At 50.5% G+C, this 115,343-nt stretch carries 94 protein-coding genes, 1 pseudogene and 2 riboswitches (2 of these 97 running past the window's edge); of the genes and pseudogenes, 59 read left to right on the top strand and 36 right to left on the bottom strand.

All coding sequences use genetic code 11. The features are described 5' to 3' along the window. Positions 1 to 1,074, top strand: partial view of a toxic anion resistance protein gene (locus tag ABEW73_RS06240; protein ID WP_127594015.1) — the 3' portion only. The gene continues 66 nt to the left of window position 1, outside the view; 1,074 of the gene's 1,140 nt are visible here — the last part of the coding sequence; the start codon falls outside the window, past its left edge; its stop codon occupies positions 1,072 to 1,074. 165 nt (positions 1,075 to 1,239) lie between these two features. Further along, the gene (locus ABEW73_RS06245) at positions 1,240 to 2,187 is read left to right on the top strand and encodes a phosphotransferase enzyme family protein (protein ID WP_430162532.1); all 948 of its coding nucleotides are present in this window, start codon (positions 1,240 to 1,242) and stop codon (positions 2,185 to 2,187) included. Positions 2,188 to 2,545: 358 nt separating this feature from the next. On the opposite strand, the gene ABEW73_RS06250 is transcribed toward ABEW73_RS06245, so the two are convergent. The 3 genes from ABEW73_RS06250 to ABEW73_RS06260 all read right to left on the bottom strand — a co-directional run bounded on the left by ABEW73_RS06250 (position 2,546) and on the right by ABEW73_RS06260 (position 4,903). Next, entirely contained in the window at positions 2,546 to 2,959 is a 414-nt protein-coding gene (locus ABEW73_RS06250) for a DUF2500 domain-containing protein (protein WP_430162534.1), read from the bottom strand. Between the two features lie 349 nt (positions 2,960 to 3,308). After that, positions 3,309 to 3,902, bottom strand: a complete 594-nt coding sequence (locus ABEW73_RS06255) for an NAD(P)H oxidoreductase (RefSeq protein ID WP_430162536.1) — start codon at positions 3,900 to 3,902, stop codon at positions 3,309 to 3,311. Further along, on the bottom strand, positions 3,899 to 4,903 hold the full coding sequence (locus tag ABEW73_RS06260) for a hypothetical protein (RefSeq protein WP_430162537.1): 1,005 nt from the start codon (positions 4,901 to 4,903) through the stop codon (positions 3,899 to 3,901). The genes ABEW73_RS06255 and ABEW73_RS06260 overlap by 4 nt, the downstream gene beginning before the upstream one ends. A gap of 204 nt (positions 4,904 to 5,107) precedes the next feature. Between ABEW73_RS06260 and ABEW73_RS06265 the strand changes: the two genes are divergently transcribed. The 9 genes from ABEW73_RS06265 (at position 5,108) to ABEW73_RS06305 (ending at position 18,497) form a co-directional block, all read left to right on the top strand. Next, entirely contained in the window at positions 5,108 to 5,446 is a 339-nt protein-coding gene (locus ABEW73_RS06265) for a winged helix-turn-helix transcriptional regulator (RefSeq protein WP_076322498.1), read from the top strand. 363 nt (positions 5,447 to 5,809) lie between these two features. Further along, positions 5,810 to 7,825 (top strand): bifunctional diguanylate cyclase/phosphodiesterase, encoded by a 2,016-nt coding sequence (locus tag ABEW73_RS06270; protein WP_430162539.1) that lies wholly within the window; start codon positions 5,810 to 5,812, stop codon positions 7,823 to 7,825. Positions 7,826 to 8,013: 188 nt separating this feature from the next. Next, complete coding sequence (locus ABEW73_RS06275; protein ID WP_430162541.1) at positions 8,014 to 9,024, top strand: LacI family DNA-binding transcriptional regulator; 1,011 nt, start codon at positions 8,014 to 8,016, stop codon at positions 9,022 to 9,024. Between the two features lie 147 nt (positions 9,025 to 9,171). Further along, the gene (locus ABEW73_RS06280) at positions 9,172 to 11,502 is read left to right on the top strand and encodes a glycoside hydrolase family 65 protein (protein WP_430162543.1); all 2,331 of its coding nucleotides are present in this window, start codon (positions 9,172 to 9,174) and stop codon (positions 11,500 to 11,502) included. A 20-nt stretch (positions 11,503 to 11,522) separates the two neighbouring features. After that, positions 11,523 to 12,818 carry an ABC transporter substrate-binding protein gene (locus ABEW73_RS06285; protein WP_430162545.1) on the top strand — a complete coding sequence of 432 codons (1,296 nt, stop codon included), beginning with the start codon at positions 11,523 to 11,525 and terminating at the stop codon, positions 12,816 to 12,818. A 59-nt stretch (positions 12,819 to 12,877) separates the two neighbouring features. After that, positions 12,878 to 13,774 carry a carbohydrate ABC transporter permease gene (locus ABEW73_RS06290; protein ID WP_430162547.1) on the top strand — a complete coding sequence of 299 codons (897 nt, stop codon included), beginning with the start codon at positions 12,878 to 12,880 and terminating at the stop codon, positions 13,772 to 13,774. Positions 13,775 to 13,788: 14 nt separating this feature from the next. Further along, the gene (locus tag ABEW73_RS06295) at positions 13,789 to 14,628 is read left to right on the top strand and encodes a carbohydrate ABC transporter permease (protein WP_430162549.1); all 840 of its coding nucleotides are present in this window, start codon (positions 13,789 to 13,791) and stop codon (positions 14,626 to 14,628) included. A gap of 28 nt (positions 14,629 to 14,656) precedes the next feature. Further along, positions 14,657 to 16,906 (top strand): glycogen debranching protein, encoded by a 2,250-nt coding sequence (locus tag ABEW73_RS06300; protein ID WP_430162551.1) that lies wholly within the window; start codon positions 14,657 to 14,659, stop codon positions 16,904 to 16,906. Positions 16,907 to 17,336: 430 nt separating this feature from the next. Further along, a complete protein-coding gene (locus ABEW73_RS06305) occupies positions 17,337 to 18,497 on the top strand; it encodes a GntR family transcriptional regulator (RefSeq protein WP_430162553.1) in 1,161 nt (386 codons plus the stop codon). 494 nt (positions 18,498 to 18,991) lie between these two features. Here ABEW73_RS06305 and ABEW73_RS06310 read toward each other — a convergent pair whose 3' ends face one another. After that, on the bottom strand, positions 18,992 to 20,239 hold the full coding sequence (locus ABEW73_RS06310) for a glycosyltransferase family 2 protein (protein WP_430162555.1): 1,248 nt from the start codon (positions 20,237 to 20,239) through the stop codon (positions 18,992 to 18,994). Between the two features lie 250 nt (positions 20,240 to 20,489). Then, the gene (locus ABEW73_RS06315; RefSeq protein ID WP_430162557.1) at positions 20,490 to 21,845 is read right to left on the bottom strand and encodes a sodium-dependent transporter; all 1,356 of its coding nucleotides are present in this window, start codon (positions 21,843 to 21,845) and stop codon (positions 20,490 to 20,492) included. A 324-nt stretch (positions 21,846 to 22,169) separates the two neighbouring features. On the opposite strand from ABEW73_RS06315, the gene ABEW73_RS06320 reads away from it, so the two are divergent. The 3 genes from ABEW73_RS06320 (at position 22,170) to ABEW73_RS06330 (ending at position 24,291) form a co-directional block, all read left to right on the top strand. Further along, on the top strand, positions 22,170 to 22,397 hold the full coding sequence (locus ABEW73_RS06320; protein ID WP_430162559.1) for a DUF896 domain-containing protein: 228 nt from the start codon (positions 22,170 to 22,172) through the stop codon (positions 22,395 to 22,397). Between the two features lie 278 nt (positions 22,398 to 22,675). Then, the gene (locus tag ABEW73_RS06325) at positions 22,676 to 23,215 is read left to right on the top strand and encodes a sigma-70 family RNA polymerase sigma factor (protein ID WP_430162561.1); all 540 of its coding nucleotides are present in this window, start codon (positions 22,676 to 22,678) and stop codon (positions 23,213 to 23,215) included. Next, positions 23,212 to 24,291, top strand: coding sequence for a DUF4179 domain-containing protein (locus ABEW73_RS06330; protein WP_430162563.1), 1,080 nt, complete (start codon positions 23,212 to 23,214; stop codon positions 24,289 to 24,291). The genes ABEW73_RS06325 and ABEW73_RS06330 overlap by 4 nt, the downstream gene beginning before the upstream one ends. Positions 24,292 to 24,406: 115 nt before the next feature. Here the strand turns inward: ABEW73_RS06330 and ABEW73_RS06335 are convergent. The 3 genes and pseudogenes from ABEW73_RS06335 to ABEW73_RS06345 form a co-directional block, all read right to left on the bottom strand. Further along, positions 24,407 to 25,701 (bottom strand): annotated as a pseudogene (locus tag ABEW73_RS06335) (glycosyltransferase family 2 protein). Continuing rightward, a complete protein-coding gene (locus tag ABEW73_RS06340; RefSeq protein ID WP_194540557.1) occupies positions 25,694 to 25,837 on the bottom strand; it encodes a hypothetical protein in 144 nt (47 codons plus the stop codon). Before ABEW73_RS06340 ends, ABEW73_RS06335 begins: the two are co-directional and overlap by 8 nt. 44 nt (positions 25,838 to 25,881) lie before the next feature. After that, the gene (locus ABEW73_RS06345) at positions 25,882 to 26,757 is read right to left on the bottom strand and encodes a GGDEF domain-containing protein (RefSeq protein WP_430162566.1); all 876 of its coding nucleotides are present in this window, start codon (positions 26,755 to 26,757) and stop codon (positions 25,882 to 25,884) included. 308 nt (positions 26,758 to 27,065) lie between these two features. Between ABEW73_RS06345 and ABEW73_RS06350 the strand changes: the two genes are divergently transcribed. After that, the gene (locus ABEW73_RS06350) at positions 27,066 to 27,965 is read left to right on the top strand and encodes a sigma-70 family RNA polymerase sigma factor (RefSeq protein WP_430162568.1); all 900 of its coding nucleotides are present in this window, start codon (positions 27,066 to 27,068) and stop codon (positions 27,963 to 27,965) included. Here the strand turns inward: ABEW73_RS06350 and ABEW73_RS06355 are convergent. From ABEW73_RS06355 to ABEW73_RS06380, 6 genes are all read right to left on the bottom strand, one after another. Next, a complete protein-coding gene (locus ABEW73_RS06355; RefSeq protein ID WP_430163036.1) occupies positions 27,934 to 28,380 on the bottom strand; it encodes a carboxymuconolactone decarboxylase family protein in 447 nt (148 codons plus the stop codon). The genes ABEW73_RS06350 and ABEW73_RS06355 overlap by 32 nt on opposite strands. A gap of 218 nt (positions 28,381 to 28,598) precedes the next feature. Further along, entirely contained in the window at positions 28,599 to 30,245 is a 1,647-nt protein-coding gene (locus ABEW73_RS06360) for a DUF4179 domain-containing protein (protein ID WP_430162570.1), read from the bottom strand. Further along, positions 30,232 to 30,765, bottom strand: a complete 534-nt coding sequence (locus tag ABEW73_RS06365; protein ID WP_430162572.1) for an RNA polymerase sigma factor — start codon at positions 30,763 to 30,765, stop codon at positions 30,232 to 30,234. The genes ABEW73_RS06360 and ABEW73_RS06365 overlap by 14 nt, the downstream gene beginning before the upstream one ends. Positions 30,766 to 31,036: 271 nt before the next feature. Beyond that, positions 31,037 to 33,841 carry a glycoside hydrolase family 3 C-terminal domain-containing protein gene (locus ABEW73_RS06370; protein ID WP_430162574.1) on the bottom strand — a complete coding sequence of 935 codons (2,805 nt, stop codon included), beginning with the start codon at positions 33,839 to 33,841 and terminating at the stop codon, positions 31,037 to 31,039. A 536-nt stretch (positions 33,842 to 34,377) separates the two neighbouring features. Beyond that, positions 34,378 to 35,127, bottom strand: coding sequence for a Crp/Fnr family transcriptional regulator (locus ABEW73_RS06375; RefSeq protein WP_430162576.1), 750 nt, complete (start codon positions 35,125 to 35,127; stop codon positions 34,378 to 34,380). Positions 35,128 to 35,149: 22 nt separating this feature from the next. Beyond that, positions 35,150 to 36,214 carry an FAD:protein FMN transferase gene (locus ABEW73_RS06380; protein ID WP_430162578.1) on the bottom strand — a complete coding sequence of 355 codons (1,065 nt, stop codon included), beginning with the start codon at positions 36,212 to 36,214 and terminating at the stop codon, positions 35,150 to 35,152. A 159-nt stretch (positions 36,215 to 36,373) separates the two neighbouring features. Here ABEW73_RS06380 and ABEW73_RS06385 point away from each other — a divergent pair, with 159 nt between their 5' ends. The 5 genes from ABEW73_RS06385 to ABEW73_RS06405 are packed head-to-tail and all read left to right on the top strand — an operon-like array spanning position 36,374 to position 39,809. Then, complete coding sequence (locus ABEW73_RS06385; RefSeq protein ID WP_098741548.1) at positions 36,374 to 36,754, top strand: NusG domain II-containing protein; 381 nt, start codon at positions 36,374 to 36,376, stop codon at positions 36,752 to 36,754. Then, on the top strand, positions 36,738 to 37,283 hold the full coding sequence (locus ABEW73_RS06390; RefSeq protein WP_430163039.1) for a Gx transporter family protein: 546 nt from the start codon (positions 36,738 to 36,740) through the stop codon (positions 37,281 to 37,283). Before ABEW73_RS06385 ends, ABEW73_RS06390 begins: the two co-directional genes overlap by 17 nt. Before the next feature lie 16 nt (positions 37,284 to 37,299). Further along, on the top strand, positions 37,300 to 38,175 hold the full coding sequence (locus ABEW73_RS06395; RefSeq protein ID WP_076322472.1) for an energy-coupling factor transporter ATPase: 876 nt from the start codon (positions 37,300 to 37,302) through the stop codon (positions 38,173 to 38,175). Further along, positions 38,124 to 38,981: an ATP-binding cassette domain-containing protein gene (locus ABEW73_RS06400; RefSeq protein ID WP_430162581.1), complete on the top strand. Its 858-nt coding sequence runs from the start codon at positions 38,124 to 38,126 to the stop codon at positions 38,979 to 38,981. Before ABEW73_RS06395 ends, ABEW73_RS06400 begins: the two co-directional genes overlap by 52 nt. Positions 38,982 to 39,017: 36 nt before the next feature. Then, positions 39,018 to 39,809 (top strand): energy-coupling factor transporter transmembrane component T family protein, encoded by a 792-nt coding sequence (locus ABEW73_RS06405; protein WP_430162583.1) that lies wholly within the window; start codon positions 39,018 to 39,020, stop codon positions 39,807 to 39,809. A gap of 52 nt (positions 39,810 to 39,861) precedes the next feature. Here the strand turns inward: ABEW73_RS06405 and ABEW73_RS06410 are convergent, their stop codons facing one another. The 7 genes from ABEW73_RS06410 to ABEW73_RS06440 form a co-directional block, all read right to left on the bottom strand. Then, a complete protein-coding gene (locus ABEW73_RS06410; protein ID WP_430162585.1) occupies positions 39,862 to 40,794 on the bottom strand; it encodes a hypothetical protein in 933 nt (310 codons plus the stop codon). 209 nt (positions 40,795 to 41,003) lie between these two features. Further along, entirely contained in the window at positions 41,004 to 42,008 is a 1,005-nt protein-coding gene (locus ABEW73_RS06415; RefSeq protein ID WP_430162587.1) for a polyprenyl synthetase family protein, read from the bottom strand. 31 nt (positions 42,009 to 42,039) lie between these two features. Continuing rightward, positions 42,040 to 42,477 (bottom strand): hypothetical protein, encoded by a 438-nt coding sequence (locus ABEW73_RS06420; protein ID WP_430162589.1) that lies wholly within the window; start codon positions 42,475 to 42,477, stop codon positions 42,040 to 42,042. A gap of 119 nt (positions 42,478 to 42,596) precedes the next feature. Next, on the bottom strand, positions 42,597 to 44,471 hold the full coding sequence (locus ABEW73_RS06425; RefSeq protein WP_430162591.1) for an FAD-dependent oxidoreductase: 1,875 nt from the start codon (positions 44,469 to 44,471) through the stop codon (positions 42,597 to 42,599). 50 nt (positions 44,472 to 44,521) lie between these two features. Next, the gene (locus ABEW73_RS06430) at positions 44,522 to 45,430 is read right to left on the bottom strand and encodes an FMN-binding protein (RefSeq protein ID WP_430162593.1); all 909 of its coding nucleotides are present in this window, start codon (positions 45,428 to 45,430) and stop codon (positions 44,522 to 44,524) included. 158 nt (positions 45,431 to 45,588) lie between these two features. Beyond that, positions 45,589 to 46,521 (bottom strand): dihydroorotate dehydrogenase, encoded by a 933-nt coding sequence (locus tag ABEW73_RS06435; protein ID WP_430162595.1) that lies wholly within the window; start codon positions 46,519 to 46,521, stop codon positions 45,589 to 45,591. Further along, the gene (locus ABEW73_RS06440) at positions 46,502 to 47,203 is read right to left on the bottom strand and encodes a dihydroorotate dehydrogenase electron transfer subunit (protein ID WP_430162597.1); all 702 of its coding nucleotides are present in this window, start codon (positions 47,201 to 47,203) and stop codon (positions 46,502 to 46,504) included. Before ABEW73_RS06440 ends, ABEW73_RS06435 begins: the two co-directional genes overlap by 20 nt. A gap of 165 nt (positions 47,204 to 47,368) precedes the next feature. Here ABEW73_RS06440 and ABEW73_RS06445 point away from each other — a divergent pair, with 165 nt between their 5' ends. The 4 genes from ABEW73_RS06445 (at position 47,369) to ABEW73_RS06460 (ending at position 51,705) form a co-directional block, all read left to right on the top strand. Beyond that, the gene (locus ABEW73_RS06445) at positions 47,369 to 47,905 is read left to right on the top strand and encodes an NAD(P)H-dependent oxidoreductase (RefSeq protein ID WP_430162599.1); all 537 of its coding nucleotides are present in this window, start codon (positions 47,369 to 47,371) and stop codon (positions 47,903 to 47,905) included. Positions 47,906 to 48,415: 510 nt separating this feature from the next. Further along, complete coding sequence (locus ABEW73_RS06450; RefSeq protein WP_009595865.1) at positions 48,416 to 48,745, top strand: PadR family transcriptional regulator; 330 nt, start codon at positions 48,416 to 48,418, stop codon at positions 48,743 to 48,745. Between the two features lies 1 nt (position 48,746). Next, on the top strand, positions 48,747 to 50,069 hold the full coding sequence (locus ABEW73_RS06455; protein ID WP_430162601.1) for an FtsW/RodA/SpoVE family cell cycle protein: 1,323 nt from the start codon (positions 48,747 to 48,749) through the stop codon (positions 50,067 to 50,069). 316 nt (positions 50,070 to 50,385) lie between these two features. Further along, positions 50,386 to 51,705: an FtsW/RodA/SpoVE family cell cycle protein gene (locus ABEW73_RS06460; protein WP_430162603.1), complete on the top strand. Its 1,320-nt coding sequence runs from the start codon at positions 50,386 to 50,388 to the stop codon at positions 51,703 to 51,705. A gap of 130 nt (positions 51,706 to 51,835) precedes the next feature. Here ABEW73_RS06460 and ABEW73_RS06465 read toward each other — a convergent pair whose 3' ends face one another. From ABEW73_RS06465 to nikC, 4 genes are all read right to left on the bottom strand, one after another. After that, positions 51,836 to 52,840, bottom strand: coding sequence for an ABC transporter ATP-binding protein (locus ABEW73_RS06465; protein WP_430162605.1), 1,005 nt, complete (start codon positions 52,838 to 52,840; stop codon positions 51,836 to 51,838). Beyond that, positions 52,837 to 53,850 (bottom strand): ABC transporter ATP-binding protein, encoded by a 1,014-nt coding sequence (locus ABEW73_RS06470; RefSeq protein WP_430162607.1) that lies wholly within the window; start codon positions 53,848 to 53,850, stop codon positions 52,837 to 52,839. Before ABEW73_RS06470 ends, ABEW73_RS06465 begins: the two co-directional genes overlap by 4 nt. A 1,778-nt stretch (positions 53,851 to 55,628) precedes the next feature. Beyond that, on the bottom strand, positions 55,629 to 56,552 hold the full coding sequence (locus ABEW73_RS06475; protein WP_009595864.1) for an ABC transporter permease: 924 nt from the start codon (positions 56,550 to 56,552) through the stop codon (positions 55,629 to 55,631). 19 nt (positions 56,553 to 56,571) lie between these two features. Next, complete coding sequence (gene nikC, locus ABEW73_RS06480; RefSeq protein WP_430162609.1) at positions 56,572 to 57,468, bottom strand: nickel transporter permease; 897 nt, start codon at positions 57,466 to 57,468, stop codon at positions 56,572 to 56,574. Positions 57,469 to 57,628: 160 nt separating this feature from the next. Between nikC and ABEW73_RS06485 the strand changes: the two genes are divergently transcribed. The 4 genes from ABEW73_RS06485 to ABEW73_RS06500 all read left to right on the top strand — a co-directional run bounded on the left by ABEW73_RS06485 (position 57,629) and on the right by ABEW73_RS06500 (position 61,327). Beyond that, on the top strand, positions 57,629 to 59,278 hold the full coding sequence (locus ABEW73_RS06485; RefSeq protein WP_430162611.1) for a glutathione ABC transporter substrate-binding protein: 1,650 nt from the start codon (positions 57,629 to 57,631) through the stop codon (positions 59,276 to 59,278). Between the two features lie 292 nt (positions 59,279 to 59,570). After that, a complete protein-coding gene (locus tag ABEW73_RS06490; protein ID WP_246059744.1) occupies positions 59,571 to 59,903 on the top strand; it encodes an ArsR/SmtB family transcription factor in 333 nt (110 codons plus the stop codon). Between the two features lie 75 nt (positions 59,904 to 59,978). After that, positions 59,979 to 60,488, top strand: coding sequence for an SRPBCC family protein (locus ABEW73_RS06495; RefSeq protein WP_430162613.1), 510 nt, complete (start codon positions 59,979 to 59,981; stop codon positions 60,486 to 60,488). 14 nt (positions 60,489 to 60,502) lie between these two features. Then, positions 60,503 to 61,327, top strand: a complete 825-nt coding sequence (locus tag ABEW73_RS06500) for an alpha/beta fold hydrolase (protein WP_430162615.1) — start codon at positions 60,503 to 60,505, stop codon at positions 61,325 to 61,327. 113 nt (positions 61,328 to 61,440) lie between these two features. Here ABEW73_RS06500 and ABEW73_RS06505 read toward each other — a convergent pair whose 3' ends face one another. Continuing rightward, entirely contained in the window at positions 61,441 to 62,298 is an 858-nt protein-coding gene (locus tag ABEW73_RS06505) for a LysR family transcriptional regulator (RefSeq protein ID WP_430162617.1), read from the bottom strand. A 124-nt stretch (positions 62,299 to 62,422) separates the two neighbouring features. Between ABEW73_RS06505 and ABEW73_RS06510 the strand changes: the two genes are divergently transcribed. The 7 genes from ABEW73_RS06510 (at position 62,423) to ABEW73_RS06540 (ending at position 70,066) form a co-directional block, all read left to right on the top strand. Beyond that, positions 62,423 to 63,334, top strand: a complete 912-nt coding sequence (locus ABEW73_RS06510) for a DMT family transporter (RefSeq protein WP_430162619.1) — start codon at positions 62,423 to 62,425, stop codon at positions 63,332 to 63,334. 234 nt (positions 63,335 to 63,568) lie between these two features. Then, complete coding sequence (locus ABEW73_RS06515) at positions 63,569 to 64,528, top strand: LacI family DNA-binding transcriptional regulator (RefSeq protein WP_430162621.1); 960 nt, start codon at positions 63,569 to 63,571, stop codon at positions 64,526 to 64,528. Positions 64,529 to 64,692: 164 nt separating this feature from the next. Further along, a complete protein-coding gene (locus tag ABEW73_RS06520) occupies positions 64,693 to 65,946 on the top strand; it encodes an ABC transporter substrate-binding protein (protein WP_430162623.1) in 1,254 nt (417 codons plus the stop codon). Positions 65,947 to 66,109: 163 nt separating this feature from the next. Next, entirely contained in the window at positions 66,110 to 66,985 is an 876-nt protein-coding gene (locus tag ABEW73_RS06525) for a carbohydrate ABC transporter permease (RefSeq protein ID WP_076322449.1), read from the top strand. Next, complete coding sequence (locus ABEW73_RS06530; RefSeq protein ID WP_430162625.1) at positions 66,985 to 67,821, top strand: carbohydrate ABC transporter permease; 837 nt, start codon at positions 66,985 to 66,987, stop codon at positions 67,819 to 67,821. The genes ABEW73_RS06525 and ABEW73_RS06530 overlap by 1 nt, the downstream gene beginning before the upstream one ends. Further along, positions 67,818 to 68,579, top strand: a complete 762-nt coding sequence (locus ABEW73_RS06535) for a polysaccharide deacetylase family protein (RefSeq protein WP_430162627.1) — start codon at positions 67,818 to 67,820, stop codon at positions 68,577 to 68,579. The genes ABEW73_RS06530 and ABEW73_RS06535 overlap by 4 nt, the downstream gene beginning before the upstream one ends. Positions 68,580 to 68,638: 59 nt before the next feature. After that, positions 68,639 to 70,066 (top strand): serine hydrolase domain-containing protein, encoded by a 1,428-nt coding sequence (locus ABEW73_RS06540; RefSeq protein WP_430162629.1) that lies wholly within the window; start codon positions 68,639 to 68,641, stop codon positions 70,064 to 70,066. A 75-nt stretch (positions 70,067 to 70,141) separates the two neighbouring features. Here the strand turns inward: ABEW73_RS06540 and pruA are convergent, their stop codons facing one another. Beyond that, complete coding sequence (pruA, locus tag ABEW73_RS06545; RefSeq protein ID WP_430162631.1) at positions 70,142 to 71,689, bottom strand: L-glutamate gamma-semialdehyde dehydrogenase; 1,548 nt, start codon at positions 71,687 to 71,689, stop codon at positions 70,142 to 70,144. Between the two features lie 203 nt (positions 71,690 to 71,892). Here pruA and ABEW73_RS06550 point away from each other — a divergent pair, with 203 nt between their 5' ends. After that, entirely contained in the window at positions 71,893 to 72,813 is a 921-nt protein-coding gene (locus tag ABEW73_RS06550) for a proline dehydrogenase family protein (protein ID WP_430162633.1), read from the top strand. Between the two features lie 59 nt (positions 72,814 to 72,872). Here ABEW73_RS06550 and ABEW73_RS06555 read toward each other — a convergent pair whose 3' ends face one another. Further along, positions 72,873 to 73,337, bottom strand: coding sequence for a hypothetical protein (locus tag ABEW73_RS06555; RefSeq protein WP_430162635.1), 465 nt, complete (start codon positions 73,335 to 73,337; stop codon positions 72,873 to 72,875). A 133-nt stretch (positions 73,338 to 73,470) separates the two neighbouring features. After that, positions 73,471 to 73,647: riboswitch (cyclic di-AMP (ydaO/yuaA leader) on the bottom strand. Positions 73,648 to 74,189: 542 nt separating this feature from the next. Beyond that, positions 74,190 to 74,358, top strand: a riboswitch (cyclic di-AMP (ydaO/yuaA leader). A gap of 130 nt (positions 74,359 to 74,488) precedes the next feature. Here ABEW73_RS06555 and ABEW73_RS06560 point away from each other — a divergent pair. The 6 genes from ABEW73_RS06560 (at position 74,489) to ABEW73_RS06585 (ending at position 81,926) form a co-directional block, all read left to right on the top strand. After that, a complete protein-coding gene (locus ABEW73_RS06560) occupies positions 74,489 to 74,899 on the top strand; it encodes a hypothetical protein (protein ID WP_430162637.1) in 411 nt (136 codons plus the stop codon). 153 nt (positions 74,900 to 75,052) lie between these two features. Continuing rightward, on the top strand, positions 75,053 to 75,127 hold the full coding sequence (locus ABEW73_RS06565) for a potassium-transporting ATPase subunit F (RefSeq protein WP_379408805.1): 75 nt from the start codon (positions 75,053 to 75,055) through the stop codon (positions 75,125 to 75,127). A 30-nt stretch (positions 75,128 to 75,157) separates the two neighbouring features. After that, positions 75,158 to 76,837 carry a potassium-transporting ATPase subunit KdpA gene (gene kdpA / locus ABEW73_RS06570; protein ID WP_430162639.1) on the top strand — a complete coding sequence of 560 codons (1,680 nt, stop codon included), beginning with the start codon at positions 75,158 to 75,160 and terminating at the stop codon, positions 76,835 to 76,837. A 21-nt stretch (positions 76,838 to 76,858) separates the two neighbouring features. Next, on the top strand, positions 76,859 to 78,892 hold the full coding sequence (gene kdpB / locus ABEW73_RS06575; protein WP_430162641.1) for a potassium-transporting ATPase subunit KdpB: 2,034 nt from the start codon (positions 76,859 to 76,861) through the stop codon (positions 78,890 to 78,892). An 83-nt stretch (positions 78,893 to 78,975) separates the two neighbouring features. Continuing rightward, positions 78,976 to 79,602: a potassium-transporting ATPase subunit KdpC gene (gene kdpC, locus ABEW73_RS06580; RefSeq protein ID WP_430162643.1), complete on the top strand. Its 627-nt coding sequence runs from the start codon at positions 78,976 to 78,978 to the stop codon at positions 79,600 to 79,602. Between the two features lie 2 nt (positions 79,603 to 79,604). Continuing rightward, a complete protein-coding gene (locus ABEW73_RS06585) occupies positions 79,605 to 81,926 on the top strand; it encodes a histidine kinase (protein WP_430163041.1) in 2,322 nt (773 codons plus the stop codon). A gap of 308 nt (positions 81,927 to 82,234) precedes the next feature. On the opposite strand, the gene ABEW73_RS06590 is transcribed toward ABEW73_RS06585, so the two are convergent. Continuing rightward, complete coding sequence (locus tag ABEW73_RS06590) at positions 82,235 to 82,780, bottom strand: helix-turn-helix domain-containing protein (RefSeq protein WP_430162645.1); 546 nt, start codon at positions 82,778 to 82,780, stop codon at positions 82,235 to 82,237. A 335-nt stretch (positions 82,781 to 83,115) separates the two neighbouring features. Here ABEW73_RS06590 and ABEW73_RS06595 point away from each other — a divergent pair, with 335 nt between their 5' ends. The 4 genes from ABEW73_RS06595 (at position 83,116) to ABEW73_RS06610 (ending at position 86,508) form a co-directional block, all read left to right on the top strand. Then, positions 83,116 to 84,012, top strand: a complete 897-nt coding sequence (locus ABEW73_RS06595; protein ID WP_430162647.1) for an MBL fold metallo-hydrolase — start codon at positions 83,116 to 83,118, stop codon at positions 84,010 to 84,012. A gap of 40 nt (positions 84,013 to 84,052) precedes the next feature. Then, positions 84,053 to 85,051 (top strand): alpha/beta hydrolase, encoded by a 999-nt coding sequence (locus ABEW73_RS06600; RefSeq protein WP_430162649.1) that lies wholly within the window; start codon positions 84,053 to 84,055, stop codon positions 85,049 to 85,051. Positions 85,052 to 85,171: 120 nt separating this feature from the next. Further along, on the top strand, positions 85,172 to 85,552 hold the full coding sequence (locus ABEW73_RS06605) for a Rid family detoxifying hydrolase (RefSeq protein ID WP_430162651.1): 381 nt from the start codon (positions 85,172 to 85,174) through the stop codon (positions 85,550 to 85,552). Between the two features lie 44 nt (positions 85,553 to 85,596). Further along, positions 85,597 to 86,508, top strand: coding sequence for a DMT family transporter (locus ABEW73_RS06610; RefSeq protein ID WP_430162653.1), 912 nt, complete (start codon positions 85,597 to 85,599; stop codon positions 86,506 to 86,508). 244 nt (positions 86,509 to 86,752) lie between these two features. Here ABEW73_RS06610 and udk read toward each other — a convergent pair whose 3' ends face one another. Then, positions 86,753 to 87,388, bottom strand: coding sequence for a uridine kinase (gene udk / locus ABEW73_RS06615; RefSeq protein WP_076322433.1), 636 nt, complete (start codon positions 87,386 to 87,388; stop codon positions 86,753 to 86,755). 197 nt (positions 87,389 to 87,585) lie between these two features. Here udk and ABEW73_RS06620 point away from each other — a divergent pair, with 197 nt between their 5' ends. From ABEW73_RS06620 to comJ, 5 genes are all read left to right on the top strand, one after another. After that, positions 87,586 to 88,221 (top strand): carbohydrate-binding family 9-like protein, encoded by a 636-nt coding sequence (locus ABEW73_RS06620; protein WP_430162655.1) that lies wholly within the window; start codon positions 87,586 to 87,588, stop codon positions 88,219 to 88,221. A gap of 12 nt (positions 88,222 to 88,233) precedes the next feature. Beyond that, positions 88,234 to 88,449 carry a DUF418 domain-containing protein gene (locus ABEW73_RS06625; RefSeq protein WP_430163044.1) on the top strand — a complete coding sequence of 72 codons (216 nt, stop codon included), beginning with the start codon at positions 88,234 to 88,236 and terminating at the stop codon, positions 88,447 to 88,449. Positions 88,450 to 88,724: 275 nt separating this feature from the next. After that, complete coding sequence (locus tag ABEW73_RS06630; protein WP_430162657.1) at positions 88,725 to 89,324, top strand: SMI1/KNR4 family protein; 600 nt, start codon at positions 88,725 to 88,727, stop codon at positions 89,322 to 89,324. An 88-nt stretch (positions 89,325 to 89,412) separates the two neighbouring features. Next, complete coding sequence (locus tag ABEW73_RS06635; protein ID WP_430162659.1) at positions 89,413 to 90,063, top strand: hypothetical protein; 651 nt, start codon at positions 89,413 to 89,415, stop codon at positions 90,061 to 90,063. Between the two features lie 34 nt (positions 90,064 to 90,097). Beyond that, a complete protein-coding gene (gene comJ / locus ABEW73_RS06640; RefSeq protein ID WP_430162661.1) occupies positions 90,098 to 90,583 on the top strand; it encodes a competence protein ComJ in 486 nt (161 codons plus the stop codon). Between the two features lie 179 nt (positions 90,584 to 90,762). On the opposite strand, the gene ABEW73_RS06645 is transcribed toward comJ, so the two are convergent. The 4 genes from ABEW73_RS06645 to fabF all read right to left on the bottom strand — a co-directional run bounded on the left by ABEW73_RS06645 (position 90,763) and on the right by fabF (position 94,898). Beyond that, positions 90,763 to 91,878 (bottom strand): DUF3298 domain-containing protein, encoded by a 1,116-nt coding sequence (locus tag ABEW73_RS06645; RefSeq protein WP_430162663.1) that lies wholly within the window; start codon positions 91,876 to 91,878, stop codon positions 90,763 to 90,765. A 183-nt stretch (positions 91,879 to 92,061) separates the two neighbouring features. Then, positions 92,062 to 92,943 carry a DUF3298 domain-containing protein gene (locus tag ABEW73_RS06650; protein ID WP_430162665.1) on the bottom strand — a complete coding sequence of 294 codons (882 nt, stop codon included), beginning with the start codon at positions 92,941 to 92,943 and terminating at the stop codon, positions 92,062 to 92,064. Next, entirely contained in the window at positions 92,943 to 93,455 is a 513-nt protein-coding gene (locus tag ABEW73_RS06655) for an RNA polymerase sigma factor (RefSeq protein WP_430162667.1), read from the bottom strand. The genes ABEW73_RS06650 and ABEW73_RS06655 overlap by 1 nt, the downstream gene beginning before the upstream one ends. Positions 93,456 to 93,656: 201 nt before the next feature. Next, positions 93,657 to 94,898, bottom strand: coding sequence for a beta-ketoacyl-ACP synthase II (gene fabF / locus ABEW73_RS06660; RefSeq protein ID WP_430162669.1), 1,242 nt, complete (start codon positions 94,896 to 94,898; stop codon positions 93,657 to 93,659). A gap of 135 nt (positions 94,899 to 95,033) precedes the next feature. Here fabF and ABEW73_RS06665 point away from each other — a divergent pair, with 135 nt between their 5' ends. Beyond that, positions 95,034 to 95,873, top strand: coding sequence for a helix-turn-helix transcriptional regulator (locus ABEW73_RS06665; protein ID WP_430162671.1), 840 nt, complete (start codon positions 95,034 to 95,036; stop codon positions 95,871 to 95,873). Between the two features lie 1,358 nt (positions 95,874 to 97,231). Here ABEW73_RS06665 and ABEW73_RS06670 read toward each other — a convergent pair. After that, the gene (locus ABEW73_RS06670; protein ID WP_430162673.1) at positions 97,232 to 100,192 is read right to left on the bottom strand and encodes a DEAD/DEAH box helicase; all 2,961 of its coding nucleotides are present in this window, start codon (positions 100,190 to 100,192) and stop codon (positions 97,232 to 97,234) included. Beyond that, on the bottom strand, positions 100,189 to 101,835 hold the full coding sequence (locus tag ABEW73_RS06675) for an SWIM zinc finger family protein (protein WP_430162675.1): 1,647 nt from the start codon (positions 101,833 to 101,835) through the stop codon (positions 100,189 to 100,191). Before ABEW73_RS06675 ends, ABEW73_RS06670 begins: the two co-directional genes overlap by 4 nt. Positions 101,836 to 102,696: 861 nt before the next feature. Between ABEW73_RS06675 and ABEW73_RS06680 the strand changes: the two genes are divergently transcribed. From ABEW73_RS06680 to ABEW73_RS06710, 7 genes are all read left to right on the top strand, one after another. Beyond that, positions 102,697 to 105,234 carry a GH39 family glycosyl hydrolase gene (locus tag ABEW73_RS06680; RefSeq protein ID WP_430162677.1) on the top strand — a complete coding sequence of 846 codons (2,538 nt, stop codon included), beginning with the start codon at positions 102,697 to 102,699 and terminating at the stop codon, positions 105,232 to 105,234. Positions 105,235 to 105,397: 163 nt separating this feature from the next. Beyond that, on the top strand, positions 105,398 to 106,729 hold the full coding sequence (locus ABEW73_RS06685) for an MFS transporter (RefSeq protein ID WP_430162679.1): 1,332 nt from the start codon (positions 105,398 to 105,400) through the stop codon (positions 106,727 to 106,729). Between the two features lie 125 nt (positions 106,730 to 106,854). Then, complete coding sequence (locus tag ABEW73_RS06690; RefSeq protein WP_430162681.1) at positions 106,855 to 109,149, top strand: glycoside hydrolase family 3 N-terminal domain-containing protein; 2,295 nt, start codon at positions 106,855 to 106,857, stop codon at positions 109,147 to 109,149. Between the two features lie 172 nt (positions 109,150 to 109,321). Further along, complete coding sequence (locus ABEW73_RS06695; protein ID WP_430162683.1) at positions 109,322 to 110,401, top strand: copper amine oxidase N-terminal domain-containing protein; 1,080 nt, start codon at positions 109,322 to 109,324, stop codon at positions 110,399 to 110,401. Positions 110,402 to 110,809: 408 nt separating this feature from the next. Next, complete coding sequence (locus ABEW73_RS06700; RefSeq protein WP_430162685.1) at positions 110,810 to 112,630, top strand: cache domain-containing sensor histidine kinase; 1,821 nt, start codon at positions 110,810 to 110,812, stop codon at positions 112,628 to 112,630. After that, positions 112,611 to 114,182: a response regulator transcription factor gene (locus ABEW73_RS06705; RefSeq protein ID WP_430162688.1), complete on the top strand. Its 1,572-nt coding sequence runs from the start codon at positions 112,611 to 112,613 to the stop codon at positions 114,180 to 114,182. Before ABEW73_RS06700 ends, ABEW73_RS06705 begins: the two co-directional genes overlap by 20 nt. A gap of 98 nt (positions 114,183 to 114,280) precedes the next feature. After that, positions 114,281 to 115,343, top strand: the 5' portion of a protein-coding gene (locus ABEW73_RS06710) for an extracellular solute-binding protein (RefSeq protein ID WP_098741615.1). Its footprint extends 263 nt past the window's final position; only the first 1,063 of its 1,326 coding nucleotides appear in the window; the start codon lies at positions 114,281 to 114,283; its stop codon lies off the right edge, out of view.

Here is a 115,343-nt window from a genome sequence, read left to right on the forward strand (position 1 = left end):
CCTGAGCCGGAAGAAGTCACGCAGCTGAAGGAGCTGGCGGCTAACAATGTGCAGGCCATCATGGAGCTGGATATCGAATCGCTCGAGAAGCGAAGACAGGTGCTGCAATCGATTGAGAGCTTTGGGATCAGCTCGATGAGATCCTCCTCGGAGAAGAATGCGCTCCTGCAGGTTCAGGTGGGGAGGTTATCGAAAACCGGGGACGAAGGCGGTCAAGTGGCCAAAGGGTTAACGGAGCTGCAGCTGCAGCTGAAGGATTTGGACCCGAGCGTCGTGGATTTTGCAAAAAGTGGGCTGCTGGGCATGGTATTTAACCCGTTGCGCCGATATTTTGCCAAGTTTCAAAAGGCGGATGCCGTCATTTCGGATATCATTATTTCCCTGGATAAAGGAAAAACCGTATTAAAGAACGACAACACCACGCTGGAGATTGAACAGCAAACCCTCCGCGAGCTCACCAAAAAGCTGCAAAAGGAAATTCAGCTGGGCATGCTCATGGATGCAGAGATCGAGTCCCAGGTCGAGGCGGCTAAAATCCGGCAGGAGTCGGAGGATAAAATCCGGTTTATTACCGAAGAGGTGCTGTTTCCGCTGCGCCAGCGGGTGATGGATCTGCAGCAGATGCTGGTCGTAAACCAGCAGGGGATCATGGCCATTGAAGTGGTCATTCGGAACAACAAAGAATTAATTCGCGGCGTGGATCGGGCGAGAAATGTAACGGTAACCGCGCTGAAAATCTCGGTCACGGTGGCCAGTGCCCTGTACAACCAGAAGATTGTCCTGAAGAAAATCGAGCTGCTGAACGAAACCACGAACAACCTGATCAGCGCTACCTCCAAAATGCTGAAGGATCAAGGTGCGGCGATCCACAAGCAGTCGCTGGAAACGAGTATTTCCGTCGATACCTTGAAGCAAGCGTTCACGGATGTGCTCTCGGCGCTCGATTCCATCAGCACTTACAAGCAGGAGGCGCTCCCGCGGATGCGTGAGACGATCCATCAGTTCAGTGAGCTGGCGGTAACAGGCGAGCAGCAGATCCAGCGCTTGGAGCGGGGGCAGAAGCTGGGACTGTAAGACAGGACGGGACATATTTTGAAAAAGAGTGTGTAGGTATGAGACTGCGCACTCTTTTTGCTGCTGGGCATGCCTAGGTTCGAAAATATTGAACAGGTAGGCATATGTAAAATCAATGGTCAGTGAATGCTCGATCCATGCGGATGGTGAAGGGAGGTCGCTGCAATGGAACAACGGGACCAACTTATGGCCATTGCTGCAAGCAAGTTTGGACTGTTGGAGAGGGATAAAGTACAGACGCATGTTTCCGAACACAGTCTGATCCGTTCTTATCGACTTGGTGCCAGGACCGTTTATGTGCGCATAACGGATGAGTCCCACAAACCGTATGTGAAAATTGAAGGCGAGGTGCAGTGGGTCGAGTTTCTTGGAAGTGAGGGAGTACGGGTTTCGAGACCGCTTTATTCGGTGGAAGGGAATCTGGCGGAGCGTATCCGGATGGAGGATCGTGAATATACGGCGGTGTGTTACGAGGAGGCGAAGGGGCGTCCGGTCGGGGAGAACGATGTTGATGAGAGCTTATACAGGCGAATGGGCCAATTCATGGGTTCCATGCACCGCATCACCAAAGGGTACACCCATCTGGATCCCGTTACAAGACGTCCTGATTGGTCGGATGAGGCGGAAAAAGTTCGGCATATCGATTTGCCGCTAACCGAGAGAGGGATCGCCCGTCGTTACGAAGCATTGGTTCATTGTATAACGGAGCTTCCGATTGATGCGGACGCTTATGGACTGATCCATGCGGATTTCCATTACGGCAATTTTTTTGTCGATGAGGATTCATTGTGCCTGATTGATTTTGATGCAAGCCGGTATTCATGGTTCATTGATGATATTGCGGTCGCCGCGTTTTTCTCGGGTTTAACGGAAGGGACGGATGCGGAGCCGGATCCGTTTCTGACCCCGTTTCTGGAAGGATACCGTCTGGAGCATCAACTGGAGGATAAGTGGTTTCGAGAAATCCCGTATTTCATGAAGCTGAGAGAAATGGGGCGTTATATCAAATTATTCCATGCCTGTGGCGGGAAGCTCAATAAACTCCATCCGTGGGGGCAATGGTTTATGAGGGGACGTAAGGAAAAGATTTTGCGAAGTTTCCCGGCAATTTAATAAACGCAGCCTTGGTTTGAAAGACGGAGCCAAGGCTTTTTTATTTTGTAAAAACCCGCCGCGGTTGATTCCATCGTGAAGGCGAAGCTCTTGTAAGAAGGAACTATGTGCCTGCACCATCGGCAATACGTTGAAGAGCGAGGCCGTCGTTGAACTGATCGAAGTGAATGAACCCGTCGAGACGAGCAGCAATGCGTAATTCGTAAGCTTCTGTGTTAATATTTCAAGCCAATCGAAGCAACAGCCTTAGTCCAGGATTCATCGCGGACTAAGGCTGTTCTGTTCTTAAGGGACCATGCAATGCAATATTATGAGTACGGGCTGCGTTTATTTTCGCCGTATGCTGTATAACGTTTAGTTACGACTGCGGCTGTACATCCCGCTCAAAAGCGACGATCCACTCGCCCTGAATGGCGGCATAGCCGGTGTCTCCCTCCACAACAAGACCGTACAGATTTTTGACATCGAGATATTCCTTCCGCTCCCCATTATCAAATTCGAGGGTGATGTAGTAATACGTTCGGGAAGAATTGCTGGAATGCATCATGCCGTTATCCTCGTTGTGATGATTGCTATGATGACGGATGTCCATCCGTTTGGAGACAACCCGGGCAAACTCGGACGTGCGAGGCGACTTGGCGTTCTTAACATAACGGGCACCACTGGAAATGAAGCCCACAATCACAATCACGAATACAATTCCAATCAGAATGGGAACCAAAGTAAACATAAAATCAAATCCTCCGCCAAAAGACGGTCCTTGAGGCATCATCGACGGCACTCCTCTCTGTCCGTTATTTTTTCATTGGTTATATGTACGGCAATAAGGATCAAAATGTTTCGAATTTTAGGATTACTTTTCCGATTTCAAGAACGATCCCTCTTATATCCAGTTCAAGTTGGATGAGTTGTATATTTTCATAATGAAGAAGATCCAGTGAAGACCAGGGAGCTGTTCGAGGAGCTGTGAGAGATGTGAGGGACGTCCTATTTCAGGAGAATTTAATGGAGAATTAAAGTCAAGTTTCTGGTCTCCATTCAAAGTAAAGACAGTAAATAAAAATCGACCTCTCCTTGAGGTCGATTATTTATAAATTAGGCTCTGCTTCTATTATAAAGCATCATTTTACGCTTACTCCAGAATCCGCATAATGCAACCCCAACTGATAAGCTCGTTCGAGCAAACTCTCCATATGCTCCGGTCTACCCTCTAGCGTATCATAGAAGAATTCCACACGGGAATTCTTGATTCCGGAGTAGTCGGCCATTCCAATATTGAGGGAAAGGGATAACATCTGATCATAGCCCCGCTTGGCAAAATGATCTTTCGAAGCCCCCGCCAACGCCAGCCATAACACCTGTTGGTGATGAAGCTTTGAGCCGCCGCCGTAAGCGAAGCCATGATTCCAGACACGGTCGATATACCCTTTTAGCACGGCAGGGATTCCGTACCACCATACCGGGAAGATATAGGCCAGCGCGTCGTGCTCCTTCATTCGTGCGATTTCGGCTTCAACTTCAGGAGAATAGTTCTTGGTAGGATTAGACCAATCGGGTTCGTCTGCCTCCCACAGGACCGGATCGAAACCGATGCGGTGGAGGTCCAGAATTTCCGTTTCATGCCCGGAGTCCCGAAGCCCCTGTACAAACTTCTCGGTAACTGCAAATGTAAAGGAATTTTCGCGTGGATGCGTAACAACCGTTAATACCTTCATGAGGGTTCACCGTCTCTTTCTTCTCTTCGAATTTGAATGCCAAATTGTTCAATACGTTTCATTGCAGTTTCAAGAGGAACCAGCGTTTCCGGTAGATAGAAGCCTCCGGGAGCAGGAGTTGAGCCGTCCCAGCCCAAAATACGCTCAATGGAGAGGAGAATACCGAGGGCTGTAAAATGCGCCTGTCCCTTCGGATTGGTCAACGTGATCCTCCGTTTCGCGGAACGGCCGTCAAGAAGAACACCTTCGAGATCAATATAGAGGTCTTGGGAGGCCTTGCCTCCAGCCCGTGTTCCTATAGAGTCATGAATGGCGAAGTCGAATCGAATATTAGGCGCTCCCGTAACAGCCGCGAGGCTTGGAACATCCAATAAACTCATGGGATGGCCTTCTACCCGGGAACCGTTTGAAAGACTTATGCTTCTCGGATACTTCGTAGCCTCAACCCATTTCCATATCCCGTTTTCCCGGATGAGGGCACGGTTGATAAACCCTTTGGTTTCCTCCAGCGTCATAGGCCCCATCGGATCGCGTTCATCATAGTGACCCGCCAAGCCGATCGATTGGATGCTTCGGAAAGACTTCGCCTCCTGATACGCGACCAAGGTCAGGATTCCCGCTTGCGAATGTCCCAGAGGTACAATCGGTGCTTGAGGGGGATGGCTTTGCATGGCGAAAAGAATAGGTGTCAGTTCGTCGGCAAGCTTGGTGATCCCGATATGTGCAATTCCTTTTGCAAGAGCCTCTTGCATGAGGAGGTCGGCCGGATCCTGGATGGTAGAAACGATAAGGTCGGCTTGATCCAGCTCTGTTGGAGACAGACCCTGGCGTATATCTAAAAAAGCGGTACGGGCGTTTCCTAGCTCTCGTACTAGTAAGCTCCCCTTCTCGGGATGCCTTCCGGCAAGTATAATCTCGGCATCTTGATTGATCGTTCGGATATGCCGGGCAACAGCGCTACCGACTACGCCATACCCGCCGGCAATATAAATACGCGTCATGGTGACTCCGCCTCCAATTTTTGGATTATAGAATGCAGAAGTTTTTCTTACTAAAGCTCTGGTATAAGGGGATTATGTAACATATAATGACGGAAAGGAAGTACGCACTTAATGGTTCTATAGGTACCTAAAAGTATCATTAGTACCCCAAGGTGCCTGTTGCCCGTCATATGCCACTTACGTTCGAAAAGGAGAGAAGACCTTATGAATGGGGAGCGACAATACAATATTCCGTCTGAGGCAACCATGGATGTAATCGGCGGCAAGTGGAAAGTCATTGTGCTGTGCCACTTAAGTTATGGCCCCAAGCGAACGAGTGAAATTAAGAAGCAGATGCCTGATATTACGCAGAAAATGTTAACCCAGACGCTGCGGGAGCTGGAGGAGGATGGGATTATCACGCGAACGGTCTTTAATCAAGTCCCGCCAAAGGTCGTGTACGAGCTGAGTGAAATGGGCGTTTCGCTGCAACCGATCCTTGACCAAATCTGTGAATGGGGCGAGAAGTACTTGAATGGGAAATCGAAGGTAATTACACCTTGAGGACAGACAAAATAAAAGCTGCTGACCTAATAAGGGTCCGTAGCTTTTTTATTTTAAATAGAGTGTTGTCGCTCATAATTTTCCATAGGGTAGAGGAAAAGCCCGGATATCCGTAGAATATTTAGTTCTTTAGACTCATTAAAATCCGGGCGGTTCGAACCCTTTCTGTGTTTGTCGAGAAATTGAATAGTTACTATAGATATAATACGGATAGGGTGTATAGGGCTGGGAAGCCGTGTAAGGATTGTCCTTTTTCCGATATGCAACGGGACGAGGTCAATTAATAGGAACGTTATCCGCTAGGAAACGTATGATCTTCATAGGACTTAAGAATTACTCATAAAAGGGGTGTGTACAGCTCAGATGGACGGCCATTATAACTATTATATTGTGGGGCTTTCAATTGCGATTGCTATACTTGCTTCATACTCGGCTTTAAATATTACGTCCAAAATTTCGGATGCGAACGGCAAATCCAAGTTTTTTTGGCTTATCGGCGGCGCAATGGTCATGGGAAGCGGTATTTGGTCCATGCATTTTGTCGGCATGCTGGCCATGCACATGAATATGAATGTAAGGTACGATGTCTTTCTGACCATCATGTCGATGCTTGTCAGCGTGGTTTCCTCCTTCATCGCGTTTTATATCACGATGCCCAAAAACATTAACTGGTCCAAAATCGCCATTGGCGGCTTGATGATGGGAAGCGGCATCGTCATCATGCATTACATGGGAATGGAAGCCATGGTCATCCATGCCCAAATTAGCTATGATCCCGGCATTTGGGTACTGTCCGCCATCATTGCATTGTTAGCTTCCTATGCGGCTTTATTATTGTTTCTCCGTTTTCGGAATCATCCCAAGTCCAGCTTTCTCAAGTGGGGCTCGGCGGTTGTCATGGGATTTGCGGTATGCGGAATGCATTATACAGGCATGAAGGCTGTACGGTTTGAGGCGCATGCCGGTATGATCACGCAGCAGCCGCAGTCTGTGGATTTTCTTCTTTTGTATGGTGTGACGGTTATGATTTTTGTTATTCTGCTGATTTCATGGGGGGCGATGTTCTTTGATCGGCATGTGCTGGAAAAGCTGGCCTATCAGGATACGATCACGGGATTGCCTAACCGCAATGAAATGAACCGATTCTTTGAGACGAACGCCGAGACAGAGAAGATTACGATCCTGTTTCTGGATTTGGACCAATTTAAGGCTATCAACGATACGCTGGGTCATAATGTTGGGGATTTGCTGGTCCAGGAAGTAGGTAAGCGACTGCGTCAATTCATTCAAAGTGGTCAACAGGTATTCCGGATCGGCGGGGACGAATTTCTGATTATTCTGAAGCAAAGCGACCCGGTATATGCCCAGCATTTAGCTGATGATATCCTCCAACAAATAAAAAACGTGTACTATATTGACGGTAACGAGTTATATGTGACAGCGAGTATCGGAATCAGCATCGGTTCCGTTCATAGCTCTGACCGTACAACGCTGCTGAAGAATGCGGATACCGCTATGTATAAAGCGAAGGGACTGGGCAAGAATCAGCAATGCCTCTATGACGAGGAGATGGGTCTTCAAGAGGTTCGCAAAATGGAATTGGAGAAGGATCTGCAACGAGCGTTTGAGCTGAAGGAGTTCTTCATTGTATATCAGCCCAAATGGAATGTGCAAAGTGATCGCTTGGTCGGATTCGAGGCGCTGCTCCGCTGGAAGCATCCCCGCTTAGGCGTGATATCGCCGCTTGAATTCATTCCGATTGCCGAAGAGACGGGGCTCATTATACCAATGACCCGATGGACGCTTGAGGAAGCATGCAAACAGTGCAGAATTTGGCAGGAGAGAGGGATTGTCCAGCCGGTCTCGGTAAATTTATCGATTCGTTTATTTCATGGTGACAATCTACTTGAGCTTATTCAAAACGTTCTGGATCAGGCGAATCTGGAACCTCGCTTGTTAGAGTTGGAGATAGCAGAGTCCATGGTGCTGCATGATGTGAATGATATTATCCGGCAGCTTGGGAATATCAGGTCCTTGGGGGTAAAGGTCTCCATGGATGATTTCGGAACCGGTTATTCCTCGATTGGGCTATTGGACCGGATTCCAATTGATGCTTTAAAGCTGGATCGCCAGTTCACCAATGATTTGGACACGCCCAGCAAACGCGCTATCGTCAACGCCGTTGTTCTTATGGCAGAGAATTTGAATCTGGATGTCATTGCGGAAGGTGTCGAGAACAAGGAGCATATCGACTTTTTGACCGGACTGGGCTGCCATGTCATGCAGGGTTATTATTACGGAAAGCCGATGGATATCGATGAGATTAAGATCTGGATGTACGATCATGATCACAAGACCGAAGAGATCGAGACCCTCTGATGAAAAGTAGATGGAATAAATACGGATCGTACGAATAACGGGCACCGTGAGGTGTCCGTTATTGTTGTTTACTCTTTTTGTATTATACTCAATAGCTTAATTCTTCTTTGTTGAAGGAGTTTGGTTGCTATTTTACGGGTAAGGGATACAATAGTATGTGAATCTAACGAATGGTAGTGGTGATATATATGGTGTCAATCAAAGATGTGGCCAAGCTGGCGAACGTTTCGATATCAGCCGTTTCCAAGACGCTGAATGGCTATTCGGATGTAAGCGAAACCACGAAGCAAAAGGTCATGAAGGCCGCGCAGGAACTGAACTATTTTCCGAACCGTCTGGCCAAAAACCTAAAGCACAAGGTCACCAAGACTATTGCGCTTATCATATCGAACTTTGAACAGACGAACAGCAAGGACGGTGTCATGTTCCAAATCATGGCCGGTGTTTATGCTGCAGCCCAGTACTATCAATATGAGGTGGTCATATATACGCGGAGTTTGTCCGAACAGCAGGATAAATCGTATTGGCAGTTCTGCAAGGAGAATAAGATTGCAGGCGTCGTGATTTCCGGGCTTCGTACCACGGACCCCTATTTTGAAGAATTGGTGAACAGTGAATTTCCATGCATGGTGATCGATGCTGATATTGTCGGTCCCCATACCGGTTCGGTGATAACGGATAACGTGGGTGCTGCCAGAAAAGCGGTGGAATTTTTAATCGGCAAAGGGCACCGTGAGATCGGCATGATTAACGGACATAACTTTGCGGCTGTCAGCATTCAGCGACTTCAGGGGTTCAGGGAAGCACTGGAAGGAGCAGGCTTGGTTTATGATTTGAACAGGGTCATTGAAGCGGATTTTAGCGAGCAGGTGGCGTACGAAGCGGCCGAACCTTATTTAAAGCGTCATCCGAATTTATCGGCTGTCTTTATATCCAGTGATCTGATGGCGATCGGATTTATGACTCGCTGCCGCGAACTGAACATCCGAATTCCTGAGGACATCTCCATCATGGGCTTTGATGATATTGTGCTCTCCAGTTATACGACACCTAGATTGTCCACGGTTCGACAAGATTTTACAAAAATCGGCTATTCGGCATGTGAGGAAGTAATCAAGATGCTGGAGAATCAGACTCCCGGCTATCATAAAATTCTTTCATTCGAAATTGTTGACAGGGAGACAATAATGGTGCAATAATGTTATCGAAAACGTTTTCGCATTAGGAAAGCTTTTATTTTAGGCTCATTCCGAAATCGTTTTCGGTTCTTTTTTGAAAAGATCGAAAACGATTTAGGTATCGCTTACAGAAAATAGAGAAATACAACAAATGGAGAGGATAACAACATGCTGAGCTACAACGAGGTACATTCTGAAGAGTTGAAGAAATGGTCATTTTCAGAGGTGCAATTCAATCCGCTGGCTTTAGGCAAGTGTGAAGCGATTATGTCGCTTGGGAATGGATATATGGGTCTCCGATCAGCTGCGGATGAGTCGTATATCGGGGAGAAGCGAAATCTGTTTGTGAACGGAACCTTCAATAAATTCGATGAATTCGAAGTGACGGAGCTTCCGAATACGGCCGATATTACGCGTCTGGATATTCGGATTGACGGCATAAGGTTCTCCTTGGAGCGGGGAACGGTGACCGAGTATCAGCGAATGCTGAATATTCGCGATGCAGAGCTCGTTCGAAGTTTTATCTGGGAATATGAGGGGAAGAAAATCCGATTTGAGTTCAGGCGCTTTGTATCTTTAGCTAAGCTGCACCAGATTGGTTTGAAGGTTAGCATAACTCCTCTGAACGAGGGCATAACACTGGTCATTAACTCCGGTATAGACGGGCAGGTCAGCAACAGCGGCAGTCAGCATTTCCACGAGGGTGAGAAGCGGATTTACGATAAAACCTTCCTTGAGCTGATTCAGACGACAACCGAGTCCAAGGTGGATTTCGTCCATGGTGCGGCGCATCGTCTCCGGTTAAACCAACAAGAGATTGATGCAGCTCCCAAGATGGATATCGATCGTCGTAAAGTTGCCGTCTCCTATGCACTTGATGTAGCGGCGGGCGATTGTCTCGAATTCGAGAAGATGGCAACCGTATTCACAAGCCGTGACCGTGAATTTGCTGAAGGAACCAGCCTTGACGATATTCGGCAGCATGCACTGGCTGAATTGAAAGCGTTCCATTCTGCTGGTTACGATCCGCTTTTTGCAGAACATCAATTAGCCTGGAGCAAGGTTTGGGAGCAATACAACGTATCCATTCAAACTTCGAACTCCTTCGATCAGTTGGCTGTCCGGTTTGCCATATATCATCTAGTGATCATGACACCGGCACATGACCGGAGAATGGGCATCGGCGCCAAAGGGCTCAGCGGAGAGGGATATAAGGGTCATTCCTTCTGGGATACGGAAATTTTCATCCTGCCATTCTACATCTATACTAATCCCGAGGTCGCCCGCTCTTTGCTGGAGTATCGCTATCTTGGTCTGGAAGGCGCCAGAGCAAAAGCGGTTGAGAACGGCTTCACAGGCGCGATGTATCCTTGGGAAGCCGCTTGGCCAAGCGATGGCGAAGTTACGCCGGAGTGGGGTCAGGTGGATATTGTCACAGGCAAGCAGATCAAGATATGGTCCGGATTTATTGAACAGCATATTACGTCGGATGTCGCTTACGCCGTGTGGCACTATTACAAAGCGACCGGTGACCAGGACTTTATGGATCACTGCGGCTACGAAATGATATTTGATACCGCTAAATTCTGGGCGAGCCGTCTGGAATGGAATGAAGGCAAGGCGATATATGAAATCAATGAGGTTGTGGGGCCGGATGAATACAAGGAGCATGTGGATAACAATGCGTTCACCAATTACATGGCTTCCTTTAATATCCGGCTGGCCATGGAATACTACGAAAGTCTACGAACATCGGATGCGAAGTTATTCCAGTCGCTGAACGGGAAGCTGGGGCTGGAGCAGGCTATGAATGAGTGGCAGAGCAAGATCCATCAGATCTACTTGCCACAGCCGAACCAAGATGGCATTATCCCGCAGGATGACACCTACTTGCAGAAGAAACTCATTGATTTAGCTCCTTATAAACAACAGAGCAAGGTAGGTAGCATCTTTGACGATTACAACCTGGATCAAGTTGGAGAAATGCAGGTATCCAAACAGGCAGATATTATGATGCTTTTCTTCCTGCTGGAGGATCAGTTCTCTCCGGAAGTGAAGAAAGCCAATTACGATTATTACGAGCCGAAGACGCTGCATGATTCCTCGCTGTCGATGTCTACACATAGCATTCTGGCGAACGATTTTGGCGATGGGGATCTGGCATATCAGTTGTTCGAACGAGCTTCGAAGATTGACTTGGGGCCGTACATGTACTCCTCAGATGCCGGCATACACTCCGCGTCACTTGGCGGCATATGGGAATGTGTGGTGCTCGGGTTCGCAGGCGTCCGCATGCTGGGCGGGGAGCTGCATATGAATCCAAATCTGCCTGAAGCCTGGGAGGAGCTTTCCTTCCCCCTATATTGGCAGGGGCAGCGGCTGGAAGTGCACATTGACCGTGAGACGCTGACGCTGACTACGAATTCGGAGCAGGAACTGCAGCTGGTGTTCCACGGCGACACCATCAAATTCTCGAAAGAGCTTCAAATCCAATATTGAATATTCAGGAGGGTCATTCAATGAAAAAGAATTGGAAATGGTCAACCATGCTCAGCATGGTCATCATCGCTGCGTTGGCATTATCCGCTTGCGGTGGTAACGGTGGCAGCTCGGACAAAGGTGCGGCCGGAGAGAAAGTTAATCTTACATTCACTGTCTGGGGCGATGTGAGCTCCGGTGCGAACGAACAGCAGCTCGCTGATGAATTCAATAAAGCACACCCGGATATTCAGGTGAAATTCGAGCCGATTCCAAGTGAAGGTTACGGCACCAAATTGACGACTTCGCTTGCAGCCGGCCAAGCACCCGACGTATTCCTGATCGGTGAAGGCGATTATTTCAAATATGTTGAAAAAGGCGTTGTTGAGCCGCTGGATGAATACTTGAGCAAGGACAGTGGTTTCAGCCTGGATATCTTCCAGAAGGATCTGATCGACAACATGAATATCAATGGCAAACAGTACTACTTGCCGAAGGATTTCAATCCGCTGGCGCTCTGGTACAACAAACGCATGTTTGATGAAGCTGGCCTGGAATACCCGTCCGATGACTGGACATGGGATCAATTGATCGAAACTTCCAAGAAGCTGACCAAGAAGGAAGGCAATAAGTATACCGAATTCGGTTTCAATGCAGGCAAATGGGAATATCCGATCTACACGTACCTGTGGGATCATGGCACGGATATAGCGAATGAAGACGGAACGCAAGCCGAAGGATTCATGAACGGTGAGAAGACGGTAGCTGCTATTGAAAAATACGTATCCCTGTCCCAAGGTGAAGACCGCGTATCGCCTACACCTCAGGATGCCGAGACCCTTGGCGGAGACTCATCCATGTTTATGACGGACAAACTGGCCATGATGGTCACCGGCCGCTGGGTGAAGAGCGATCTGGATAAATCGGATGTGGAATACGGATCCGCCCTGATACCGACAGGCGAGGAAGGTACACGGACCAGCATTATCGCAAGTGCAGGCTGGGCTATCAATGCAAACGGCAAACACAAGCAGGAAGCGTATGAGCTGTTGAAATGGTTGTCCGGAACGGAAGCACAGAAGCTTCGCTCCGAGAATGGCAAGGTTCTTCCTGCTACCGTAGTGGAACTCGAAGAAGTGAAAGCAAAGGAAGTGGCAGACAAGCCGGTTATCGAAATGATGGATTATGCGAAGAAGCCGGTTACATTGCACTCTACCCATGGCCCCATTTTTGTTGAGGAATTCAACAAAGCCATGGAGAAGATTTTGCTGAAACAACAGGACGTAAAGGGCGCCCTGGATGAAGCTGCGAAAAACGTCGATAGCAAAATCAAGTAAAAACGACAGGTGAAGCGCATGACGAATGCGCTTCACCTGCTTCATCAAGGAGGCTTGTTATGCGAAAGTCTAAATCGGATTGGGCCGGCTACTTATACATCATGCCATGGCTTCTGGGACTTCTGGTGTTTACGATTGGACCGATGCTGTTCTCGTTGCTGCTAGCCTTCAGCAAATGGGACATTATAACGGGAGTGCAATCGATCGAGTGGGTTGGGCTGGACAACTTCAAGGCGATTTTCCATGACGAATTGTTCTACCAATCATTAAAAGTAACCTTTATCTTTGCATTGGTATCTGTGCCGCTCTACCAGATTGTGTCCCTCTTGATTGCGGTACTGCTCAATATGCGCAGCCGCGGCATGAATGTGTTCCGATTGATCTATTTCATGCCATCCGTCATTCCGGCGGTTGCGGTATCGATGATGTGGGTGATGATATTCAACCCCGAATACGGGATTCTGAACAAAGCGCTTGGCTGGTTCGGCATTCAGGGCCCCGCTTGGCTTCAAGACCCATCCTATGCTCTCGGAGCGCTCATCGTCATGGGGATCTGGGGCGTCGGCAACACAATCATTATTTATCTGTCGGGTCTGCAAAGCGTGCCGGAGGACATGCATGAAGCGGCTGAGCTGGATGGTGCCGGACGTTTCCGCCGATTCTTCAGCATTACGCTGCCGATGATATCGCCAACGATATTTTTCAATTTAATCATGGGGATTATCGGCGGGTTCCAATATTTCACGCAAGCCTTTGTCATGACCAACGGCGGACCGCTGAATTCTACTTTGTTCTATAATCTGTATCTCTATAATAAGGCCTTTCAGGATTACGAGATGGGTTATGCCTCCGCCTTGTCCTGGATCTTGTTTGTCATCATTCTTGTATTCACACTGATTGTCATTCGAAGCTCGTCCATGTGGGTGTATTATCAGGGCGACGATGATAAGGATTAAAGGAGGCGTCATTCATGAATCAATCTGCCAAGCGTATCAACGTGCCGCATATCCTGTCCATGCTGGCGCTCATTGCCGGGGCACTTATCGTCATTGTGCCTTTACTGTGGACCTTCTTCACGTCGCTGAAGTCACCGGCTGAGGTGTTTAAAGATAATTTTTTCCCAACCGTGTGGCACTGGACCAATTACAGAGATGCCGTACAAGCCGTTCCATTCTTCAAATTTCTGGGCAATACCCTCATTATTTTGATTCCGGTTTTAATCGGAACCGTATTATCTTCAGCCATCTGTGCTTACGGATTCGCGAGATTTAATTTCAAAGGGAAGCGCACGCTGTTTCTGGTATTGCTTGCAACCATGATGCTGCCTTCGCAGGTTACGATGATTCCGATGTTCATCATGTTCAAGGAAATCGGCTGGGTGGATACTTTCCTGCCGCTCATCATTCCTGCTTTTTTTGGCGGCGGCGCATTTAATATATTCCTTATTCGCCAGTTCATGCGCGGCATTCCGCGGGACCTGGATGAGTCGGCCTTCGTGGATGGTGCCAACCGGTTCCAGATCTTTACGCGCATCGTTCTGCCGCTATCCGTGGCGCCGCTGATTGCGGTATCGATCTTTACCTTCATGGGCGTATGGAATGATTTCCAGGGACCGCTTATTTACCTGAATTCCAGCGATAAATATACGCTGGCACTGGGGCTTTCCATGTTCAAGGGATTGTACAATGTCGAATGGAACATGCTGATGGCGGCAACGATTCTGATTATGCTGCCGGCATTAATCGTATTTTTCTTGGCACAAAAATATTTCATCGAAGGCATTTCCATCTCTTCAGCCATCAAGGGCTGATTAGTTGACGATGCGTTAGGAGGCTGACATGCCAAAAACTACAGGATTAAGTAGCAGACATCCTTTCAATTTATACTATAATGCCGGTGAGTATATTAAAATTTGCGGAACCCAGGACGGATATTTCCCGGATTTCGGACATCATATCGCCAACGAGATGGGCGGGGTGTGGCTGCACCCGATCAAGCTGCTGGATGGCTTCTGGCTGAGAATTACGGATCTGGACCGGAATATCTCGGTTTGGTCGAGATCGGACGGCTTTACGAATGAACCTTGGGGCAGCCGTTTTCAATACGATCACGGGCTGGGCCATATTCCGGTTCAATTGGAGCGCACGCAATTCGCACCCGAGCTGGAAAAAGGATTCGTGGCGGATTATAAGCTGCTGTCCTATGGAAAAGGTACGACCCGCCTGAAGCTGGAACTGCTGGCTCGCACGGATCTTCGCCCCGTCTGGTTCTCCGATGAAATCGGCATTACCGATGGCGAGCAGGATGAGGTGATCCTCAGCTCGGATCGGAAAGTCACCGTAAAAGACTGTGCACATGACTGGTATGTCCAGATCGGTTCGGATTTACCGGGCAGCGTGGTTGAGACGGGGGCTGCTATTTATGGGCCCGAGTTCACCGCTGGAAACGGGACGGGAGTAGCCTTCCGGAGCGAAGTGATTGAGCTCCGGGAGAAGGAGACATTGCAATTCCGCTTATTTGTGGCCGGCTCCTATCAATCCCAGGAAGAGAGCGAAGCGGTATATGACAAGCTTGTCTCTTCGTATGAGGCTCTTTTTGACGAGAAAAAAGCTATATATGAAGAGGTCGCTAACCGGGCCAAACTGGAAATCGCCGGCGAGGACTTGCTGAATGAAGCCTTTACGTGGGTCAAATGGAACAATCAGTGGCTTGTGCAAAAGGTGGATGGCATTGGACGCGGCTTGACTGCCGGCGGACCTACCTATCCGTGGTGGTTTGGCTGTGACAATACTTATTCCCTTCAAGGGGTGCTTGCCATCGGGGATGCGCAGCTTGCAAAGGATACGCTGAACCTTTTGCTTGAAAAATCGGAGGAAGCCAATGGCAATGGCAGAATTGTGCACGAGATTACGACCATGGGGGCGGTGTCGAATCCGGGCAACACCCAGGAAACGGCCCATTACATCGCTTTTGTATGGGAGCTGTTCCGCTGGACAGGAGATGAAGAACTGCTGCGCCGCCATTACCGCTATTGCGTTAAGGGTGTAGACTGGCTGCTGCATGAAATGGATCCGGACGGCGATCTGTTCCCGTCAGGTTACGGCATCATTGAGATTGCAGGTCTGAACATGGAACTGATCGACAGTGCCGTGTACACCGCCCAGGCTTTGCGGGCGATGGTCGATATGAGCAGGCATCTCGGCGAGGAAGATAACGCGAAAAAGTATGGTCAGCTCGCTGACCGGGCAGTACGCGCGATCAATGAAGTGTACTGGTGCGAGTCGGAGGGATTATACGCTGACGCGGTTGCTACCAGAAGCGATATTGAGCCGAAGGTGGATTATATGGTTTCCCTCTCGGAGAAGGAAGGCCTTCAAGGGTACCGTGAATACCTGGAGCACAGGCTGGCTGAAGCCAATGACCCGAAGGCGGACCGGGGCTGGCTGCTTAACAAGAACTGGGTCATCGTGACGCCGATGGAGACGGGTATTGCCGATCCGGAGAAGGCCGAGCGGTCGCTTCAAACCATGCGTTCCGATGTGTTTATCGGGGAGCATGGCACCTATCTTGCGGGGATCTACAAGCAGGGCACGATGACCATCTCGACGGGGGTTCACGCGGTAGCGGAAGCGGCCAACGGCCATCCGGACGAGGCGCTAGCGCTGCTGCGCAGAATGCTGGGGACCTTCTCGAAGGTGCTCCCGGGTTCTTTTTCCGAGATGTCGCCGGATTACGGCTGCGTAGTGCAGGCGTGGACATTATATGCCCTCACGGTTCCGGTTATCCGCCATTTCTTCGGTGTGACACCAAGCGCATTTGAGAAGACGGTTTATATCAAGCCGCAGCTCCCAACCTCGTGGCATGATCGTGAATGCAGCCTGAGCAATCTTCGGATAGGCGAAGCCGAGCTGGATATTTCCATTGCGCCGCAACAAGGGGGGGATGGACGGACGGTAACCGTTCGCAACCCTCAAGGCTGGAACATTGTCATCGAGCTGGACGGTCAACGCCTGGAGAGCGCAGAAACACATATAAGCTGGGCAGTGGAATCAGTCCAGGTGTATGCCAGCAAGAGAAATGCCACTTGAACGAGGGGCATTTCAACGATTTTTCATCCCAAAAGAAGGTCCCTCATTCCGTGTAAAACGGAGGAGGGATCTTTTTTCGTGACGAGTGATTGGAAGACCCATTCATCGAATAATCCACGGGATCGTCCTGGGGGCCGTGAAGGAATAGAATAGGGAATAGCTCAACAGGTAAGCCTTATTAGTGTCCCCTGCTTGAGTGGGTAAGTCCTTTTATTGGAAAATGAAATAGGTAGTCGACAGAGGACAGCGCCTCTTGCATGAGTCTTTCCGGCGAAAGACCATCCTGCGGCGCTGTTTTTGTCTGTTCAGAGAAGAACAGGGATAGATTATTTTGTATGCGATGTCCATTCAACATGGACAACTGGAATATATCATGTTATATTGTTATATAAATTAGCAGGTTTTGGAGTACCGTTGGAGGGATATCAATTTGAAAGATGCAGCTTCCACGAAGCCGATGTATGAACAAATTTTTAATGAGATGAAGCGAAAGATCTCAACCCATATTTTCCGGATAGGGGATAAAGTCCCTTCGGAGAAGGAACTCGCGGATGAATACGGAGTCAGCCGAATTACAAGTAAGAAAGCATTGGATCTGCTGGCGGCAGAAGGTGTGATTGTGCGCAAACCGGGCAAGGGATCGTTCGTTGCTGATCCGGATGAGCCCGTGGCACAGAAGGAATCATTTTCCTCGGTAAGCGCAGATGCCGGAGCAGCTAGCCGAGAGAAGATGATCGGTCTTGTCATTACGGACTTTTCTTCAAGCTACGGAACGCGTTTAATCTACAGCATGGAGCAGTATTCGAGGGAGAATGACTGTTTTCTGGTACTGCGCAGAACGTTTGGAGACCAGGATAATGAGGAACTATCCATTCAGAAGCTGCGTAATCTTGGTGTGAACGGACTTATCGTATTTCCCGCTCAGGGGGAGTACTTCAATGCAGAAATATTGAAGATGGTCATTGCCCGTTTCCCGCTTGTCCTGATTGATCGGAGGCTGAAGGGAGTCGCAGCGGCTTCTATCAGTACAGATAATTTAGGGGCAGCCGTTCAGGCAGTGGAGCATTTATTTGATTTGGGCCACCGTCATATTTCTCTGCTTTCTCCTCCGCCGAGAGATACGACAGCGGTTGAAGAGCGGATTGAAGGGTTCGTGCAGGCTCACGCCGCCCGGGGCATCGCGTCTGATAAGGAAATCTGGATTAGCGATGTGACGGCCACTTTGCCCAATGCCTTCCACGAGAGCAACATTGAACGTGAAATCCAGCGGATCGTTCAGCATTTGCAGGATCACCCGTCGATTACGGCCTTTTTTGCGATCGAATATAACATTGCTTTGCTCGCCAAGGTCGCGGCAGAACGCCTCGGTCTGCGGGTGCCGGAGGATCTATCCATCGTGTGCTTTGACAGTCCGCAGCTAAATATCGGTGAAGGCTATTTGTTTACCCATATGCGACAGAACGAGGAAGAAATGGGGAGACTGGCGATTGAAACGGTGCTGGGCATTATGAATCACGACGATGTAGCAGTTGAGAAAAGATTGCCGGCGGAATTGGTGGTAGGAGCATCTACCGGGCCTATAAAGAAATAAACCAGCAAACTTGTTCAAACTTATGTGCGGTGACGCGCAGCCACATTCGCATATATGCACGATCTAACGTAATCTACCTGTTACTGCCATATCGCCGAATTGAATTTTGAATTCGAAGATGGTGCGTGATCGAGCACGGAATCGAACCGCTATAGCAGAACAAATACAAACCATGCGCTCATGAATAGGTGAGTGCATGGTTTTTTGTACTTCTTCTGAATGAATGATGGATTAGACATGATGTGAAGAACGGAGGAATCTGATATAACATTTAAAATTATTTTATATATTGACATATCAACTAGAGGGATGAAAGGAATTAAATGACTGTAGGTTATACTATCCACTTAATTACACGTTAACTATTTTGCTTTGCAGAAATATCCATATAAATCTCATGCTTTCGTCTAATTCATTGTCATTATTTCTCGGGAAATAGCAGCTGTTAGCGAAATAGCCGAAATAAATAGTAATTACGTCTAAGTAATTCCACGCTAGTCTTCTACTTCAATATCGCTCAAATGAATAGCTCTTGTATGTTTTGTAGGATTCCAATTTACGTTCTTCATTGTAATGAGTGACCAAAGGAACAAGGGTACGTAGGTTAGATTGAAGAAGTACAGGGATACATAGCTCCGGAAGAGGCTTACTTTATTTTTCGAATCGAGAAGCTGTGCGTATCCTACGTAGACGAATTGGAATAACAAGCATAAAATCCAAACTTGCCAAGGAATCAAATGATGAGCATCTAATAAGTCGGTAGCCACGGACATGAAAATAAGGAGACCAGTTGCAGCATTTAAAACAATCTTGCCAGGATTAATAAGGTACATAAAACCATCAAAAGCTTTGAAGTCTAGCTTGCTAATGAATCTCCAAATTAATCGGTGAGCGTATTTAAAGCAAACATCCCAATGCCCCCTTGCCCATCGGAGACGTTGAATGCAGGAAGACTTGAAACTTTCCGGCTTCTCGTCGTACACGCGCGCAAAGTGACACCATTTAGCTGGTACACCTTCAAGCAAACACTGCATCGTAAACTCAAGGTCTTCCGTTAAGGAACGAGCGGTCCAACCGATGGTTTTGAATAGAGTCGTGTCTACGCAGAACCCAGTTCCACCGATCGCGTTTCCTAAGCCTAATCTGGACTTAGCAAGCTGCCAAGATCGGTTCATGAAAATGTAGCTTACGGAGTAACCTATTGTCACCCAGTTGTCATTGGGATTCTTAGAATCCAGGTAACATTGTATTAATTGATCCCCGTTCAACAAGTGGTTATTCATTTCTCTTAAATAGTTCAACGAGACCAGGTTGTCGGCATCGAAGAAGGCGATACCGTCAAAATCATCGATTAACCTATCTCCATACTGCTCAATGGCGTATTTGATTCCATAAGGTTTCCCCTTTTGGTCTCCCGGCAGGTAGGTATGTTCAATAACGGTAGCACCAAGTTTTCTGGCGATTTCACTTGTTTTATCCTTACATCCATCAGCAATAACGCACACTTCATAGAGCTCCTTCGGGTAGTCCATTTTATGAAGATTCCGGACAAGGTGTCCGATAACCGCTTCTTCGTTGTGGGCAGGAATCATGAGAAGGAATCTTTTCAACGGCTCATATTCTTTGAGTCTCTTTGGTTTTCCAAAGCCAAAGAGACTGATGAGCATCCAATATGCCCAGAAGAACAGTAGGAGGCATTGAATTAAGGTTAATCCAACACCAAATACATACTCAAAACTCATTACTTGCTCAATCCTTTTTTTACAGGAATTTTTCTAGATGGTGATGCGGGATCGCAAAAACGTCGGAAACAAGTGACTTAAGTAAAAATTTGAAGAAAAAACAGCGAATGGTGCCTTTTTCAAGACATGACTATAAAAAACATGATGTATAAAAGGCTATTCCATAGTATGTATAGGTTTTATCCACGGATAAAAAAGGCAACCCCATTCGCCCCGTGTGACGATGAGATTGCCTGTGCCTTGGCTACAATTAATCGAACTTGATCACACCCGTGGTATGAAGCAGCACCAAAAATACGAGTACTGGCGCGATATAACGGAGCATGAACAGCCATACCCGGAACCAGCCGGCTTTTAGGCCAGCGGCATCCGCCGCCTTCTTCCAGAAGTATCCTGCAAAAAGAGTGGTGATCAGACCCCCGACCGGAAGCAGAATATTGGATGTGATGAAATCCAGCCAATCGAAGAAGTTTTTGCCGCCGATATCGGAAAGGCCAGGCACGATGCCGAATGACAACGCCGAGGGTAGACCGATCAGCATAACCAGCGCGCTAATGACGATTACGGCTTTTGTACGTCCCCAATGCCAACGGTCCATGACATACGAGGTTGGGACCTCCAGTAATGAGACGGAGGAGGTTAATGCCGCGATAGCTAGAAGAATGAAGAACAATCCCCCGAAAAATGAACCCAGCGGCATGGCCGAGAAGGCAGCCGGCAAGGCAATGAAGACCAGAGAAGGTCCGGCATTCGGTTCAATCCCGAAGGAAGCGGTTGTCGGGAATATAATGAGCCCGGCGATAAACGCATAAATCAGGTCACCCGCGCCGATGGCAAGGGTTGCCGGACCTAGCGATTGCCGCTTATCCACATAAGCGCCGTAGGTCAACAGAATCCCCATCCCCAGCGAGAGGGAGAAGAAGGCATGTCCCAGCGCGACCAGCGCTGCTTCCGGGCTTAGCTTCGAGAAGTCGGGATTCAAGAAGAAAGATACACCCGCGCCGGCTCCTGGCAAGGTTACAGCACGGATCATGAGTACGATCAACAGAATGATCAGGCCCGGAATCAGAACCTTGTTGAATTTTTCGATCCCTCCGGAAATTCCTTTGGCTACAACCCATCCGGTAATAATAATAGCGGCGAATTGCCATACAATCGGCATGTAGCCTTCCGTAAACGTAGTAAATTGACCACCAAAATCGGTATTGTTGTACAGATTGCCGCTAAACGACATGACCGCATAATGTAGCGTCCAGCCTGCCACAATAACATAGAAGGTCAGAATGAGAAATGGTGCAATGACCTGGAGCAATCCAAGATGACCGAAGACTTTCGGTCCGCCCGCTTTAACGAAGGAAGTTGCAGCACTCCCGCGGCCGGCTCGTCCGATGGCAAGCTCGGCCAACAGGACGGGCAAACCGATCACGATGAGACAGATAATAAAGAGCAGGAAGAAAGCTGCGCCGCCGTGTTCTCCCGTAATGTAAGGAAACTTCCACATGTTTCCGAGGCCGACAGAGCTCCCGATCGCGGCCAGAATAAATCCAGCAGAGGAAAAACGATCATTTTTCCCCGTTGAAGCTGGGTTGTTGAGCTGAGATTTCATAGATGTTCCCCCAGTTGATTAAAGTTAAGTTCCTCTATTATATTTCATGTTCTGCCAGAAAGGCATAAGTAATATTTCCTAAGGGATGAGGACCTGCTTTTTTATTATGCTGCGAACACAAAGGTTTCAATACTAACAATAACCACGATTTGTAAATAAATAAACCTTAAACACCAAGTTTAAGGAAATGAAGAGGCTTTGGGTAGGGAAAAAATCACAAATTCAACCTTCCGGAAGTGGAAGTTGGCGGGGGTTGACAAATATCTTGCATTGTTATATCTTTATATTAAGATAAATGAAAATCATATGGAAAAGAGGGATATCATGATCAAAAGCTTAACCCGGATTAATGAATTGGCTAAAAAGCAGCGGGAGGGAGTACTTACTGCCGCGGAAAAAGCCGAACAGCAAGTTTTGCGCACGGACTATCTGCGTGAAATTCGCGGACAGGTGCTAAGCACCTTTTCGGGATTAAGCATCGTGGATCCCGACGGAAATGACGTGACACCTGAAAAACTTCGTCATGAGCAGAAGAAGCTGAGAGAAAATTGAGTAAGACATCCGAGTTTTGGATGACAGAACACGGATGTTGATTTTTAGGAGTAACCAAAGGATGCGCTCTACACGTGCCATAGCATTTCATGAACAAATATAACTAAGCATTCGTCTCCCGTGAGTTCACTGAACTTGCGGGAGTTTTTTTATATACTCCGTTATAATACATACAGCATTTTGTAACCTTTTGGAAGTCCTGGCTATCTAATTATTGAATCCAACAATCATACATCGATTAAGAGTTTAGATAAGCCTGAAGGGAGGTAGGTTATTCCTTGGAAGTACAGCAGGAGCAAGAATTAGAAGTTAAACTCGCCAAGAAGGGAAACCATGAAGCGTTTATCAAACTTATAAAACCATTAGAACTGCAAATGTACAACATAGCGAAAGCCATTCTCCGACACGACGAAGATTGTGCAGATGCCATGCAGGAAGCCATATTAAAAGCATACAAGTCACTCTCGAGTTTAAGGCACGCCTTTTTCTTTAAAACATGGTTGTTTCGCATCCTGATCAATGAGTGTAACACGATCCTCCGTAAAAAAAGCCAGTTTGTCCCCTTACTCAGCCTAGATGAATCAAAACATGTTACAACGAATCCTGAGGTTAATATCGATCTGCGCGAAGCCGTGTACAGATTGGAGGAAGTATCCCGGACCATCGTTATTCTGCACTATTTTCGTGACTTGCCTTTACGGCAGATTGCGGAAATGCTCGATTTGAAAGAAGGCGCCGTTAAGACACGCCTCCATCGGGCCAGGTTGACGCTATCAGAATGGTTGGCTAATCACAGGGAAAGGGAGGTTAACGTATGAAGTATGACCTTAATCATGAACTTGAACAGGCCAAGGATGAAATGGAGGAAGCTCAGGAGTTGCCGGAGGCAGTCCGCATGCGTCTAAATAATACTTATCAAATTTTAGAAAACAATCCTCCTATTCGGAAGAAGCGGCGTTTGGCTGGTCTATTGATGGCTGTGGTGGCGTCGGGACTGCTGATTATTGGATCAGGGTTTATCTCCCCGGTAATGGCCGAGGCTCTAAAAAATATACCGATTATAGGAAGCATCTTCTTAAATGACGGGGATGAGGGGCTGAAAACAGCTAGTCGGCAGGGCATGACGATGGATATTCATCAGAGCATCACCCATGATGGGACTACGATGAGCGTATCCGAACTGATGTATGACGGAAGTCGCATTTCAATGGTACTGACCCGGACGACAATGGATGGTAAGAATGAATCTTTTGGTCAATTGGGGAGCAAGGCCAGTCAGCAAGGGGAAGTGAACGGGATTCGATTCTATGCGGATGGGGAGGAACTGGGTAATTTCGGTTACAGCATTTCTAGAGTAGGGGATGGTGCTCCGAATTCGGACATCGTGACCTTGTCGCCGGAGGGATTGCCTGACGAGTTTGCATTGGGGGTCGTTATTCGAGACATAAGCGTCTCGGAGCCGTTTAAATTCAACATTCCGGTCAAAAACAGTGCGGCGGATCGTACGGTCCTGAAGTCGGATGAACTTAAAGTGCATGACAATATCCATATGGATATTAGTAGCTTTACAATAACCCCGGCCACAATGCAAATGATAGTAAGCATCACCGGTAAGCCAGGCCAGGACCTTAAGGAGTTCATTCAGTCCGTTCCTAGCCAATATAAAGTGGATGAATTTATCAATATTGAATACGAGGTGATAAATGAGAAGGGGGAAATAGCCAAATCCATTGGTGCGATGGGCGGCGGCTCCGGCAGCACTCTTAAATTTACGTACATGTATGAGCCATTCCCAACCAAACCGAAATCCATCACGATTAAACCCTATGTGTATAGTTCAGAGCATAAAATATATATACCGGAACTTGAATTCCATTTGCCTGTAGAAGAATAAGCACGTCATACTGGCAAGCTTGCATGAAAAAAAGAGCGAGTTGTGGACGGTGGCAGCATGGCTGTCCAATCCTACTCGCTCTTTTTGCGATATCATAATTAAATGCACAGCTCCTCTATCCAAACCGCTCCGTCTTGTACCACTTGGATTCCCTGCCCGTGATTTTATCTACGATCATGGAGTAGAAGGCCTTAATGGATATGACGAGGAACAGCTGAGCGTAGGTGAAGTACGATACGCATGAGAGAATGAAGTTGCGTGTGTGGCTCTGGCCAATGTCCGTTGCGAGCGCCAGGTTAATCTGCAGGACGTAAATGTAATACATTAAGGCCCAAGCAATGATGAGATACATATATACATCGCCTTCAAACCGGAAAGGGGAAACGACGGCAGGGTTAAACAGGCCGATGATCTGATACACGATGTTGGCGACAAATATAATATCCGAGATGATGATGGCAATCATAAACCAGAAGTAACTGGCGGCGTAATACAGCACATGCAGCTTGATGCGCCAGCTTGTCCGGTCAAATAGATGATGAATGTTATCCGTGACGACGCTGTAGTTCCCCTTGGCCCAACGTTCGCGCTGTTTCATATAGACCTTCAGATCCTCGGGCTCCTGCTGATAAGCTTCGGCTTGCGGAGCCAGCGCAATAAGCTGACCTCTCGTCAGGATCTCGAACGAAATCGCGGTATCTTCCGTGATCGCATGCTCATCCCATCCGCCGATGTCCTGAATGAGCGCGGTTTTTACGATAAAGTTCGTGCCCGGAATGGTGCCCAGCTTAAATAGCTGCCATAGGCCGGTTGATGTACACGCTGTATGGTCACCAGCTCCAGATTGATGCAGCGGGACAGAAAATTCTGTCCGCGGTTTCGAGCCTTGTTGCGGCCAAAAACAGCCCCGTAGCGTTCAGGCTGCTCCATCGCCTTCTGCGTCAGGAACAACAGCGCGTTTTTTTCAGGTGCGGCATCCGCGTCGTAGACACAGATCCATTCGCCTGTTGCCTGCTTAAGCGCGTCGTTCAGGGCGCCTGATTTGCCCCCGGTTCCGGTTCTCTCCAGAATAAGAAAGTCGCGGTCAAGGTAACGTTCATTGGCTTTCAGCGCTCTTAAGCGCTCGGCCGTATGATCCTTGCAATTGTCAGCAATGACAATCACCTGCATTTTGTGATGCGGGTAATTCATCTGCAGAATGTGCTCTACCGTTGCCTGGATGACCAATTCCTCGTTATGCGCGGGCACCATGACCGTCACGGTGGGGAAATCCTCCAGATTGCTGGGATTCACCAGCTTCTGCCGGCTTTGTTTATGAATGAACACGATGGCCCCCGCCATGATGATGATCGATTCCAGCACGGCAATCCATATACTGATAATGGAGATGACCAGGACAAAGTCAGTCACTGAACTTCCCCCGATCGTATTTTCGTTTGACTTTCGAACGGAAGCTTAAGGTAGCCATCGTCAGAATAACGATGGCTATGGAGAACATGATGCTGACCCCAATGCACAGAGGGATAAACCAGTTGGTATACGACATCGGCTGCAAGCCTCCTTTTGATTTATGATGGTAACTTAACTTCGTTAAATATATTCCCCGATGAGGTCGGTTTCGGTATTCCGTTCTAATGCAGAGATGACGTCATCGATATTTTCGTATCGGCTAAATTGCTCCTTCTGAAATACGAGGCCGCCGGCGCGGACCACAAGCTTGAGGGACATGCCTTTTTTGTCGCGGAAGGGGACGTTCATCATAGCAACTTTGATGCGTTCCATAAGACTTTTGAGATATTCCGGCTTGGTGAGCGGGCACAGAATGATAAAGCGTCCTTCTCCAATGGAGAATTTATAGTCCTCATAACGAATCTGCTTTTGAATCGTGCTCGACAGTTCCATAATCAGCTTGGCAAAACGGTGTGATCCGACAGACTCCCTGGTCAGGGGGAGAAAATCGAGCTTAAACATCATGATGCAGAAGCTGTACTGATCCGAATACCGATTGGCCAGATTGGCTTGTTTCACCAGCGTATCTTCGAAAGCATCCTTGCTGCCAAGAGAGGTGTCGATGTCGATATCCGGGTTGGTTCTCCTCAATTGCTCGAGACGCCTTATGAACCTTCGGCTTCGCACCAGAGCCAGCTTGATGAAAATAGCAATGGCGGTATTGGCGGGTAGCAGCAGAATCCAGGAGAGTGTGAGTGCATTGACAGGGGCCAGAGTGGACAACCATACGAAATAAGTGACCAGATACACAAACAACGTAACCGTCGAAACGCCTACCGGAAGAAAGAAGCCGATCAATAAGGCGGCCAGTGTACCGACGCTGAACAAGAATTCCGTGAAAGTAAAACTTTGGTTTACATAGATGTTCCAGAATATGAACAACTGCTGGACCATGGCGAGAGCAATCAGCAGAAAATAACCGAGTTCGACGCGACGTAAAGGGGGTGATTTTTTCATGTTTTACCTACTTTCTAAGCTCTTAAACCTTTTATCGCTGTAGTGAGGCCATTCCATATGTTATTTAAAAATTACCCAAATGTCGATAGATTTATCGAACGTTGTCATAATCTACATATTGGATAACGAATTTGTTGTCCATTGACCCTGGAATTTACCTCTCAACTGACCCTTCCAGGGATCGGGGGATATGGGGTAGAGTAGAGAATAATAATGTCTTCATGATGTCACAGGCGGTATTGCCCATTTGTCTTATAAGTGGTGTAGCTTTCATGCTAGAGAATATACAGAGTAAGAAGGTGTGCCTGATGTTATTGGATCAAATCTATACCGAATACAAGCCGATGATGTTCGGCCTGGCCTACCGGATGCTAGGGAGTGCAGCGGATGCGGAGGACATCGTGCAGGATGTTTTTTCCCAATACGTGCAGATGGATCGGGGAGAAGTGCTGAACGAGAAGGCGTATTTGGCCAAAATGACAACGAACCGCTGCATCAACCTGTTGAAATCGTCCAGACGCCAGCGCGAAACGTATACCGGTCCCTGGCTCCCGGAGCCGATGCCGGATTATGATATGCTGACGCGGTCCGATCCTGCGGAACGCCGCGAAACGATTGGTTATGCCTACCTGGTGCTGCTTCAACGGTTAACGCCGCTGGAGCGTGCCATTTATATCGCCAAGGATACGCTGGGTCTTGAATATCCGATCATAGCGGAGATGCTTGGAAAGACGGAGATCAGCTGCCGCAAGACCTTCAGCCGTGCCAAGCAGAAAATGGGGCAGGCCACGGAGAGGCCAAAAGGAGAAACCGCCCGGACGGAAACACAGGAACGCTTCGTTGAAGCATTCCTGCGGGCGTCCGATATGGGCAATTTTAAGCCGCTGCTGTCTTTTCTAAAGGAAGAGGTTACACTGCTATCGGATGGCGGCGGCAAAGCGAGGGCAGCCATCAATCCAATACTGGGCGTAGAGCGGGTACGTGCTTTCTTTGAGGGGTTGTCTGCCAAAGGCTCGTTTCGGGAAGGATTTGAACCTGTCTCCATAAACGGAGAGCCCGGCTTATTGCTGAAGCGGGACGGCAGGGTCTCCATGGTGCTGACGGTAGAGTGGGAACCCGACTTATCCCGCATCAGTCAAATTTTTCTTGTGGTGAATCCGGATAAATTGCAGCTGTTTAATCAAAACAGCCCGGGAACAGACCTGTAGCGACGCCAATCCGGTTCCAGGCATTGATCGTTGTGATCGCCATGACCAGATCGACGAATTGCTTCTCGTCAAAATGCCTGCGCACGCGTTCGTATACCTCTGTAGGAACGCCGGCTTCGGAGAGCTTGGTCACGTACTCCGTCAATTCGATGACGGCCCGTTCCTCGTCCGAATAGATCGGGACTTCCCGCCACATCGGCAGAAGGAGGAGGCGATCCACGCTTTCGCCCATGGAGAGCAGATCCTTGGAATGCATATCCACGCAGAAGGAGCAGCCGTTGATTTGGGATGCCCGGAGCTTAATGATCTCGTACAGCTTGTGATCGAGTCCGCTTTTTTGGGCCGCTTGTTCCAGGGCAAGCAGGGTTTTGAAGGCTTCGGGATTGGCCGACCGGTAATTCATTCGCAGTTCCATGTTCAGTTCCCCTTTACGGTATGATTTTTGATGTTCACCCATATGACAACCTGCCATGCAGAATTGTGACATGTTCTAACGGAAAAAAAGAAAGAAACCCTTAAAAGGTGGAGAACGAAAGATCGAAAAAGGAACAGCGCTTCTTGGCAGAAGCGCCGTTCCGGGCATCGTTCATATTCATCCAGAGGGTTTCTTTGTCGTTTATAACGTTTTGTATGTTATTTTCCGTCCTTAAGCGGAATGCGTAATACATCGTCTCGCTTATGAGTGGCATACTTCGAAATATACACCTCAAGCTCGGTCTTGTCGAAATTCTCATACACGTCCATATGTTTATTGTTGTCATCGCCGAACAGGCTAGTCATGGCTGGCATTCCATAGTTCCGGTCGTTGCCGTCAAGATAATAGGTTTGGTTAACACCTCCGAACACCGGATCTGCGCTGGAGGATTCCACATAGAGGTTATTCTCCTTCATGTAATAGATCCATGTGATCGGATAACCCGCAATGCTGGTCGTTATGGTCTGATACTTACCCGAAATATTGGTCAAGCGGATCGGACTCTTGTCTCCATCATATGCATCGACGCGGTGCTTGGCGATCAGGGACACAGGCTGGTTCGCCAGGGAGGCCGCATTCAGTCCGGTCATTTCAAATCGCAGCTCCGTTTTATTGTGTTGTTCCTGAACAGACCATATATTTCCGTTCAATAGCGTTCCGCCTATATCCAGTTGGTATTCCATGTAAGGAACCTGCGTGTATTTTTCTTCATGGGTCAGGATCAGCCGGACTTGGGTTGGCGTAACGATCATTTCATGGATCTTCGTTCCGCCAGGCAGCTGATCAACAGGGATATTCAGCGATTCCTTAAACGTTCCATTATCCATTTGTTTCTTGGACAGGGCCATATCTAAGCTCCAAGTACCCTTTTCGGTTTCAAGTGTGCGATCATAAGCAAGCCGGAAAGTAGTTCCTTCTGCAAGCAAATGGCCGGACTCGAATATTTGCTGATTTACAAATTCTCCAGCTGCGCCTGGGGTTCCATTAAAGGAAGGCTCGGTTTCCTTGATAATCTCATTTTTGTCATTGATGGCCTCTACTCGCACCCAGCTTCTGTTCCTCATCTCGGGATCCGTATACGTAAAGGCCGATCGCAGCAGGATATTTCCATCGGATTGATCGAATGACTGCAGGCTCACGCTGTCAATGCCATCTTTCTGGATAGGGAATACCTGTGTATTGGAGTTACTAGGGTCGTAGTTGATGGACTGTTTTCCATCGCCGGTAAAATGGATATTCTCCATGGCAAACTCAATATCCGCCATCTGGCCGTCAGCGACCCAATCGGTTTCAAAATACCCCTGGTATACGCCCAACTCCTTGTTCCATTGATGGAAATAATGTCCCTCGATCGAATTGCCTTCCTTATCTTTAAGTCCTAGATGATCAAAGGATACTTGCTCACCAGCCCGTGGTCCAGGATCCAGACTGTAGAGCAGGAACGTCCGGTTCTCATCGATAAACGCCGTGTGCACCGTTAAGGTTATGCCATCCTTTGTTACGGATTGCTCAATCGTCTGGCCAAGCCCCTGCTCCAATGCGGTCTGGATACCGGCTCTGTAAGATAGAAGATTGGACCAGTCATAGTTCAGAGCTGCATAGACCGGCGTTGCCATCAAAGCGACGGATATTCCCGTGATGACTGCAATACGTTTTCGTATTAACGGACGAAGCGGAACCGATTCCCCCACAGCCACCTTCAATTCGTCCTGCTGGATACTGCTCCACATCCGGTCAAAATCCGGATCAGACACGTTATTCGCCTCTTTCATCTGGTTTTTCAGATTGTTCTCAAAACGATCCATATTGGTTCTCTCCCTTCAGCCAAAAGCCGTTATGGTGTTCAAGCTTTTTGCGCATGATTTTCAATGCTTTGTGAAGCCTTGATTTAACCGTTCCGACTGGAATCTTCAACGTTTCGGCGATTTCAGCCATCGACAGCTCACCGATATAGCGGAGCGTGACAACGGCCATCAGTTTGTCCGGAAGCTGCCGCAGTAATTTCTCCCATTCCGCCGCCGCTGCTTTTTCCAATACGATGGTGTCTACGGATTTAACCGATGCCGTGGTCTGCTCGTGGAGCCACTCAACCTGGCTTTGCTTGTCCCGCTGGGTCTGATTCCTTCTAAGCAGGTTCAAGCAATGGTTCATCGCGATGCGCATAATCCAGGCGCGTGTATGCTCAACGCTTCTCCAATCCTGACGAAATACGGTGACAAAAACGTCGTGGCAGAGATCTTCCGCATCTTGCGCGTTACGCAGCATGTAATAGCAGGTACGGTACACATCTGTGTTGTAAGTATCGAATAACTCGCGTTTCGTCAATCCAAGGCACTCCTTTCTTCGCGTTATGTCTAATAAAACAAATGACCCCTAGAAAGGGTTCATCTTTTTTTTTCTGCCGTAATGCAGCGAAGGTCTGAGTCCGTCTCCGTAACTGTTAATTGATTTCATTCTAACAAAAATAGAACATCTGCCCCACGATATAAAAAGAAGGGCAGGTGTTCTATGGATATCTGTAAGTTTAGAAGCCGTTGACAGGCTCAATTGGAACCCATCGATTAGGCATATGCATATAGAGGGTTATCGTTTTGGCTTAAGCTATGCGGAACCAGCTGATTTGCAACTCACCTTTCATGATGAGGAAGACGTCAGCCCGTCCTGTTAATCCCGTCAGTTTGGCCTGAACTGTCGTCCAGGCTTGGCGCCCTCCGGTCGGCAGAATCTTGCAGCTTCCGGCTGCAGGACCATCCGGGCTGCCGGTTGTAATGACGATTTCGCCGCCCTTGATATGTCCGCTCACCCTGGCTTCGAACGTTACCGAAGCGTCGCCGAGATCCACGTCATGGAAAGCGATCCATCCCGTTTCGCCGGTTAAACGGATGCTTTCACCGCCTTCACGGCATTCATCCAGGAAGACACCTTGGTAGTCGTCATAATTCACCGCTCGAACAGGCTCACGTAAGGTGCGTGGAGGGATCGTCTCGCCTTCCACTTGAAGGACTGCGGTTTCTGGCAATTGGCTGGAGGACGAACCAGCCATGAGCGTATAGCTCCCTTTTTCAACACAGTAGCGATCCCGGGTGACATCCCAGAACGCCAGATCCTCCGCTTTGAGCTCAAAGCTTACCGTTTTCGCAGCTCCCGGGGTCAGATGGATGCGACAAAAGCCTTTCAACGTTTTGAGAGGACGGATGACGCGGGAGGAGTCAGTTTTCATATACAGCTGAACCACCTCATCTCCGGCCAACGTGCCCTCATTCCTGACGGTAACGTTGACAGTTACGCTACCATCGGCGGTAATTTCCGACTGGCTTAGCGACAGACCGCTATAATGGAAGCGGGAATAGCTGAGACCATGGCCGAACGGATACAGCACATCCCCGTCGAAATATTGATAGGTCCGTTTCCCTTTGATAATGTCGTAATCCATGAGGTCTGGAAGCTGTTCGGTCGACTTATACCACGTCATATTTAAGCGACCGCCCGGATTGAAATCTCCGTACAGAACGTCGGCAACCGCATGACCCAGCTCCTGTCCGGCATGAGATGTAAAGAGGATGGATGGCACATGCTCCTGTTCCCAGTTCACGGCGAACGGATATCCGCCTACGATGACAACCACCGTATTGGGATTAGCTTCATACACCGCCTGAATTAAGGCTTGCTGAGCAGGCGGAAGGGTGATGTCGGGACGGTCGATCGTTTCCTTGCCGTTGATGAACGGACTGTTTCCCACGAAGACTATGGCGGTTTCAGCCGATGCTGCCGCCGCGACGGCTTCAGCCATGCCGTCCTGAACCGTCTCGATGGCTATTGGCGCTCCCGCATCTTCACTGCGGCCTACCACAAATCGTCCGTGCTCATCCAGTAGGATCGGTTTGCCCTCCCAATTGTTCATCACAAAGCTTCCATCCGGTAACACCTCGAAGCTGAAAGCCTCTTTAACGAACCAGCCACGAGCCTCGTCGGCCGTTGCTTGTAGTCCCGTCTCGGTTTCGGTTACGAATTTGCCGCTCCCAACAAGGCGGAGTGTCACGGAGCCCCAGCCCCAGTCGTTCCGTTCAAACACCGCTGCTCCGGAGGGCTCAGCCGTGCTTGCAAGCAGCCCGCCATTCTCTTCCGTGGATAAGGCTACATATTTGCCGCTAACAGCAGAACGAAGACGCACCTGGTCTAATCCTGTATGAAAATGGACGCTGCGGTCCTGCATTTTCTCCTGCACGCCCTGAAGTGGCGTAATTCGGTATGGAGGCGTACCGCTGTACCAATCTGTAAATGCTTCGTTAGCCAGGGGACCGATGACAGCAGCGGATTTTAACTGATCACGCTGAAGGGGCAGCAATCCGTCGTTTTTGAGCAGCACGATCGATTCCCGGGCGGCTCGTAGAGATAATTCGGCATGCTCAGGCGCGCAGAGCTTGGACTCCGGCACATGGCTGTAAGGATTCCGTTCTTCTGGATCGAATTCGCCGAGACGGAACCGGACACGGAAGGAATTGCGGAGGGCGTGATCGAGATTCTGCTCTTCCAATAATCCTTGCTCCAATGCGTCACGGAGAGCACGGAAGGAGATGTCCTGGTCGTCGGTGATGCTGTCGATTCCGGCTTTAACGGAGCCAGCAACGGCCTCTGCATAGGACGATACATATTGATGGTCCATGACGGTGCCCAGAACGTCACCCGCGTCCCCTACCACGAATCCGTCCATGCCCCATTCCTGTTTGACGATGTCGTTCACTTCATGGTTCAGGTTGCACGGCGTACCGTTGATGCCATTATACGCGGTCATCATGGAACCGGCTTTCCCTTCCCGGAACGGTGCCTCGAAGGCCTTCAGATAATACTCGCGTTTGTTTCTCGGATCGATGCTTACCGAGGCGCTGCCGCGGTCAACTTCATTGTTATTGGCGTAGAAGTGTTTTAGGGTAGCTACGGTTATATAGTAGAAGGGATGGTCTCCCTGCATTCCCTTTACTAGCCCGGTGGCGAGTTCCCCGGTCAGGTGCGGGTCTTCCCCGTAGGCTTCTTCCGTGCGTCCCCAGCGAGGATCGCGTTCCAAATCCACCGTGGGGGCCCAGATGGTCAGTCCGTTAATGGCCCGGTCGCGCTGGTAATAGACGCGGGCTTCGTCCGCGATGACCGATCCGATCTCCCGCATCAGCTCGGGATTCCAGGTACACGCAAGCCCGGTATTTTGCGGGAACACGGTCGCTTCGCCAAGCCATGCCACGCCGTGAGCACCTTCGGTGCCATGCTTATATTTTTGCACGCCGAGGCGGGGGATCTCCGTCTGGTATTGGCACATTAATTCAATTTTCTCGTCCAATGTAAATCGGGATACAAGATCATGAACCCGTTCTTCCAGCGGAAGATCCGGATTCTGGAATGGATATTTCATGGAGTAAAACCTCATTTCTATGCATAGTCGGAATGGAAACGCTCTCAGTTATACATGCGATAAGTTCATGCTTCTCTTAATCCAGTTAGTCCAATTCCATCATAGCTTGCAAAGCGGAGTCGTAATACACCGAGAATTAGCGCAGTTTTCATGTGGAAATTTCGAATTCGAAGACCAAAATGAAGAGTTTAACCAATTGATGAGCATTTCAGACTCCGTTTCGTTTACGAGATCGCCGAGATCGTGTTTCAGCAGAAACATAAGAAATGATGGGGGGCCCAATGTTTGCATTCATTATTTTTTACCGTGATCATGACGGAGAAATAAATGATGATTTATGGATATATCAATCAAAAAAGTTACGTTCTAAGGGGAGGGAAGAAAATATATAAAATGGTTGATCGGGAAGAGGAGGTCTTTGATCAGCTTTCCACATGGCTGTTTGAAAAAGCTGGGATTTATGAAACCTCTCCGAAGAAAGGGATGCTTAAGCGCCTTTCGTTTCTTCGTGAGAGGTTTCTGTTTTCTTTCGTCCGTTACATTCTGCAAATCTCTCTGGGGCAATCCTCGCAGTGGCAAATATTCCGTAAATAGTCGGGATCATTGAGAACGATGCGTCCCCGTTCGGTAGAAATCACGCCTAGATCCTTAAGCTCGTTCAATATCCGGTTAACGCTTTCACGGGTGGAGCCAATCATCTCCGCCATTTCCAAATTCGTAATCCGCTTGCCAATGATGGATCGCCCATCCTTGATTGTTCCACTCGTGCCGTACATATTGTACAGTCGCAGCAGCAGCGAGCACAGAGCGCCGGATTTACCATGCAGCAGCAGGTCGCGTAATTTGCTTTGCGCGGTGCGCTGCATGAGTGCCATCCAGCCCATATATTCCACGGCAAAGTCCCCGTTGGTGCGGATGACTTTATCCAGTTCGGCCTGCGGCACAATGCCGACTTCACTATCCTCCAAGGCTTTGGCTTCGAATTGATGAACGGCTCGTCCGAACGGATCGGGTTCACCGAACAGATCGCCGGGGATGTGAAGCGATAAGGTGGCCGACAATCCGTCTTCCAGCAGCTTGGATACCTTCAAGCTTCCACGGTTTACAAAGTACAGCCGGTCCGCAGGATCATTCTCCTGGTATAGATAATCGCCGGCAAACAAACGGACGGGCTCGGCCATCTCCCGGATCAGAGCGAGATGCGGTTGTGAATAGACAGAGGAAGTACCCGCTGGAAACAGCCCTCCATTCCATGTTTCGGACCTTGCAGCTCGATTCTGTTTCATACGATCTTCTCCTTCCATAAGTTTATTCGGCAAGCTGATAATCGTCATTGGTCAGTTTAAATGCATGGGTTAGACCTGAGGTGAGATAGATTTGATGATCGGTGGTGACAAAAATGGCTTCGGCATCGTCGCGGCTTTCGACGAACTGCCGTCCTTCCGTTAGTCCAAGCGAGAAGACGGAAGTTGACATGGCGTCGGCGTCCATGGACGTGTCGGTCACAATCGTTACGCTGAGCAGGTCATTATCGACCGGATAACCGGTGAAGGGGCTCAGAATATGGTGATACACTTTTCCTTCTGCTTCGAAGAAGCGCTCGTACACGCCGGAGGTCACGATTGTCTTATTGACAACCTTCAGTGTTCCCAGATGCTGCCCACGCTTTTCTCCGGGATCCTGGATGCCGATATTCCACGGTGAACCGTCCGGTTTCGAGCCCATGGCAAGGATATTGCCCCCAAGGTCGATGATGGCCGAGTGGAAATCCTGCTGCTGCAAATAATCCGCAATGACGTCCGCTGCATATCCTTTGGCGATGGCCCCCAGATCAAGTGACATTCCTTCTTTCTTCAGCAGGATGGCGTGTGATACCGGATTCAACATGACATCCTTGTAGTTCATTCGCTGCATGGCGGCGGTCAACTCACTCTCTTTCGGCACAGAGGGGTGTTCACCGCCAATGCCCCAGAGGTCCACAAGCGGGCCGACGGTCGGTTCGAAATGACCGCCGGAGGCCGCTGCGTAATCAAGGGCCTTCTGGACTACCTTAAAGGTTTCCTCGGATACCTTCACTTCGGATTTGCCGGCTGCTTGATTGACCTGATCAATCTCGCTGTCTGCCAGCTGCCGGTTCATCCGTTGGTCGATCCGCTCCAGCAGTGCGCCTACCTCATCGAAATGCTGGGATGTCATCCGTTCATCGTAAACGCGGAGACTTACAATGGTATCGAATATAAAGTAACGTTCGGTTGCCGGTTCGTTGCTGGCGGCTACCTTCTGATCTGCTGTGGTTGTGCAGCCAATCGATCCCGTCATCAACAGGGTGAGCATGATCAACAGGCTGCTGTAGGAAAGAAACTTCCTATACATGATAGTGCCTCCTCTTTTCAGTTCTGATGCTGTTCTAAATCGAGTTCCGATGATCCCAGCGTATCAGACCCTTCCCTTGCTGAATGTGAGAAAAATCATTTCTGGCACTTGGTGCAGCCCTGATAATGAAGATAAGCAAAGCGAAGTGGAGAGATGCTGATGAAACGCGGAGATATTGGAATAGCGCTCGTGCTGATAGCGGTTGTCGCCTGGTTTGGAATATCCAAGTTTATGGGAGAAGACGGAGCGGCGCAGGGAACATATGCCATGATCGAGGTGAATGGAAAGCATTATGATACGGTGGCGCTTACGGAAGAGCCCCGAGATATAGAAATCCGGACAGAACGGGGATATAACCTCTTGAGGGTCTCCCGCGAGGGGATCGAGATGGTGGAGTCTGATTGTCCGGATCAGCTCTGCATCGGGTTCGGTCACGTTCACGATGTTCATGGCACCATTGTATGTTTGCCCAATCGGGTGTTTGTAGAAGTGACCGGAGATCAAGTTGAAGGAAGTGAGCCGGATGCCGTTGTCTCCTGATCCCCATGCACTCCGCAAGCTGGTCGTAATCGCCATCTGCGCCTCCTTATCGGTGGTGCTTGGCATTGTGGAAGCCCTGATTCCATTCGCTGTCACGATACCCGGTGCCAAGCTGGGACTTGGCAATATTTTGGTGCTGACCTGTCTAGTCTGCCTAGGGGGCAGAGATGCCCTGTGGCTTATTGTTATAAAGACATTGCTGACTGCCTTTATACTCGGAAGCTTCTCGACCTTCCTGTTCAGCATGTTCGGCGCGCTGGCGAGTTTTCTGGTGATGTATGTCATGCTTAGACTGGGGGGCCATAATTTCAGTTTAACCGGCGTGAGCATCGCAGGCGGCATTGCTCATAATATTGGCCAATTAACGGCAGCCTCACTGGTATTGGGAACAACTAAAATTTATTATTACTTGCCATTTCTGCTTGGGGCGGGTGTGGTGACGGGGATCTTTGTGGGATGGGCTGCAAAACATCTGATCGAATCCCTGCGACGAATCGACCCGTTTGGCATGTTTCACACGGAAAGTTAAGGAGGAGGCGTTAGGCATGGTGGACATAACCGATAAGTCAGAGCACGCGGTCCAACTCAAGCATGTATATTACGGACAGGGCTGTACGAACGTGCTCAAGGACGTCTCGCTGGCGATCCCCCATGGGCAGTGGGTATGCATCGCCGGAAGGAACGGGGCAGGCAAGTCCACGCTGATTCGTCTGTTAAACGGTCTTCTCCTCATGAGTCGGGGACGCATTCTTATTGATGGACTGGAATTGAACGGCCGTACGCTGGGTGAAATTCGCCGTCATATTGGCATGGTGTTTGCCAACCCAGACGATCAGTTTGTTGGCCTCACCGTAGAGGATGATATCGCGTTTGGCCTGGAAAATCTGTGTCTGAGCCGGGAAGAGATGCTGCAGCGGATTCGGACCTATGCGGAGCGGCTGGATATCGTCCATCTGCTCCACCGCCATCCGGCTACTTTGTCCGGCGGACAGAAGCAGCGCGCTGCCATTGCTGCCGTGCTGGCGATGGAGCCTTCTATCATTGTCTTGGACGAGGCAGCTTCTATGCTGGATGAGAAGGCTAAGAATGAGCTGCTGGGTTTCATGCGAACCATGCATGCCGAAGGCCGATATACCATCATCTCCATCACCCATGACGTAGAGGAGATGGCCGAAGCAGACCGGATGATTGTGTTGGATGGCGGAATGGTGACGGCAGACGGAAGTCCAAGGGAGCTGCTGCTGCAGGAAGAGCTGCTGCAGCGATGCAGGCTAAAGGTTCCTTTTGCCCTCCAGCTATGCAGGGAGCTGAAGGCGCGGGGGATTGATATCGGCGAGCTGGTTAGGGAGAAGGAGGTGCTGGAGGCGTTATGGTCATATCATTCGAAGAGGTTTCTTACCGCTACCGGGACCGGGGGATGAGCCCTATTCTTGGACTCGACGGCCTGAATCTGAAGCTGGAGGAAGGCAGAATGATTGCCGTTCTCGGTGCGCCGGGTTCGGGAAAATCAACGCTTCTCCAGCATATGAACGGATTGATACGGGCAGATGAGGGCTTGATTCGCATATTGGATTTTCGCCTTGAATCGGGTGACGGCAAGAAAGTCCCTGCCGGTTTGCGGCAGCGCGTCGGCCTGGTATTCCAATACCCGGAACAGCAGCTGTTTGAAGAGACGGTGGAGAAAGATTTGCTGTTCGGGCCGCTAAATTTCGGGCGGGGTCCAGCCGAAGCTGCCGAGGCGGTCCGTAGAGCGGCTTCCTTCGTCGGATTAGACGAGGAGCTGCTGGCACAGAGTCCCTTCAAATTAAGCTCGGGTCAGATGCGAAAAGCGGCCGTGGCTGCCGTACTGGCGGCTGACCCCGACATTTTGGCTTTGGATGAGCCTACGGCCTCCCTCGATCCTGCCAGCCGTGAGGATTTAATGGGGCGGCTGCATGGATTAACGAGGACCCAAGGCAAGACGGTTCTCATCGTCACCCACCGGTTGGAGGAAGTCGTGGCCTATGCGGACGAGTTCGTTGTAATTAAAGATGGTAGAGTTGTATTTCAAGGAACGGCCAAAGAGTTGGTACACCAGCAGGAGGTGCTGGAGCAGGCGGGACTGATGGCTCCGTCGTCCGTGCGGATGGCGGGCAAGCTGGCAGCGCAGCTTGGAGTACAGCCTCCGGAGATGCCACCGGATGCGGCGGCGCTGGCGGATTGGTACGCAGGCCAGCTTGAAATATAGGGCAGGGCGAAGTAGAGGCTAAAGGGGGAAGCATGGATGAAGCGAAAAATCATCCTGGGCCGATATATGGAAGGTGATTCATGGGTTCACCGTCTGGACCCGCGTGCCAAGACGGCCGCCATGCCGCTCTTTATGGTAGCCGTGTTCCTGGTAGACGGATATATGGGGGTGCTCGCGCTGCTGCTGTTCACTGCGGCGGTGATCCGGGCTACGAGAATCCCGTACCGTTATTTCATTAGAGCCATGAAGCCGCTGATGTTCATCATATTGTTCATCCTGGTATTTCATCTTCTTTATGACGCGGGAGGCGGGAAACTGCTGGATGTGGGCGCGTTCAAGGTGTATGCCGGCGGATTGGAAAAAGGCATCGTGTCCGCATCACGGATGGCGCTCTTCATCATGTTGGCGGCGGTGCTGACCTTCACGACCCAGCCGGAGCAGCTGGCCCAAGGGCTTGGCAGCCTCCTGCGGCCGCTGACCTATATCGGCGTACCGACCGATCGACTGGTGCTGATGCTCGGCATTGCCCTCCGGTTCATTCCGACCATCTTCGAGGAAGCGGAGCGGCTGTGGAAGGCACAGCAGTCCAGGGGACTGGACCTGTCGTCGCGGTCGCTGAAGGAGAAGGCACGGCTGATCATTGCCCTGCTGGTGCCTGTAACGACAGGCGCGTTCCGGCGCGCCATCGGGCTGGCCGATTCCATGGAAGCCAGAGGCTACCGGCTGGGGGCGCCGCGAAGCAGGTTCAGGGCCTTTGTATGGAAGCGGGCGGACACGCTGTTTCTCGCATTGTTCCTGCTGCCCGTGGCCGCAGCCGCGCTGCTGTAATGATGGCTTGAAATCATGCAAACCGCAGTCCTTAAGGACTGCGGTTTGTGGACTAGAATACGATAGGGAAGGCTTCACAAATACTCGTGGATGAGTTGTTGCAGTTTAGAGGCTCCGGATCGTTTTCAAAGTCTTTTAATAGTTTTGAGAATTCACCCAGGTAGGGCTGCAAGACGTGTTTATGGTTATTGATTTTCCCTTGAACGATGCCGGCAAACCGTCCATTCTCCGGCATGTCTTTTGCGGAAACGAGTTTCCCGTTCTTGTAATTCTCTACGCGATAGTATTCTACATCCTCGAAACGTTGGTTCACTCCGGTATATAGCTCCATCACTTCATAGTCACCCGTTCGATATACGCCTTCGCTGATGGAACCCCCGTAGCCTTCCATTCCTCTTGAATATTCGAATCCATTGTAGTCAAGCGCGGACTTTTCCCTTTTGTAGTAATTCAGCAGTTGAATATGGCCGCGAGCCAATTTGGAATGCATTAATTCATTTGCCTGCTCGAGATTCGATACGGAAAATTCCAAAAAGGTGCTCCCGTTCCGATAGTCAAACCAAATGCCAACGATTGATTGCGTGACGGTATGGCCTGATATCAAGTCATGATCCTTGAATAGGCCTTTCGAGATCTTATGAAATGCAAGATCAGGACTGCTTTCCCTGCAAATTCCGGTCCCGTCTGGACGATCATACTTCCATTCGCCTTCATATACGATTCTCATATCCTCGGGAAGCCTGTCCGATATGTATTTGCCTGTACCGGATCTTTGTCCATTGTACCAATCGCCGCTGTATATTTTGGAGGGTCCCCATCGCATCGTACCTTTCCCGTGAGGTTTGTTGTTCTTCACTTCCCCGTAGTAGGTGGCCCCGTTAGGGAGGGTCAAACTGATTTTTTGGTTGGAAGCTTCCGTCTCCTCATGGGTAAACAAAAGAAACAATAATGCTAGTGTAAGAAAGCTTAGGCATTTTCTGATCACGTTGTAATACGTCTCCTCTAATCTGCCGATTTCAAATTTCTGCTGTATACCATCGATGGATGATTTACCCAGTCAAATCATAGATGAGATCCATGCCTCTCGTAAAGTTATAATATGGTAATTAAATCTGACACATCCTTTCATATCAAACAGGGATGCATCCATGATGGATGTATCCCTGTTCATTTTGAGTATATGGATTCATGTCTTTAGGGCAGAAAATAATGGAGCAGGACCTGCAAATCATGCTGGGCGGGATGATCCGTAAAGTTGCCGATCATCCGCTGAGCTTGTTCCGCATACGATCGGGCAAGCGCCTCGCTTTGCTCAATGGCGCTGCTTGCGGCAATGCGGTGGATGACTTCATCCATGTCAGCCGCCGCAGAGTGGGGGCCAAGCTGTCTGATTCCAGGTGCAAGGGCTGGATCGTTGAGGGCGTAAATCACCGGCAGCGTAATGTTGCCGTTTCGCAGGTCTGCGCCAGCGGGCTTGCCGATGGCCTCCTTGGGCTTCGTGAAATCGAGCAGGTCATCCCGGATTTGAAATGCCATGCCGAGCGACTCCCCGAATTGAAATAGCCGTTCAGCGGTTCTCGCATCCGCTTTGGCTGCTTCCGCGCCCGCTTTCAGGCAGTGGGCCATCAGCAGGGCGGTTTTGCAGCGCGTTTTCTCCAAATACTGATCCAGCGTCAGTTCATAGTTAAAGCGGTGGTGCAACTGATCGTATTCCCCCATACAGAGCTCGGTTACCAGAGCCGCAAGTTCGGCTAACCGGTAAGCATCCTCCTCGGAGACGTCTTCACTGCTCCTGTCTGACTCGTCATTCGAATTATCCGCAGCCCATTCGATGGCACGGGCAATCATGTAATTGCCGATGTGCACGGCCGTCTGGACATCCGTGGTTTCATGCAGGGTCGGCATGCCTCGCCGCATATCGGATTGATCGATGATGTCATCGTGTACCAGCGAGGCCATGTGTAAATATTCAAGCAGCACGGCGGTTTTCATGACGGCCGGCTCATGCACGCTTTCCCCGAAACGGCTGCCGAGCACGACCATGAGCGGACGCAGCCGCTTGCCGCCGGCGTCAATGAGATCTATGACGCTGCTCAGCACAACAGAGGGAGGAGAGAGGTCACGGTCTGAGGTGACCACCTCCCGGAGCAGATTGTCGAAGGAAGCGAGATCCACTCCCATTTGGTTATGAATGTTCATTTACATCATCGCTCCTTTCCCAGATGGCTCCTTACGCGCTCCGTTGATCCAGATAGCTGCGGATTTCACGCTTCAGCTCTTTAAGCAGGATTTCGGGTGAAACGTTCTTCATTAGATTCAGCTGCATGCGTTTATGGAAGGGGAGAAGCCGGGACAGCAGCTTCCATTCCTTCCGTTTGACGGCAATCCGGTACATAAGCCCGGTTAAATAATCGCCGTCCAGCAGCATGCGCGTCAATCTCTCGTTGTCCTGCGCCTGCAGCTTGCCGTGCTTGCTTAGAGCAGAATGAATCAGGATGCAGCATGCCAGCACCGTCATTTTACGGGAATAGGCCAGTTCATAGGCGTTGAGCATATCGGCAATGTCCCTCACCGGCCTGTTATCCATCTCCATCCAATCGATATCCGTTCCGGAATCGATATGCGACCGAAGCAGGTCGATCGTATCCTGTAATAGCTTCATATCCATCGTTATTGACTCCTTCCGGAAGGCTCGTGTTGATTAAGAGTGTGAATGACGGCAGAACGGCCTTTGAACCGAATCGGCAAGCATGATAAGACAAGATGCTTCTCTCGAACGATGGAAGATTAGTCCGTATACACGTACCATCGCCTTACAAGCGGAATTCGTTTCCATACCTTCTTCAGCCAAGGATATACATAGTAGTCAAGTCCAAACGTGCTGCCCGATCCGCCGATTAAGGCGATCCCGGCTGCCAGATACCACAGCATTTCGTTAGGTGCCATGCCCGATACCCAAACCATCGCGCCCATGGCAACGCTAGCTACGGCTGCAGGTGCCGTGAACAATCCGACGATCAGCAAGATGCCGACGATCAGCTCAGCCAGGACCATCGAGGTCTGAAACACATAGGCGAGCGAAGTATAGCCGCCGTCGCCGGTGTAAAACATCAGGTCCATCGACCAATCGACAATGGATTTCATGAAACCCGGAACTGGCAGGGCGGATACCGCTTCTGCGGTATAAGCGGAGGCGGCGGAGACCGCGTCAGCCGCTCCAGCTCCGGCAGCATCGGCGCCGGCAGCAGACGCTGCGCTTACGCCATCGGCTACTTTAGCAGGAATAAGGAACACTTTATTGGGATCCTCAATAATCTTGTGGATTTTATCCCATCCCTGAGAGAGCCACATCCATCCGGCAAAAATCCGCAGCGGAACGAGCCAGAAATTCGGAGACCGTTTGGCAAAATGTCCGCCCACGAAGCTTCTATTGTTCCGAACATGGAAGAATTCATGCAGCAGGTAATGGTATACCTTGTTGAAGCCGCAAACCTGGAACAGATAGAGCATATTGATCATATGTTTGACCAGCATTGCCATGAAGCCGCTGAGCCTGAACATGTGGCCAGGAACACCCACGTTAGCTACCCCGTAGCGGCTGCCGATACAGACCATCGTTCCGTGGAACGTCGGTTTGTAGGATTTCATCGGTTTGTTCAATAGTTCTGCCACAATGTTATGTGCGATGACTGGGGCTGCGAGTTCCGCATTTTCTACCATTTGAGGTACGGGTGCAGCCGCGCCCTCAGGAATGTAGAAAATATTGTCCCCGACGACATAAACGTTCGGATGGGCAGGAACTTGAAGCTTGTCGTTGGTCAAAATACGCTTTCGGCCTTTTTGCTCGACATCCATATTGCCAACTACGTCGGAACCCTCAACTCCTGCGGTCCAGATAACCGTACGGGATTTGATGTCATTGCCGCCGACGGTAACGCCATCCGGTTTAACTTCCGTAATCTTCGAGCCTGTGATGATATTGACGCCCATTTTGCGCAGCCGTTTCTCGGCTTTGCGGATTAACGGTTCGGGCAGGATCGGCAGGATCTTGTCGACCATGTCGGCGACATGAAGTGTAACCTCGCTTGGATCGACGTAGAACTCTTTGCATAATTGTTGAGTGAATTCGGCCAGCTCACCGATCATTTCGACCCCGGTGAATCCACCGCCGACCACGACAAAGGTCAGCATTTCTTTGCGGACCTGCGGGTCGCGCTCCAGCACGGCTTTTCGGAACATATTCAGCGTATGTTCTTTCAGGCGGACCGCATCATCATACGACCATAAGGTAAAGGCGTGTTGATCTGCGCCCGGTATGCCGAAGAAGGTTGGCTTGCTGCCTGTTCCGATGACCAAATAATCATAGTTATAGGTTTGTTTCTCTCCACGGAGTGTTTGGCCGTCAAAGTCAATGCCGCCGATTTCATCCAGCACCACGTCTACATTGCGGAATCCGGAGAACACTTTTTTTAGGTCGATTTTGATGGAATCCTCCTCGACCCGGTTCGCGGCCACTTCATGCAGCTCGGTCAGCAGCGTATGATACGGCTTGCGGTCGATGAGTGTTATCCGCAAATCCTTCTGTTTGCGCAGTCGTTTAGCCAGCTTCTTGGCGGTAAGTATACCGCCATATCCGCCGCCCAGCACGATAATCTGTTTCATGCGAATCTCCCCTCAAGGAATAGTTGTCTTCTATTTATCGCTCTTGTGGCTTATTTGGCGCCTTCGAGTGCTTTTGTTGCCAGCTCTACAAATCCGTTGACGTGGATCGACACACCGGAGATTGCATCGGTTTTGCCGTCTTCCGCCGTTACGATTGCTTGCGGATCTTGCTTTTCAATCAAATACTGCTCGGCTTGATACGCCTGTTCATGCCATTCGGATTGAGCTCCGCCGTTCTTCATGCCGTATTCACCGGATTTGGAACGGGTAACTTTATCTGTACCGCCGTCTTTATGAACGCCGTTCCAGCTGACCGCGGCAATCTTGCCGTTAATAACGGCAATGTCGACGGTTTCCTTCCAACCGGACTTAGCATCGAAGTCAGCCGCTTCTGCGTGATAGCTGCCGTCTTTGTATGGTCCTGCTTCAACAGGTCCCGCCGCCAGCGCTTTTGCTGCCAGTTCCGTAAATCCGTTGACATGGATCGATACTCCGGACACGGCATCCGTGCGGCCTTCATCGTTCAAGGTCAAGCCTCCAACTGACTGCTGAGCCACCAGGTATTCCTCCATTTTAGCTGCCTGCTCATGCCATTCTGCTTGAGCGCCGCCTTTTTCCTTCATACCGTAGAAGCCTTTTTCGGAAAATGTCTTTTTGTCCAAGCCGCCGTCCTTATGAAGCCCGTTCCAGTTGGCGCTGACGATTTTGCCACCCTCGACCTTAATTGCAACGAGTTCTTTCCAGCCGGAGTCTTCGGCAAACTCGCCTTCAGCGTAATATAAGCCGTCCTGCAGGGTTCCTTCTTGTGCAGGCTGTTCCGCATTACTTGTGTTATCCGTGTTTTGGCTCTCTGCTGGTTTGTCCGTATTAACCGGCTCCTTGTCACCGTTGCCTCCGCAGCCGACAAGCAGCGCAAACATCAACATGACGGAGAGGGATAGAGAGAGTGTCCTTTTCATTCTGGTTTCCTCCTATAATTTTGTGAATTACTTCACAAATATTGTTCTTGAGTTCATTTTATTCTTAAAAAGAATAGTTATCGGTGAAAAAAATCACAAATAGTGTCGGTGCTTCATGTTCGAGGTGATCCTGTTGATTATATAGGAAGGATCATAGGTCAGATAATGCCTCGAATGTCATCCAGCGAATGGATGCCTTCACTTTCCATCAATTCAATCAATTCTTCGGCCAGGGTATCGCCGGCCCGCAAGTTGATGAAGTTGTAGGTTCCGATCTGTACAGCAGCGGCGCCTGCCATGATGAATTCGAGGATATCCTCGGCGCTGCTGATACCGCCGATTCCAACGACCGGGATGGATACCGACCGTGCCACCTGATGGACCATGCGGAGCGCTATCGGTTTAATTGCCGGCCCGGACAGCCCGGCGTAGGCTCTGTCAAATACGCTTCGTCTTTCCCGTATATCAATCGCCATCGCTTGGATTGTATTGATGAGCGAAAGACCATCAGCACCTTCAGCTTCGCACATGCGTGCCATTTCCTTCAAATCCCTTGCGCCAGGAGAGAGCTTGACGAGCAGAGGCAGCGTGGTCGCTTTCCGGACTGCGCGAACTACCTCTTGAGCCTGCTCATTCTCAACGCCGAAGGCCAGCCCGCCTTCTTTGATGTTGGGGCAGGAGATGTTGAGCTCAATCATGTCGACAGCTCGTTTGCCGGATGACCGTAACTTGAGGCTGGCTTCCGTAAGCAGCTCGGCGCCCTCCGTATATTCCCGTATGGTGCCGCCGCCAAGATTGACGATGACCGCAGTCCCGTGTGAGGTCATCTTGGATAATTCATGCTCCAGAAAAGCGTGGATGCCCGGATTCTCAAGACCGATGCTGTTCATGATGCCGGATGGCGTTTCGTAAAGCCTTGTTCCAGAATTGCCGATTCGTGGAGTCAGGGTCAGTCCCTTGGAGACAATGCCTCCAAGCTTGCGGAGCGGATACAGATCCGCATACGGTTTGCCGAATCCGAACGTGCCCGATGCCGCCAATATCGGATTCGCCAGCGGGACGCCCGCCAGTTCACAATCGATGGAGATCATTCCAGTTCACCTCCTTCGCCGGAAATACGGGGCCATCGGTGCATACCTTGCGGCTTGCGCCAGCGGAGGTTAACGTGCAGCTGTTGCATGCCCCGATGCCGCAGCCCATTCGCTTCTCGATGGAGACGTGAAGCTTGGCGTTAGTACTCTCCGTTTTTTGGGCCAGACTGTGCATCATGCCAACCGGTCCGCATGCGAATATCGTGTCATAGCGGCTTGGGTCCACTGCATCTACAATGGTGCCGCCGGATTTGACGGTGACATTGCGGCTTATTTCGTGGAATCCGGTGACTCCGAAAGGGACGCTGGTGTACCCCAGATATACGCTGGCATCAGGTATTTCCTTAGCTGCCAGCAGCAGCGGGGCTGCTCCAATACCGCCTCCTACCAGTGCCGTCCGGCCTTGGGGCTCAGGGAATCCTTGCCCGAAAGGCCCCTCCAGCTGAATCTTGTCACCCGCTTGAAGCGCCGATAGCAGCCATGTGCCTGTTCCATGCACGCGATACAAGAAGGAAACGGAGTCCTCCGTCAGGTTATGAACGCTGATCGGTCGTGACAGCACGGGATAGGTATCCCAGCAGCGAAGCATGAAGAACTGCCCCATTCGTGCCGAATAGCTGCCTTGAATGGTAAGTCGATATATGCGATGGGCCAGTCTGACATTTTGAATAACAAGGGCCACGTTCTCATTCTCCTTCCCTTGGCGTACTTTTTCCGCCCGCTATGTTCCTTGATACAGTACCACAGACCTATAACGCTACCTGTGACATTTCTCATATTCGGGTGTTGCTCGGGCTTGATACCTTTTGTATACATACACGAGACAAAAAAAGGATGGGGATCATACATGAGAACAATGGTGATCGTTGCACATCCGGGTCTGCATGAGGGATCACGGATCAATCGCGAACTAACCGAGATGGTGAGACATCATCATGAGGTGACGGTGCATGACCTCTATCAGCGTTATCCGGATGGACATATCGATATCGAGGCCGAACATCAATTGCTGCTCCAGCATGACCGCATCGTGTTTCAATTCCCTTTCTGGTGGTTTAGTTCACCGCCCCTTTTGAAGCATTGGTTCGACGAGGTGCTAACCTTCGGATGGGCGTATGGTCCGGGCGGAGACGAGCTCCATGGAAAAGAGTGGGGCCTAGCCGTGACGACCGGTGGAGCTGCGGAAGCCTATGGCAGCGCAGGATATAACCGCTACACGGTGGAAGAGCTGACACGACCTTATGAAGTGACGGCGAGCCTGGTAGGCGCGATCTACTTGCCGCTATTTACCGTTCATAATGCCATGCAGCTGACGGATGAAGAGCTGCAACGTCATGCGGAGGATTTTGCTCTGCATGTTACGGGTTCGGTGAGATCCAGATAAGGGTAGTTATTGAAAGCGTACAGCTGCTGCGGTGATGGTTCGAATTATGGTTGACGACGGGCGAACGATAGGTTGTAAGCTCCAAACTCCAAATGCCTGAATTATGGAGCGGTTGTCCATTAAATGTGAAAAACTGAATGCTGATAAATTAGCCTGGCGGCAGAAGCTGCCGGGCTTTTCGGTGTACTGGGGAATTTCCGCAGATTCCGGCATATTCCGAGCGATAAAGAGAGATTGTCACATTTAGTTGCAATTAAAGTCCTCTGAGACTGCTGTGCTTCTGTTTATAGGCTGCGCTGCGGTTCTCATAGAAAGGTAGAGGCGACGAGCGCCGCGATCTGTTGATTAAAAGGTAGATGCGACGGGCACCACGATTTGCTGATTAGAAGTTAGATGCATGGATCGCCAAATGATTCGAAAACATTCGTTGCATTGTGGAGACGCTTATTTTATACTCGTATACATAGATTTACGATACATAGATAATCTAGGTATTGGAGTGATAGAGGAATGGGCATTAACAAAGAGCTGCTGAAAGGCAGCACCGTCATATTATTGCTTACCGTGTTGAACAAGCGGGAAATGTACGGGTACGAGCTGATCAAGGAGATTGAGCAAAGCTCGGACGGGGTGTTCCTGATGAAGGAAGGTACGTTATACCCGATCCTGCACACGCTGGAGGCGGAAGGTTGGCTGGACTCCTCCTGGAGCCAGCATGATGGACGCAAACGGAAATATTACCGGATTACCGAGCGCGGCAGGGAGCAGCTCCATGAGAAGACCAAGGAGTGGGTCAAATTCCGTACGGCGGTGGATACGGTTATCGGGGAGGGAAGCTAGCGTGCGACCGGTTGAAGAATACAAGGTTGTCCAAGACTTCCTGACCCGGGTGTGCAGGCAGGTACGCGCCAGAGCCATGCATCCGGAAATCCGCGAAGAGCTGCTCGGCCATATCGAGGAGCGGACGGAGCTTCTGATGCTGGAGGGTAATGCGGAGGAGCCAGCCGTGCAGGATGCGGTGAAACAGATGGGGGCCCCGGAGGATATCGGCAAAAGCCTGCATATGGCACACCGGCCACAGTTGGATTGGAAGCTGCTGGTTATGCTGGCCCTGCTCTCGCTCATTGGGTTGTTCGGGGCGCTGAGCGTGGATTATGCGGGTACAGAAAAGATCACAGATATATTTGGGAGAAAAGTTGTTTTCTTTGGTATAGGCTTGATCCTTCTCATCGGTCTCTATTTTCTGGATTACAGAAAGCTTAAGAAGTATTCCGGGGTTTTGTTTTTTATTACGCTTTGCCTGATGGCGATGACGGAATTTTATGGGACGAATGTTAACGGGGCCAACCTCTATCTTCACTTCGGGCCCATTGTGATTCCCATGCTTGGAACGGTTTCCGTCTTCCTTCTCCTCTTTGCTGCGGCTGGCATGAAGCCTGCGAGCCAATGGGGGCCCTGGGAGGGTGTGGTTCAAATTCTGTATCGGGGCGTTCTGCCCGTTTTTCTGTACGGTTGGAGCGATTCCATGGTGTATTTGTTCGTCTACGTGCTTGGATTCCTGGCACTGACTTGGACAACGAAAAGGAATATCAAACAATTTGCGGTACTGATGCTTCCGTCGTTCATTGGATTGGCCTATATCTTGTTTACAAAAAGAATTTATCTTATGTGGAGACTGGAGGGACTTGCAGACCGTGAGGGAGACGGTGGTTATTTCATGCGGGTCATCGCGGATGCCGTTTCTTCTGCCGGCTGGTTCGGCCAAGGCTTTGCTGCGCCGAATCCAGGGATCCCGTACGTTTATAGCGACTCCATATATCCCTATCTGATCTATTGCTTCGGCTGGATGTTTGGCATTGTGGTCGGGATGGTCGTTCTTTTGTTCCTCGCCAGAATGTGGAGCATAGCCAATGTACTTCACGATTCCTACGGGAAAAATATCGTGACCGGTGTCATTGTGGTAATGGGACTGCGCCTGCTCATGCCGATCCTGATGGGACTGGGAGTGGTACCCATTGTGAGCCTGGATTTCCCTTTTATCTCGTATGGCGGCGTCAACAACATGCTGGATTTTGCCATTGTCGGCCTGCTCCTCTCCATTTACAGACGCAAAAACATGATCCCAAGCGAGGTAGGAGAAGCAGCCCCGATGAAAGTGGCTTAGTTGAGTGGTCTATATCTACGCAGCCTCTACTTTAATCGGACAGACTTATCGAACAATACCTGCTGTTTTAACTTACATGATGACCAGATAACTCTCTTCGGATAGGCTCGGGAGGAACGGGATTCAATAAATCACGGATGTTCATCCGGGGTATGATTGAGTACCAGTATCCATCTTGAGGAGAGTTGTCTTTTTTTATCATAAAAGACTGTAATAGGATTCATGTTTTAACTAATATCCCTATCGATATTCGAGGCTATCTAAACAACTTATGGAAATCAAACGATTATTTACATTCTGTTCAAGGAGGAAACATATGCGGCAAATGGAGGAGAATATGGTTGTCCAGCAATTTTTGGACCGGGTGTGTAAGCAAGTGCGCACGAGGCAAATGCATCCGGAGATCCGAGAGGAGCTGCTGGGTCATATTGAGGAGCGGGCCGAACTGTTGATACTGAAGGGACTTCCTGAAGAACTCGCTGTACAGGATGCGGTGAAACAAATGGGGGATCCGGGGGATATCGGCAAAAGCCTGCATTTGGCTCATCGGCCACAGTTGGATTGGAAGCTGCTCATTATGCTGGCCCTGTTCTTAATCATTGGATTGGTGGGCATGTTGAGTGTTTATTACGCGGATGAAAGGTATTCCGTTAGCCTAGTCGAGAGGAAGTTGTTTTACTTCGGAATCGGAGTTTTATTCCTGATAGGTTTTTATTTTCTGGATTATCGGAAGCTGAAGCAATACTCGGCCCCTGTGTTTATCTTTATCGTTATTTTAATGGCCATTTCATTGGTATATGGACAGTTACACGATATAAGAACTAACTATATCAACATTGGTCATATGGGAGTCAATATCATCACTTTCTCCTTGATACCGCTTCTGCTCGCTTTGGCAGGGATGAAGCCTGCCAGCCAGTGGGGACGGTGGGAGACGGTATTGAACATCCTTTATCGAGGGGTACTGCCTGTAGTCCTATATAGTATAAGCGGATCTATTATCTACACGTATATCTATGTGATCGGGTTCCTGGTTTTGACATGGAGAACAAGTAAAAGCTTGAAACAATTTGCTATGATTTCCACGCTGCCATTTGCAGGATTAGCTATTTTCCTCTGCACCCGGACGGATCATTTACTGTTCCGGTGGAGAGAATTTACGAACCCTTCAGCCAAAGAAATGTGGTATATGGGGAATAACGCAGATGCCATCCAAGCAGCGGGCTGGTTTGGGCAAGGTTTTGGCCAAGTTACACCGAAGATCCCATATGTCCTTTATGATAACGTGTTTCCTTACCTCATCTATTGCTTCGGCTGGTTGTTTGGGATAGTAATTGGCGTGCTGATTCTGCTGTTCCTCGTTAGATTATGGAATATTTCTACGGTTCACAAAGATCCTTATGGGAAGCATATCGCTGCAGCACTCATCGTTGTCTTTGGATTTCGGCTGCTATGGCCGCTGCTCATGGGGCTGGGCATTCTTCCAAGGGTTACATTGGAACCGCCCTTCTTCTCTTACAGCGGGATGAACCAAATCCTGGACATGGCAGCAGTCGGCCTGCTCCTTTCCATTTACAGACGCAAAAACATGATCCCAAGCGAGGTAGGAGAAGCAGCCCCGATGAAAGTGGCTTAGTGGATGCTGAAGATCATCCTTCGATTCCGGTTAGCGGGCTAAAGGTTTGCAAAAGAAAAAGCGAGATCTTGGGTTCTCGCTTTTTACTCGTTTATAGAGAGGTACCGTTATCCGTTGGGTGGGGTATAAGCTACACCTTCTCTAAAGCACCGGATGCGATTTCCTCAATATAGTGGCAGGCCGCCTGATGGCCTCCGCGCTCATGGACTTCCCGAAGCAACGGAGCCTCGGACCGGCAGCGATCCGTGGCATACATGCAGCGGGTATGAAACCGGCAGCCGGAAGGCGGATTGATCGGGGACGGAACATCCCCCTTGAGAATGATGCGTTCCTTCTTTCGCTCGGGATCCAGCGTCGGGATGGCTGACAGCAGAGCGCGGGTGTAAGGGTGCTGCGGGCGCCGGAAGAGGGAGTGTTTATCCGCGATTTCCACAATCGTTCCCAGATACATCACGATAATCCGGTCGGAAATATGCCGGACGACCCCGAGATCATGGGAGATGAACAGATAGGTCAGCTTGAATTCGGTTTGCAACGATTTCATCAGATTGAGCACCTGCGCCTGGATCGATACATCAAGCGCAGAGACCGCTTCATCGCTGATGATCAGCTTGGGATTCACGGACAAGGCGCGAGCAATTCCGATCCGCTGCCGCTGTCCGCCACTGAATTCATGGGGGTACCGATTGGCTTGATAGGCGGCCAGGCCCACCGTTTCCAGAAGCTCGAAGGCCCGCCCCCGCCGGTCCTTCTTGGGAACAACGTTCTGAATGTCCATCGCTTCTTCCAGGACTTGCAGCGCTGTTTTTCTAGGATTCAGCGAAGCATAGGGGTCCTGAAAAATCATTTGCAGGTCTTTACGCCTTCGGTTCATCTGTACTTTGTTCAGAGAGAGCAGATCGGTGCCTTCGAACACCACCTCGCCGGCCGTCGGTTCGTCCAGCCTCAGGATGGCTCGGCCCGTGGTTGATTTGCCGCAGCCGGATTCGCCCACGATACTGACAGTCTCTCCCTCGTGCACGGAGAACGAAATGTCATCCACGGCTTTTACGACGTTGACGGTACGACCCAGGACGCCGCCCTTAATCGGAAAATACTGCTTGAGGTTTTTGACGGTTAACAGCTCTTTGCTCATGACAGAACGTTCACCTCGCTTTCCGGCTCCCATTGATCGGTGTATTTCCAGCACCTGACTTGCTGGTTATCATCTAGCGCTTGAAGCTCCGGCAGTTTGTCATAGCACAGCTTGGCTGCATGGGGACAGCGGGGGGCGAAGCGGCAGCCTTCCTGTGGGTCATATGGGCTCGGAACAGAGCCTTTAATCGGCTCCAGCGTTTCCTTATCGATATCATGCCGCGGCAGCGAGTTCATCAGGCCGATGGTGTAAGGGTGCTTCGGATGTTTGAATAGGGTCCGCACATCGGTATATTCCACGACTTTTCCGCAGTACATGACCGCTACGTCATCGCAGGTTTCCGCAACGATGCCCAAGTCATGGGTGATAAAAATAATCGACATCTGCAGTTTCCGCTGCAGCTCCTTCATCAGCTCCAAAATTTGAGCCTGAATGGTCACGTCCAGCGCCGTGGTCGGCTCGTCTGCAATAAGCAGATCCGGATTGCATGCCAGCGCCATGGCAATCATGACACGTTGGCGCATACCGCCGGACAGTTGGAAGGGATACTGGCGGACCCTTTTTTCCGGGGAAGGGATGCCGACCAGTTTTAACATCTCGACGGCTTTGTCCATCGCTTGTTTTTTGCTCAGATTCTCATGGATTTGGTAGGCCTCCGCGATCTGATCGCCAACGGTGAAGACCGGATTGAGCGATGTCATCGGCTCCTGGAAGATCATCGAGATCTGATTACCCCTTATTTTGCGCATCTGCCGGTCCGATTGTTCGAGCAGATTCACACCATTATATAGGATTTGGCCACCGACGATTCGCCCCGGATGAAAGACCAGCCGCAGGATGGACAGGGACAGTATGCTTTTTCCTGAACCGGATTCGCCCACGATCCCGAGCGTCCTCCCCTTGCGGACGGTCAGGCTGATATCATCCACCGCTTTCACTTCACCCAGCTCGGTAAAAAAAGAGGTGCGCAGGTTCTTGATCGTCAGCAGATTTAATGCGTGCTCTTCCATTTGTTGTAGCTCCCTTCGCTATTAATTGGTCTGACTGTATTTGCGAATGTGAGGACTATTTGTTCTGCTATTTTTGATTTTTAAAGCCTTTAAGCAGCAGGCTGAGGACACCAGATCCGTTATTTGGAAGAATTCCGGGATTAATCCGTGATTCTGGGCATTAACGGATCGTGTGTCCGCTTGGATGCGAAAATAGGTCGATTACCGGTAAATAGCAGATCGTGTGTCCGAATGGGCTCTTAAGCGGCTCGATTACAGTAATAAGTGGGTTTAAAATCCGCAATGGCCCGTAACACAACTTAACTTCAGTACATCGAAGGTGTGTATGGACTCGAAATGAGCTCAGTCGGCTGCATTAGCGTAGTTGAGGACCGTGGTTCCGCTATTTCTTGAATTTCCGCCGTTTAGCAGCAGGCTGAGGACACCAGATCCGTTATTGGAAGATATTCCGGGATTAATCCGTGATTCTGGGGGCATTAACGGATCATGTGTCCGCTTGGATGTAAAAATAGGTCGATTATAGGCAAATAGCGGATCGTGTGTCCGAATGGGCTCCTAAGCGGCTCGATTACAGTAATAAGTGGGTTTAATGTTTGCAATGGTCCGTAACAACTTAACTTCAGCAAATCGAGGGTGTGTATGGACTTGAAAGGGTCAATATGGCTGCATTAGTGTAGTTGAGGACCATGGTTCCGCTATTTCTTGATTTTCCCCCAAATAGCAGCAGGCTGAGGACACCAGATCCGCTATTGAGAGTTATTCCAGGATTAATCCATGATTCTGGGCATTAACGGATCGTGTGTCCGCTTGGATGCGAAAATAGGTCGATTACCGGTAAATAGCAGATCGTGTGTCCGAATGGGCCCAAATAGCTCGATTAGCGGATCGTAAATGCGCACGGGTTCTCCAACGACTCAATTACAGTAATTAGTGGGTTTAATGTTTGCAATGGTCCGTAACAACTTAACTTCAGTACATCGAAGGTGTGTATGGACTCGAAATGAGCTCAGTTGGCTGCATTAGCGTAGTTGAGGACCGTGGTTCCGCTATTTCTTGAATTTCCCCCAAATAGCAGCAGGCTGAGGACACCAGATCCGCTATTGAGAGTTATTCCAGGATTAATCCGTGGTTTTGGGTACATTAACGGATCGTGTGTCCGCATGTACTCGAAAATGGACCGATTATGGGTAAATAGCGAATCGTGTGTCCGGGCAGGCCCAAATCGCTCGAATAGCGGATCGTAAGTGCGCACGGGTTCTCCAACGACTCAATTACAGTAATTAGTGGGTTTAATGTTTGCAATGGTCCGTAACAACTTAACTTCAGCAAATCGAAGGTGTGTATGGACTTAAAAGGGTCAATATGGCTGCATTAGTGTAGTTGAGGACCATGGTTCCGCTATTTCTTGATTTTCCCCCAAATAGCAGCAGGCTGAGGACACCAGATCCGCTATTGAGAGTTATTCCAGGATTAATCCGTGGTTTTGGGTACATTAACGGATCGTGTGTCCGCATGTACTCGAAAATGGACCGATTATGGGCAAATAGCGAATCGTGTGTCCGAATGGGCCCAAATCGCTCGAATAGCGAATCGTGTGTCCGGATGGGCCCCAAACGTTCGATTAGTGGATCGAGTGACCGGGCAGGCCCCCCAAACCACTCAACTACAGCAATCAGTGGGTTATAAGCCGCAACGGGCCCAAACCGCTCGATTCTCGGCAGATAGTGAATCCCGCCGTGTCGCCTACACTCAAACCGCGATAGACGAAAAATCACCAATCAATCGAAATCAATGCGCTTGTTGAAGTATCGGTAGGAGATGTCCACGAGCAGGTTCACGAGCACGAACATGATCGAGAGCACAAGCACGGTTGCCTGTACGACCGGGAAATCCCGCGCCCGGATCGAGTCGATGACGTATCGTCCCATGCCGTTCACGGCGAATACGGACTCGGTCAGCACCGCCCCGCCCAGCAGGCCGCCGAATTCCAGACCGATGACGGTAATGACGGGAATCATGGCATTTTTCAGGGCATGTCGGTAGATGATGACGCGCTCTCGGACGCCCTTAGCTTGGGCGGTGCGGATGTAATCCTGGCCGATGACCTCCAGCATGCTGGACCGGGTCATTCGGGCAATGATTGCGGCGCCGCCTGTCCCGAGCGTGATCACGGGAAGGATGGTTTGCGACCAGGTGCCCCAGCCGGAGGGACGGAACCAGCCCAGATCCACGGCAAAATATTGGATCAGCATAAGTCCCAGCCAGAAATTCGGCATCGATAGTCCGAACAGGGCAATGAACATGACGCCGATATCGGCGGGCGAGCTTTTTTTGACGGCGGAGATGATGCCCGCCAGAATGCCGAGAAATACGGCCAGGATCGTAGAGTATACGGCAAGCTCGACGGTGATCCAGAACCGGCTTTTGAATATTTCATCGGCGATGGGGCGGCTGCTGCGGATCGAATCTCCCAAATCTCCCTGCAGCAAGCCGCTGACGTAGTTCCAATACTGAAGCGGCAGCGGATCGTTCAATCCCAAGTTTTCGCGGATCTTCTCCACCTGTTCCTTGGGTGCCCCTTCCCCGATAATGACCTGCGCCGCATCTCCCGGAATGAGGTGCATCAGCAGGAAGACGACAATGGTTACGCCGATGACAACAGGTATCGTCTGAATCAGCCTTCGAATGGAATAGATGAGCATGGCCCGGCAGCCCCCTTCATTATTTTTTCATTTTCGGGTCAAGGACATCCCGCAAGCCGTCACCCAGCAGATTAAATGCGATGACTACGAACACGATCGACAAGCCGGGGAACAGGGCAACATGGGGGTGATCCATAATATAGTTGCGCCCATCATTCAGCATGGCTCCCCACTCCGGCGTCGGCGGCTGTGCGCCAAGACCGAGGAAGGAAAGTCCACTGGCGGTCAGGATAGCCACGGCAATCCGCAGCGTAGCCTGCACGATGATAGGGGATGTGATATTCGGCAAAATATGCCCGAAGATGATTCGTCCATCGCTCGCGCCCAGCGAACGCATGGCATCAATATATTCGAGTTTGCGGACGGCCAGCGTCGAGCCGCGCACGACTCTGGCAAAGGTGGGGATCGAGAAGATGCTGACGGCGATGATCACGTTGAACAGATTTTTTCCAAGAACGCTGACAACCGCCAATGCCAGCAGAATGCCGGGAAACGCCAGCATGACATCGGTCATTCTCATAATGAGCGCATCCCATTTACCTCCGTAATAGCCGGAGATGATTCCGAGCACGACACCAAAGGCTGCACCGATGATCACCGAGATAAAACCGACCGAGAGCGTGAGACGCATGCCATGAATAATCCGTGTGAAAATATCTCGCCCGTTGTGGTCCGTACCAAACCAATGGTCGGCGGACGGCTTCAGCAGTTTCGTAGAATAATCCACTTTGGTCGGATCATACTGGGTGAGCAGGGGGCCGAAAATCGCGACAAGTATCATCAGCAGGAGAAAATAGCCCCCGAATAAGGCCGCTTTGTTCTTCTTCAGACGGTGGTAGAAAGATTTCCATTGTACGAGACGGGTTCCACTAGGGAGCGATTCTGGTGTTTTGGCATCAGCGGTCATGTTAGGCACGTGAAATCATCCTTTCTCCAAGTATGGATGTCAGAATTGGTGTCGTATAAACGTGAGGTAAATCTGGCTTCTTCTGGTATAAATATCAAATAGTAAAATATATGTTAACTGTGTATAAAATATTTTCCTATTTTGATTGAGAAGGGGGAGTTTGTTTCACATGACAGGTAATAGAAGATTCAAATGGCTTGTCTGCATCCTGGTCCTGCTTACCGTAGTGATGTCGGCGTGCGGAAGTTCAAGCAAGAGCAGTAACCCTGAAACGCCGCCAAGCGGCACCAATACGCCAGCACCTGAACCGGGGGCTAAAGATCCTCCCGAAGGAACAACCGACACTGGTGCGAATGAGCTTGTGATTGCCTGGCTTTCTGATCCGCCATCCATGGATCCTCATATGTCGACGGACCAGCAAACGAGCGTAATGACAACGCATATTTATAACACGCTGGTGATTCATGATAAGGATCTGAATATTCAACCGGGGCTCGCCGAGAGCTGGAAAGCAATCGATGAATTGACCTGGGAGTTCAAGCTGAGACAAGGCGTGAAGTTTACGGACGGCTCTCCATTCAATGCAGAGGTGGTCAAAGCCAACATCGACCGTATGCAGGATCCTGAAGTTGCTTCTCCGCGCGCATCGCTTGTCGGCATGATTAAAGAGGTTAAAGTCGTCGACGAATACACGGTGCAACTCGTGACCGAGTATGCCTTCTCGCCGCTGCTTGCGCATCTTGCCCACTCTGCGGTCAGTATGGTTAGTGCGGAAGCCATCAAGCTGGATTACGAGAAGCTGAAGGCAGGCGAGAAGGCAGGTGCTTATCTGGCGCAGAACCCTGTTGGTACGGGCGTATTCAAATTAGAGAGCTGGAACCCGGGACAGGAAGTGAAGCTGGTGGCAAACGCCGATTATTGGGGAGATAAAGCGAAGGTTGAACGGGTCACGTTCAAGGTCGTAAGTGAAGAGGGAACGCGGATCGCGGAGCTGGAAACCGGCTATGCGCATATTATCGATCCGGTGTCGCCGAGCAGCATCAGCCGCATTGAGAGCACGGACGGCATGTCCCTGAACCGTCAGGCCTCGCTGAGCCTGTCTTATATCGGGTTTAACAACGACAAAAAGCCGTTTAACGATGTACGGGTGCGGCAAGCCTTGTCGATGGCCATCAACAAGGACGAAATCATCTCGGGCATTTATGAGGGCACCGGAATTCCTGCTGTTGGTCCGCTGGCACCGGACGTGAACGGTTATGATGCTACCGTAAAGCCAATCGAACATAACATCGACAAAGCAAAAGAACTGTTGAAGGAGGCTGGCTACGAGGGGGGCTTCTCAACGACCATTTGGACCAATGATAATCCGGAACGGATTAAGGTCGCCGAGTACGTACAATCCAAGCTGAAGGAATTGAATGTTGAAGTCAAAATCGAAGTGGTCGAGTGGGGCGCATATCTGGCTCAAACCGCAGAAGGCAAGCATGATATGTTTATCCTCGGGTGGTCCACGGTAACAGCTGATGCGGATTATGGCATGTATGAGTTATTCCATTCCAAAAATGTAGGGGAGCCGGGCAACCGTACCTTCACGAAAGATCCGGAACTGGATAAACTGCTGGATGCCGGGCGGAAAGAGAACGATCCGGAACAACGAAAGCTTATCTATAAACAGGCGCAAGAGAAGCTGGTTGAGTTAGCGCCGATGCTGTACATCCATCATCAGGAGTATTTAAACGGAGTCAGCAGCAAGGTCGAGGGCTTCTGGCGGCATCCAAACGGCATTATGCAGCTGCATCAAGTGTCCATTCAGCCATAAGGATGTCTGAAAGCTTTATAGCTTTGAATCGCCATGATATAAAGAGATATATATCAAGAGGCCCCTATGTGGGGGTCTCTTTTTTGATGTTGTTCGAGTGCTGGGAACAGGAGATAGGGTTGACCAGCCAATGGTTCATTATCTGTGTTCGTTGGGCATCTGAATAGATTATGCAGCATGTCCGAGTGGATGGAATTGAGGTGATGTCACATTTTTTGCATCAAAAGAATGCTGGAAAAATAGATGTGTATATACGTTGACGTGTATATACGTATTGGTGTATATTATAGCCATGAATACTTCAGCTATGCAATTAACCCTGTTCACGATCTCCGAGCCGAACCGCTTCAACATTGTTGAACTCTTAAAGCAAGGGTCGAGATCGGTCAGCGACATCGTAGAGACTTTGGGAATTGGCCAGCCCCAAGTATCCCGTCATCTGCGGATACTGAGCGAGGCTGGGCTGGTGAAGGTCCGTAAGAACGCACAGCAGCGTATTTATAGTCTTGAAGCCCAGCCCTTTCAGGAGCTGGACGTCTGGCTCGATTCGTTCAGTCGATTGTGGGAAGAGCGACTCGACAAGTTCGAGGACTATATGAGCGACTTCAACGGAAAGGAGAGTTAATCCAACTTTTTAGTAGATCCACAGGAAGACAGGGCTCTGCACGCAGAGCCGGTTTCACAGAGAGGAGGGGTTTGTTTGAGCAGGAAAACCACCATTATAAAAGACCGGGAGCAGCGAAGGCTGACCGTGGAACGTGTCGTATCCATACCTCTGAAGCTGTCCTGGCAGGGATGGACGAAGCCGGAACACATTGAACGCTGGTGGGGGCCAAGGAACTGGAATGCCACGGTATATGAGATGGATGTCAGACCGGGCGGCGTATGGCGCTATAGACTGGCTCCCGATGCGGCGGAAGAAGGGGAAGAAGCCTTTTGCAAGGCGACCTACTCCGAAGTGGCGGAGTTATCAAGGCTCGTATATACGGATACATTCACGGATTCGAACTGGAACCTCGTTGCAGACAGTGACATGTTGACTTCGGTTACGTTTGAAGAGGCCGGGGAAGGGACCAGGCTATGCATCATCACCCATTTTGCGAGCACAGAGCAGCTGGAGGCTGCGGAAGGCATGGGAATGGTAGAAGGATACACGGAGACGCTGGAACGGTTCGAGGATGAAATCAGATTGTACATAAAAGGATCATAAAAGGAGAAATGACCATGAGCTATGCAATGTCGAATGACGGTACCCGAATTTTTTATGAAAAGAAAGGGACTGGTCCAGTTATCATTCTTGTAGCTGCTGCCGCTTCGGATCACAACGATACAACGCGTCTTGGGGAATTTCTGTCTGAACAATTCACCGTCTACAATTATGATCGACGGGGACGAGGCAGCAGCACGGATACGGCTCCGTATGCCATTGAACGTGAGGTCGAAGATATCGATGCTCTGATTCAGGAAGCGGGCGGCAGCGCGTATGTATTCGGAAGTTCTTCGGGCGCTGTTCTGGCTCTGGATGCGGCAAGCAGACTCGGAAGCGGTAAAGTTAGAAAACTGTTTCTATATGAGCCGCCGTTTATCATTGACGATAGCCGTGAACCCGTACCGGCGAAATACGTGCAGCATTTGAATGCACTGATGGCCGAGAGCAGGCGCAGCGAAGCCGTAGAATATTTCATGACAGCAGCGCTCGGGATCCCCGCGGAATATATCGAATTCATGAAGGCAGATCCTTCTTGGCAGGTCATGGAGGGCATGGCGCATACATTGGCCTATGACGGCATGATTATGGGGAGCACGCAATCCGGTCAACCGCTGCCAACGGATCGCTGGGATGTAGATGTTCCGGTCATGGTGATGACGGGCGAGAACAGCGGATCTATGTTCCATGGGGCCGCGAGCGCATTGGTCGACTTGCTCCCTCAGTGCGAGCACCGGATGCTGCCTGGTCAGGACCATTCTGCCGTTGTGATGGCGCCGGAAGTGCTGGCTCCCGAGGTGTTGGGTTTTCTGCAGCCTTCGGCAGACCAAATACCGAGATAAGTGTCTTGGCTCTTCTTCCGCAGACCAAATACCAAGATAATTGTGCTTGGCTCATAAAGAAACCGTGGCCCTTGGGGTCACGGTTTCTTTGTTTCCCGTTCCAGTCGAAGCATTCATTCGGACTTCTGAAACGGCTCGATAAATTGATTAAAGGCGCTGGTGCGAAACAGGTCGCGCCGGAATATAAAATGGACCTTGGAGCTGCGATGACGCTCGGGAATTTGAAAAGCCTGCAATTTCCCGGCATCCACCCAGTCCTTAACGGAAGAAAGCGTCAGCAGCGAGATACCCAGCCCGGCGGCCACACCGCCCATGATGGCTTCCAACGTGCCAAACTCCATAATGTTCATGGGTCCCACGTTCTCTTCATGAAGCCATTGCTCCAACCGTTCACGGTGGTAGCAGCCCTTGCCAAAGAACAGCAGCGGTTTGGTGAGTAAATCGCGAAGCGCTGACTCCGTCGGTTCCGAGATGAGGACAAGCTCCTCGTCAAAGGCCCGGATTTCGTCAAAGTCCGGGTAATCCAGAGGTCCGCTGATAAACGCCCCGTCCAGTTCATATTCGTTCAGGGCTCGAATCAAGTCAGTTCTATGGCCTGTAATTAATGACAGTTTCACGTCAGGATACCGTCTATGATAATCCAGCATGATGCCGGGTAGATGTACCGCGGCTGTGGTTTCCGATGAGCCGATCCGCAGCGGACCCGACGGTTCTTCCGAGAATTGCGTCGATTTCACGGCTTCGTCAAGCAAACGCGTAATCTGATCGGCATACTTGAGCAGATTACAGCCGGCCGAAGTTAAGGCAACACCGCGGCTGAGCCGGTAGAACAGGGGCGTGTTCAGCTCGGATTCAAGCTGCCGAATTCTAGCGGTCACGTTTGATTGCACGTAACCTAGACTGGCGGCAGCCTTGGTTATATTTCCTTCACGGGCAACAGCCTGGAATATCTTCAAATCTCCACTCTCCACCTTAGGAGCCTCCTTATATCCATCATTTACAGTGATGGCTCGAATCTTATTTAATTATTTTACATGATATGAAGGTCGGAATAAACTGAGGATACACTTGGTTAAGGAGAGGGGAATTCATGGCATGAGCAAACCGCGTATGCTGATTCTGACGATATTTACGATGCTGGTCGCGGGACTTAACTTCCCGATCGGCAAAATTGCGCTGTCCTTCGGTTCCCCATTCGTGCTGCTGGCGATCCGGTTCGTGGGAGCGGGCCTTCTGATGCTGCCCTTCATTGTAAGACGGCCCCATCCCAGGAGCAGCGCTGCCTGGCTGAAGCTGGCAACGATCGGGCTGTTTCAATCGGCACTCGTGATGAGTGGCATCTACCTGAGCATGCAGACGATTTCCTCTGGCAGCTCCTCGGTTTTGTCCTCCAGCAACCCGATCTGGTTCATCGTGTTCAGCTTCCTGATCTTCGGTATAAGGTACCGTCTCCTTCAATGGGCGGGCGTGATCATTGGTTTTATCGGCGTGTTCATTACGCAAGGCTTGGAGATGCAGATGCAGAGCGGATTCTGGTTTGCGCTGGGCGCTGGGATGGCCTGGGGCATGGCGACGCTGCTAAGTTCCCGTTGGGGTAAGGAGTTTGACGCTTGGGTCATGGCTGCTTATCAGATGCTGATCGGCGGCATCCTGCTGCTCATCGCAAGTCCGCTTCTGGAAGAGCCGCATTTTGTATGGGATTCATCCCAGATCGTGAAGGAGCTCTTTGTTCTGGGCTGGATGATTCTGATGAGCTCAATTGCCCAGTTCGTCACATGGTATTATGTGCTGCGCAATAGCGATCCCAATAAAGCCAACGTGTATCTGTTCCTCATTCCCGTGTTCGGCGTATTATCCGGATGGCTTATACTAGGCGAGCAGCTGCATTGGTATACCTTGGCCGGCACGGTCTGTATCGGGCTTGGCATTTATCTAGTGAATCGGCCTAGACAAGTAGACAAAACAAAAGATCCAATCACGATCAGGGAGCGGTGCGGTACCGTATAAAGGGCAAGAAATCTAATAAATTGGAATTTAGCAGGTCACAGCGAATGGATTCGCGTGGCCTGCTTTTTTGCTATGGCGAACAAAGGTTTTCTCGTCTGAACAGGTATCATGAGAAGCAATGACAAGGATGATGTTCCAAGGAAAATCTCGTCCAAGCAAAATAAGTAAATTTTATTAAAAATAAATCCATGTTATATTAAATTTACTAACGCCTTTGGAGAGGGGATAGGATTCATGAGTGGTTTGAAGGAAATTGCAAAGCTCGCGGATGTCTCGGTGTCTACAGTGTCCAACGTGCTGAACGGGCGTAAGAACGTGGGGCGGGAGACGAGGGAGCGGGTGCTGAGATTATGCTCGGAGCACGGCTATTTTCCGCATAAGTCAACCAAATCCGATAAAAGCAACACGATTATATTTGTCTTCAGCGACTTTGATCGCGATTATTATTTAAAGATCATCAAGGGGATCAGCCATTGCCTGACGGAGAATGGATACGATCTTATTATCTGTACGAATAAATCCAGCACCAATTTTATGCGCAGTAAATTTGCAAGCGGTACCATAAGTTTGGATCGGAACATGACGGACGAATATTTAGTCTCGGTAGCCACGCCGCAGTTTCCTGTCGTTCTCATGGATCGGATTATTGATAATGAGTACGCCAACACCAAAAGCGTGATCGTGGACAACTACCCCGTGATGTGTGAAATGGTCCAGGCCTTGGTGGATAAACAGTTTGCGAACTTTGGATACATTGGCGGCTTGGAGTTTACCCTGGATCACAAGGAGCGGTTCGCCGGATTTATGGATACGCTTGCGAAGAATGGCATCGTGTTTGACCGCCGCAATTACTTCCATGGCGATTACAGTGAGGAAAGCGGATACCAGGCGGCCAAAATTCTGATCCTGAGCAACGCCTTGCCGGAAGTGCTGGTCTGTGCGAATGACAATATGGCTCTCGGCGCGATCAAAGCTTTGGAAGAGAACGGAATACGGGTCCCGGAGGATATCTCGATCACCGGATTCGATAATTCGGATGCGGCGGCGATGGCCGGTTTGACCACGATTGCAATCCCGCGTTATGAAAGCGGTTATTTGGCGGCGAAAGAGCTGCTCGAGATGATTAAAGGCACAACGGGCCGGGAGCCCTTTAAGCTGAATGCCACCATTCAGTGGAGAAAAACGGTGAGATAAACTTTATGAGTGTAACTAGTAAAATATCAAGAATTTTACTAGTTTTTTTACTTAGTATTTTTATGAAAACGCGTACAATTTTTATTGACAATCTAGGTAAACCGCCCTATGATGGGTTTGTAAACGTTTTACTTTATAGAGTCCTTAAGGGGGAGGCGTGTCACTTGAAAAAAGTAAAAAAGGTATTAAGCATACTAACAGCAACGGCTTTGGTTGCGACACTTGCAGCCTGTGGTGGTACATCTGACAAAGATTCTGGAGCAGCATCCGGGGGAGATAAGCTGAAGAAAATTACGCTCTTCCAATCGAAAGTTGAAATTACAGAACCTCTTGAAGCATTGGTTAAAACCTATAAAGAAGAAACCGGCAATGAGGTTGAGGTATGGGGTGCCGCAGGTGACGCTTATTCGCAGCAGCTGGTAGCGAAGCTCAGCAGCAACCAGGGACCCACCATATTCAGCGTGGCTCCAGGGCCTGAGTCCGAGAAGCTGAAAACCTATTTCTCCGATTTGAGCGGTGAAGAGTATGTTAAGAACATTGCGCCTGATATGGAATTGAAGGTCGAAGATAAAACCGTGGGCGTTCCATACGGCGTAGAAGGTTTCGGTCTTGTGTATAACAAGGATATGGTAGATCCGGCAAACATGAAAGACCTGGATTCCTTTACCAAGACGCTGGAGCAGTTGAAAGCCGACGGCAAGAACGGTTTGAGTTTGTCCCAGGAGGCTTACTTCTTGATCGGACATATCATCAACACGCCGTTTGCCCTACAATCCGATCCGCTGGCCTTTATCGAGCAGCTGAACAAAGGCGAAGTGAAGATGGCGGATACGAAGGAGTTCCAAGAGTGGGCAAAATTCATGGACGTGATCAAGGCGAATACCAAGAATCCGCTGGAAGTGAAATATGATAGCCAGATGGGTGACTTTGCAACGGAAAAAACGGCTATGGTGCATCAAGGCAACTGGAGTTATTCCATGCTTGCGGACTTCGGTGATTTCGGTTCCAAAGTCGGCATGATGCCATTCCCGCTCGCCGGCAATGACAAAATCGCCGTAGGTGTGGCCAGCTACTGGGTCGTAAACAATCAGGCGGATGCTGAGGAAGTCAAAGCTGCGAACGCTTTCCTGAACTGGCTCTTTACTAGCGACAGCGGCAAGAAAGCCATCGTGGACGACTTCAAATTCATCCCGGCTTTAACGAATATTGAAGCAGGCGATCTGGATCCTTTGTCTCAAGCGGTGCACGAAGCAACAACGAAGGGTGAGACGATCACTTGGGCGTTGAACTACTTCCCATCGGGCATCATCACCAATGACCTGGCTCCGGCTACGCAGGAGTACTTCATGAATCCGGGCATGACAGGAGAGCAGTTCCTGCAGAAGCTGGATGAAGTGTGGGCGAAAGCATCGAAATAATCGAGGCGAAACGAAAATCACCTGAAATAACAATTCCATGAAAACGAAAGCCTAGCCTCAGACGTTCTGATGATGAGCGTTAGGCTTTTGTTTTTTCTAACACGACTTCAAGGTTTGATGCCGCCTTGCGGGAATCATCCGGAACGGAAAGAAGGTATGGATTATGAGCAAAAGAAAGGATAAAGCCTGGTTTGCCCTGTTTACGGTGCCGCTTCTGTTTATTTTCACGACCGTGGTCATCATCCCGTTCATTATCGGGATTGTGTACTCCTTCGTCAATTGGGACGGCATTCCGGCGAATCCTAAAGTATTCGTAGGGTTCGACAATTACGTTCAGCTGTTCCAGGACGACCGATTCCTGACATCGGCTTGGCATACGGTTCAATTCACGCTGCTCGCGCTGGTATGCGTCAACGTTCTGGGACTGGGCTTTGCGCTGCTGGTGACGACAAAGCTCCGCTCGAGAAATGCGGCACGGACGATGTTTTTCATGCCGAACCTGATCGGCGGCCTGATTCTGGGTTACATCTGGCAGTTTATTTTTACGGATGCCTTCAGCTTCCTGGGTGAGAAAACCGGGTTTGACAGCGTGTTCTTTAACTGGCTGCTGCATCCGCAGTTTGCACTGTACGCCATCGTCGCCGTATTCACCTGGCAGCTGGCGGGTTATACGATGATCATCTACATCGCGGGCATCCAGGGGATTCCGGATGAATTGATGGAAGCGGCCAAGGTCGATGGCGCCAACATATGGCAGCGACTGAAGAGCATTGTGTTCCCGCTGTTAATGCCTTCGTTCACGATCTGTCTGTTCCTGACACTGTCCGGGGCGTTCAAAATCTATGACGTGAACCTGTCGTTGACCAAGGGCGGACCGAGCAATGCGACGGAGATGTTTGCGATGAATATTTTTAACGAGATTTTTGCTTACGGTAATTATGGTTTAGGTCAGGCGAAAGCGATCATCTTCTTCCTGATTGTTGCCGGACTTACGCTGACGCAAGTTATCATCACGAAGAGAAGAGAGGTGCAGATGTAATGAAGAAATCAGGGAAATGGCTGCTCGACATCCTGCTGTTCCTCGTTGCACTGGTCTTCTTGTCTCCGGTCTTCATCATGCTGATTAACTCGTTCAAGGATCGCGCGGAACTGTATGAGAATGCACTCGCGCTGCCTTCTTCCTTCAGCTTTGAGTATTATAAATTGGCGATGGAGAAGATGAATTTCTTCAACGCTCTGGGTAACTCGCTTTATGTCACCGTCATCTCGGTGATCATTGTCATCGTGCTCGCCTCCATGACGGCATGGATGCTGGTGCGGACGGATAATAAGCTGAGCAAAATCATTTTCTTCACGTTTGTAGCAACCATGCTGATTCCATTTCAGACGCTCATGATGCCGCTGATGCAGGTGATGGACTGGATTCGCAGCAATCTGCACATTCCAATGCTCAATACCCATGAGGGCTTGATCTATATGAACGTCGGCTTTACATCCAGTATGGCGGTTTTCCTGTACCACGGGTTCATCAAATCCGTGCCGGTTGCGCTGGAGGAGGCGGCAACGCTAGATGGCTGCTCCAAGCTGGGCGTGTTCTGGAGAATCGTATTCCCGCTGCTGAAGAACATCAGCGTGACCATCGCGATTCTGAACGTTATTGCGTTGTGGAACGACTACCTGCTCCCATCGCTGACGCTGTCGGATAAAGGGCTGCGGACGATTCCGCTCTCGACCTTCTATTTCTTCGGGGAGTTCACGATTGTGTGGAACCAGGCGATGGCCGGTCTGACGCTGACGATCATCCCGGTTGTCATTTTCTATATTTTCGCTCAGAAATACATCATCAAGGGGATTGCGGCAGGTGCGGTAAAATGAGGCGAATCATTACGAGAGCCGACGATTATGCTTCCAGCCGTTCCGCCAATCTAGCGATTACCCGGGCGGTAGAGGCCGGATTTATCAAAAATGTGTCCATCATGGCGCCCGGCCTTTATCTTACCGAGGCTGCGCAGCTATTGGCGCATCGCAAGGACATCTGCTTCGGCTTCCATATGACGCTGAATGCGGAATGGGATAACGTACGCTGGGGACCTGTTGCCGCGAAGGAACAGGTTCCTTCGCTTGTCGATCGGTCCGGATATTTCTATCCGGACCCGATCCTGTTTCAGGATCATCCGCCTTCGCTGCAGGAGATCCTTGTAGAGTGCGAAGCGCAGCTTGATAAACTGACCGCAGCAGGCTTCAACATCTCTTATGTCGATTCTCATATGCTGCCGGAGCGCTTCATACCCGGGCTGCAAGAAGAGCTGGACCGCTGGATTGAAGCGAAGGGGCTAATCAACCATCGCGATTACTATAACTTTTTCCCGGGTGGCGTTCCGGACGGGGTCGAGTCGTTTGAAAGGGTGCTTGGCGGCCTGACGGAAGATCAGTACTTCTTCCTGTCCCATCCGGCCCTATATTCGAAGGAAATGGTGCAGTGCGGCAATGCTCAAGTGGATGGGGAAGAGCTGGCGCGCGGCCGCGATCAGGAGGCTTCCTTTCTTGCACGGGAGGACTTAAATGAGATTAGTGAGCGACTGGGTTTCCGTGCTATACGTTATGATGAAGCGGTGCCATTACCTGGTGTATAATGGAAGGGACATAATGAATTTATCTTATGGATACAGGGAGAGGCGAAAGGAAGATGAACATGAATCCGGTTCAATTATTGCCAAGAAGCACCCCCGAAAATCAAGGAATCTCATCACAGTCTATCGAACGCTTTATCCGATCGATTCAGGAAAAGGAGCTGGAACTCCACAGCTTCATGCTGGTACGGCATGGACATGTCGTAGCGGAAGGCTGGTGGAAGCCGTGTCAAGCGGATAAACCGCATATGCTGTTCTCGCTAAGCAAGAGCTTTACCTCTACCGCGATTGGACTTCTGGTCCAGGAAGGCCGGATTACGCTGGAGGATCGGGTGATCGACTTCTTTCCGGAATACGCTCCTGAAGATCCCTCGCCGAATCTGTCCGCGATGACGATTCGCGATTTGCTGATTATGGGAACGGGGCACGACCAGGAGCCTGCCTTACAGTCTGATATTTGGGTGGCCGATTTTCTTAAACAAGCGGTTGAGCATGAACCGGGGACCCACTTTGTATATAACAGCGCAGCGACTTACATGCTCTCGGCCATTCTGCAGAAGGTCACGGGCATCACGCTGCTGGATTATTTGCAGCCCCGTCTGTTTGAGCCGCTCGGCATTTATGGAGCCACCTGGGAAAGCTGTCCGCAGGGGATCAACACCGGTGGATGGGGACTTAAGCTGAAGACTGAGGACATTGCCAAATTCGGTCAGCTTTATCTTCAGAAGGGGGTATGGGAAGGCCAGCGTCTGATTCCAGAAGCGTGGATTGAAGAGGCCACCTCCAAGCAGATATGTAACGGACCTGCGGATTCCTCTTCGGATTGGACCGAAGGGTACGGCTATCAATTCTGGATGTGCCGCCACGGGGCCTACCGCGGCGACGGTGCCTTTGGACAATTCTGCGTCGTGTTCCCGGAACAGGATGCGGTGATTGCGATTACCTCCGGCCTTGGAGACATGCAGGCCGTGCTGAATGAGGTATGGGAGCATCTGCAGCCAGCGATGGGATTGGATGCACTGCCTGTCGACACCGGAGCGGAGGCTTCTCTTGCTAGAACACTGCAAGAGCTTAAGCTGGATCCGCCAATCGAAGAAGCGGTATCCCCAATCGAGAAGGACGTCTCCGGGATCGTCTATGATCTCGAAGAGAATGAGGAGAAGCTGCATTCATTTTCCGTTCGCTTTGAGGAAGATGGCGCGATCATGGAGCTTCAGGGGGAACACGGCGTCCATTCGGTTGTCTGTGGTCGTAACGCGTGGAAGTTGGGAACCGCCAAGCTGATGATGATGGCGGATAATGAATATGCTGCCTCCATGACCTGGCAGGATGACCAGACGTTGAAGCTGACCATCCGGCTGACGGAGACGCCGTTCTACTTAACCACGGAATGCAGCTTCGGCGAGGAAGGCATTCATCTTGCTTACTGGATGAACCAATCGTTCGAGGGCAAGGTGGTCCGGGAGATTAAGGGCAAGGTCAAGGCGTAGAGCCAATAAAATAAGCAGCGGTACATAAAAAACCTCTCCATCGATCGTCATGGAGAGGTTTTTTTCATGCCGTAATCAGAATCGCTCTGACACCGCCTTCGCCTGCGTGAACAGGAGCAGGTAATCGCGCCCGCCGGCTTTGGAATCGGTCCCGGACATATTGAAGCCGCCGAATGGGTGGGTGCCCACCAAGGCACCGGTGCATTTCCGGTTCAAATACAGGTTACCGACATGGAAATCGCGCCGCGCCTGCTCCAGGTGGGCGCGGTTGTTCGAGATCACCGCGCCGGTCAGCCCATAGTCGGTGTTGTTGGCAATTTGGATCGCTTCGTCGAAGGTGGCGGCCTTCGTGAAGGCCACCACCGGGCCGAAGATCTCCTCTTGGGAAATACGGGCGGTGCTGGCCACGTCCGCGAAGATCGTCGGCTGGATGAAATACCCTTCCGGATCGCCCGGAAATCCGCCGAGTACCAGGGTGCCTTCGGCTTTCCCGATTTCGATATAGTCCAGAATTTTACGGTAGGCCTTATCGTCGATGACAGGCCCTACCTGCACCTCGGCGTGAGACGGACTGCCGATCACCAGCTTCTTGGAGCGGTCGATCACCTTCTGCAGCACGGTATCATAGACGTCCTCATGCACGATGGCCCTGGAGCAGGCGGAGCATTTCTGGCCGGAAAAGCCGAATGCGGAGGCGGTGATCGCATCCGCCGCGAGATCCAGATCGGCCTCGTTGTCTACGATAATGGCGTCTTTTCCGCCCATTTCGGCGATGACGCGTTTGATCCATTGTTGCCCCGGCTGCGTCTTGGCCGCTCGTTCCTGAATTCGCAGTCCGACGTCGCGGGATCCCGTAAAGCTGATAAACCTGGTCAGCGGATGATCCACCAGATAGTCGCCCACTTCCTGGCCCGGTCCCGGCAGGAAGTTAACGACGCCCGGAGGCAGGCTGACTTCTTCTAGCAGCTCCACGAATTTGGCGGCAATGACCGGCGTGGTGCTCGCCGGTTTCAGCACAACGGTGTTGCCCGAGACGATGGCCGCCGTGGTCATGCCTGCCATAATCGCGAGCGGAAAGTTCCACGGCGGAATGACGATGCCGACGCCGAGTGGAATGTAATAGAGATGATTTTCTTCCTCTTCATGAACCGTCAGCGGTTGGGGTGCGCTCAGGCGCTGCATTTCGCGTGCATAGAATTCCATGAAATCGATCGCTTCGGCCGTATCCGCGTCCGCTTCGGCACGCGTTTTGCCGGCTTCCAGCGTCATCAGCGCGGAGAACTCAAACTTGCGCCGCCGCATGATTGCTGCAGCCTTGTACAAATATCGTGCCCGTTCGCTCGGCGCGATGTACTTCCACGTCTCAAAAGTCCGTGCGGCTGTCTGAATGGCTTGTTCCGCAAGTTCGGTATCGGCTTGGGATACAATGCCGATGACCTGATGTTTACGGGACGGATTGACCGACTTTGCGGTACGCTCCGTATGGATTTGGGCACCGCCGATAACCAGAGGGTACGTCTTGCCGAGTTCGGCTTCGACCGCGGATAGCGCGGCATCGTATAACTTGTTGTTCAACTCGTTGTTGAAATCCAGAAATGGTTCATTCCGAAAAGGTACTCGCATGGGAGGCCCCTCCTTAACATGATATGATTCGGAGCTTTAGGTTTATGGTCCAGCTGCTGAATGTGTCGTGGTGGGGCGTTTAGGATCTCTTGGTGAAAAGCTCTATGTTAGATATGTATGTCTCTCTGCATGTCGTCATGATTTTTGCATATGAGTTAAGATAGAGTGCATTTTGGTTTGCCTTTTGCAAAGGGGGAGCTCGCATGGACGGAACCGAACTTTACCGTAAAGTGATCCTGACGGTGTCCGGTAATAAATTCGTGAAGTGGTTGTCGATCAAATACGGCCGAAAACTGGCGGGCAGATTCATAGCTGGCGATACCTTGGACGAGGCGCTGGATGAAATTGAGAGGCTGAATGAGAAGGGCATTCTCGTCACGCTGGATCATTTGGGGGAGGGTATCACGACGCTGGATGAAGCAGCCGGGTACCGAGAGGAATATTTGAAGCTTGTAGAAGGGATTGCCAAGCGGGGAGTGAAATCGAACGTATCGCTGAAGCCGACGCAGATGGGCATGGCACTGGACCCCGAGAAGGCTTACGAGAATATCAAGCTGGTGGCAAAAAAGGCGAAAGAGCACCGCAACTTCGTTCGTCTGGATATGGAGGATTCGCCGTATACCCAGGCGACGATTGACATGACACTGCGGCTCCATAAGGAGGGGCTAACCAATGTAGGGACCGTGATGCAGGCCTACTTGTTCCGTACTGAGGAGGACGTCAAGAATTTAATGAATGCCGGTGTTAATCTGCGGTTGGTGAAGGGGGCGTACAAAGAGCCGGGAACCATCGCTTTTCAGCAGAAGCGGGAGGTCATTGACAACTATAAGAAATTGATCAAAATGCATTTTGATCAGGGTGCCTACGTTGCGATTGCTTCGCACGATGACAACATCATCGACTGGGTGAAGGTGTTTGCCGAGCAGAGCCACATAGACAAACAGGAATTTGAGTTTCAGATGCTGTACGGGCTGCGGATGAACGATCAGGCAGCGCTTGCACAGGACGGTTATCGCATCCGGTGTTATATGCCCTACGGAACGATGTGGTACCCGTATTTTATCCGGCGGCTGGCGGAGAAGCCGGCCAACCTGATGATGGTGCTCAAAAATATGTTCAAGTGAGCGGGGGAAACAACCAATTGAAAGGGAAGCGAGGACGGTAGCTCTTTCTAGCTACTGTCCTAGAAGAAATAATACGCCTCCGAGCAGTCCATCAGGAAGGAACGCTCCAGCGGCAAGCTGCCTAACTGCTGACGGGTGATGTGCTGTTGCAGATTGGCCTCCAGATCGGCGAGCGCCGATAAGGCGAGCTGCATCCGGACGGATCCCCACTGGTGCTGCTTCTGGGCATAGCGAACGGCCTCGGTCACGGGCATGCCTCGCAGCCTTGTAAAGACGGATGCCCAGCGGACCAGATCCGTGAATTGCCTGTTGCTTGGCAGCGCATATTCGGCATACCCGGCCGCGTCTTTGCAGCTGATTTTGAACAAACCGCAGTTCCAATCTCGGTCGCTCCAGGGGATAAAGCGTTCAGCCGAGCCCTGGTCGAAACGAAATATCTCCATATGGCGGATGGGCTCTGCACTTAATGCGGGAACTCCGGTTTCGATAACGGGTGCCAGTGCAGCCTCGATGAATTTCGTCATGATCTACGCTCCTTTATAAGAATGTTATATGCACGGCAAAAAGGCCTGGTGAGCAGAGATCCCCCGCTCTCCAGGCCTATTTATCGTTAGAGGCCCTATTCCAGTGGCCGCTTCCGCTTAAGGCTCGGGTGGTGTTCTCTCTCAAAACGCGCTTACGAGGTTAGCTGACGGATTCGGGCTTGAGAGCACCCTACCGCAGTGCCCTGACCATCTAGGCGCTGCGGATTCACCCCATTCACCAACAGAAGCTCCATTGGCGATTTTGGTTCCCCCGTCTCCCCATCTGTCGGGAGCTCAGCGTATAACGAATGTTTCGAATAGATGGATGAATCATACGCCGGAGGAATCTAAAAGTAAATGACCATATGGGACGGATACATTCCGAAAATCGATGAAAACCGTATAAGAAAACGTGTACATTCAGTCGTGTCATCGATTATCATGGCAAAATCTCGGTATCTCGATAGATTGCGATAAATACAAGAAAACAATAGAAATACATAGTATAGAGCAGTATTCGGGAGATAATGGAGCGAAAACGGTCAGTTCTTGTTCTACATAACGCCACATGTGTTTTTGCTCACATTTACTTCCTGCAGGGCCAGACGTATGATACGAACTATGAATTGACGGACATCAGCGGCAGGCATACGAGCAGCCGTTCCATGAAGGCCTACAGACAGTGTGAGAGCTGCGCCTAAGCTCTTTATGGATCGAATCTCGGGCGAAGGCACCATGGGCCTTCGCTGAAATTGCAGGATGATGCGACTCTCACCGCTCGGACCTGATGCTGTGTTGTTTTGCCGGACCTGGATGTTTAGTCAATGGCTAATAGAATAACATGCTACTCGTTTTCAATTTTCGCTGAGTCCTTGAATGGAAAAGGAACGGGGGAACCAGTCGGGAGATGAATCTGATCTCTCAGGGGTGAATCCCATGGACAAGATAACGGTCTATGGGTAGGGCGACTCTCACGCCCGAATCCGTCAGCTAACCTCGTAAGCGTATCGAGAGAGGCAACGATTGTCGTGGACTTGGGCCACGGTGTATTTCACCGTGTCCTATTAAGGAGCCTGCGGGAAGAGTTCTTCTCTTTCCGCGGGCTTCTTTGTTGTTGTCTTCTCTTTCCGAACTTAGGAGGAGAACAAAAGATGGAGAAATCGCAGGAGTTTATCCTGGTATCCGCACCGAACAGGGCCGGGGAAGAATTTATCCGCCAGCTGATCTTTAAGCGCATTTCGTTTGTGGCCATAGCCAACAACCGGGTCGAACAGGAGAGGCTGCATGAGCTGGGCTGCACCAACATGATACTCATCAATACAAGGGACGAGCAAACCTGGATCATTCCCGAGTTTCCCGTCGGCAAGGTGTTTCTGTTCGAGAGGAGCTTGAATCTATGCTGCCGCTATTTACGGATTTGCCGGACCTGGACCACGGAGTCGATTTATGTGATTACTCACTCCAGCAATCCGCGATTGATATACAAAGGGCTGGGTGCCGATGTGGTGCTTCATACGAACCATCACCAGGTCTCCTTCCTGATTTCGTCCATTGTCAGCTAAGGTCTTGGCTGATATCACAACGAGGTTTTAGGAGGTTATATTCATGCAGGATTTATATATGGTGCTCATATTGGGAGGAACCTACGGACTGTTCATGCTGTTTATGTCCTGGTGCGGGCGCGTGGTTTCGGAACCGGAGGCGGATTAACCATGATGATCATTTTGGTATGCACGCTCTTTATTTTTCTGTACTTGATTTATGCGCTGATTCACCCTGAAAAATTCTAGGGAGACAGCTGAAGGAGGAAGGCATTCGCCATGGGCATTTTACAAATTGCCATCGTTATACTCGTTCTGGTGCTGCTGGTAAAGCCGCTTGGAACTTATCTATATCAGGTGTTTCGCAATGAAGGCAATGGAACGGACAGATGGTTCTCCTGGGCGGAGAAACCGATCTTCGCACTGATTGGCTTGAAAGAACGCAAGGGAATGACGTGGAAAGGTTATGCCATCAGCTTTGTGATGACGAATATTGTGCTGGTCGCAGCAGGGTATTTGATTCTGCGGTTGCAGAGAGTACTGCCTTTCAACCCGAATGGCATCGATAATATGGAATCGACCTTGTCGTTCTCTACGATCATCAGCTTTATGACCAATACGAATCTTCAGCATTACAGCGGGGAGTCGGGGTTATCCTATATGGCCCAGATGGCTGTCATTACGATGATGATGTTCACGTCTGCGGCAACCGGGCTCTGCGTGGCAATTGCTTTTATCCGGGCGGTGACTAGCAAGGGATCAACCGTCGGTAATTTTTTTGAGGACTTCGTCAAAGCTCACACCCGGGTGTTCATCCCGGCTGCGTTCATCATTGCAATGGTGCTGGTTGCGCTGCAGGTGCCGCAGACCTTGAAGCCTACGCTCAGCGTCACGACACTGGAAGGTAGCGAGCAGCAAATAGCTGTAGGCCCAGTAGCTGCGCTTGAATCGATCAAGCATCTGGGCACCAACGGCGGCGGGTTTATGGGAGTGAACTCGGCACATCCGTTCGAGAACCCGTCCCCGCTGACCAATGTCATCGAAACCCTGTCCATGTGGAGTCTCGGGGCGGCACTTCCGTATACGTTCGGTTTATTCGCCAAAAGCCGCAAACAGGGCTGGATTATTTTCTCGGTGATGATGACCTTGTTTATTGCTTTCCTGTCGCTGAACTATGCCGCTGAAACCAATGGCAATCCGGCGCTGAACCGCTTGGGCATCGATGCCTCGCAAGGCAGCATGGAGGGCAAGGAGGTCCGGTTCGGGGTTGCTCAATCTTCTCTGTTCACCACGGTGACGACCGCGGCCACGACCGGGTCGGTCAACAACATGCATGATACGCTCACGCCGCTTGGAGGGATTACGCCGCTGTCCCTGATGATGCTGAACTCTGTTTTTGGCGGAAAGGGCGTTGGGCTGATGAATATGCTCATGTACGCGATATTGGCGGTGTTCCTGGCCGGTCTTATGGTGGGTCGAACCCCCGAATTTCTAGGCAGAAAAATCGAGGCGCGGGAGATGAAGTTGATTGCGATTGTTATCCTGGTGCATCCATTTATCATCCTGGCTCCGACCGCCCTTGCGCTGATGACGGATGCAGGGCAGGCAGGCATTACCAATGCGGGCTTTCATGGCATCTCGCAAGTATTGTACGAATACACGTCTTCCGCTGCCAATAACGGTTCCGGATTTGAAGGTCTGTCGGATAACACGCCGTTCTGGAACATTACAACCGGACTGGTCATGCTCTTCGGCCGTTACATTTCGATGATTGCCCTGTTGGCGGTGGGCGGCTCGCTGATGCGGAAGCAATGGGTTCCCGAAACGCTAGGGACGTTCCGGACAGATAATAAGCTGTTTGCCGGCATTCTCATTGCGGTGGTTCTGATTATCGGTGCATTGACCTTCCTGCCAGTACTTGTGCTTGGTCCGATTGCTGAGCATCTGACGATCCGTTAATAGAAAAGGTGGCCTATTACCATGAATAATACGAGAAAAAAAGTGATGTCCAAAGAGATGGTTCGTCAGGCGCTCAAGGAGAGCTTCACGAAGCTGAACCCCGTCCTGATGATGAGAAATCCGGTCATGTTTGTGGTGGAGGCCGGCACCCTGGTTGTTTTGCTGATGACGTTATTTCCGTCCTATTTCGGGACAGAGGGAAGTATCGGATTTAATCTGACGGTGTTTGTGATTCTGCTGTTGACGCTGCTGTTCGCTAACTTTGCAGAGGCTCTTGCCGAAGGACGCGGGAAGGCGCAGGCTGATTCCCTTAAGCAATCCAAGCAGGAAACGACGGCTCATAAAGTGATGGAGAACGGAGAGGTACAATCCGTGCCATCCACGGAGCTTCGCAAAGGAGATGTCGTGATCGTTACGCAGGGCGAGATGATTCCCGGGGACGGGGAGGTCATTGCGGGCCTTGCGTCCGTTGACGAATCGGCGATTACCGGCGAGTCCGCGCCCGTCATTAAAGAAGCCGGTGGCGATTTCAGTTCGGTTACCGGGGGTACCCGGGTTGTCAGCGATACGATCAAAATCCGGATTACGAGCGATCCGGGGGAATCGTTTATCGACCGGATGATTTCGCTTGTTGAAGGAGCCGCCCGCCAGAAGACGCCGAATGAAATTGCTCTGAACACGTTGTTGATCGTCTTAACGCTGATTTTCCTGATCGTTGTCGTTACGCTCGCACCGATTGCGAAGTATCTTGGCATCGAGCTGTCCGTTCCGGTGCTGATCTCGCTGTTGGTATGTCTCATCCCGACCACGATCGGGGGCTTGCTGTCGGCGATCGGGATTGCCGGCATGGACCGGGTGACGCAGTTCAATGTGCTGGCGATGTCGGGCAAGGCGGTTGAGGCAGCCGGTGACATCAATACGATGATTCTGGATAAGACGGGTACGATTACGTTTGGTAACCGGATGGCCAGCCAGTTGATTCCCGTCGGCGGTGAATCGCTCGCCTCGGTTTCCCAGTGGGCAGCCGTGAGCTCGCTGCAAGACGAGACGCCGGAAGGACGCTCGGTATTGGAGCTGCTGAAGAAGGAAGGACTTGAAGTGGATGAAAGCATGGCGGCTGGGGCCGAATTCATCGAATTTAAGGCGGAGACCCGGATGAGCGGCATGGATCTGAAGGATGGACGGAAAGTCCGCAAGGGCGCAGTGGATGCCGTCAAGGCGTGGGTGCTGTCGCAAGGAGGCTCCATCCCTTCGGATTTGACGCCAAACAGTGACGCTATTGCGACAGAGGGCGGAACTCCGCTCGCTGTCGCCGTGGATAACCGCATCTATGGTCTGATCTACCTGAAGGATACCGTGAAGCCGGGCATGAAGGAACGGTTTGACCAGCTGCGCCGGATGGGCATCAAGACGATTATGTGCACGGGCGACAATCCGCTCACCGCGGCGACGATTGCCCGTGAAGCAGGTGTCGATGATTATATCGCCGAGAGCAAGCCCGAGGATAAGATTGCCGTCATCCGCCGAGAACAAGCCGAAGGGAAGTTAGTAGCGATGACCGGTGACGGTACGAACGACGCCCCGGCGCTGGCCCAGGCCGATGTGGGGCTGGCGATGAACAGCGGTACCACCGCAGCCAAGGAAGCGGCTAATATGGTGGATCTGGATTCAGATCCATCGAAGATTATCGAGGTGGTTGCCATCGGCAAGCAGCTGCTGATGACGCGGGGTGCGCTGACCACGTTCAGCGTCGCGAACGATGTTGCCAAATATTTTGCCATCATACCGGCGATGTTTGCAGCCGCCATACCAAGCATGAATGTTCTCAATGTCATGGGACTGGGTTCTCCCATGTCGGCGATTCTGTCGGCGCTGATCTTTAATGCCATCATTATCCCACTGCTCATACCGCTTGCGATGAAGGGCGTAGCCTATAAGCCAATGAGCTCGTCGAAGCTGCTTCAGCGCAATGTGCTGATCTATGGCTTAGGTGGCGTGATCGTACCGTTCATCGGGATTAAGCTGATCGACATGATCGTCCATCTGTGGATTTAGATATGACAATCGAAGCGGGCATATCGAGATCATTCGAAGATTGCTTTACGTGTGGAAGATATGAAGGAAAGGATCGAGGAATTATGAATAATCCATTGCAACAATCATCACCGGCGCCTCATACTAAGGCGGGTTCCGCCCGTGTCTCCCTGGGCATTGCCGTAAGAACGAGTCTGGTATTTATCGTATTATGTGGAGTTCTCTATCCGCTGGTTACGACAGGAGCGGCGCAGCTGCTCATGCCGAAGCAAGCCGGCGGCAGCTTGGTCACGGATCGGAGCGGAAAGGTGGTTGGTTCCGAATTGATCGGCCAGAACTTTACGGAACCTCAATATTTTCACGGCAGGGTGTCCAGCATTGAATACAACGGGGCCGGCTCAGGCAGCAATAACTATGCACCTTCCAACCCGGACTTGATTGTACGAACGAAGGCCTCGATTGAAGCGTGGAAGGAGAACAATCCGGACGTTCCGGTGAGCGAGGTACCGATGGATCTGGTAACGAATTCCGGCTCCGGATTGGATCCTCACATCTCGCCTCAGGCAGCGAAGATTCAGATTCCGCGGATCAGCAAGCTGACCGGAATCACGGAAGCGGAGCTGAAGCAGTTGGTAGAGGAGCATACGGAGGAACGGGATTTGGGCGTGTTCGGTGAACCGCGCGTCAATGTGTTGAAGGTGAACCTGACTCTTGCCGAGCTTCTTGATTGATTATGGATCCATTTCGGAGAAAATCGCCGGAGGAAATCTTAAGGTCGATTGCGAAGCTCCATCATGGAAGGCTCAAGGTATATATCGGGGCTGTTAGCGGTTCGGGAAAAACCTATCATATGCTCCGCGAAGGACAGACTCTGAGGCTGCAAGGCATCGATGTCGTCATATGTGCCGTATCCACGATGCAGCGTCCGGAAACGGTGGAGCAGGTCCGGAATCTGGAGCGGGTGCCCAGCATTCATTGGGTGGAGGACGGCGTAGAGAAGAAGGATCTTGATCTGGATCTGCTGGTGCAGCGCAACCCGGAGGTGGTGCTTGTTGATGGGCTTGCCCATCGGAACCGGAAGGGAGCGCGGCATGCCACGCGGCTGGATGACATCCGATTCCTGTTAAGCCGGGGGATCAGCGTCATCACGACGGTCAACGTGTATGAACTGGAGGACCTGCAGGGCATTGCCTCCAAGCTGACGGGCATTAAAGCCAGCCATACGGTACCGGCCGATACGCTGGAGAGCGCCGATGAGGTGGTGCTCATTGACGTAACACCCGAAACGATGCTGGAACGGGCACAGGATGGCCTGCTTGGAGGCGGCAGCGTATGGAAGCAGGGCAATCTGGCCGTGCTTCGGGAGTTGACGCTCCGTCTTGTTGCTGAAGGAGTGAGCCATTCGCTTGAGCGGTACCGCAAGGAACAGGGGCTCGTCGGTCCATCGGGAGCCCTTGAGCGAATCCTGGTGTCCACCCAGTACCATTGGAATGGGTCCATCTATATGCGGCGCGGGCAGCAGATCGCGAAGCGATTGAACGGCGAACTATTGGCCATCACGTTTGTGAAACCGGGATTAGAGCTTACCAAAGAACAGGCTGCCTTTAAGCGTTCCATGGTTAAGCTAGCGGTGCGGATCGGTGCCGAGCTGGAGGAACTGCCCCTCCGTTCCCGGAGGAAGCTGGCTGACGTGCTTGTTCAGTATGCACTGGAGCACCATGTTACACGCATTGTTCTTGGCCATTCGAAGCAGACACGCATGCAAGAGCTGTGGCAGGGCTCGATCCTTCAGGATCTGCTGAAGAAAACGCGCGGGATGGATATTTTTATAGTGGCGGATCGGGCGGCACATAACGGGGAGCGAATCATCCAGGCTCGGCTCCATCCGCAGCGGCTCCCTTCCGAATCGTTCCATCGCTTGAATGAACAAGAGTTGGACCGGAAGATGGAGCAGGTCAAGCGAGGGCGGTTTAAAGTCTATATCGGGGCTGCCCCGGGTGTGGGCAAGACGTATGCGATGCTGCGCGAAGGTAACGATCTGCTGAAGAAGGGATTGACGGTTCTGGCCGGATTGCTGGAGACGCACGGCCGGATGGATACGTTGTCCCAGGTAGGTGATCTCGAGGTTCTTCCGCGAAAAGTGATGGCATACCAGGGATCACGCCTTGAGGAGATGGATACCGCCGAGATCATTCGCCGCAGGCCGGACGTGGTTCTTGTGGATGAGCTGGCGCATACGAATGTGCCCGGAAGCAAGCACAAGAAACGGTTTGAAGACGTGCTGGATATTTTGTCGGCCGGCATCTCTGTCATTACAACCGTGAATGTGCAGCATCTGGAGAGCTTGAATGATGCCGTCGAGCAAATGATCGGTGTTCGTGTCCGCGAGACGGTGCCAGACCATATTCTGCAATTGGCCGATGAGGTTCAGCTCATCGACGTGACGCCGGAGTCGCTGCGGCAGCGAATGAAGGACGGGAAAATCTATGCGCCGGAGAAAATACCGCAGGCGCTTGGCCATTTTTTTAAGACGGGAAACCTCATTGCTTTAAGAGAGCTTGCCTTGAGAGAAATCGCGGATGATGTGGACGAGAGGCTGGAGTCATGGCAGCGCAGCAGCTCGCTGCGAGGACCGTGGCGGCGCGAGGAGGTTATCTATGTCATAGTCGGCAGCGGCCCACAGGCTGAGCGGCTCATTCGCCGCGGCTTCCGAATCGCTCATCGGCTGAAGGCTGCCTGGTATGTGGCATTCCCTCTGGAACGTCATCACAGTCTGTCCCTTGACGACGAGAAACGCCTGACGGCGCTTCAGACGTTAACGGAACGCCTAGGGGGAACGTTCACCGTGTTGTCATTAAAAAGGGGGCCAGCCCGCGCCCATTCTTCTCAATGGGTCGCAGCAGCAGATGCGGTCAAGGCCACCCAGTTGATTATCGGACAGCCGCAGATGACCGGATGGAAGCTGTACGCTCAGCGGAAAATGATCCGGGGCCTGCTACGAAGCGCAAGGCATATGGATGTGCTCGTGGTTTCGGATTACGATCCGCACGTTTGATGGTTGAAGCGCAGGGAATGCTTGGAGAGGAACGGTGACGCAGGAGATTTGGACACGCAGAAAATGCAGGAAACGCAGGAATCGCGGATAACACAACATTCCGGAAAACAAGAACACAGAGAACCCAACAAATGCGGAATATTACGAAAGGGGCTGTACCAAAAGTAAGTTGGTTCACTCGAATAACAGCTTGATTGGTGAAAAAACAAGGGGAATAAAAGAATGGCGGTGCCAGGGAGGTCATCCCTGCACCGCCATTTCTGTACCTCAATCCGCAAATATTCTGTAATGGATTTGATTCCGTTCCGTCAAAAAGTAGGCGGAGTAGAAACGGCTATTAGCAGCGTTTCGCCTTCCCAGATATTTTTATAACTATGGGGGATTCTGGCGTCATAATAGATGCTGTCCCCTTCTTCAAGCCTATAACGTTCATTGCCCAGCACAAACTCCAAACGCCCGGAGTGAACAAATAGAAATTCCTCGCCATCACTATGGCCGACGCTGACGTTGCCGTAAGCTGCTCCTTCCTCCAGCACTCCCCATATCGGCCCCATTTTGTTGCTGCTCCCTTGGCTGAGCGCGTACCAGGTAATGCGGGAACCTTCGGAATGCACCAAAGGTTTACGCTCATTTTTTCTAACGACTATGCTTCGATTCTCCTCACCGAACAAATCCGTAAAATTCACGTTTAGTGCATTCGCTATGCGCTTCAGAACACTGATGGACGGATTCGCCTTATCGCGTTCAATTTCACTGAGAAAAGATAAGGATACAGAGGCTGCTTGAGCTACCTTCTTGAGCGTTAATTTCTGTTTTTTTCGCGTGTTTCGAATGGTTTCACCGATCGAATTCATTTGCTAGCCTCCTGAATTTCGAAATTATTTCGCTGACAGCGAAATTTACTACTTTATAATAGGTGTAAATATGAGCAATATCAAGCTCTTTTACTAGCGTGGAATTACGGTGTAAAAACGTTGATTTGTCGCTATTATTGGACTACTATTTAATCAAGGTTGACGAACGAATTTTACCCGGGTATTACAGATTGTTCATTCTCAACAGAATAATTTTCATTTACAGCGAAATTTTTGATGGTTACGAGACACGAACCACATGATGGCAACGGAATGCCGTTCCTTGTTATTCGGATTCATAGAAACGTGTCAGAAGGACGAAAGGGGCATAAAGAATGACTAATAAAATTCCCAAGGTCTATCAAGTAGGTGATGTTACCGTTACACGTGTTACGGAGATGATGCTTGACGGTATTCCGCCAGAAGTGTATTTTGCGGGATCGTGGGACCCCAAGTTCCTGGAGGAGAACCGGAACTTTCTTCCGGCTGGCCTGATCGATGGCAATTCTCAGCTTATCGTTAGCATTGGAACATGGGTGGTGAAAACCCCGAAGCATACGATCCTTATCGATACGGCTACAGGAAACGATAAAAATCTGCCTTTAAATCCGGATCTCGCCAATCTCAAGCTCCCTTATCTCGAGCGGTTGAAAGAGGCAGGAGTTACACCGGAGGAAGTCGATTACGTTCTGCTGACGCATCTGCACGTGGACCATGTCGGTTGGAATACGAAGCTCGTTGACGGAAAATGGGTACCAACGTTTCCAAATGCCAAATACGTATTTCCCCTCGCGGAACAACAATATTACTCGAGTGAGGCCAGCCACAACAAAGCAAACGAAGCAAACTTTAACGTTTACGAAGAAAGCGTATTGCCTGTTGTTGAAGCCGGCTTAACGCAAACGATTAGCCCTAAGGGCGGGGAATTTCTTGATATGTTCACATTCATTCCGACGCCCGGCCACAGTATCGGCCAAATGTCCATCCGTCTTAAAACTGGTGGAGAAGAAGCTTTATTTGGCGCCGATGTGATGCACCATCCGTTCCAGGTTTTTAATCCCGAATGGAATTCCATGTACTGCGAATTTACCGATCAAGCCCGAGTTTCACGGCTCCGGGTGCTGGAGAACATCGCGGATCGTCCAGTCATTTATTTCAGCACGCATTTTCCGGAAAGCGCGGCGGGGTACGTGACTCGAAGCGGGGACGGATACAAGTGGGACTTTATTTAATACAACCTGACACAAACACAATACGAAAGGCGCTGAGCATATGACAACCCATAATTTTCTTAATGATGTAAATATCGTGACGGAAGACCTTCGTATCCCAAGCGATACACCCGGAATCGAACTTTATGTGCGAAATAAACGGCCGGCTTCCATGAATACCTTCTCTAACGAAAAAACCATCGTGATGGTTCATGGTGCTACCTATCCAATTGGCAGTCTGTACGATGTGGAGCTGGATGGCTTCACCTTTCTGGACTATCTTGCCAGCCATGGCTATGACGTGTACGCCGTGGACGTTCGCGGCTACGGCGGCTCGACAAGACCGCCTGAGATGGAGCAGCCTGCCGACCTTAATCCACCGCTTGTCCGTACGGAAACAGGGGTCCGAGATTTTGGCACAGCCGTGGACTATGTTCTGAAACACCGGAATTTAACGAAGGTTAATGTTCTGGGCATGTCTTGGGGAGGAACGGTTGCGGGGGCTTATACCAGTCAAAACAACGATAAGGTAACCAAGCTTACGCTTGTCGCTCCGCAATGGCTGAGCTCCAAACCGGTTCCGATCGATACCGGAGGTCCGCTTGGTTCGTATCGCCTTGTTGCTGTCGGCAGCACGAAGGAACGCTGGCTAAGCGCCGCACCGGAACATAAACGCGGCGATCTGATTCCGGATGGCTGGTTTGAACAATGGGTCAACGCCACTCTTGCTTCTGACCCGGGGAGCCAAACCGATCATCCTGAGCATATCCGGGCGACCAACGGCCCTATCCTGGATATCCGCGAATACTGGACGGCTGGGAAAGCTTTCTATGATCCTAAGAATATCACGGTTCCCGTCCTTCTTGTCCATGCGGAGTGGGATATCGATGTGCCCCTTGAATTGGCTCAGAATTTCTTCACTTCCCTGACAGGAGCTGCCTATCGCCGCTGGGTCGAAATCGGAGAAGGAACGCACATGGTTTTGCTGGAGAAAAACAGGCTTCAGGCTTTTCAAGCCATCTGCGATTTCTTGGATGAAACGTACGCGCCAGCGAAGTAAATATGCCACTCCAAGAGCGGATATTCATTTTATCGCTTGCCTAATTTAGAGGTCCGCGGCATTGTCGCCTCGGGCCCTTTATTCACCGAATTTACAAAAGACGGAGAGGAATTTAATACAATGAGCCACACCGCGATAACAACAACGAAAGCACCTACAGCTATCGGTCCATATTCGCAAGCCATCGCTTTTGGAGATGCCATCTATACGTCGGGCATGCTTCCGATTGATGCTGAAGGAAATCTCAAAGAAGGCATCGTGGACCAAACCCATCAAATATTAAAGAACCTGCGGGCTGTCTTAGCGAAGGCTGGATTTTCTTTGGAAGACGTTGTAAAAACATCCGTTTTCATGACGGATTTAGAGCAATTTCAACAGATGAATGAAGCGTACAGCCAATATTTCATTGATTATCACCCTGCCAGAACAACCGTGGAAGTGTCCAGACTACCAAGAGATGCTGGGATTGAAATTGAGCTTATCGCAGTTAAACGCATGTAAATCTGCCCCATTATTCGTATTTCTTTGAAAGAAGGCGCATCTGCTTGCGATCTTATTTGCTTCTCTTGTTTTGTGCAACACTTTACGGGAGCAATTTCGTAGTAGGCTCGCTGCTACTGCAAGCATTTCCCGCCTTGCATCTGTCGGCATACCGGCTTATGGTTTCAGCGGTGTTCCTGCTTATATATTTGATTGCAACCCATCGCTTGACGAAGATTACGTCCCGCGACTCCGTGTATTTGGTGCCATTCGCTCTTATCGGGATGCTGCTGCACCAAGTTTCTTTCTTTACGGGACTTCGGACAACGGACGCAACGACGGCTTCGCTCATCTTATCGTTAGCTCCGATTTTCACAGCGCTTTTTGCCCGCTTATTTTTAAGGGAACCGTTTACGATACGTATGACCGCAGGCTCGATTGTTGCCCTTGCCGGCGTCTTCTTCGTTGTTGGATATGGCGGAAGTTTAAGCATTGCCATCACCGAAGGCATCTGGATCATGTTTATCTGTATGTTGGCATTATCGGGGTCTATTATCCTAATGAAAAAGCTGACGGAACGTATGGACCCGTTTGTCGCAACCGTGTACACCACAGTGCTGGGGTGTATTACCGTATACCCGGTAGCGGTCTGGAGGGAGCCTCACGTGCAGGTGGAGCCTGGCTTCTGGTGGTGGGTTCTCTTAATCGGATCAGCGCTGCTTATTCAAGGTTTATGCGCGATCATCTGGAATGCACAGATTCGCAAGGTAGGGGCTGCTAAAGCCTCCCTGTTTCTGAATTTACAGCCGTTTGTCGCCATGGTTTTAGGTTATATCACGCTCGGCACCCCGGTTTCCTTAACGCAAGTGGGAGGATCTGTTCTAATTATTTGCGGCGTAGTTCTAGCTACCTTACAGAGGCACAAAACAAGGAAAACGCCTGACGATAAGCTGGAATTATCCCCTGTTGAGAGGTAATGGCCTGTTCTTTAAAATTTATCCGTTACTTGTGGACGTTTTAGCTTAAAGGGCCTATCGAAAATGAGCCTTGAGGTCGGGTGGCTTTCGCTTGCCCACAATTTGCTCAAGAAGGCGGCAATGACCAAAATACAGAAATGGTGGTGCCAGGGATGACCTCCCTGGCACCACCATTCTTTTATCTATTTCACCAATCAAGTTGTCTTATCGAGTGAACAAACTTACTGCTTCGAGGCTTGTCCTGTTATTCGCCCGACAATGTGCGGTCGCCGGTCAAATATTTCTCGGTTAAGATGGAGAGCAGGCGAATACCGACTTCATTCTCTCCGCCTTCGGGAATGATCAGGTCGGCGTATTTCTTGGAGGGTTCGATGAACGCCTCATGCATCGGCTTGACGGTTGTCAGATACTGATTGTGGATCGACTGAATCGTCCGGCCGCGGTCCTCGATATCGCGTACAACCCGGCGAAGCAGGCGTACATCGGGATCGGTGTCCACAAACACTTTAATGTGAAGCAGCTTGCGCAGATTCTCATCGGACAGCACGTGAAGGCCTTCAATGATGACGATGTTGTTCGGCTTCAGTTCGAGGGTCTGATCCGTGAAACGGGCATGAGCGGTAAAATCATACACCGGTGCGAATGCGGGTTGTCCGCTTTTCAAAATGCCGAGATGTTCGACGAGCAGCTCGTTATCAAAAGCGAACGGGTGATCATAGTTAATCGCTTCGCGTTCCTCGAAGCTGAGCTCCTTATGATCCTTGTAATAGTTATCCTGCGAAATAAAAGTCACTTTATCTGAACCAAGACGGTCAATGACGGAGCGGGCAACCGTCGTTTTGCCCGATCCGGTGCCGCCGGCGATACCAATTATGAGCATGGCGAATCCATAACCCTCCCTAGAGTTTGCAATTTTATTATTGTAGCACAGCATGCGCTTATTTTCACTATGGGGGCATAGGACAAAAGATGGGATTTCCCGTATGTTCTTATTCTTACCACGGAATAGCGAACCGAATCTGTATGTCTTATCATAGAGGATAGATTAACCATTGAATTTTTTACGGAGGGATGATCATGCATTATACGGCAATTTACCCATGCAAGCCCGCTATATACATCCAGCAGGAAGAGCATCGGGGGAGCGTCGATTGGGACCGTTATGAAGCGGTGGCCCTAAGCGATACTGTGACCGGGCTTGCTACAAAGGAAGCGACCGAGGTTCGCGCCTGCTGGAGCTCCGAATACTTTTATGTACGGTTTGTTTGCCAGGATTCCCATATCGTATCGGAGTATCAGCATCGGGATGATCCGCTGTATGAACAGGATGTCGTGGAACTGTTTATCGACGAAGCAGGAACGGGTTTGGAATATATCGAGCTTGAGGTAAGTCCGAACAATATTATATTTGACGCCCTGATCCAAAGCGACGGACATAAGTCAATCGCAAGCAGCGATATAAAGTGGGATTTTGCCGGTCTTCAGACCTCGGTAGAGCATGACGGCAAGGGAAATTTGGTTTATGAAATTTGCATTCCGGCTGCGAACTTCAAGAATCCGCCGCAAGCGGGACGAAGCTGGAACGTGAATTTTTACCGCATTGATGAGGACACCCAAGGAAACCGGGAGTATCAGGCATGGAGCCCGACCGGCGAGGTGAATTACCATATTCCTTCGCGTTTTGGGAAGCTGGAGTTTGTTGATGTCATTTAGCATGGATGGCTTATATGGACCGGGCAGCTTTCGCTCTCCCATTATCTCGGTCATATTTTCATTGGATTGGGACTGCTGGAGACGATCGGGTATTTGAATCATGGCAATCTGGGCTTTGCGGTTGCTTACGGCTGCGGTTACTTTGTGATGGCTGTCATCTTCTCTTGGGCATGGAGAAAGCGAGTGAAGCGAGGTCCCATGGAGCTGCTTATGCGAAAATGGTGTTAACTCTCCGGTAGGAGAGCGAGAGCGGGCTATCTCTATCCCGCTTATCCCTAGGATCGAATGAACTGATTCCGGCATGAAATAGCTGCGCTTCAGCAGCCATAAATATCCTGGGGTGTTTTCATAAAAGAACCAAAACCAACATCTCAACAGGGATTTTGTCCCTTTTTTTGCATGCCGCAGGACATGTTGTTTTCGTTGCAGCGTTCTATATACTTTTAGTAAAGGGAAGCACCCCGCTTGGAGTAAGTGGACATGTAATAAACGGAGGTTATTGTATGAACGCTGTCATTGATGGACTGATGCTCGAGCTGGAGCAGCAGTTGGAGGAGAAGGTCGCCGAAGATCTTCGGGATCTGCTGGAGGAATATAAACAATTGGAGGGGGCTGCTCCTGACCAGTTGCAGCTTTTCGAAGCGGAGTTCGGGATCACGTTACCGCCGGACTTTCGTTCGTTTTACAGTAAGAAGAACGGCAGCGGATACGGGTTTCACGTGCTCTATCCCGGTAACGAAGGGGATGGGGAATACACACCGTTTTATCTGATGAACCTGGATGAGATGAAGGAGGTCAAATCTTATTTCTGCGAGCGGGATGAACTGCTGGATGCGTATTACAGTTCGGAGGAAATACAGCAGCTGGATCCGAAGATTAAACCGTATCTGTTTCACAAGGCTTGGTATCCGTTTGCCACGATGGCAGGCGGGTCGCTGTATCTAATGCTGGATTTCGATCCGGCGGAGCTGGGAACATCCGGGCAGGTCATCATGTACGTGCATGATCCTGACTTTGTGTATTATATCGCGCCTTCCTTCACGGAGCTGCTTCAGGCGTCCAATCGCAATCTGCGCACCGACATTGAAGAGGTGGACTACTGATGGAACGCCAGAAAGCGCTCTTGATGCTTACATACGATGTCGTTGTGCGTGATAATCAGAAGAAGAACTAGCGAGGGGAGGTGACAGCATGAAAGGCAGGTGGGTCCTCTGGGGAGTGATCATACTGGTGGGAGCCACGCTGTTGATACCCGGCTATTTTATTGCGCGCACGTATGGGCTTTTTCAGAATGAGGTGGTCCTGACCAAATACCAGCTGGCCGTTGATGTGGATGGTGAACAAGTGGATGCTTGGCCGCTGCTGGCCGGCTTCGCCGCAACCGATAAGCAAGAGGAACTTCGTCCGTTGTACTACAGGTTGGAAGGGTCGGACCTCAACATGCTGTATCAATTGGCATACGGGCAGTTCGAGGTGGAGGTTTCGGAGGATAATCCTTTCTTGGCAGGGCGGGTCCAGTATGACCGTCTGGAGAGTGACTATATCGAGACGCGAAGAGAGTATGTGAACGCAAAGGATTACCGGCAGGACATGATCTTTTATAATGACCATAAAGAGCCCATATTTACATACGATCCGGACGCCAAAGCGGATGGGAATATGGTGAAAGAGATTATCACCGCAGGCATGACGCGTTCCAACGGCCGAGGAGGATCGGGAGTCGTAAAGGATAAGTATCTGAATGTCACCCGATTGTTCGAGGAGAAGCTGGGCATTAGCATGCGGGTTCAGGTGGATAAGGAACGCAGGCTGGCTACGATCCATATGGAGCGGCCTAAATAGAATACAGATATCCAAAAAGCGAGGTGCTATACATATGTTGCATACAAAAATGACCCAAGAGGTGGACCTCACGATCTCGCACCATCAGATACAAGTCCGCTCACGGGATTTTGATGAGGATTTGTGCCAATGGGGAGAAACCAATATCAAGCAGGGCGTTGTCATTCATCCCGGTTATCTCACCTTTGATCCCATCCCTGATGATGCTTTCGGCGCCTGGGTGAAACTGGCCTTGAAAGAGACGTTCATCGAAGATCCGAACGCGCAGCGGCGGATGGTCGTGCCGTTTGACGTTCTCGATCCCGAGAAGCTGGAGTTGTTGTCCGTCATGTCGGACGCCGTTATTGAGCTTCCGCTGCAAAAGGGGCAATACGCACTGTATTTTGAGATTTGCGAGGATGAAGAAGTGTATTATCGTTTCACTTTTGTACATATGGGAGAAAGGATTCATGCCCGGTATCTGATGGATGATGAATGGGGCGGCAAGGCTGGAGAGGTTTTGTTGGAGGGGTATTGTTAACGGCATGCTGCACTGTAACGAGGGTACGGAAGGCCTTGTTAAGATACGTCCTTAGCTTAACATGAAATAAGAAGAGGCCGTCTCCGTGTTGGAGAGGGCCTCTTTTTACCGCATACTGTGCTGTCCCTGCTTTGAAAGATGGTGTGCAGGAGGCACAGACTTTGAATGGAGTGGATCTATTATTTTGCAGCGGTCACCGTAATCTGGCCATGCTTGCTTTGATCTGCCTTCAGGTTCAGAACGTCTGTCAGGAAAGCAAGCGGAACATAGATGTGGCCTTTTTTCATTACAGGAGCCGAGCCCAGCGAACGTAGGGCCATTTTACCCAAAGTGTATGCATCCTTGTTCAGCTTCACTGCGCTCCAGACAGCTCCCTTGGAGATTTCTGTGGTTTTGCTCTTGCCGTTCCACTTGACATTGAATTGCAGCTGGCGCAGCACGGATACCTGAACCATGATCTTGCCGTTTTTATCTTTGTAATAAGCGCCTGATTTCACTACGGCTGCAGCAGGCTTTTTGTCTGATCCTTTACCCGGCAGCTTTACGGCAAATTCCGGTGTACCTGTGGATCCAGGGGCGATGCTGTATTTTTGGAATACGATATAGGCTTTTCCGTCCGCGACATAGAAGGATTGCTCCGCGTCTATGCCTTGAAATCCGCCTTCGTTCGCGAAGTATTGGTCCTGATCCGCGGCAATCGCCGTTTTGACCGCCTTATCCACGATAGATTTGTAATCCTTGCCGAACAGGTCTTCAAGCGTCACGCGCTGGGCTTCGGCTTCGTTCGTGAAGTTGTACGTATCCACGCGGGGATCGCCATTGTTCATTCCGATGCCTTCGGTGATGACCTTAAGGGAGATCAAGCTGTCGTTTTTACCATCCGATGTGAGCTCATAAGTAATGGTCAGCTGATAAGGGTGCATGGTATAGCCGTTCTTTTGTGCCTCTGCAGCAGCTTCCGCCGCTTCTTTCTCCCATTTGTCCATATCCTTGAAAGCATGGGATTCGATAATGTCATTCAATTGGTCTTGATATTTGGTGTCAGTCAGACCTTGGAATACAGGGATCTTAATATTGGTTTCCAACCATTTTTCCTTGGATTGCAGTGTTTTGGATGTTACCAGTTGCGGGGCAACGGTTGAAGCGGCCACCCGATTCGTGCTCGCTGCGGCTTTGGTTTCGGCATGGACATGAGCGGATGGCAGACCCGAAGCGGATATCATCAGGATGCCCGCTAATCCGGCAGCCGCCAGGGCTTTAGTTATTGGGGTTGTTGTTTTCATTGTTTTTTTCATTATATATTACCTCCAGGTTTATGGTTTGATATCTACAATTTGTGAGTTGCAACGGAGAAGGCAGAATCGTTCTGGAGAAGCGAAGCGGTCCCCTTTGTCACCGGATTTCCACTGACTCATAAAATTTCAAAAGAAAATCTGGGGGCAACAGGGATCGGAAGAACGATCTGCATTCGCCTTGATCTATCGGATGTATTCGCTGCTGACGAGCTGGTCTGCGATCACTTCCGTTGGGATCGTAAATTCCACGACACCCATATAGCCGGGTGCCACCTCGTATTCATTAAAGCTGATGACCAGTTTGCCGTTTGGGTTGATGTAGAAATTTTGGTCCTTGATGATCGTTTGGAACAGATCTTCCGATACATCGGACTCCACGCCTGGCTGCTCCACCCAGTAAATGTTGTCCGGATTATCCTGCATTTGCTGGCGCATCTGCTCCTTGATATTGTCACTGATGACCTGGATATAACGATCATCCTTGAACAGACTCGGCAGCGTGATCACCATCTGGTTCTTCTTGTCGATCGTATCGTATTTTCTGGATTCGGCGGAGCTTCCAGCAGATTCGACAATATAGCGCGAAAGCGTCAGCAGCTGTTCAGTGTCGGTGATTACTTCATAACCGCTAGCAAGACTCAGATGCGCGCCGCCTTCTTTATTAAGCAGGGCGACTTCATCTTTGAAGTCCTCATACAGCTTCTTGTTTTCTTCTAGGTATTTGTTATTCAGGGTTTGCTCAAGCTCTGTATTTCCTAAGTTGGCAATGCCGGGAGTTTCAATATGCACTTCCGTGTTATCGTCTTTCTCGGCATATTCACGGATGGTGATCACCTTGATGATATGGCCCAAAACCGGCACATCGGACATGGCCTGGGCGAAGGCAGGGCTGGTATTCACTCCGGCGAACAGTAGCATGCATGCAGCTGCGCTACTAGCGAGCCAGGGCAGTGCTCTATTTTTTTTTCTTCTGGTTGCTATGGTCTTGTTGACAATCGAGCTTAGTTCGTCAGGAATAGGAGTGCTCTCGTACTGCTCTTTCATCCTATTCAGCTTGTCATGCATTATCGTTGTGCCTCCTCTTGATCTTCCTCGCTTAAGTTCACCCGCAGTCTCTGTAGTCCTTGGTATAATCTCGTTTTCACCGTGCTGACGTTTTCGTGGAGCACTTCGGCAATTTCGTCAATCTTCATATCTTCAAAAAATCGGAGTATGATGACGACCCGATACTTGTCGGGTAATTCCACCAAAGATTGGGCCAGATCCAGATTCGGATAGTGATCATGGCTGCCGGGTAATATAATCTCCAGGTTCTCGTCGTCCATGACTTGGACTTTTTTCTGTTTTCTAATGAAATCCAGGGAGGTTGTTACAATAATTCGGAAAAACCAGCTTTTTATTGAACCCGTCTGCTTCAGCTTTTCCATGGATAAAAATGCTTTGTGGATCGCGTCCTGAACGATATCGAGGGCATCCTCTTTATTTCTAACGTAGCTGTATGCCAGCCGGTAGGCGCTGTCCTGATTTTCGGTTATACATTGAATAAGAAGCTTCTCAAGCTTCCGGCCGCCACTCATGTAAAGTTGACACTCCTTTGGGCCCGCGCGGGTAACCATCAATTGCAATTGACTTACGGAAGCAAGACGTACGAGGCTTGCAAAAAGTTTGATTCTGCGAAAAAAAATTCAAAAAGGGTTTCTGTCTCATTATTCAGCTCATCCTTCAACGATCGCAACAAGAAAAAGACCCCAGTTTTCACTGGGGTCTGGAACTCATCGTTATTCGTGCTCATATTTCTGGATAACAATCGCCGAATTATGTCCGCCGAAGCCAAATGAATTCGACATGCCAATCCGGAGCTCGGCGATTCTCGCCTGGTTCGGTACATAATCCAAATCGCATGCTGGATCGGGATGCTCCAGATTGATCGTCGGCGGTATGATGCCTTCCTGCAGAGATTTCACGAGTGCAACAGCCTCCACGCCGCCGCATGCGCCCAGCATATGTCCGGTCATCGACTTGTTGGCCGTTACCGGAATGCGATACGCCTCCTCGCCAAACACCTGCTTAATGGCCGCTGTCTCCGAACGGTCACCGATGACCGTGCTTGTAGCATGGGCGCTGATGACATCCACGTCGGCTGGGGAGAGGTTCGCCTCGGTCAGGGCCAGCATCATCGCACGTGCCGCACCGTTGCCGTCTTCCGGCGTGGCGACCATATGATAGGCATCCGAGCTGGCGCCGTATCCGATGACCTCACCCAGAATTTCAGCGCCTCTGCGTAAGGCATGGGAGAGGGATTCCAGAACGAGGATGCCGGCACCTTCCGCCATGACGAATCCATCCCGGTCTGTATCAAACGGCCGGCTGGCCCGGCCCGGTTCTTCGTTACGGGATGATAGGGCGGTTGCATTTGCGAAGCTGGCCAGCGAGATGTCGGTCAATGCCGCTTCGGAGCCTCCTGCAATAATCACGTCGGATCGGCCGGCTTGGATGTTAAAGAAAGCCTCGCCGATCGCCGTATTGCCGATCGAACATGCTGTAACTGGCGCAAGCGTAGAGCCCAGCGCCTTGTATTTAATGCTAATGAGCGCTGCCGCCATATTGGGAATCATCATGGGAACCAGGGTCGGGCTCACCCGCTCTGGTCCTCGCGAGGACAGCGTGTCGCTCTGATTCATTAAGGTCTGAATACCGCCGATGCCGGAGCCCACATATACCCCCATCCGCTCATGATCGATCTGATCAAGATCGAGCCCCGACTGACTTATGGCTTGATCCGCCGCAGCCAAGGCAAACTGGCAGAAGCGGTCCAACCGCCGGGCTTCCTTAACGCCAAACAGCGCGTTTGCGTCAAACTCCTTCACGGCACCCGCTATTTTTACTTTTTGTCTTGATGTATCTATTGTTTCTATATGTGTAATGCCGGACTCTCCCCGTACAAGCCGGGACCAGAACGTCTCAACATCATGGCCCAGCGGTGATATGACGCCCATACCGGTGATAACGACTCTTTCCATGGGTCAACAGCCTCCTTAAGACTTTATAACTTGTCAATCTTAAGGTTATAATGTCACGTGTAGTATCCTATTACAAGATATCGTTTATCCTAGTATAAATACTGCTATCCTTAAATGAAGGAGGAGGCCCATCAGATGAATTCCCAGGTTAGGCTGCAAGCGTTGTCGGCATTCTTGAAAGGGCAGCGTGCCAAAATCTCGCCCGAGTCCGTCGGACTTCCGCCCGGGACTAGACGGAGAACGCCGGGTTTGCGCAGGGAAGAGGTCGCCCAGCTGGCGGGTGTCAGCACCACTTGGTACACCTGGCTCGAGCAGGGACGCGACATCCAGGTGTCGTCGTCCGTGCTGGACTGCGTCGCCAATGCGCTTCAGTTGAATGCGGATGAGCGAAGATATCTGTATTCGCTGGCGCTGGAGAGCGGGGCGGAGCCGTATACGGTCAAACAAGAAGCCGTGCAGATCAGTCCGTCCCTGCAAAAAATCATCACCGAGCTAAAATATTGCCCCGTCATGATATCGGATCGGATGTGCAACATCGTCGGGTGGAACCGTGCGGCTGCGTACGTGTTCCTTGATTTTGACCGCATTCCGCCCGAGGAGCGGAATATGATCCGGCTGCTCTTCACCCGCAGGGAGTTTCAACGCCTGGCGGTGAATTGGGAGCAGTTCGCGAGCGGCTTCCTGTCGATGTTCCGGTCGTATTACGGTCAATATGTCGAGGATGAGTGGTATGACCGTTTTCTGGAGGAGATGAAGAACGGGCATCCCGATTTCAATCGGATGTGGGAGCGCAGCCAGGTCAGCTACGCCCCGGAAGTACATCTGGAGTTCCGGCATGCCAAAGCCGGAAAAATGGTATATGAGCTCACGTCGCTCAAAGTGTACGGGAATGATGACCTGCGGTGCAGCATCTATACCCCAGCTCCCGATACAACAACGGAAGCGAAGCTGCGACAGCTGATGGAAGAGAAGTAAGCGAAGGAGTTGGAGCTGGTCGACGCTATGGAAGAGAATAGGGGTGCTGGGTATCGCTATGGAAGGAGCGGCTTCTAGCTGCTCTTGTTGCTCCCGACCTATCGGACTCCAGCTCCGCTATTCTATGAGATAACGCCATAAACTCAAGCTTAGCGGACACTAGATCCGCTATTGGGCTCGTTTCCGGCCTTTTCATCGTTTTTGGAGCAAATAACGGAACTAGGGTCCGTTCGAGTTCAAAAATGGTGGATTTTTTCCTAAGTAACGTATTCTGTGTCCGTTTATGGATAGCATCGCCACCTATTACCCTGCTACCAGGCCCGACGTTCTGGTACTGACTATCTTGCGTAGGTGAGGCGGATTCCGTGGTAAACTTACTGGTCTTGAAGTCATCTACTACTTGTTGCTCCCGACCTATCGGACTCCAGTTCCGCTATTCTATGAGATAACGCCATAAACTCAAGCTTAGCGGACACTAGATCCGTTATTGGGCTCGTTTCCGGCCTTTTCATCGTTTTTGGAGCAAATAACGGAACTAGGGTCCGTTCGAGTTCAAAAATGGTGGATTTTTTCCTAAATAACGTATTCTGTGTCCGTTTATGGATAGCATCGCCACCTATTACCCTGCTACCAAGCCCGTCGTTCTGGTACTGACTATCTTGCGCAGGTGAGGCGGATTCCGTGGTAAACTTACTGATCTTGAAGTCACCTACTACTTGTTGCTCCCGACCTATCGGACTCCAGTTCCGCTATTCTATGAGATAACGCCATAAACTCAAGCTTAGCGGACACTAGATCCGCTATTGGGCTCGTTTCCGGCCTTTTCATCGTTTTTTGGAGCAAATAACGGAACTAGGGTCCGTTCGAGTTCAAAAATGGTGGATTTTTTCCTAAATAACGTATTCTGTGTCCGTTTATGGATAGCATCGCCACCTATTACGCTGCTACCAGGCCCGACGTAAGGGTACTGCCCAACTCGCGCAGATGTGCCGGATTATCTTCTAAGCAAGAGTATCTTAAGTTGAGCCTGATTACCCAAGACAAAGTACTTCAACTGGTTCGAACCTTAGAATCCTTAGTCATATAAGCTTCATGCGCGTACACCAAAGCGAAAGTATTCTAATCATTAAACTCCTCTAAACAACAAAAGCCCCGTGTCGCACACGGGGCTTTCTTTTATTCAACATGTGGTTATAGAGCAACACCTGGTGGCCGCTTAGGAGTTTCACAGGCATTCCGCTGTGCTTCACCTGTTGGGGCCGTATGTCCAGATCCAGGTCCAGATCCAGATCTATGAGGAAGAATTGCCGCAGATCCGTCGAATGTCGCCTTTCCGTGGACTCCTTGATACACGACGCTTACGCCCAGTCGCGCCGCAGCGTGAAGAGGTCCTTCAACTCATCGGTGGACAGCTCGGTAATCCAGCCCTCGCTGCTTGAGATCACCTGATCGCTCAGCTGCTGCTTGCTCTCCAGCATCTCATCGATCCGCTCTTCGAGCGTCCCCATGGAGATGAACTTGTACACTTGGACATCCTTGGTCTGTCCCATCCGATAAGCGCGGTCGGTAGCCTGATTCTCCACCGCAGGGTTCCACCAGCGGTCGAAGTGGAACACATGATTCGCCGCGGTCAGATTCAGACCTACGCCACCGGCCTTGATGGAGAGAATCATGACATTCGGCTGCTCCTCAGGCGGCAGCGTCTGGGATTGGAATTGCTCGATCATGCGGTCGCGCGTCCGCTTGGGCGTGCTGCCGTTCAAGTATAGCACGGGCTCCCCAAGCTCTTGATGCAGCACCTGCCGCATTATCTCGCCCATGCCGATATACTGGGTGAAGATCAGGCAGCGCTCGCCCTCTTCCCGCAGCTCCTTCACCATGGACAGCAGCCGCTCCAGCTTGGCTGAACGGCTGACGACAGCTTCGGTGTCGAGCAAGCCGCCGCCTCCCGGCAATTCCGGGAGCGGCTCCTTTGTAAGCAGAGCCGGATGATCGCAGAGCTGCTTGAATTGTGTAAGAGCAGCCAGGATGGCCCCTTTGCGCTCGATGCCCTCGAGCTTTTGCATGCGTTCCAGCAGGCTGTTCACGGTCTGATCGTAAAGCGCACCCTGCTCGGCTGTGAGATGGATATAGGTCTTCATCTCGTTTTTGTCCGGTAGGTCGAGCTGAATTGCAGGATCCTTCTTCTTGCGCCGGAGCATGAAGGGCTTGATCAGCTTCTGCAGATCGGCCGTGCGCTGTTCGTTCTTGTCTTTTTCGATGGCCTGGATGAACCGGAGATTGAACGCACGCAGGCTTCCGAGATATCCGGGATTTATGAAGTCATAGATGGACCACAATTCGGACAGCCGGTTCTCAATCGGTGTGCCGGTTAAGGCAACGCGATGTCTTGCCGGAAAGCTTCGCACGGCGGCGGATTGCTTGGTGTCGGCATTTTTGATGTTCTGGGCTTCGTCGATGCCGATCGCTTCCCACTTCATGTCTCTTAACATTTCTTGATCTAGCGTGGCCGTGGCATAGGAAGTAAGGATAATATCGGCTTGGTAAGCCTCTTTATAGAAATCCTCGCTGCTGCTTCGTTTGCCGCCGTAGTGAAGCATGACCTGGAGCGACGGGGCAAACCGTTCAAGCTCCTTCTGCCAATTGCCCAGCACCGAGGTGGGACAGATCAGCAGGGAAGGGAGGCGTCGCTCTTCCTGCTGCATCGCCGTCTCCTTCACGTGCAGCAGGTAGGCGATAAACTGCACGGTTTTTCCAAGACCCATGTCATCGGCAAGGCATGCCCCAAGCCCGTAACGCCGCAAAAAGGCAAGCCAGGCAAAGCCGTCATGCTGATAAGTCCGCAGCTCGGCCTTCAGCCCAGCCGGGACAGGAAGGTTCGGCCATTCGCTTTGTCGGCCGAGCTGGCCGATAAGCTTCACGAGATGCTCGTTCAGCTCCACCTCCAGCTTGATTCGTTCCGGGTCCCGCGCTTCCTCCGCTTCCTGCTGAGTCTGCTCCGACTCATCGTTGTTCCCGAGCAGATGCAGGTGCAGAATATCCTGGAACGATAGGCCTTCCTCACGATCTACGCCTGCCATCATCTGGCGGATTTGGGCGACCAGAGCGGGATCCAGCGGAATCCACTGGCCCCGGAACCGTACCAGCCGTTCGTTCCGGGCAACAAGCTCCGCGAATTCCGCCTCGGAAAGAGTAGCTTCGCCGATGGCGATCCGCCAATCGAAATTGACCAGCGCATCCAGACCGAATAGGGAACCGCCGCTGCTTCGCTCGGCGTTCTCCCCCTCGCCCGAGCGTACCTTCGCCCTCAGTTTGGGTTTCTTCTTGCTGGCGGCTTCCCACCAAGCAGGCAGCAGGACCAGCCAGCCTGACTGGAGCAGCCGCTGGCTGTCAACGGTCAGGAACTGCCATGCGGCCTCGTCGGACAGAGGCGTCCCGAGTGCGTCTTCAGCTGGAGCGTGAAACACCCTTGCCGGCAGTGCTGCCTGCAAGCCTTGGAGCCAGCCGGGGGACCGCTCCTTGATATGGGGTGTCCATGTCTCCGGCCATGATCCATATGCCTGCCCGTCTTCAGCCAGACGAACGGCTGCAAGCGATGCAGCGTCTTGCTTGTCTTGCAATACAAGCCGAAGACGCCATGCGGCTTCTTCTTCGTCAGGCTCCAACAATTGCAGGAGCGGTCGGAATGGAGCGGTATCCGGCCGCCATCCGATGGCGATCAGCCATGACTTGTCGTCCATGCCCTCGGCTCCCGTACGGTTCGGCGAGAAGAGGAGGGGGTATTCTCTGCGTAGGTCAGCCGCGGCCTCTTCGCTGCCGTAACACTGATCTTGAACGGCGGCAGAGAACGCCGCCCGTAAGCCATCACTCCATATCTCGTCTGCATTCAGCAGGGAGAGACGGGACAACGCTTCCGTTGTGAACGCCTCCGCATCCCAAATCCATTGCAGCTTGCCCGATTTGAAGGCACTCAAGCTGGGCGCGTATTGCTTGTCTTGAATGCAAGCTGCCAGCGAAGGCGCGATTTCAATGAAGGGAAAACAATCCTCGTCCCATATCCATTCAATATGCTCGAGTAGCCGTCCATCCGCAAAGAACGGTATGACCTGCTCAGAAGGCAGGATGACCACTTCCATATCCTGAACGGATTGAACGGTGAGCTCTGTTCCGTAGAAGGAGGCTTCGTGCCACGCGAATAAACGGTGCTTCAGGTATTGTCCGGACACGTAACCCCGCATAACGGTAGAGCCGTATATAACGGCATCTCCGTATTCGCTTAACGCCATGTGGACCGTGATGGTTTCTGTGTGTCTGCTCATGATATCAGCTTTCCTCTCCGCAGCTCTTCCTGGAATGCGCGAAGCCGGCTGTTTCGTACGGACAACGAGATAATGAACAGATCCCAGCGCTCCTGCTGCTTGAGCTTTTTATATAGCTTGGCCAACCGTTTGAGCAGCTTGACCGCTGCTTTATAGCCGGCTCGGTTCTTATGAAGGATGTACCGCTCGACGGCCTGGTGGTAAAAAGGCAGCAGCAGCTCGGGGGCGTTCTTCTCAATCGGCGCGAGCTCGCTGACCCGGAGCTCCAGCGGCTCCCGGCCTGTGCTTAATTGGTAGTCGATCCATTCCCGCCATCTGCCGTGCGTGATCAAGGCATTCTGATAGATGTCCTTCGAATAAGGAAGCATGTCGGCAAGACTGCTCCACATCCGTTCAGCCTCCTCGGGCAGGTGCTCTATGACGGCATCCCAGTAGAACTGATAGCTGCTGAGATGCTCGTTGCGGTGACTGCCAAGCAGCGGGCCGATCTCCGGGAGCCAGTGAGCTAGACGTTCCCATTGTTGCCCGGAATGCAGCATGTCGAAGAAGCCCAGGACGGAAGCCGGAGACAGACTGCTAACCTTGTCTGCTTCCCTGATCAGGCTCCAAGACGTTTCGTCTTGTCCGAGGTAGAAGGACATTAAACCCTGCGCCATATACCACGAGGCACGCGACAGGGTGCTGCCGTATTCGGCTTCGGCTGCCTGCAGCTGCTCTAACTCCGCCTTGATCAGGCTGCTGCTTTTTTTCGCAAACGGATAGATCCAGTACATCCAGAGCTGCATATAAACCTGGGCGTAAAATTTACGGTTCCTCGGCTCGCTCAGCATGATTCGCCGGGCATGCGAAATGGTCTCAGTTAGTCGCTGCTTGAATGCCTCTCCATGTTCTCTGCTCTCAAGCCCTTCATGGAAGATGCGCTCGATTCTGGCCAGGATATGATCCGCTGCTACCTGCGTATGATAGCCGATGTAGGAGCCGGAGGAATTCCAGGCACTGGCGGGCTGCTTGACCAGCTTCTCGAGAATAAAGAGATGAGCATGAAGCTCGTATAATGATCCCATTTCGGGCGGCATCGGCGGTTTGATGTGATGGAGAGAGGCCAGTGCATTTTTGGCGTAAAACGAGTTCTGCGTATTAGCTCCCAGCGAAGCCGTGCAAACTTCGAACAGCTCATGCCATGCGGAGATCGGCAGCTCGGGCAAATGGTCCGCCTTGACTCTCCACTTCGATGCTCCGGCAGACGGCCGTTCTTGCGCTGGGCTGAAGCCGGGCTCGCTTCGGTCATATGAAGTGGTGGGAGCATACGTGGTGGAATGGGCATTAACTAGGGCATGAATGGAACGACCCTGAAGCTGGGCATAGTCAAGCAGAACAGCCACCATATGCTTGCAGCCTTCGTTAACGGGACAACTGCATGTGCTGTCACTCAGTGAATGAAGATGGAGCTGGATACGGTAAGTTTCCGTTCCATCTACGGCAGCCTCAATGATCCCGGAAGCCTCTGTCAACTCGCTTGTGTGGACACGACCTTGCTTGTAATATTGAAACCCCCGTTTAATAGTCAAATCGCTGAAATAACCGGCGGTTTGTTGAATGAGCGTCTGCCACTGTGTATCATCTAACGTTTGGTTTGGGTTCATTATTGGACTCTCCTAAGAGAAATAATTCTAAGTATCCATTTAATCTATCATATTCGCATAGATGAAGAAACAAGCCGGGGCAGCTTTGTGCTGGAAAAGCCCGGCAACAGGCTGCAGCACGGGCTTTTTTATGGGCCCACCAACGGATCTCCATCAATTCCTTAAATCATGCCAGGATCATGGCGTTTACGAATGCTGCATAAAAAGCCCCCACTCCGAGATTTCGGAATAGGAGGCTGAATACGGACAAAAAAGATGCCGACCTCTTTAATAAAGAGGCCTCAAGCATCCACCCGTCACATATAAAAAAGCCGCACGAATCCTATCCCAAAAAGCCTCAAAAGCCTCATATCGAATTATTTTTCCAATGTTTGGGACAGGATTAGTAGATCATTGGCTTTTGTTCACCCTTTTATTTCTGTTTGCCTAGACTTTTCCACAGGAGATTCAGTGGTTTCAACGAATTATCTTCACAACCGCCGGTTTCTTTTCTCATCGATGTAAAGCTCGACAGCTGTTATGGCTCGAATCAAAAGTTTAATGAGTAGATACAATGCATACAAACCAAGCAGCATAAAAAGTCCGTTTATGATTAATATCAACATAGGCCATAAACTAAACATAGAACTCCCCATACTCATGCAGCCCACCTCCTTTCATTTTCTTCATATGAACCTCCTGCCATTTGCATCATAGGTCTACATGCCTATAAGATTAGAAAAAAGACAGCACCAAACGTTCCACATTCCAGAATATAACAATATGATCTAACTTTAACATAATATAAGGTTCATTGTAATGAGAATCGTCAGCCGTTTCGCAGTACTTCGACTGGACTAGAGAAAAGGGGAGGGAAACGAATTGAAGACATCCATCTACGAATTGGTGGAGACCGGAGAGGCACTGCCTTTTGATGTATCCCTGCACAGGGTCAATTATGTGCCAAGCCACTGGCATAACAGTGTAGAGATTATTTTTGTACTGAACGGCAATCTTGAGGTTACCGTGGGTAGTCAGCAGCACAGGTTGGCGGAAGGGGATGTATTTCTAATCAATCCGCGTCACGTTCATGAAGTGATGGGTCTCGATGATAACATCATCGCTACGTTTCTGATCCCCATGCCTTATTTGAAAGAGAACATTAAGGGCATTGAGAATATTCAGTTCCAATGCGAATCGCAGATTGTTACACCCGAGCAGCGCGGCGCTCTCGATCAAATCCTTCAACTGCTTGCCGAAATGGTGCAGCTGAACAATAAAAAAGGAGAAACTTACGAGCTGGATATGGGCATTCGGATGCTGGCCGTATTCTCCATTCTCATGAAGCAATTCCGGACGAGCGGATCGAGCGGCGCGATGAACGAGAAGTATAAGGAACGCATGCTGCGCATTATCACTTACATTGATGAGCACTATAGAGACTCCATTTCGCTTCAATCTTTGGCGGAGCGTGAGTTTCTATCGGTTCCGTATCTGTCTAAGTTTTTCAGCGAGAACATTGGATTGAATTTTCAATCCTATCTTACCAGCATCCGTCTGAAGCATGCCGTTGAGGACCTGCTTCTCCATGATGAGTTTCCGATAGCGGACCTGGCTTTGAATCATGGTTTCCCGAATGCCAAGTCGTTCTATACCGCCTTTAAGAACCGCTATCATATGACGCCGCATGAATACCGAAAGCAGTACCGTCCGAAGATGGCTCCCCAGAAGAAAGAGGATATCTCCTCTCATTATCTGAACTTTAATCATTCCAGCGCACTGGGGATTATCCGTCAGTTTCTGGAGCGGAGCAAGTGGAGGGAGGCTGAGAAGGTCGGGGTTCTTGAGCGAAGACATTATGAGATCGATGCAGCGCTCACCGGGACAGCCGTCAAGCACACATGGAAGAACCTGATCACGATTGGAAAGGCCAAGGAAGGATTGCATGCCGATGTGCAGCAGCATTTGAAGTATGTGCAGCAGCGATGCCCTTTTCGTTATTTGCGGTTCCATGGCATCTTTGATGATGGGATGATGGTTTACCATGAGGATGAGGCAGGTCAATCCCGTTACAATTTCCGTTATGTGGACCAACTTTTCGATTTCTTGCTGTCTATTGGACTGAAGCCTTTTGTCGAGCTGGGATTTATGCCTTCCGGTCTGGCTTCCGATCCGGGGAAAACGGTATTTTACCGGGCCAGTTACACCAGTCCTCCCAAATCCGTCGATAAATGGTGTGCTTTGGTTGATCATTTTATTCGCCACTGCATGAATCGTTACGGGGCTGCCGAAGTGGAAAGCTGGAGGTTTGAATTCTGGAATGAGCCGGAATTCCATATTTTTTGGCCTGCATCACAGGATGAATATAGAACGCTGTATTTAAGAACCTATCAGACGGTCAAAAATATATCGAAAGCACTCCAAATCGGTGCTCCGGGCAGGATCATTACGGTCGATTCCGTCTCCATCGTTAAGGACTTTTTCGAATTTTGCCGGAATCACGCGTGTCAGCCTGATTTTATTCCGCTCCACTTCTATCCGCACGAGCACATCGAGGACAGGGTGAACAAGGAGCACATCGGGCAGATACTCGATACCGATCCCTACTGTCAGCTGTTGGAGGAGTTTGGAGGGATATCGTCTAATCCGGATTTCTTGAAGGAGAAGCTGGCCGATGAACTCGGCTTGCTAGCAGAGTATGAATTGTCCGGCTGCGAGATTTATCTTACCGAATGGAATTCGACGGCATATCATCGGGAACTTACGAATGATACGTTGTACAAGGCTGCTTATATCGTGAAGAATCTGCTTGATAATCTGGATGCTATTCATGGCTTTGGTTATTGGGTGCTTAGTGACAACATTGAGGAGACGTTTCCCTCCCAGCAGTTGTTTCATGGGGGACTTGGCTTAATAGCACAATACGGTATTCCGAAGGCCGCCATGTACGCCTACGAACTGTTATCGAAGCTGGGTTCTGCCGTATTGGCGCGAGGAGACGGATATATCGTAACGGCCGGGAACGGCGGGTATCAGATCCTGATATATAACTACTGTCACTTTGACGATCTGTACGCCATGGGCGATATCTCTTTTATTGACGACACGCATCGTTATAACGGATTCAAGAATGAGCGTACATTAAAAATGGATATAGCCCTCACGAACATTCCTCATGGCCAGTACAAAATGGTGATTCAAACCATCAGCCGCAGTCAGGGCAGCAGCTATGACACCTGGGTAGCGATGGGAGCCCCGGCATCCCTGACACAGGAGGATGTCCAATATCTTAAGGCGAGTGCCATTCCCCGCAGACATGTGCAATATGTAAAGGTAGAGACGGGGGCAGCGTTAACCGTACACTCCAGTCTCGAACCGCATGGGGTAGAGCTCATTGAGCTGGCACCCACTTATGATTGAATTGTGTTAATTTTTATTCTCCCTATATTGCAGCGGGGAAACGTTTACAAAAAGACATTAAAAATCAGCGTAAAAGTCTGTAAGCAGCCGCCTGTCTTGATGAAGGCGGTTTCTTTTATAATAAAAATGTAATCGTTTTCATATTAATTAGGGGGTAATATACATGGCTGAAGCAAAGGTGAAAGGGCAGGTGCAAACGCCTTTTGGCAGATTGACTTTCGGTATTATGTTAGGCTACGGCTGCATGATGCTGGCATTGATGACACCTGCAACCTTGTTGCTGACTTTCAAGATGATTGAGATTGACCCGAACGGATATACATCCTCTTATGGCCTGGTGGCCGGCATCGGCGCATTCTTTGCCCTCATCGGCAATCCGCTCGGCGGGGCAATCAGTGACCGGACGAACCTATCGTTCGGACGCCGGCGGACATGGATCCTGGTCGGTCCCTTGTTCGGCTGTGCAGCCCTTCTGATGATAGGGATGACCTCCTCATTAGGGATCATTATTATCGGCTGGGCGATTGCGCAGTTGTTCTTTAACTTCGGGATGGCCGCTTATACCGCTCTTATACCGGATCAAGTCAAACAGGAGAAACAAGGCACGGTATCCGGGCTTCTGGGTTTGGTGCTGCCTGTAGCGATTGCCATTGGCATGGTCATGATGACCTTTATGACGGATGCTTCTTCCGCAACCAAGTGGATTTTACTCGCCGTGATCGGTGTTGTGGGTCCGGTCCTCAGCTTGTTCTTGATTCAGGAAGGTAAAGTGGAAATCGTTCATAAGGAACAAGAGAAGATCCCGTTTGGCGAGAAGCTCAGCAAGGTGTACCCTAGCCCGCGCCGTTTTCCGGCGTTTACCTGGGCGGTTGTGTCCAAGTTTCTGTTGATGATGGGCTACTGCAGCAGTCTTTATTTCACCGTTATGCTGGTTAATCGGATGGGCTATACAGAAGCTCAGGCAACAGCCAGCGTTGCAACCGTGAATATTATCTCCATGGTGGCCATGGCGGTTACAAGTATATTTGGCGGGATGCTGTCGGATAAATTCCGTAAGCAAAAACCGTTCCTGTATTTGTCGGCATTGATTATGATCTTGGCAACACTGGTCTTTGCTTTTGTTCCTAACTACCTTGCATATGTTATCGCTTCCGCGGTTCTGGGGCTCGGTTACGGTTGTTTCTCCGCAGTGGACATGGCGCTTGTTGCACGGATTCTGCCACGCAAGGAAGATTCCGCAAAAGACTTTGGCATTATGAACGTGGCCAACGCGCTCCCACAATCCATCGTACCGGCCATTGCACCGTTCCTGCTGGGTGCTGGAACCATGATCGGAATCGGAGACTGGACCTTCTTCTATATTGCCCTCGCCATATTTATGGTGATCGGGATGATATCCATTAAGCCGCTGCCAGAAGTCGGGGAGCCGGTCGAAACGGAAGGCAACGCAAACACTTCGCTTGATCTCAAGGCAGCGAACGTACAGAACGTGTAAAGGAACATGCAATGGTTTAGAACAAACGGATTTAGCAATAGGACAGCTCTTCTTATAGATAAAAAGTGCCGTAGATAATCTGGCTTAGAGCATGTTGATGACAACTTGGAGTGGAGGGAATCAGAATGAACAATCAAACGATTCAAACGGACAATGGGAATGGAGACAACATCCGGTATGTAAACAATCCGGGAGGCCCCAAGCTGGGATACTCGCCTAAATCCGGTGTAACGATCATCGAGCAGGACGGATTGTATTTTAAGGATTTGAGCCGGGACGGCAAGCTGGACCGGTACGAGGATTGGCGGCTATCGCCTAAGGAGCGGGCCCAGGACTTGGCTTCCAAAATGACCGTGGAGCAAATGGCAGGCCTGATGCTGTACAGCAGGCATCAATCGATTCCGGCGTCAAGCGGCGGCTGGATCTCAGGCACATATGGCGGCAAATCCTATGAAGAGAGCGGGATGAAGCCCTGGGAGCTGACCGATGAGCAGCTCGCCTTCCTGGTCCAGGATCATGTTCGGCACGTATTGGTGACAACGGTAGAGAGTCCGGAAGTGGCAGCACGTTGGAACAATAAGGTGCAGGCTTATGCGGAAGGCACGGGACTTGGAATTCCGGCCAATAACAGTTCAGATCCAAGGCACAGCACCGATGCCAGCTCGGAGTTTAATGCAGGTTCGGGCGGCCAGATCTCCATGTGGCCGGAGACCCTGGGCTTGGCCGCTACGTTTGATCCGGACATCACGAAGAAGTTTGGCGAAATCGCGTCGAAAGAATATCGTGCACTGGGACTTGCGACGGCCCTTTCCCCGCAGATTGATATTGCTACAGAGCCGCGTTGGTTCCGCTTTAACGGCACCTTCGGCGAAGATTCGCGTTTGACAACCGATATGGCCCGCGCATATGTGGATGGATTTCAGACATCGGAGGGTGAGCGTGAGATTTCCGAAGGTTGGGGTTATGACAGCGTCAATGCCATGGTGAAGCACTGGCCGGGCGGTGGTTCCGGCGAGGCGGGAAGAGACGCGCATTACAGCAGCGGGAAATATGCGGTGTATCCCGGCCGCAATTTTGACGAACACTTAATTCCGTTTGTAGACGGAGCTTTCAAGCTGGAGGGCAAGACAAGGAATGCTTCCGCTGTGATGCCGTATTACACCATCTCGATGGATCAGGATACCGTGAATGGGGAGAATGTCGGCAATTCGTATAACTCTTATCTGATCAAGGACCTGCTCCGGGAAAAATACGGCTACGAGGGTGTCGTCTGTACGGACTGGGCGATTACGGCCGATGAGTCCGGTCCCCGGGACTCTTTCCTAAGCGGTAAGCCGTGGGGTGTGGAAGGATTGACGGTCGCAGAACGGCATTACAAGCTGCTAATGGCAGGCGTTGACCAGTTTGGCGGCAATAATGAGATGGAACCGGTACTGGCTGCTTACCAGATGGGGGCCCAAGAGCACGGCGAAGCGTATATGCGGGAACGTTTTGAACAGTCGGCAGTGCGCCTGCTCAGCAATATGTTCCGACTGGGGCTGTTCGAGAACCCGTATGTTGAGCCGATGGAAAGCAGCCGAATCGTAGGAAATCCGGAGTTTATGCGTGAAGGTTATGAAGCCCAGTTGAAGTCGATCGTTATGCTGAAAAATAAAAATGGCGTGCTTCCCATCAGCCAGAAGAGCAAGGTCTACATTCCGAAGCGATTTATGGCTGCTGGTCGGGATTGGTTTGGCAGCCCAACGCCGGAAAGCTTGGATTATCCGGTTAACCTGGATATCGTGGCAAAATATTTCGAGGTTACGGATAGTCCGGAGGAGGCTGATTTCGGTCTTGTATTCATCAGCACGCCGAGAACCGGAACCGGTTATAGCCAAGAGGATGAGGACTTGGGAGGCAATGGTTACGTGCCGATGAGTCTGCAGTACAATACCTATACGGCAGAGCATGCGCGCGAAGTGAGTCTGGCCGGTGATACAAGGACAACGGATGTGCTGAACCGTTCCTATAAAGGCAAATCCGTAACACCACAGAATACAACGGATCTCGACATGGTACTGAGAACGAAGGAAATGATGAAGGGCAAACCGATTATCGTATCCATGCTCTTATCCAACCCGACCGTGGTTGAAGAATTTGAGGCTGAAGTGGATGGGATTATTGCTAATTTCGGCGTACAGGATCAAGCGATCATGGAGGTGCTGACAGGTAAGGTGGAGCCGTCAGGATTGCTGCCGATGCAGATGCCTGCCAATATGAAGACAGTGGAGGAGCAGCTTGAGGATGTGGCGCATGACATGGAATGCCATACTGACTCTGAGAATCACACTTATGATTTTGCCTTCGGCTTGAACTGGAATGGCGTTATTAAGGATGAACGCACAGACAAATATCGGAAGTCGCGTACGCTTACGACCTAACAGAAATTCGAGAGTGAATGGATGTACTCCGTATAATGAGGATGAGCCGCTCAAGATGACATTCTTGACTGGCTCGTTTTTTTATTATGTTGATATGGACTAACCAATCCCGGTCACGATGCGTTAAAGTTATATAAGAATTCATATTATAAGCCAAGGAGATTTAGACAACATGATAACCCGGAAATGGACAAAACTAGCGGCAAGCGGTGCTATAGCGGCCACGATGCTGTTAAACTCGATGGTACAGGCTCAGGCTGAGGCTGCGCACAAGAAGGACTTAGAATTGAACGTCAATCATTATGTTGTCACAACCGACGTTAAACCCGTCATCGTGAATGGTACGGTGCTGGTCCCTTTGAACACGGTAAGGGAATATTTGAAACCTATGCAGCTCCGCTGGAACAACAAGAACAAGACGGTAACCGTCAACACGGGCACGGATCAAGTCACCCTGAAGATGGGGAGCAAGGAAGCCAAGGGAAAGGGGAAGATTTACACCCTGTCTGTTCCCGCTCAGGTAAAGGATGGGCGCGTCATGGTTCCCGCTCGATGGATGGCGGAGCTGTATGGTGCACAGGTAAGCTTGGATACAAAGGCCGGGATGGTCTACATCTATACACCGGAGGTCGACGTGTCAACGGCAGAGGATAACCGGGATGTGAAGCTGTATCCGGTAAGCGCAACGAAATACGGCAGATATGAAGGCATGGTGGTCGAGGTCAAAGGCAGGAAACAGGTCTTTAAGGACTGGGACGGGGGAGAGGCTACGCGTAAACCCGTCATTCAATATCAGGATGTTACAGGCGATGGCAAGCCGGAAGTTGTGGTGTTCTATGTGAACGGGACCGGCACGGGTCTTTACATGGGGGAGATGCATGTAGTCGATGCCGAGACTCTGAAGGAAATTCCTATCGAATCATTGGAACAGGCGGTATTGAGCCATGTGCAATCCAATATTGAGAAGTATGCTGACCACTTTGTGATCAAACTTTTGATCGACGGGAAGGAGTACGTCGAAAGGATCGAGGATGATTCCAAGGATAAAAGCTACTTATTTGATGAGGTTGGCTTTGGGGCCGTTGTCAGTCACAAACTAGCGGAAGGCCTGCTTGTTACGGAAGCTGCGGGAAGCATCAGCCCTGCCGGCTTCGCTGGCAATCTCCATATAACATACCGATTTCAAGAAGAGCTGAACCGGTTTGTGGTAGATAGCATTGAATATAGTAGTCTGGAAGAATGGGGGAAGTAACGGTTTATCGATGTGAAACTTTAGATCTACATATAAACGCATATCTGATAAGACGTTATGTACATGGGCTAGAAGCCTAAATCTTGATAGAATGATGTGCTTCGCTAATCAAAAGGGTGCTACGGCGCCCTTTTCGTGCTTTTTTAATATCCAGTCCATCCCATTTATTCCACCCTACTCTCCAAAAAGGAACCAGGGAGAATGGTGCATATAGAACCTATGCAAGAAGATTTTGTTCTCTTTCATAGGCCTTTATTACCATTTACTTGAGTCTTAAGATTCCTCTAAGATAGTTAATAAACCTGACACATTTTTGCTAGGGAAAGAGATTGACTTCGAAAGTAAACGCATTCAATGTTAAGTAATATAACAAGTCCATACCATGGGGGCTTTGAACGAGGTGTTTTTATGCAGCAATGGCTTGGGAAATCGCTAAAGCATAAATTGTCGTTACTTATTATTATCGCTACGCTGGTGCCGCTGCTGTTTCTCGGTATTTTCTCTTTTAACATAGCTAAGAGCCTAACGGAGGAGAAGGCTAAGATTACAGGAATGAATACGCTTCGGCAGCTGGAAGCTTACCTGGATACGATGGTCAAAGACGTGGAGAATATCTCGCTTTTCCTCATCGGGCATACCGGTGTCCAAGCCTATCTGAAGACCGAGCAGAGCAACTATGTCCAGCAGACGACGGTTATTAATTTTTTGACGAATCTGGCCTTTTCCAAAGATTATATTGCCAACATCATTGTCGAACCGCTCGGCAGCAAAGATGCGATCTCGCACAAATCCTTGGTACGCTCTGAGTTCCGGAATATTACCGAAGTGGTCCCCGATTATTACGAGCATCATCCCAAATGGTGGTCCTTTGTGCATCGGCAGTGGACCTTTGAAGGCGTTAGGAAAGTCATTACGTTGGCCAGACCGATCCGGAGCACGGATAAATATAAGCCAATCGGGAATCTGCAGATCAACCTGGATCAGGGTGTCATTGCCAATCAATTCCGGCAGGCCGTCCTGGAGAAGACCGGGTTTGTCCTTCTTCTTGATGAGAATAACCGGATTATCGCTGGTCCGCCGGATATGGAGACGAATCTTACACTTGCAGACTATTATCCTTCGATTGGAGAGTTTGCGGGGCTCAGCGGAAATATAGACTATGGCGAGGGGAGCAACAAGAAGACCATTCTCTATAAGAAAATGTCCAGCGTGAACTGGAAACTGGTCGGCATCATACCCTCAGAGGAATACCGTTCCCAGAACCAATACTTCATCAAATTGACGGCGGTTGCCGTCACCGTGGCTATTCTGCTTGCCATTATACTGGTTCTTTTCCTAATCCAGAAAATTACGAATCCGCTGTCCGTTTTAACGAAATTCCTCAAGAATTCAAGCCCGGAAGAGCCGCTGCCTGCGCTCCCGGTTAAGACGGTCGATGAGGTCGGGCAGCTCATTATCAGTTACAACCGGCTCAGCTCCCGGATTGTGAAGCTTACCGACGAAGTGAAATTGAATGAGTCGCTGAAGAAGGAGGCGGATATGCATGCACTGCAGGTGCAGATTAATCCGCATTTCCTCTACAATACGCTGTCATCCATCCATTGGCTGGCGCTGATGAACCAGGATGTGAAAATCGCCGAGATGGTGGGATCGCTCAGCGATTTCCTGAGGTTCAGTCTCAATAACGGTCAGGAATATTGCACGATTCAGCAGGAAATTATGCATGTCCGTCATTACGTGAATATCCAGACCATCCGCTATCCGGAAAAATTCAACTTTGAGGTTCATGTGGAGGAAGAGCTGTATCAGCACACCATGTTAAAGCTGCTGCTGCAGCCGTTGGTTGAAAACTCCATGCTGCATGGTATTTTGAGCCGTGACGGAATGGGGACGATTACGATTCGCGGACACCGTGAACATGAAGGAGTCCACTTCGTGGTGGAGGATGATGGCATCGGTATGACGACGGAGCGCCTGAAGTGGCTTCAGGATCAGCTGGTTGAGAATCCGCTGCAGTACGAGAAGGGGCAGACCCCGCGCGGAAGCTACGGGCTGCGCAATGTCCATAAACGGCTGCTCCTTCATTACGGCAAGGATGCGGGCTTACGTGTGGAGAGCATGGAGGGAGCCGGAACACGGGTGATGTTTACGATACCTGATTTATCTGAGATACAACAATCTGAATTATCCAGTAAAGGGGATGGCGACATTGAAGGTACTCATCGTTGATGATGAAGTGATCATTCGAAATGGTCTGAGTACAGTGATCAATTGGGCCGATAACGGCTTTACGGTGCTGACGCCCGCAGCTTCGGCGGAGGAAGCCCTTCAGCGTATTCCTGTTGAAATGCCCGATATTATTTTTACTGACATTCGCATGACGGGCTTGAGTGGACTGGATATGGCACATGAAGTCAAGCAGCAGTATCCTGAGATCGAAATCATTGTCATATCGGGATATGATGAATTCTCATATGCGCAGCAGGCGATGCGGGAAGGCGTGAGCGACTACCTGCTGAAGACGAGCAGGCCTGGGGAAATTATCGAGGCTGCTGTCCAAGCCAGGGAACGGCTGTTACAGCGCAGACTTACTCAAGCGAAGGGAAAGGCGCAGGAAATGGTGGTCAACCGGGGGTTTCTGAGAAGGCTGCTTGCATCAGGCACTCCACTGGAAGAGCATGCCGAGGTCGAATTGTGGGAGCGATATCCTGAGTTGCGCTTGGAATCGAACGGTTCGGTCCTGCAGATCTGGATGCTATCGGTATATCCGTTACATCAAGAAGAGGAGGAACACTCGACCGTTAGCGAGCTGCATCGTTTAATCGGCACAGAGCTGGCCGAAGTGCTGCAAAGCGCGTGGCTGGAATGGAACGGCTCCCTGCTTCTGTTGGTGCGGACAGAGTCGAATAATGGTTGGGGGCGGGTGGATTCCGCTCTTCGGAAGATGGAATCGATCCACGCCTGCCGCATCACGGCTGCCAGCGGCCAACGGGTCGCAAGCACAAGGGAGCTCCATGTTGCGCTGAACACCGCTGTGGAGGCCAGCTCTTACGAGTGGCTGCTGCATTCGGAACGGCATATCCGTTATGAAGATATCGCAGGACGTAAAGGCATCCGAACGGTATGTTCGATGGAAGAAGAAACCGAGCTATCCTCTGTTCTGCGTTCGGGGCAAACCGCCGATTTGCAGACATGGGTTACGGATTTGCTGGGACGTATCCAAAGTCAGGGTCAGGCGACGCCTGGCTCGGTTCAAGCTTACCTTCATTCCTTGCTCGTATCGGCACAGCGCTGGCTCATACGGGCTGCATCGTCCATTGGATACACCAATCCGGTGAACGTGGAGGAGACCTACGATATACGCGAATTGACGAAGGCACCGGAGAAGGTGATGATCGATTCCCTTGGATTTGTCATGAAGCAGTATCGTGATATGGTCTCAACAACCAGTCCTGTCCAGCGAGCGATATCCTTTATTCATGAGCATCTGGGGCAGAGCCTGTCACTTCAACAAGTGGCCAAGCATGTTCATATGAACCCCAACTATTTCAGCGAGATGTTCAAGAAGGAAACCGGGCAGAATTATATCGAATTCGTGACCCAGGCGAAACTGCGAAAAGCGATGCATCTGCTGCGGGAAACGCCCGCCAAAATCAGCGAAATCGCGAATGAAATCGGTTATGAGGATATTAAGTATTTTAACCGCCTGTTCAAGAAATGGACGGGACAAACCCCGTCGGAGTATCGGGCAAATCCTGAATTTTGTCCCTCTATCGACTGAATTATATCCCCTATGTAAGCGTTATATCCTTTTATATACTTGGACTAATCATCTTAAGACGCTTCATCATTTTCGTATATTAAAAAGGGGGATTGACCATGAGACCAAAACGTAAAATAGGTCTTGTACTGCTGATGATGTCACTGGTCCTTGCAGCTTGCGGAGGCGGGCAAAGCAAAGAGCAGGCGGGAGGAAATGAGGGCAATCAAGAGAAGGTCAAGCTGACCATTTGGCATAACTTTGCCGGTGATGACCTGCGTGCAAAATCAGTCCGAAGCTTTATCGATCAGTTTGCTCAGGACCATCCTGAAGTGACGCTCGATGCACAAGCGATTCCGCCGGACGGTTACCGTCAACGTCTGAGTACTGTTGCGGCTGCCAATGAAATGCCGGATGTATTTTTCGTGTATGCGGGAAGTCAGTCAGCCGAGCTTCATCAGGCGAAACTGCTTCAGCCGATTACAGAGGTGCTCGATGCGCATTCGGATTGGAAGGATAAATTCCTGCCGGGAGCGTTTGATCCATACGAGTTCGAGGACGGCCAGATCTATTCCGCTCCACTCGGCATGTCCGCAACTTCGATTCTCTATTACAACAAAGCATTGTTCGACAAACATAACGTAAAGGTTCCAACAACTTGGGAAGAAATGATGGCGGCGGTTAAAACGTTCAACGATAACGGCATTACGCCGATCGCGCTCGGAAACAAAGCACCATGGGTTGCGCAATCCACCATTATCGGATCGATCGCCGACCGTGTGACAGGCACCGAATGGTTCAAGAAAGCGGCAGCACAGGATGGCGCGAAATTCACCGATCCTGAGTTTATCGAAGCGCTTGGTTATTTCAAAGAGCTGGTAGATAACAAAGCATTCCAGGAAGGCGCGAACAGCATCGATAACACACAAGCCGAGCAGTATTTCATCCAAGGAAATGCAGCGATGATGATCAGCGGTGCATGGACACTCACGAACCTGGCGGCGTCTTCTTCGGAGGAGCAAATGAAGGATATCGAAGTCACGACATTACCTTCGATCCCGGGTGGTAAAGGTGAGGCTAACACAATCTCCGGCGGTGCTGGTGGCGGTCTGGCCCTTAGCAGCAGAACGGAAGGGAAAGCGAAAGAATTGGCGCTGGAGCTGATTTATGCGGTCAGCGGAC

This window comes from Paenibacillus lautus (assembly GCF_050482385.1).
GTDB lineage: Bacteria > Bacillota > Bacilli > Paenibacillales > Paenibacillaceae > Paenibacillus_AQ > Paenibacillus_AQ lautus_B.

Excerpts from the sequence above, each read along its gene's own strand:
- udk (WP_076322433.1), bottom strand. The coding sequence starts at position 87,388 with ATGCTCATAATTGGTATCGCCGGCGGCACCGGATCGGGCAAAACGACG.
- ABEW73_RS06635 (WP_430162659.1), top strand. The coding sequence starts at position 89,413 with ATGAAAGGCAGGTGGGTCCTCTGGGGAGTGATCATACTGGTGGGAGCC.
- ABEW73_RS06670 (WP_430162673.1), bottom strand. The coding sequence starts at position 100,192 with ATGAGCAGACACACAGAAACCATCACGGTCCACATGGCGTTAAGCGAA.
- ABEW73_RS06290 (WP_430162547.1), top strand. The coding sequence starts at position 12,878 with ATGCGAAAGTCTAAATCGGATTGGGCCGGCTACTTATACATCATGCCA.
- ABEW73_RS06340 (WP_194540557.1), bottom strand. The coding sequence starts at position 25,837 with ATGTCGTATACCAACTGGTTTATCCCTCTGTGCATTGGGGTCAGCATC.
- kdpC (WP_430162643.1), top strand. The coding sequence starts at position 78,976 with ATGAATAATCCATTGCAACAATCATCACCGGCGCCTCATACTAAGGCG.
- ABEW73_RS06435 (WP_430162595.1), bottom strand. The coding sequence starts at position 46,521 with ATGATCTCCATCGATTGTGAACTGGCGGGCGTCCCGCTGGCGAATCCG.
- ABEW73_RS06595 (WP_430162647.1), top strand. The coding sequence starts at position 83,116 with ATGACTAATAAAATTCCCAAGGTCTATCAAGTAGGTGATGTTACCGTT.
- ABEW73_RS06535 (WP_430162627.1), top strand. The coding sequence starts at position 67,818 with ATGAGGCGAATCATTACGAGAGCCGACGATTATGCTTCCAGCCGTTCC.
- ABEW73_RS06390 (WP_430163039.1), top strand. The coding sequence starts at position 36,738 with ATGCCGTTGTCTCCTGATCCCCATGCACTCCGCAAGCTGGTCGTAATC.
- ABEW73_RS06445 (WP_430162599.1), top strand. The coding sequence starts at position 47,369 with ATGAGAACAATGGTGATCGTTGCACATCCGGGTCTGCATGAGGGATCA.
- ABEW73_RS06510 (WP_430162619.1), top strand. The coding sequence starts at position 62,423 with ATGAGCAAACCGCGTATGCTGATTCTGACGATATTTACGATGCTGGTC.
- ABEW73_RS06630 (WP_430162657.1), top strand. The coding sequence starts at position 88,725 with ATGAACGCTGTCATTGATGGACTGATGCTCGAGCTGGAGCAGCAGTTG.
- ABEW73_RS06605 (WP_430162651.1), top strand. The coding sequence starts at position 85,172 with ATGAGCCACACCGCGATAACAACAACGAAAGCACCTACAGCTATCGGT.
- ABEW73_RS06590 (WP_430162645.1), bottom strand. The coding sequence starts at position 82,780 with ATGAATTCGATCGGTGAAACCATTCGAAACACGCGAAAAAAACAGAAA.
- ABEW73_RS06245 (WP_430162532.1), top strand. The coding sequence starts at position 1,240 with ATGGAACAACGGGACCAACTTATGGCCATTGCTGCAAGCAAGTTTGGA.
- ABEW73_RS06350 (WP_430162568.1), top strand. The coding sequence starts at position 27,066 with ATGTTATTGGATCAAATCTATACCGAATACAAGCCGATGATGTTCGGC.
- ABEW73_RS06490 (WP_246059744.1), top strand. The coding sequence starts at position 59,571 with ATGAATACTTCAGCTATGCAATTAACCCTGTTCACGATCTCCGAGCCG.
- ABEW73_RS06385 (WP_098741548.1), top strand. The coding sequence starts at position 36,374 with ATGAAACGCGGAGATATTGGAATAGCGCTCGTGCTGATAGCGGTTGTC.
- ABEW73_RS06315 (WP_430162557.1), bottom strand. The coding sequence starts at position 21,845 with ATGAAATCTCAGCTCAACAACCCAGCTTCAACGGGGAAAAATGATCGT.
- ABEW73_RS06465 (WP_430162605.1), bottom strand. The coding sequence starts at position 52,840 with ATGAGCAAAGAGCTGTTAACCGTCAAAAACCTCAAGCAGTATTTTCCG.
- kdpB (WP_430162641.1), top strand. The coding sequence starts at position 76,859 with ATGAATAATACGAGAAAAAAAGTGATGTCCAAAGAGATGGTTCGTCAG.
- ABEW73_RS06260 (WP_430162537.1), bottom strand. The coding sequence starts at position 4,903 with ATGACGCGTATTTATATTGCCGGCGGGTATGGCGTAGTCGGTAGCGCT.
- ABEW73_RS06320 (WP_430162559.1), top strand. The coding sequence starts at position 22,170 with ATGATCAAAAGCTTAACCCGGATTAATGAATTGGCTAAAAAGCAGCGG.
- ABEW73_RS06650 (WP_430162665.1), bottom strand. The coding sequence starts at position 92,943 with ATGCATGACAAGCTGAATAGGATGAAAGAGCAGTACGAGAGCACTCCT.
- ABEW73_RS06250 (WP_430162534.1), bottom strand. The coding sequence starts at position 2,959 with ATGATGCCTCAAGGACCGTCTTTTGGCGGAGGATTTGATTTTATGTTT.
- ABEW73_RS06530 (WP_430162625.1), top strand. The coding sequence starts at position 66,985 with ATGAAGAAATCAGGGAAATGGCTGCTCGACATCCTGCTGTTCCTCGTT.
- ABEW73_RS06470 (WP_430162607.1), bottom strand. The coding sequence starts at position 53,850 with ATGGAAGAGCACGCATTAAATCTGCTGACGATCAAGAACCTGCGCACC.
- ABEW73_RS06265 (WP_076322498.1), top strand. The coding sequence starts at position 5,108 with ATGAATGGGGAGCGACAATACAATATTCCGTCTGAGGCAACCATGGAT.
- ABEW73_RS06300 (WP_430162551.1), top strand. The coding sequence starts at position 14,657 with ATGCCAAAAACTACAGGATTAAGTAGCAGACATCCTTTCAATTTATAC.
- ABEW73_RS06690 (WP_430162681.1), top strand. The coding sequence starts at position 106,855 with ATGAACAATCAAACGATTCAAACGGACAATGGGAATGGAGACAACATC.
- ABEW73_RS06270 (WP_430162539.1), top strand. The coding sequence starts at position 5,810 with ATGGACGGCCATTATAACTATTATATTGTGGGGCTTTCAATTGCGATT.
- ABEW73_RS06380 (WP_430162578.1), bottom strand. The coding sequence starts at position 36,214 with ATGTATAGGAAGTTTCTTTCCTACAGCAGCCTGTTGATCATGCTCACC.
- ABEW73_RS06395 (WP_076322472.1), top strand. The coding sequence starts at position 37,300 with ATGGTGGACATAACCGATAAGTCAGAGCACGCGGTCCAACTCAAGCAT.
- ABEW73_RS06345 (WP_430162566.1), bottom strand. The coding sequence starts at position 26,757 with ATGAAAAAATCACCCCCTTTACGTCGCGTCGAACTCGGTTATTTTCTG.
- ABEW73_RS06255 (WP_430162536.1), bottom strand. The coding sequence starts at position 3,902 with ATGAAGGTATTAACGGTTGTTACGCATCCACGCGAAAATTCCTTTACA.
- ABEW73_RS06285 (WP_430162545.1), top strand. The coding sequence starts at position 11,523 with ATGAAAAAGAATTGGAAATGGTCAACCATGCTCAGCATGGTCATCATC.
- ABEW73_RS06585 (WP_430163041.1), top strand. The coding sequence starts at position 79,605 with ATGGATCCATTTCGGAGAAAATCGCCGGAGGAAATCTTAAGGTCGATT.
- ABEW73_RS06555 (WP_430162635.1), bottom strand. The coding sequence starts at position 73,337 with ATGACGAAATTCATCGAGGCTGCACTGGCACCCGTTATCGAAACCGGA.
- comJ (WP_430162661.1), top strand. The coding sequence starts at position 90,098 with ATGTTGCATACAAAAATGACCCAAGAGGTGGACCTCACGATCTCGCAC.
- ABEW73_RS06460 (WP_430162603.1), top strand. The coding sequence starts at position 50,386 with ATGCGGCAAATGGAGGAGAATATGGTTGTCCAGCAATTTTTGGACCGG.
- ABEW73_RS06450 (WP_009595865.1), top strand. The coding sequence starts at position 48,416 with ATGGGCATTAACAAAGAGCTGCTGAAAGGCAGCACCGTCATATTATTG.
- ABEW73_RS06675 (WP_430162675.1), bottom strand. The coding sequence starts at position 101,835 with ATGAACCCAAACCAAACGTTAGATGATACACAGTGGCAGACGCTCATT.
- ABEW73_RS06645 (WP_430162663.1), bottom strand. The coding sequence starts at position 91,878 with ATGAAAAAAACAATGAAAACAACAACCCCAATAACTAAAGCCCTGGCG.
- ABEW73_RS06540 (WP_430162629.1), top strand. The coding sequence starts at position 68,639 with ATGAATCCGGTTCAATTATTGCCAAGAAGCACCCCCGAAAATCAAGGA.
- ABEW73_RS06430 (WP_430162593.1), bottom strand. The coding sequence starts at position 45,430 with ATGAAAAGGACACTCTCTCTATCCCTCTCCGTCATGTTGATGTTTGCG.
- ABEW73_RS06415 (WP_430162587.1), bottom strand. The coding sequence starts at position 42,008 with ATGAACATTCATAACCAAATGGGAGTGGATCTCGCTTCCTTCGACAAT.
- ABEW73_RS06620 (WP_430162655.1), top strand. The coding sequence starts at position 87,586 with ATGCATTATACGGCAATTTACCCATGCAAGCCCGCTATATACATCCAG.
- ABEW73_RS06485 (WP_430162611.1), top strand. The coding sequence starts at position 57,629 with ATGACAGGTAATAGAAGATTCAAATGGCTTGTCTGCATCCTGGTCCTG.
- ABEW73_RS06560 (WP_430162637.1), top strand. The coding sequence starts at position 74,489 with ATGGAGAAATCGCAGGAGTTTATCCTGGTATCCGCACCGAACAGGGCC.
- ABEW73_RS06425 (WP_430162591.1), bottom strand. The coding sequence starts at position 44,471 with ATGAAACAGATTATCGTGCTGGGCGGCGGATATGGCGGTATACTTACC.
- ABEW73_RS06275 (WP_430162541.1), top strand. The coding sequence starts at position 8,014 with ATGGTGTCAATCAAAGATGTGGCCAAGCTGGCGAACGTTTCGATATCA.
- ABEW73_RS06280 (WP_430162543.1), top strand. The coding sequence starts at position 9,172 with ATGCTGAGCTACAACGAGGTACATTCTGAAGAGTTGAAGAAATGGTCA.
- ABEW73_RS06600 (WP_430162649.1), top strand. The coding sequence starts at position 84,053 with ATGACAACCCATAATTTTCTTAATGATGTAAATATCGTGACGGAAGAC.
- ABEW73_RS06405 (WP_430162583.1), top strand. The coding sequence starts at position 39,018 with ATGAAGCGAAAAATCATCCTGGGCCGATATATGGAAGGTGATTCATGG.
- ABEW73_RS06700 (WP_430162685.1), top strand. The coding sequence starts at position 110,810 with ATGCAGCAATGGCTTGGGAAATCGCTAAAGCATAAATTGTCGTTACTT.
- ABEW73_RS06525 (WP_076322449.1), top strand. The coding sequence starts at position 66,110 with ATGAGCAAAAGAAAGGATAAAGCCTGGTTTGCCCTGTTTACGGTGCCG.
- ABEW73_RS06655 (WP_430162667.1), bottom strand. The coding sequence starts at position 93,455 with ATGAGTGGCGGCCGGAAGCTTGAGAAGCTTCTTATTCAATGTATAACC.
- ABEW73_RS06295 (WP_430162549.1), top strand. The coding sequence starts at position 13,789 with ATGAATCAATCTGCCAAGCGTATCAACGTGCCGCATATCCTGTCCATG.
- ABEW73_RS06420 (WP_430162589.1), bottom strand. The coding sequence starts at position 42,477 with ATGGATATGAAGCTATTACAGGATACGATCGACCTGCTTCGGTCGCAT.
- ABEW73_RS06370 (WP_430162574.1), bottom strand. The coding sequence starts at position 33,841 with ATGAAATATCCATTCCAGAATCCGGATCTTCCGCTGGAAGAACGGGTT.
- ABEW73_RS06685 (WP_430162679.1), top strand. The coding sequence starts at position 105,398 with ATGGCTGAAGCAAAGGTGAAAGGGCAGGTGCAAACGCCTTTTGGCAGA.
- ABEW73_RS06355 (WP_430163036.1), bottom strand. The coding sequence starts at position 28,380 with ATGGAACTGCGAATGAATTACCGGTCGGCCAATCCCGAAGCCTTCAAA.
- ABEW73_RS06665 (WP_430162671.1), top strand. The coding sequence starts at position 95,034 with ATGAATTCCCAGGTTAGGCTGCAAGCGTTGTCGGCATTCTTGAAAGGG.
- ABEW73_RS06375 (WP_430162576.1), bottom strand. The coding sequence starts at position 35,127 with ATGAAACAGAATCGAGCTGCAAGGTCCGAAACATGGAATGGAGGGCTG.
- ABEW73_RS06695 (WP_430162683.1), top strand. The coding sequence starts at position 109,322 with ATGATAACCCGGAAATGGACAAAACTAGCGGCAAGCGGTGCTATAGCG.
- ABEW73_RS06360 (WP_430162570.1), bottom strand. The coding sequence starts at position 30,245 with ATGGATCGTTTTGAGAACAATCTGAAAAACCAGATGAAAGAGGCGAAT.
- ABEW73_RS06310 (WP_430162555.1), bottom strand. The coding sequence starts at position 20,239 with ATGAGTTTTGAGTATGTATTTGGTGTTGGATTAACCTTAATTCAATGC.
- pruA (WP_430162631.1), bottom strand. The coding sequence starts at position 71,689 with ATGCGAGTACCTTTTCGGAATGAACCATTTCTGGATTTCAACAACGAG.
- ABEW73_RS06475 (WP_009595864.1), bottom strand. The coding sequence starts at position 56,552 with ATGCTCATCTATTCCATTCGAAGGCTGATTCAGACGATACCTGTTGTC.
- ABEW73_RS06500 (WP_430162615.1), top strand. The coding sequence starts at position 60,503 with ATGAGCTATGCAATGTCGAATGACGGTACCCGAATTTTTTATGAAAAG.
- ABEW73_RS06330 (WP_430162563.1), top strand. The coding sequence starts at position 23,212 with ATGAAGTATGACCTTAATCATGAACTTGAACAGGCCAAGGATGAAATG.
- ABEW73_RS06400 (WP_430162581.1), top strand. The coding sequence starts at position 38,124 with ATGGTCATATCATTCGAAGAGGTTTCTTACCGCTACCGGGACCGGGGG.
- fabF (WP_430162669.1), bottom strand. The coding sequence starts at position 94,898 with ATGGAAAGAGTCGTTATCACCGGTATGGGCGTCATATCACCGCTGGGC.
- kdpA (WP_430162639.1), top strand. The coding sequence starts at position 75,158 with ATGGGCATTTTACAAATTGCCATCGTTATACTCGTTCTGGTGCTGCTG.
- ABEW73_RS06550 (WP_430162633.1), top strand. The coding sequence starts at position 71,893 with ATGGACGGAACCGAACTTTACCGTAAAGTGATCCTGACGGTGTCCGGT.
- ABEW73_RS06515 (WP_430162621.1), top strand. The coding sequence starts at position 63,569 with ATGAGTGGTTTGAAGGAAATTGCAAAGCTCGCGGATGTCTCGGTGTCT.